General features: G+C 63.3%; 92 protein-coding genes, 3 tRNA genes and 1 pseudogene (1 of these 96 running past the window's edge). 63 read left to right on the top strand and 33 right to left on the bottom strand.

The genetic code is table 11. The features are described 5' to 3' along the window. From yacG to ACTIFE_RS09195, 5 genes are all read left to right on the top strand, one after another. On the top strand, positions 1 to 15 hold the 3' end of the coding sequence (yacG, locus tag ACTIFE_RS09215; RefSeq protein WP_439528858.1) for a DNA gyrase inhibitor YacG. The gene continues 207 nt to the left of window position 1, outside the view; the window shows 15 of its 222 coding nt (coding positions 208–222); its start codon lies beyond the left edge, outside the window; it ends in the stop codon at positions 13 to 15. 247 nt (positions 16 to 262) lie between these two features. After that, the gene (locus ACTIFE_RS09210; protein ID WP_439528857.1) at positions 263 to 1,876 is read left to right on the top strand and encodes a bifunctional metallophosphatase/5'-nucleotidase; all 1,614 of its coding nucleotides are present in this window, start codon (positions 263 to 265) and stop codon (positions 1,874 to 1,876) included. A gap of 245 nt (positions 1,877 to 2,121) precedes the next feature. Beyond that, entirely contained in the window at positions 2,122 to 3,534 is a 1,413-nt protein-coding gene (locus ACTIFE_RS09205) for a tetratricopeptide repeat protein (protein WP_439528856.1), read from the top strand. A 118-nt stretch (positions 3,535 to 3,652) separates the two neighbouring features. Next, positions 3,653 to 6,721, top strand: a complete 3,069-nt coding sequence (locus ACTIFE_RS09200) for a FecR domain-containing protein (RefSeq protein WP_439528855.1) — start codon at positions 3,653 to 3,655, stop codon at positions 6,719 to 6,721. A 227-nt stretch (positions 6,722 to 6,948) separates the two neighbouring features. After that, positions 6,949 to 7,024, top strand: a tRNA-Phe gene (locus tag ACTIFE_RS09195). A gap of 118 nt (positions 7,025 to 7,142) precedes the next feature. Here the strand turns inward: ACTIFE_RS09195 and ACTIFE_RS09190 are convergent. After that, complete coding sequence (locus ACTIFE_RS09190; RefSeq protein WP_439528854.1) at positions 7,143 to 7,781, bottom strand: YitT family protein; 639 nt, start codon at positions 7,779 to 7,781, stop codon at positions 7,143 to 7,145. Between the two features lie 198 nt (positions 7,782 to 7,979). Here ACTIFE_RS09190 and ACTIFE_RS09185 point away from each other — a divergent pair, with 198 nt between their 5' ends. From ACTIFE_RS09185 to ACTIFE_RS09170, 4 genes are all read left to right on the top strand, one after another. Next, a complete protein-coding gene (locus ACTIFE_RS09185; protein WP_439528853.1) occupies positions 7,980 to 10,715 on the top strand; it encodes a cation-transporting P-type ATPase in 2,736 nt (911 codons plus the stop codon). A gap of 162 nt (positions 10,716 to 10,877) precedes the next feature. Beyond that, positions 10,878 to 12,971 carry a 3-hydroxyacyl-CoA dehydrogenase NAD-binding domain-containing protein gene (locus ACTIFE_RS09180; protein WP_439528852.1) on the top strand — a complete coding sequence of 698 codons (2,094 nt, stop codon included), beginning with the start codon at positions 10,878 to 10,880 and terminating at the stop codon, positions 12,969 to 12,971. 451 nt (positions 12,972 to 13,422) lie between these two features. Then, complete coding sequence (gene fabI, locus ACTIFE_RS09175) at positions 13,423 to 14,187, top strand: enoyl-ACP reductase FabI (RefSeq protein ID WP_439528851.1); 765 nt, start codon at positions 13,423 to 13,425, stop codon at positions 14,185 to 14,187. Between the two features lie 11 nt (positions 14,188 to 14,198). Beyond that, entirely contained in the window at positions 14,199 to 16,631 is a 2,433-nt protein-coding gene (locus tag ACTIFE_RS09170; RefSeq protein ID WP_439528850.1) for a DUF3141 domain-containing protein, read from the top strand. A 364-nt stretch (positions 16,632 to 16,995) separates the two neighbouring features. On the opposite strand, the gene ACTIFE_RS09165 is transcribed toward ACTIFE_RS09170, so the two are convergent. The 6 genes from ACTIFE_RS09165 to ACTIFE_RS09140 all read right to left on the bottom strand — a co-directional run bounded on the left by ACTIFE_RS09165 (position 16,996) and on the right by ACTIFE_RS09140 (position 23,419). Next, the gene (locus ACTIFE_RS09165) at positions 16,996 to 17,763 is read right to left on the bottom strand and encodes an ABC transporter permease (protein WP_439528849.1); all 768 of its coding nucleotides are present in this window, start codon (positions 17,761 to 17,763) and stop codon (positions 16,996 to 16,998) included. Further along, positions 17,760 to 18,551, bottom strand: a complete 792-nt coding sequence (locus ACTIFE_RS09160; protein WP_439528848.1) for an ABC transporter ATP-binding protein — start codon at positions 18,549 to 18,551, stop codon at positions 17,760 to 17,762. The genes ACTIFE_RS09165 and ACTIFE_RS09160 overlap by 4 nt, the downstream gene beginning before the upstream one ends. An 86-nt stretch (positions 18,552 to 18,637) precedes the next feature. Then, a complete protein-coding gene (locus ACTIFE_RS09155; protein ID WP_439528847.1) occupies positions 18,638 to 19,648 on the bottom strand; it encodes an ABC transporter substrate-binding protein in 1,011 nt (336 codons plus the stop codon). Between the two features lie 255 nt (positions 19,649 to 19,903). Then, positions 19,904 to 21,436 (bottom strand): alkaline phosphatase family protein, encoded by a 1,533-nt coding sequence (locus tag ACTIFE_RS09150; protein ID WP_439528846.1) that lies wholly within the window; start codon positions 21,434 to 21,436, stop codon positions 19,904 to 19,906. Positions 21,437 to 21,500: 64 nt separating this feature from the next. Continuing rightward, positions 21,501 to 22,286, bottom strand: a complete 786-nt coding sequence (phnX, locus tag ACTIFE_RS09145) for a phosphonoacetaldehyde hydrolase (protein ID WP_439528845.1) — start codon at positions 22,284 to 22,286, stop codon at positions 21,501 to 21,503. Continuing rightward, on the bottom strand, positions 22,283 to 23,419 hold the full coding sequence (locus tag ACTIFE_RS09140) for a TIGR03364 family FAD-dependent oxidoreductase (RefSeq protein ID WP_439528844.1): 1,137 nt from the start codon (positions 23,417 to 23,419) through the stop codon (positions 22,283 to 22,285). The genes phnX and ACTIFE_RS09140 overlap by 4 nt, the downstream gene beginning before the upstream one ends. 492 nt (positions 23,420 to 23,911) lie before the next feature. On the opposite strand from ACTIFE_RS09140, the gene ACTIFE_RS09135 reads away from it, so the two are divergent. The 4 genes from ACTIFE_RS09135 (at position 23,912) to ACTIFE_RS09120 (ending at position 27,934) form a co-directional block, all read left to right on the top strand. Then, positions 23,912 to 25,015, top strand: coding sequence for an ABC transporter substrate-binding protein (locus ACTIFE_RS09135; protein ID WP_439528843.1), 1,104 nt, complete (start codon positions 23,912 to 23,914; stop codon positions 25,013 to 25,015). A gap of 206 nt (positions 25,016 to 25,221) precedes the next feature. Next, positions 25,222 to 26,094 carry an ABC transporter permease gene (locus ACTIFE_RS09130; protein WP_439528842.1) on the top strand — a complete coding sequence of 291 codons (873 nt, stop codon included), beginning with the start codon at positions 25,222 to 25,224 and terminating at the stop codon, positions 26,092 to 26,094. Next, a complete protein-coding gene (locus tag ACTIFE_RS09125) occupies positions 26,091 to 26,873 on the top strand; it encodes an ABC transporter permease (protein WP_439528841.1) in 783 nt (260 codons plus the stop codon). The genes ACTIFE_RS09130 and ACTIFE_RS09125 overlap by 4 nt, the downstream gene beginning before the upstream one ends. Further along, a complete protein-coding gene (locus ACTIFE_RS09120) occupies positions 26,873 to 27,934 on the top strand; it encodes an ABC transporter ATP-binding protein (RefSeq protein WP_439528840.1) in 1,062 nt (353 codons plus the stop codon). The genes ACTIFE_RS09125 and ACTIFE_RS09120 overlap by 1 nt, the downstream gene beginning before the upstream one ends. 269 nt (positions 27,935 to 28,203) lie before the next feature. On the opposite strand, the gene ACTIFE_RS09115 is transcribed toward ACTIFE_RS09120, so the two are convergent. Further along, positions 28,204 to 29,109: an alpha/beta hydrolase gene (locus ACTIFE_RS09115; RefSeq protein WP_439528839.1), complete on the bottom strand. Its 906-nt coding sequence runs from the start codon at positions 29,107 to 29,109 to the stop codon at positions 28,204 to 28,206. Between the two features lie 352 nt (positions 29,110 to 29,461). Between ACTIFE_RS09115 and ACTIFE_RS09110 the strand changes: the two genes are divergently transcribed. Beyond that, positions 29,462 to 30,166: an AAA family ATPase gene (locus tag ACTIFE_RS09110; RefSeq protein ID WP_439528838.1), complete on the top strand. Its 705-nt coding sequence runs from the start codon at positions 29,462 to 29,464 to the stop codon at positions 30,164 to 30,166. 149 nt (positions 30,167 to 30,315) lie between these two features. Here ACTIFE_RS09110 and ACTIFE_RS09105 read toward each other — a convergent pair whose 3' ends face one another. Next, on the bottom strand, positions 30,316 to 30,981 hold the full coding sequence (locus ACTIFE_RS09105; RefSeq protein WP_439528837.1) for a class I SAM-dependent methyltransferase: 666 nt from the start codon (positions 30,979 to 30,981) through the stop codon (positions 30,316 to 30,318). A 70-nt stretch (positions 30,982 to 31,051) separates the two neighbouring features. On the opposite strand from ACTIFE_RS09105, the gene ACTIFE_RS09100 reads away from it, so the two are divergent. Continuing rightward, complete coding sequence (locus ACTIFE_RS09100; RefSeq protein ID WP_439528836.1) at positions 31,052 to 31,945, top strand: LysR family transcriptional regulator; 894 nt, start codon at positions 31,052 to 31,054, stop codon at positions 31,943 to 31,945. Between the two features lie 5 nt (positions 31,946 to 31,950). Here ACTIFE_RS09100 and ACTIFE_RS09095 read toward each other — a convergent pair whose 3' ends face one another. After that, on the bottom strand, positions 31,951 to 32,508 hold the full coding sequence (locus ACTIFE_RS09095; protein WP_439528835.1) for a DUF2585 domain-containing protein: 558 nt from the start codon (positions 32,506 to 32,508) through the stop codon (positions 31,951 to 31,953). Positions 32,509 to 32,751: 243 nt separating this feature from the next. Here ACTIFE_RS09095 and ACTIFE_RS09090 point away from each other — a divergent pair, with 243 nt between their 5' ends. From ACTIFE_RS09090 to ACTIFE_RS09065, 6 genes are all read left to right on the top strand, one after another. Then, a complete protein-coding gene (locus ACTIFE_RS09090; RefSeq protein ID WP_439528834.1) occupies positions 32,752 to 34,350 on the top strand; it encodes a peptide chain release factor 3 in 1,599 nt (532 codons plus the stop codon). Positions 34,351 to 34,410: 60 nt separating this feature from the next. Continuing rightward, complete coding sequence (locus ACTIFE_RS09085; RefSeq protein WP_439528833.1) at positions 34,411 to 35,811, top strand: DUF2157 domain-containing protein; 1,401 nt, start codon at positions 34,411 to 34,413, stop codon at positions 35,809 to 35,811. Further along, positions 35,808 to 36,407 (top strand): GDYXXLXY domain-containing protein, encoded by a 600-nt coding sequence (locus ACTIFE_RS09080; protein WP_439528832.1) that lies wholly within the window; start codon positions 35,808 to 35,810, stop codon positions 36,405 to 36,407. The genes ACTIFE_RS09085 and ACTIFE_RS09080 overlap by 4 nt, the downstream gene beginning before the upstream one ends. Positions 36,408 to 36,468: 61 nt before the next feature. Then, on the top strand, positions 36,469 to 37,515 hold the full coding sequence (locus ACTIFE_RS09075; RefSeq protein ID WP_439528831.1) for a class I SAM-dependent methyltransferase: 1,047 nt from the start codon (positions 36,469 to 36,471) through the stop codon (positions 37,513 to 37,515). Next, positions 37,512 to 38,213 carry a pseudouridine synthase gene (locus ACTIFE_RS09070; protein ID WP_439528830.1) on the top strand — a complete coding sequence of 234 codons (702 nt, stop codon included), beginning with the start codon at positions 37,512 to 37,514 and terminating at the stop codon, positions 38,211 to 38,213. Before ACTIFE_RS09075 ends, ACTIFE_RS09070 begins: the two co-directional genes overlap by 4 nt. 98 nt (positions 38,214 to 38,311) lie before the next feature. Then, positions 38,312 to 38,611 (top strand): hypothetical protein, encoded by a 300-nt coding sequence (locus tag ACTIFE_RS09065; RefSeq protein ID WP_439528829.1) that lies wholly within the window; start codon positions 38,312 to 38,314, stop codon positions 38,609 to 38,611. Between the two features lie 37 nt (positions 38,612 to 38,648). Here the strand turns inward: ACTIFE_RS09065 and ACTIFE_RS09060 are convergent, their stop codons facing one another. Then, the gene (locus tag ACTIFE_RS09060; RefSeq protein WP_439528828.1) at positions 38,649 to 40,463 is read right to left on the bottom strand and encodes an ABC-F family ATP-binding cassette domain-containing protein; all 1,815 of its coding nucleotides are present in this window, start codon (positions 40,461 to 40,463) and stop codon (positions 38,649 to 38,651) included. A 395-nt stretch (positions 40,464 to 40,858) separates the two neighbouring features. Here ACTIFE_RS09060 and ACTIFE_RS09055 point away from each other — a divergent pair, with 395 nt between their 5' ends. The 4 genes from ACTIFE_RS09055 (at position 40,859) to ACTIFE_RS09040 (ending at position 46,295) form a co-directional block, all read left to right on the top strand. After that, entirely contained in the window at positions 40,859 to 42,445 is a 1,587-nt protein-coding gene (locus ACTIFE_RS09055) for a peptide ABC transporter substrate-binding protein (protein WP_439528827.1), read from the top strand. 164 nt (positions 42,446 to 42,609) lie between these two features. Next, positions 42,610 to 43,533, top strand: coding sequence for an oligopeptide ABC transporter permease OppB (gene oppB, locus ACTIFE_RS09050; protein WP_439528826.1), 924 nt, complete (start codon positions 42,610 to 42,612; stop codon positions 43,531 to 43,533). Positions 43,534 to 43,545: 12 nt separating this feature from the next. Beyond that, positions 43,546 to 44,673, top strand: a complete 1,128-nt coding sequence (locus tag ACTIFE_RS09045; RefSeq protein WP_439528825.1) for an ABC transporter permease subunit — start codon at positions 43,546 to 43,548, stop codon at positions 44,671 to 44,673. An 11-nt stretch (positions 44,674 to 44,684) separates the two neighbouring features. Beyond that, positions 44,685 to 46,295, top strand: a complete 1,611-nt coding sequence (locus tag ACTIFE_RS09040; RefSeq protein WP_439528824.1) for an ABC transporter ATP-binding protein — start codon at positions 44,685 to 44,687, stop codon at positions 46,293 to 46,295. A 106-nt stretch (positions 46,296 to 46,401) separates the two neighbouring features. Here the strand turns inward: ACTIFE_RS09040 and ACTIFE_RS09035 are convergent, their stop codons facing one another. Continuing rightward, positions 46,402 to 47,169 (bottom strand): GntR family transcriptional regulator, encoded by a 768-nt coding sequence (locus ACTIFE_RS09035; protein WP_439528823.1) that lies wholly within the window; start codon positions 47,167 to 47,169, stop codon positions 46,402 to 46,404. 226 nt (positions 47,170 to 47,395) lie between these two features. Next, the gene (locus tag ACTIFE_RS09030) at positions 47,396 to 48,466 is read right to left on the bottom strand and encodes a dipeptidase (RefSeq protein ID WP_439528822.1); all 1,071 of its coding nucleotides are present in this window, start codon (positions 48,464 to 48,466) and stop codon (positions 47,396 to 47,398) included. A gap of 269 nt (positions 48,467 to 48,735) precedes the next feature. Here ACTIFE_RS09030 and ACTIFE_RS09025 point away from each other — a divergent pair, with 269 nt between their 5' ends. Further along, on the top strand, positions 48,736 to 49,518 hold the full coding sequence (locus ACTIFE_RS09025; protein WP_439528821.1) for a L,D-transpeptidase: 783 nt from the start codon (positions 48,736 to 48,738) through the stop codon (positions 49,516 to 49,518). Positions 49,519 to 49,794: 276 nt separating this feature from the next. Here the strand turns inward: ACTIFE_RS09025 and trhA are convergent, their stop codons facing one another. Next, positions 49,795 to 50,445: a PAQR family membrane homeostasis protein TrhA gene (trhA, locus tag ACTIFE_RS09020; protein ID WP_439528820.1), complete on the bottom strand. Its 651-nt coding sequence runs from the start codon at positions 50,443 to 50,445 to the stop codon at positions 49,795 to 49,797. A 323-nt stretch (positions 50,446 to 50,768) separates the two neighbouring features. Between trhA and ACTIFE_RS09015 the strand changes: the two genes are divergently transcribed. Continuing rightward, positions 50,769 to 52,256, top strand: a complete 1,488-nt coding sequence (locus ACTIFE_RS09015) for a helicase HerA domain-containing protein (RefSeq protein WP_439528819.1) — start codon at positions 50,769 to 50,771, stop codon at positions 52,254 to 52,256. Between the two features lie 59 nt (positions 52,257 to 52,315). Here ACTIFE_RS09015 and ACTIFE_RS09010 read toward each other — a convergent pair whose 3' ends face one another. Together ACTIFE_RS09010 and ACTIFE_RS09005 are read right to left on the bottom strand one after the other, a co-directional pair. Next, positions 52,316 to 54,349 carry a methyl-accepting chemotaxis protein gene (locus ACTIFE_RS09010; RefSeq protein ID WP_439528818.1) on the bottom strand — a complete coding sequence of 678 codons (2,034 nt, stop codon included), beginning with the start codon at positions 54,347 to 54,349 and terminating at the stop codon, positions 52,316 to 52,318. 176 nt (positions 54,350 to 54,525) lie between these two features. Beyond that, complete coding sequence (locus tag ACTIFE_RS09005) at positions 54,526 to 54,780, bottom strand: hypothetical protein (protein ID WP_439528817.1); 255 nt, start codon at positions 54,778 to 54,780, stop codon at positions 54,526 to 54,528. Between the two features lie 183 nt (positions 54,781 to 54,963). Here ACTIFE_RS09005 and hmgA point away from each other — a divergent pair, with 183 nt between their 5' ends. From hmgA to ACTIFE_RS08960, 9 genes are all read left to right on the top strand, one after another. Beyond that, complete coding sequence (gene hmgA / locus ACTIFE_RS09000; RefSeq protein WP_439528816.1) at positions 54,964 to 56,280, top strand: homogentisate 1,2-dioxygenase; 1,317 nt, start codon at positions 54,964 to 54,966, stop codon at positions 56,278 to 56,280. 133 nt (positions 56,281 to 56,413) lie between these two features. Then, positions 56,414 to 57,424: a fumarylacetoacetate hydrolase family protein gene (locus tag ACTIFE_RS08995; protein ID WP_439528815.1), complete on the top strand. Its 1,011-nt coding sequence runs from the start codon at positions 56,414 to 56,416 to the stop codon at positions 57,422 to 57,424. Next, positions 57,417 to 57,932, top strand: a complete 516-nt coding sequence (locus ACTIFE_RS08990) for a hypothetical protein (protein WP_439528814.1) — start codon at positions 57,417 to 57,419, stop codon at positions 57,930 to 57,932. The genes ACTIFE_RS08995 and ACTIFE_RS08990 overlap by 8 nt, the downstream gene beginning before the upstream one ends. A gap of 160 nt (positions 57,933 to 58,092) precedes the next feature. Beyond that, positions 58,093 to 59,043, top strand: coding sequence for an MBL fold metallo-hydrolase (locus ACTIFE_RS08985; protein ID WP_106751863.1), 951 nt, complete (start codon positions 58,093 to 58,095; stop codon positions 59,041 to 59,043). A gap of 125 nt (positions 59,044 to 59,168) precedes the next feature. Next, positions 59,169 to 60,779, top strand: a complete 1,611-nt coding sequence (locus tag ACTIFE_RS08980) for an FAD-dependent oxidoreductase (protein ID WP_439528813.1) — start codon at positions 59,169 to 59,171, stop codon at positions 60,777 to 60,779. A gap of 16 nt (positions 60,780 to 60,795) precedes the next feature. Beyond that, positions 60,796 to 61,011, top strand: coding sequence for a DUF2783 domain-containing protein (locus ACTIFE_RS08975; protein WP_439528812.1), 216 nt, complete (start codon positions 60,796 to 60,798; stop codon positions 61,009 to 61,011). 29 nt (positions 61,012 to 61,040) lie between these two features. Continuing rightward, complete coding sequence (locus ACTIFE_RS08970) at positions 61,041 to 61,583, top strand: VOC family protein (protein ID WP_439528811.1); 543 nt, start codon at positions 61,041 to 61,043, stop codon at positions 61,581 to 61,583. Positions 61,584 to 61,838: 255 nt separating this feature from the next. Beyond that, a complete protein-coding gene (locus ACTIFE_RS08965) occupies positions 61,839 to 64,265 on the top strand; it encodes a methyl-accepting chemotaxis protein (RefSeq protein ID WP_439528810.1) in 2,427 nt (808 codons plus the stop codon). A gap of 146 nt (positions 64,266 to 64,411) precedes the next feature. Beyond that, entirely contained in the window at positions 64,412 to 66,427 is a 2,016-nt protein-coding gene (locus ACTIFE_RS08960; RefSeq protein WP_439528809.1) for a vWA domain-containing protein, read from the top strand. 102 nt (positions 66,428 to 66,529) lie between these two features. On the opposite strand, the gene ACTIFE_RS08955 is transcribed toward ACTIFE_RS08960, so the two are convergent. Together ACTIFE_RS08955 and ACTIFE_RS08950 are read right to left on the bottom strand one after the other, a co-directional pair. Continuing rightward, a complete protein-coding gene (locus ACTIFE_RS08955) occupies positions 66,530 to 68,197 on the bottom strand; it encodes a methyl-accepting chemotaxis protein (protein ID WP_439528808.1) in 1,668 nt (555 codons plus the stop codon). 309 nt (positions 68,198 to 68,506) lie between these two features. After that, a tRNA-Pro gene (locus ACTIFE_RS08950) sits at positions 68,507 to 68,583 on the bottom strand. 279 nt (positions 68,584 to 68,862) lie between these two features. Between ACTIFE_RS08950 and ACTIFE_RS08945 the strand changes: the two genes are divergently transcribed. Further along, positions 68,863 to 68,937: transfer RNA gene (locus tag ACTIFE_RS08945), tRNA-Gln, on the top strand. Positions 68,938 to 69,093: 156 nt separating this feature from the next. Here the strand turns inward: ACTIFE_RS08945 and ACTIFE_RS08940 are convergent. Both ACTIFE_RS08940 and vapB read right to left on the bottom strand, forming a co-directional pair. Further along, positions 69,094 to 69,516: a type II toxin-antitoxin system VapC family toxin gene (locus tag ACTIFE_RS08940; protein ID WP_439528807.1), complete on the bottom strand. Its 423-nt coding sequence runs from the start codon at positions 69,514 to 69,516 to the stop codon at positions 69,094 to 69,096. 50 nt (positions 69,517 to 69,566) lie between these two features. Then, a complete protein-coding gene (gene vapB / locus ACTIFE_RS08935; RefSeq protein ID WP_439528806.1) occupies positions 69,567 to 69,803 on the bottom strand; it encodes a type II toxin-antitoxin system VapB family antitoxin in 237 nt (78 codons plus the stop codon). 518 nt (positions 69,804 to 70,321) lie between these two features. Here vapB and ACTIFE_RS08930 point away from each other — a divergent pair. The 3 genes from ACTIFE_RS08930 (at position 70,322) to cysQ (ending at position 72,042) form a co-directional block, all read left to right on the top strand. After that, a complete protein-coding gene (locus ACTIFE_RS08930) occupies positions 70,322 to 70,513 on the top strand; it encodes a hypothetical protein (RefSeq protein WP_439528885.1) in 192 nt (63 codons plus the stop codon). Positions 70,514 to 70,598: 85 nt separating this feature from the next. After that, positions 70,599 to 70,895 carry a hypothetical protein gene (locus ACTIFE_RS08925; protein ID WP_439528805.1) on the top strand — a complete coding sequence of 99 codons (297 nt, stop codon included), beginning with the start codon at positions 70,599 to 70,601 and terminating at the stop codon, positions 70,893 to 70,895. 253 nt (positions 70,896 to 71,148) lie between these two features. Further along, positions 71,149 to 72,042 carry a 3'(2'),5'-bisphosphate nucleotidase CysQ gene (gene cysQ / locus ACTIFE_RS08920; RefSeq protein WP_439528804.1) on the top strand — a complete coding sequence of 298 codons (894 nt, stop codon included), beginning with the start codon at positions 71,149 to 71,151 and terminating at the stop codon, positions 72,040 to 72,042. Between the two features lie 3 nt (positions 72,043 to 72,045). Here the strand turns inward: cysQ and galE are convergent, their stop codons facing one another. Beyond that, positions 72,046 to 73,035 (bottom strand): UDP-glucose 4-epimerase GalE, encoded by a 990-nt coding sequence (galE, locus tag ACTIFE_RS08915; protein WP_439528803.1) that lies wholly within the window; start codon positions 73,033 to 73,035, stop codon positions 72,046 to 72,048. Between the two features lie 69 nt (positions 73,036 to 73,104). Next, the gene (locus ACTIFE_RS08910) at positions 73,105 to 73,578 is read right to left on the bottom strand and encodes a YbaK/EbsC family protein (protein WP_439528802.1); all 474 of its coding nucleotides are present in this window, start codon (positions 73,576 to 73,578) and stop codon (positions 73,105 to 73,107) included. Positions 73,579 to 73,732: 154 nt separating this feature from the next. Between ACTIFE_RS08910 and ACTIFE_RS08905 the strand changes: the two genes are divergently transcribed. Then, the gene (locus tag ACTIFE_RS08905; RefSeq protein ID WP_439528801.1) at positions 73,733 to 75,220 is read left to right on the top strand and encodes a hypothetical protein; all 1,488 of its coding nucleotides are present in this window, start codon (positions 73,733 to 73,735) and stop codon (positions 75,218 to 75,220) included. 21 nt (positions 75,221 to 75,241) lie between these two features. Here the strand turns inward: ACTIFE_RS08905 and ACTIFE_RS08900 are convergent, their stop codons facing one another. After that, positions 75,242 to 76,387, bottom strand: a complete 1,146-nt coding sequence (locus tag ACTIFE_RS08900; protein WP_439528800.1) for an NAD(P)/FAD-dependent oxidoreductase — start codon at positions 76,385 to 76,387, stop codon at positions 75,242 to 75,244. Between the two features lie 70 nt (positions 76,388 to 76,457). Here ACTIFE_RS08900 and mnmD point away from each other — a divergent pair, with 70 nt between their 5' ends. After that, the gene (gene mnmD, locus ACTIFE_RS08895) at positions 76,458 to 77,243 is read left to right on the top strand and encodes a tRNA (5-methylaminomethyl-2-thiouridine)(34)-methyltransferase MnmD (protein WP_439528799.1); all 786 of its coding nucleotides are present in this window, start codon (positions 76,458 to 76,460) and stop codon (positions 77,241 to 77,243) included. Here mnmD and ACTIFE_RS08890 read toward each other — a convergent pair. Further along, positions 77,227 to 77,984: pseudogene (locus tag ACTIFE_RS08890) on the bottom strand (SDR family oxidoreductase). The gene mnmD and the pseudogene ACTIFE_RS08890 sit on opposite strands and share 17 nt — an antisense overlap. A gap of 181 nt (positions 77,985 to 78,165) precedes the next feature. On the opposite strand from ACTIFE_RS08890, the gene ACTIFE_RS08885 reads away from it, so the two are divergent. The 11 genes from ACTIFE_RS08885 (at position 78,166) to ACTIFE_RS08835 (ending at position 90,003) form a co-directional block, all read left to right on the top strand. Then, entirely contained in the window at positions 78,166 to 79,479 is a 1,314-nt protein-coding gene (locus tag ACTIFE_RS08885; RefSeq protein ID WP_439528798.1) for an MHYT domain-containing protein, read from the top strand. Between the two features lie 235 nt (positions 79,480 to 79,714). Further along, entirely contained in the window at positions 79,715 to 80,581 is an 867-nt protein-coding gene (locus ACTIFE_RS08880) for an FAD binding domain-containing protein (RefSeq protein ID WP_439528797.1), read from the top strand. Positions 80,582 to 80,592: 11 nt separating this feature from the next. Then, on the top strand, positions 80,593 to 81,102 hold the full coding sequence (locus ACTIFE_RS08875) for a (2Fe-2S)-binding protein (RefSeq protein WP_439528796.1): 510 nt from the start codon (positions 80,593 to 80,595) through the stop codon (positions 81,100 to 81,102). Continuing rightward, entirely contained in the window at positions 81,099 to 83,519 is a 2,421-nt protein-coding gene (locus ACTIFE_RS08870; RefSeq protein ID WP_439528795.1) for an aerobic carbon-monoxide dehydrogenase large subunit, read from the top strand. The genes ACTIFE_RS08875 and ACTIFE_RS08870 overlap by 4 nt, the downstream gene beginning before the upstream one ends. 437 nt (positions 83,520 to 83,956) lie before the next feature. After that, entirely contained in the window at positions 83,957 to 84,835 is an 879-nt protein-coding gene (locus ACTIFE_RS08865; RefSeq protein WP_439528794.1) for an AAA family ATPase, read from the top strand. A 7-nt stretch (positions 84,836 to 84,842) separates the two neighbouring features. Beyond that, entirely contained in the window at positions 84,843 to 86,048 is a 1,206-nt protein-coding gene (locus ACTIFE_RS08860) for a vWA domain-containing protein (RefSeq protein WP_439528793.1), read from the top strand. A gap of 71 nt (positions 86,049 to 86,119) precedes the next feature. Continuing rightward, entirely contained in the window at positions 86,120 to 86,929 is an 810-nt protein-coding gene (locus tag ACTIFE_RS08855; protein WP_439528880.1) for an XdhC family protein, read from the top strand. Positions 86,930 to 86,955: 26 nt separating this feature from the next. Continuing rightward, positions 86,956 to 87,510, top strand: a complete 555-nt coding sequence (locus ACTIFE_RS08850; protein ID WP_439528792.1) for a CoxG family protein — start codon at positions 86,956 to 86,958, stop codon at positions 87,508 to 87,510. A gap of 33 nt (positions 87,511 to 87,543) precedes the next feature. Then, positions 87,544 to 87,753: a hypothetical protein gene (locus tag ACTIFE_RS08845; RefSeq protein WP_439528791.1), complete on the top strand. Its 210-nt coding sequence runs from the start codon at positions 87,544 to 87,546 to the stop codon at positions 87,751 to 87,753. 145 nt (positions 87,754 to 87,898) lie between these two features. Next, a complete protein-coding gene (locus ACTIFE_RS08840) occupies positions 87,899 to 88,162 on the top strand; it encodes a helix-turn-helix domain-containing protein (protein WP_439528790.1) in 264 nt (87 codons plus the stop codon). 80 nt (positions 88,163 to 88,242) lie between these two features. Continuing rightward, positions 88,243 to 90,003, top strand: a complete 1,761-nt coding sequence (locus ACTIFE_RS08835) for a SulP family inorganic anion transporter (protein ID WP_439528789.1) — start codon at positions 88,243 to 88,245, stop codon at positions 90,001 to 90,003. 66 nt (positions 90,004 to 90,069) lie between these two features. Here ACTIFE_RS08835 and ACTIFE_RS08830 read toward each other — a convergent pair whose 3' ends face one another. The 3 genes from ACTIFE_RS08830 to ACTIFE_RS08820 form a co-directional block, all read right to left on the bottom strand. Then, positions 90,070 to 90,201 carry a hypothetical protein gene (locus tag ACTIFE_RS08830; RefSeq protein WP_439528788.1) on the bottom strand — a complete coding sequence of 44 codons (132 nt, stop codon included), beginning with the start codon at positions 90,199 to 90,201 and terminating at the stop codon, positions 90,070 to 90,072. A gap of 260 nt (positions 90,202 to 90,461) precedes the next feature. Then, positions 90,462 to 91,757, bottom strand: a complete 1,296-nt coding sequence (locus ACTIFE_RS08825) for an adenylate/guanylate cyclase domain-containing protein (protein WP_439528787.1) — start codon at positions 91,755 to 91,757, stop codon at positions 90,462 to 90,464. 165 nt (positions 91,758 to 91,922) lie between these two features. Beyond that, positions 91,923 to 92,696 (bottom strand): SDR family oxidoreductase, encoded by a 774-nt coding sequence (locus ACTIFE_RS08820; RefSeq protein ID WP_439528786.1) that lies wholly within the window; start codon positions 92,694 to 92,696, stop codon positions 91,923 to 91,925. A gap of 114 nt (positions 92,697 to 92,810) precedes the next feature. Here ACTIFE_RS08820 and ACTIFE_RS08815 point away from each other — a divergent pair, with 114 nt between their 5' ends. Continuing rightward, positions 92,811 to 93,710: a LysR family transcriptional regulator gene (locus tag ACTIFE_RS08815; RefSeq protein WP_439528785.1), complete on the top strand. Its 900-nt coding sequence runs from the start codon at positions 92,811 to 92,813 to the stop codon at positions 93,708 to 93,710. Positions 93,711 to 93,821: 111 nt separating this feature from the next. Here ACTIFE_RS08815 and ACTIFE_RS08810 read toward each other — a convergent pair whose 3' ends face one another. Further along, positions 93,822 to 95,984, bottom strand: a complete 2,163-nt coding sequence (locus tag ACTIFE_RS08810; RefSeq protein WP_439528784.1) for a malate synthase G — start codon at positions 95,982 to 95,984, stop codon at positions 93,822 to 93,824. 273 nt (positions 95,985 to 96,257) lie between these two features. Between ACTIFE_RS08810 and ACTIFE_RS08805 the strand changes: the two genes are divergently transcribed. The 3 genes from ACTIFE_RS08805 to ACTIFE_RS08795 all read left to right on the top strand — a co-directional run bounded on the left by ACTIFE_RS08805 (position 96,258) and on the right by ACTIFE_RS08795 (position 100,366). After that, the gene (locus tag ACTIFE_RS08805; protein WP_439528783.1) at positions 96,258 to 97,181 is read left to right on the top strand and encodes a DMT family transporter; all 924 of its coding nucleotides are present in this window, start codon (positions 96,258 to 96,260) and stop codon (positions 97,179 to 97,181) included. A 93-nt stretch (positions 97,182 to 97,274) separates the two neighbouring features. Next, positions 97,275 to 99,830 (top strand): cation:proton antiporter, encoded by a 2,556-nt coding sequence (locus ACTIFE_RS08800; RefSeq protein ID WP_439528782.1) that lies wholly within the window; start codon positions 97,275 to 97,277, stop codon positions 99,828 to 99,830. A 137-nt stretch (positions 99,831 to 99,967) separates the two neighbouring features. Beyond that, positions 99,968 to 100,366 (top strand): (R)-mandelonitrile lyase, encoded by a 399-nt coding sequence (locus tag ACTIFE_RS08795; protein WP_439528781.1) that lies wholly within the window; start codon positions 99,968 to 99,970, stop codon positions 100,364 to 100,366. Here the strand turns inward: ACTIFE_RS08795 and ACTIFE_RS08790 are convergent. Continuing rightward, entirely contained in the window at positions 100,363 to 101,802 is a 1,440-nt protein-coding gene (locus ACTIFE_RS08790) for an ATP-binding protein (protein ID WP_439528780.1), read from the bottom strand. The genes ACTIFE_RS08795 and ACTIFE_RS08790 overlap by 4 nt on opposite strands. After that, positions 101,799 to 102,536: a response regulator gene (locus tag ACTIFE_RS08785; RefSeq protein WP_439528779.1), complete on the bottom strand. Its 738-nt coding sequence runs from the start codon at positions 102,534 to 102,536 to the stop codon at positions 101,799 to 101,801. The genes ACTIFE_RS08790 and ACTIFE_RS08785 overlap by 4 nt, the downstream gene beginning before the upstream one ends. Before the next feature lie 224 nt (positions 102,537 to 102,760). Here ACTIFE_RS08785 and ACTIFE_RS08780 point away from each other — a divergent pair, with 224 nt between their 5' ends. From ACTIFE_RS08780 to ACTIFE_RS08770, 3 genes are all read left to right on the top strand, one after another. After that, positions 102,761 to 103,756, top strand: a complete 996-nt coding sequence (locus ACTIFE_RS08780) for an EF-hand domain-containing protein (RefSeq protein ID WP_439528778.1) — start codon at positions 102,761 to 102,763, stop codon at positions 103,754 to 103,756. A gap of 603 nt (positions 103,757 to 104,359) precedes the next feature. Then, on the top strand, positions 104,360 to 105,490 hold the full coding sequence (locus tag ACTIFE_RS08775) for a type III PLP-dependent enzyme (RefSeq protein WP_439528777.1): 1,131 nt from the start codon (positions 104,360 to 104,362) through the stop codon (positions 105,488 to 105,490). Between the two features lie 11 nt (positions 105,491 to 105,501). Next, positions 105,502 to 106,059 (top strand): GNAT family N-acetyltransferase, encoded by a 558-nt coding sequence (locus ACTIFE_RS08770; protein ID WP_439528776.1) that lies wholly within the window; start codon positions 105,502 to 105,504, stop codon positions 106,057 to 106,059. Positions 106,060 to 106,134: 75 nt separating this feature from the next. Here the strand turns inward: ACTIFE_RS08770 and ACTIFE_RS08765 are convergent, their stop codons facing one another. The 3 genes from ACTIFE_RS08765 to ACTIFE_RS08755 form a co-directional block, all read right to left on the bottom strand. Beyond that, positions 106,135 to 107,946 (bottom strand): adenylate/guanylate cyclase domain-containing protein, encoded by a 1,812-nt coding sequence (locus tag ACTIFE_RS08765; protein ID WP_439528775.1) that lies wholly within the window; start codon positions 107,944 to 107,946, stop codon positions 106,135 to 106,137. Positions 107,947 to 108,259: 313 nt separating this feature from the next. Further along, entirely contained in the window at positions 108,260 to 108,637 is a 378-nt protein-coding gene (locus ACTIFE_RS08760) for a hypothetical protein (RefSeq protein WP_439528774.1), read from the bottom strand. A gap of 116 nt (positions 108,638 to 108,753) precedes the next feature. Beyond that, a complete protein-coding gene (locus ACTIFE_RS08755; RefSeq protein WP_439528773.1) occupies positions 108,754 to 112,359 on the bottom strand; it encodes a class I SAM-dependent DNA methyltransferase in 3,606 nt (1,201 codons plus the stop codon). On the opposite strand from ACTIFE_RS08755, the gene ACTIFE_RS08750 reads away from it, so the two are divergent. The 3 genes from ACTIFE_RS08750 to ACTIFE_RS08740 are packed head-to-tail and all read left to right on the top strand — an operon-like array spanning position 112,346 to position 115,191. Then, the gene (locus ACTIFE_RS08750) at positions 112,346 to 113,527 is read left to right on the top strand and encodes an aminotransferase (RefSeq protein ID WP_439528772.1); all 1,182 of its coding nucleotides are present in this window, start codon (positions 112,346 to 112,348) and stop codon (positions 113,525 to 113,527) included. The two genes, ACTIFE_RS08755 and ACTIFE_RS08750, sit on opposite strands and share 14 nt — an antisense overlap. Positions 113,528 to 113,560: 33 nt before the next feature. After that, complete coding sequence (locus tag ACTIFE_RS08745; protein ID WP_439528771.1) at positions 113,561 to 114,598, top strand: asparaginase; 1,038 nt, start codon at positions 113,561 to 113,563, stop codon at positions 114,596 to 114,598. Then, positions 114,598 to 115,191, top strand: coding sequence for a TIGR00730 family Rossman fold protein (locus ACTIFE_RS08740; protein WP_439528770.1), 594 nt, complete (start codon positions 114,598 to 114,600; stop codon positions 115,189 to 115,191). Before ACTIFE_RS08745 ends, ACTIFE_RS08740 begins: the two co-directional genes overlap by 1 nt. Positions 115,192 to 115,343: the final 152 nt, after the last annotated feature.

Raw genomic sequence — 115,343 nt, 5'->3', positions numbered from 1 at the left:
GACGACCAGAGCTGAGGCTGGCGTTGCGCAAGGGGCGGAAATTTATTAGCCGGCTTGCAAAATTTCACTTGTCCTGAAAATTTTTCCGCTTTTGAATAGGCCAACCGCAACTGGCTGAGGCTGGTCGGCGCGTGTGGCCACGAACTTGCACGCGCCGTGCGGGTGCCACCAAGATGACGCAGCAACAAAAGCGTCGCAGTGCTGTGCTACGCCCCATGAGTGTAACAGGACTTCAAGGTCCGTGTTTTTTGGCGAGGCGATCATGAAGAACATGCTTCTCGGTGCCACTGCCCTTTTCGCCGCGCTGGCGATGGGCGGGGCTGCGCTGGCAGATTATTCCGTAACGATCCTGCATACGAACGACCTGCATAGCCGCATCGAACAGATCAATAAATTCGATTCGGGCTGCAGCGCGGAAGAGGACCAGAAGGGCGAATGCTTTGGCGGCGTTGCCCGCGTAAAGGCCAAGATCGACGAGCGCCGGAAGGCTCTGGCGGCCGAGGGCAAGAACGTGATCGTGCTCGACGCTGGTGACCAGTTCCAGGGCTCGCTGTTCTACACCACCTACAAGGGCAAGGACTCGGCCGAGTTCATGAACCTCATCGGCTATGATGTGATGGCCGTCGGCAACCACGAGTTCGATGATGGTCCGAAGGGCCTCGCCGACTTCCTCGATCTGGTCAAGTTCCCGGTGATCTCGGGCAACATCGATGTTGCCGGCGAGCCGCTGCTGAAGGGCCGTGTTCCGGGTGCCGTGGTGCTCGACGTTGGTGGGGAGAAACTGGCGATCGTCTCGACCCTGGCTGAAGATACCGGCGAGACGTCTTCGCCGGGCAAGGGCGTTCGTTTCATCAAGTCTGAGGACTATCTCAAAGGCGTCGTCGACGCCTTCGAACTGGCCGGCATCAACAAGATCATCGCTCTGACACACGTCGGCCTGCCGCGCGACAAGGAAATCGCTGCAAGCGTCGCCGGTATCGATGCCATCGTCGGTGGTCACTCGCATACGCTGCTGTCCAACACCAATGACAAGGCCGCAGGTCCCTATCCGACCCTGGTCACCAACCCGGCCGGCAAGGACGTTCCGATCGTCCAGGCCTATGCCTACAGCAAGTATGTCGGCGAAGTCGAACTGACCTTTGACGATGCCGGCAACCTGATCTCCGCCAAGGGCGAGCCGATCCTGCTCGACAACAGCGTCGAACCGGATGCGGCCGTCGTGGCTCGCGTTGCCGAACTGGCCAAGCCGCTGGAAGAAGTCCGCGCCAAGGTGATCGGCACGTCCGCTGCAGCCATCGACGGCTCACGTGACACGTGCCGGGCTGGCGAGTGCCAGATGGGCAACCTCGTCGCCGATGCCATGCTGGAGCGGGTCAAGGGCCAGGGTATCCAGATCGCAATCCAGAACGGCGGCGGCTTGCGCACGTCGATTGACGCAGGCGAAGTCACCATGGGCGAAGTGCTGACGGTTCTGCCGTTCCAGAACAGCCTGGCGACCTTCCAGCTCAAGGGTTCCGATGTGATCGCTGCCCTTGAGAATGGCGTGTCGAAGGTCGAGGAAGGCGCTGGCCGGTTCCCGCAGGTCTCGGGCCTGCGCTACAAGTGGACCCGAGCAAAGCCGGCTGGCGAAGGCCGCATCATCACTGTTGAAGTGATGGAAGATGGCAACTGGAAGCCGCTGGATCCGGAAAAGATCTACGGCGTTGCCACCAACAACTACATGCGGGGCGGCGGTGACGGGTATGGCGTTTTCGCCAAGGCCGGGATCAACGCTTATGACTACGGTCCGGGCCTTGAAGAGGTTGTGGCCGAGTTCATCGCGGGCGCGAAGGACTACACGCCCTACACCGACGGCCGTGTGACCGAGGTGAAGTAAGGGGAATAGACCCCGAAAGTGTCGGATGGGTCTGGAATGGCGTGCCGGTTCTCCGGCGCGCCATTTTTTCGTTTTGTTCGAAGAGCTTGATACCTCTCGCCGTCGCGGGTAGACGGGATTTCGTCAGCAGAATTTCCGATGCGCTGCACACGATCCTTTGCCTCATAGAACGCTATCCTGTATTCCTGACCCGCAGGGCAAAATTTACGATCAGTTAAGTAATTTCCAGGTGGTGGGGTTTGGTGTTGGCATTCGGTGACGGAGTGGCCGGCAAGGCGCGCCGAGAGGGCTGGCGCGGCTGCGGTCGGGGCCGGTGGGTCGGCCTTTGGTGTCTTCTCAGTGCTGCGGCTGTGATCCTGCCGCAGGCTTCGCCTGTGCATGCGCAAGGGGCGGTCTTCGGCACGCCTGAATTGAAGGCACGCCAGGCAGCGCTGCTGACGGCCTCGCTTGCCGATCCTGCCAATCTCGACACGGCTTTTGAGTATGCCATGGTCTCGGCCCGTATTGGCGACCATGAGGCGGCGATCAGCACGCTGGAGCGGATGCTGGTGTTTGCGCCGGGCCTGCCGCGCGTGCAACTGGAACTGGGAGTTCTGTATCTCCGCCTTGGCGCGGAGGACGTGGCCGCGACCTATTTCGAGAGCGCCCTGACCGCGCCCAACGTGCCGCCGCAGGTGGCCGAACGGGTCGAGATGTATCTCGCCGCCATTGCGAGGAAGGAAGCGCCGGCGAAGCTGAGCGGCATGCTGGCGACCGGCGTGCGGGTCCAGTCAAACGCCAATGCCTCGCCCGAAGGGCGGCGCATCCAGTTGAACGGCAACACCTTCCTGCTCGACGACACGGCGACCGGGCGGTCGGACGTCAATGGCTTCGTCTCGGGCAATGTGCATTTTTCCTATGATCTCGGCCTGCAGGGCGACACGCTGGAAGCGGACCTCGTGTTCTACGGTGCGCGCTACGGCAAACTGGACCGGCTCAACACGGAAATGGCCGAGTTGACCTTTGGTCCGACCTTGAACCTCGCCCGGTTCGGGATCGATGATGCGCGGCTTGGGCTGTATGGCATCGCCAACGGCATCCGCCTGGATGGAGCCAACTACAGCGGCGCGGTCGGGGCTGGCGTGCGGCTCGGTATGCAGGTGTTGGGCAAGGACGAGATCAACACCCGGCTTGAGCTGCGCCGGCGCTGGTTCAATGACACGGTCCGCTATCCGACCGCCTCCGACCGGGCCGGCTATGCCATACGGGCGATTTCGACCTATCATCACCGTTTCACCGCCGCTTTTACGGGTCGGCTGTCGCTGTTGCTTGATTATGAGGACGCCCAGGTTGCCTGGAAACGCAGCCTGGAAGGCGGCGTCTCGGCCGGTCTGACCTATCGCTTTGCCTCGCCGTTTGGTGCGGAGGCCGGGCCCTGGTCGATTGACCTGGAAGCGGGCTACAGCCGCCGGGCCTTCTCCAAGCCGGATCCGCTGATCAATCGGAACCGCAGCCAGCGCGACAACGAGGCCTGGGCGCGTTCGGTGTTGACCGTGCCGATCGGCAGCAAGGGAACGGCCGTTGCCCTGACCGGCGAGGTCCGCAGGCAGCAGTCGAACTATGATCTGAACGACTACACCAATGCCCTCGGCATGGTGTCGCTGATGCAGCGGTTCTAGAGCATCCCGGATGCGTTCAGGTGAACGCGTCCAAGCTGCTCCAACATACAGAAGGTGATCAGCTCATGGATGTTCAACCGAAGACGGTTGAACATTCGCTGATCCGGGAGTGTCACCGATGAACACGCGCCTTGTTGCTACTCTTCTTGCCATCACGTCGCTGGGGAGCGCCGCGACCCCGGCGCTTGCCGCTCAGGATGTCGGTGTTGCGGCCGCTGTCAACCGCGAGGCGCAGGGAACACCGCCGGGCCGCCCGACACGCACGATCATCCTCGGCAACAACATCATCTTCAGGGAACGCATCGAGACCGGCGGATCCGGCCTTGTCCAGGTGCTGCTGGTCGATGGATCGACCTTTACCGTCGGGGCCAACTCGGATCTGGTCATTGATGAGTTCGTCTACGATCCGGCGGCCGGCACGGGGAAACTGGTGGCCTCCTTCGGAAAGGGCGTGGCGCGGTTCGTTGGCGGCAAACTGTCCAAGGGCCCGGACGGGGTGAATGTGAGGACGCCGGTCGGGACCATCGGCATTCGTGGTGGCATCGCCAACATGGATGTGCGCGGCGACGGAGCAACCTTTTCGCTGATCTACGGCAAGGAACTGACCTTCGCCGGCCGCAACGGCAGTCGCGAACGTGTCTATGAGGCCGGATACACGATTGCGGTCGGGGGCCAGGGCAGCGCGGTGCGGCGCACCACGCGCGCCGATCTGGGCGGCATCCAGAATGCCCTGGGGGGGCGGCCCGGGCAAAATGGTGGCATCCCGAAGCCGCCAACCGACAACCGGGTCGCCAATTCCGGCATCCAGTCCGTCAACTCCGGGCTTGGTGTGGTGCGGGCGGTGCCTGTGCCCAAGCCGCAGGTGGTGCGGGCGACTGAGCTTGAGCAGATCGAACCCCGACTGCTCCAGGTGGCCCAGCTCGACAAGTTGCCGGACGTGAAGCGGGATCCTGCGCCTGATCCAGCGCCGGACCCGGGACCAAGTCCGACTCCCAACCCCAACCCCGATCCCGACCCAACACCGGATCCGAACGAGCCGACCAAGCCGGAGCCGACCCCGGAGCCAACCCCGACGCCGACACCGGAGCCGACCCCAACGCCCTCGCCGATCACGCAGGATGTGCAAACCCGTGTCCTGTTCGGCAGTTCGAGCTTTTATGAGGTGCCGGGCGGATCGGTGATCGTCTCCAATCCGGGCGCACAAGGCATTCTCGGCAACAACAGCACCACGACACAGGATGCGACGCTCACCCTGCAGTCGAATGGCAATGCTGCGATGTCCGGCGACGCCACGACCGATGGCGCGATCCTGCGCGGCGCGGCCAATGGCGAGCAGATGTCCGTGCCGGTTCCAACGTCCAGCGGGATGCATTACTTCCTGTCGGCCATCACCAGCAGCGGCAAGCATTTCGGCGCCCTGGCAATCGACAGCGTGCCGATCCTGCCGACGATCGATGCGTCGACACAGGGCACGATCACCCACATCGGGCGCGGTGCCTATTACCGCGGGGCGCATAACTTCTTCGCGCTCGTCTATCAGGCGGCGGACACGCCGGAAACCACGCCGACGTTTGAAGGAGATCTTGGCGATATCCGCTTCCTGTTTGGCGGAACGCCGACGAGTTTCTCGTCAATGGTGGTGACCAGCGGCACGCCGAAGCTGCGGACGTATACGCTGGAAGGCGACATGCAGCAGGCGATCCGCTTTGGTGAGGACGAAAGCGGCGGCACGCGCCAGATCCTCGGTTCAAAGGCGCTGTTCATGAACCCGGTCGCCTCAGAAGCGCTCGGCTCCGACTTCATGGCCGGTGTGCGCAGCAGCGGACTGACCGTGCTGGATGGAACAGGCTCGTCTGCAACAACGCGGCCGCTCGGGCTTGCCTCGTCCTTCCTGATCGACGGGCAGGGCAATGCGCAGAAATCCGTGGTCAGCCTGTTCGCTGGCGAGGTTTTCGATGACACGCTGTCTCTGAAACTGCAGGGGAACCGGCGCGGCGGCTACCGTTCGTCCGGCGTCGACAGCTCAGCCAATTTCTCGGGCCGGATCAGGTCGGTGGCTGGTCCCGACGGGGCGCATGCCTTTGGCAACAACGCGCAGAATTTCATCCTGAGCGCAGATCTGGGCAATGAGCCCTATCACGACAGCTTTGCGGTGGTGCCCGCAGGCATCACGCCGCCGAAGCAGTTTGCAAGTTCGATGCACATCGCCAACCTGCAGTCGTCCGTCGACAGCACCGGCCTGACCCGCTCCGATCGAGGCCTTGCGGGCTATGCGGCCGGCGTGTTGCAGCAGCCCAATGGCGTCGGCGGGCTGAAGGCGACAGCGCTGACCTCGCTGCATCCTATGGAGATGTCGGTCGAGTTTGATGCGGCCCGCAAGTCGGTCAATGCTGAGATGCGGCTGACCGAGACCGGGTATCAGGATGATCCGGACAGCAGCACCGACCAGGCCATGTCCATGGACATCAGCTTCGGCGATGAATCCGCCGCCATTGAAGATCCACGCCGGTCGGTGTTCATCGACGATGATCGCTATGCAGCGTTGGAGAGCAACTCCAACTACAGCACGCCCACGATCGAGGGCAACGACGGCAACACCTCCTACGGGACCAAGGCGACCAGCTATTTCCTGCCCTCCACGATGGTGGCCAATGGCGATGCCGGCATCTTCGCTGCCGGCCAGAAGTGCACCTGCGCCTTCCTCGAGTGGGGCTACTGGGGCACGAGCGTCGCGACTCCGGGCACCAGCGCCGGAGATCCGGACGTCCTGAACCAGGTGCATCTTGGAACATGGGCAGCGGGGCGCATTCTCGGGCCTGGCGACATGCCGACGACTGGCACCGCCAGCTATTCCGGCCATGCGGTCGGATCTGTGGTCAATGGCGGGGCTCAGTATCTGGCGGCCGGCGATTTCAGCATGTCGGTGGATTTTGGTGCGCGGACGGGTCATGCAGAGATTTCCAATTTTGACGGGCGTGATTTCTCCTCGTCACTCGCTGCCGGAAGCATCTTGGATGACAAGAACCGGATGACCGGCTCGATCACAGATGGGGCGACAATGACCGGCAGTTTTGGTGCGTCATTGGTCGAGGGACCGAACAGCCCGGTTGAAGGCGTTGTCGGTGGCTTTTCGGCGTTTGACGGCGCCTGGAGTGCCACCGGCGTCGTTGTCGGCCAGCAGCCCTGAGGGCTGCTGGCAAGGGCCAAAACTGGCCTGGGACAGGACATGGGAGCCTGTTCCGGTTTTTAACCTAAGCTTTTGATGGGACGGAAGGATTGCCCCGGGCAACGGAGGTCGCCAAAGAGTTTTCCCCAGGCTGAAAAGTTTTGCCGGGGTGCTGGACAAGGAGAAATTTGTCTCCTATAAGACGCGGGCTTCCGGCGGTTTCGACCACGGACAGCGTCTTGAAAAGTGCCCAGATAGCTCAGTTGGTAGAGCAGCGGATTGAAAATCCGCGTGTCGCTGGTTCGATTCCGGCTCTGGGCACCATTTCGCTTTTCCCCACATATCCTTGTCAGTCTGCATCAGTCCTTACGGGTCTTGTAACCCTATGGGGATATTGACGTTTTTGGAGTTGTCTGGGCCGCTATCCGTCTTCAGGCTTCCGTCAGGTTGATCGCCGCACACCGGCGCCCGTGGTTGCCTGGTAGCGGCCGGGGCGGTGGTTGAAGGCGAGGACCAGATTGACGAGGACGCCGGTCAGCACGGACCAGGCGAGATTGGCCGGGGTCAGGACAAAGGCGGAGGCGAGAAGGACGCTGAGGTCCAGCGCCATCTGCACGTAGCCGGCGCGCAGGCCGAACCGGTTCTGCAGGTAAAGCACGAGGATGTTGAAGCCGCCGAGCGCCGTGCCATGGCGGAACAGCATCAGGAGCCCGGTTCCGGTAAGGCCGCCGCCCATGATGGCGGCAAACAGCGGATGGATGTCGCTGATCACGATCCAGGACGAGATCGCCCGGGCCAGCAGGGACACCATGGCGACGGCGAGCAGGCTGCGCAGGGTGAAGGGCCAGCCAAGCACCTTCGGCGCGAAGACGAAGAAGGGCAGGTTGACGAGGGCAAAGAAGATCCAGAACCCCGTGCCGGTCACATATTGCAGCAAGAGGGCAACGCCCGCGAGGCCGCCGGTCAGAAGCTCGGCCTTGGCACAGATGAGCATCCCGAAGGCGACGAACAGCGTTCCCATGACGAGAGCGAAGACGTCCTCATGCGAGCCGTGGCGGGCGGGTTCGTTTGGCGTACTCATGCAACTGCTGTCCGGACCGGAGGGCATCAGAAAATCTGATGCCGAACCTCGACTTCAACCGTGTCCAGGGTCAAAAGAAAAGCGCCAAGGCGCCGCATACGTGTTTGTGCTGTGCGCTGCAACATTTGCCTGACACAGTCCGGCTGATAGGGTTCGGCCGCGCGTTCGATGTCCGGGCTGAACTGTTGCGGAAGCCAAATGACCCTTGCTGCCCATTCCGAAACCCCGGTTATTGTGCTGGAAAACCTGTCCTCCGGTGAGGCGGGCCTCACGGCAGCGGACGTGAGCCGCCGGCTCGCAGAGCAGGGGCCGAACCGCTTGCCACAGGCGCCCCAGCGCTCGGCGCTGCGGCGGTTTCTTGCCCAGTTCCACAATATCCTGATTTACGTGCTGCTCGCCTCGGCAGTGACTACGGCGGCGCTCGGACATTTCATCGATTCGGCCGTGATCCTGGCCGTTGTCGTGGTCAATGCGGCCATCGGCTTCCTGCAGGAAGGAAAGGCGGAGCAGGCGATGGCGGCGATCCGCGATCTGCTCGCGCCAAAGGCCTCGGTGATGCGTGACGGCATCCGCCAGACCGTCGCCAGCGAGACCCTGGTGCCCGGCGACATCGTGCTGCTTGAAGCCGGTGACAAGGTGCCGGCGGACCTGCGGTTGCTGTGGGCCGGACGGTTGCAGATCGACGAGGCGTTGCTGACCGGCGAGTCCGTGCCGGTTGAAAAGAGCATTGCATCGGTGGCGGTGGATGCACCGCTCGGTGACCGCAATTGCATGGCCTACAGCGGCACGATGGTGACGCAGGGCACGGCCGGTGGCGTCGTGGTGGCGACGGGCAAGCAGTCCGAAATTGGTCGGATCAGCCGGATGCTGTCTTCGGTCGAGACGCTGACGACACCGCTGGTGGCGCAGATGGACCTGTTCGCGCGCTGGCTGACCCTGTTCATCCTGACAGTCGCCGCGCTTATCCTCGGCTTTGGGACTTATGTCCTGAGGTATGATTTTACCGAACTGTTCATGGCTGTTGTCGGCCTGTCGGTTGCGGCGATCCCGGAAGGTCTGCCGGCGGTGCTGACGATCACGCTGGCCGTTGGTGTGAAGGCCATGGCGCGGCGCAATGCGATTGTCCGCCGCCTGCCCGCCATCGAGACGCTGGGCGCTGTCTCGGTCATCTGCACGGACAAGACCGGTACGCTGACGCGCAACGAGATGATGGTGGCGAGCGTCGCCGTGGGCCGCGAGTTGTTCAGCCTTGACGGGGACGGCTTCGCGCCCGCAGGCGCTGTCCGGGCCTGGGGCACAGACACGGTCGTTCAGGAGCAGCCGTTGCTGCATGACCTGGCCGAAGCGGCGGCCCTTTGCAATGATGCGGCCATCCGTGAGGTCGATGGCGTCTGGCGTGTCGAGGGCGATCCGATGGAAGGCGCCCTGCTGGCGTTCGCCGGCAAGGCCGGACTGGAACCGGCGGCGCGGCAGGATGGCTGGACCCGGATGCGGGTGATCCCGTTTGATGCCCGCCATCGCTATATGGCTGCGCTGAACCGGTCGCCGGAGGGGACGTCGGTCATCCATCTGAAAGGGGCGCCTGAGGCTGTGCTGGCGCTCTGCGCCGGGGAACTGACCGCTGAGGGTCTGCCGATGCCGCTCGACACAGCTCATTGGCATCAGGTGGCGGAAGCCTTTGCCGCGCGTGGAGAGCGGGTGCTGGCCCTGGCCCAGCGGCGCAGTCTGGGCGGGGCCACGGTTCTCGACCATGCGGACCTGTTGGATGATGTCCATCTGATCGGGCTGGTCGGCATGATCGATCCGCCGCGGGCGGAGGCCGTGGCCGCCGTTGCGGAATGCCGGGCAGCCGGCATTGCCGTCAAGATGATCACCGGCGACCATGCGGTGACGGCGGCGGCGATTGGTCGGCAGGTCGGGCTGGCGCAGCCGGAACGGGTGCTGACCGGGGCCGATCTCGACCGCATGTCTGAGGCCGAAATTGCCGCAGCGGTTCTGGAGACGGACGTGTTTGCCCGCACAAGCCCGGGACACAAGCTGGCCCTCGTCAAGGCGCTGCAGGCGCATGGATTGACCGTGGCCATGACCGGTGACGGTGTCAATGATGCCCCGGCGCTGAAGCGCGCAGATGCCGGGATCGCCATGGGGCAGAAGGGCAGCGAGGCGACGCGCGAGGCGGCCGAACTGGTGCTTGCCGACGACAACTTCGCCTCGATCGTTGCGGCTGTGCGCGAGGGGCGCACCGTCTATGACAACATCAAGAAGGTGATTGCCTGGAACCTGCCGACCAGCACGGGCGAAGCGCTGACCATTGTTCTGGCGATCCTGGCTGGTCTGACCCTGCCGGTGACGCCGGTTCAGGTGCTGTGGGTTAACCTGGTCACCGCCGTGACGCTGGGGCTGGCTCTAGCCTTCGAGCCGACCGAAGCGGGGACCATGGCCCGGCCACCACGGCCACGCCACGAGCCGATCATCAATGGCCGCCTGGTCTGGCACATCGTGTTTGTCTCTGGCCTGATGCTGGCTGGGGTGTTCGGCATCTTCACCTATGCCATACAGCAAGGCTATTCGGTCGACCTCGCCCGCACGCTGGCGGTCAATGCGCTAGTGGCGATGGAAGTGTTCCACCTGTTCAATGTGCGAAACCTGCATGGCACCTCGCTGACCTGGACGGCGATCCGGGGAACCAGGGTTATCTGGGTGACGATTGGTCTCGTCACGCTGGCCCAGTTCGCGATTACCTATCTCCCACCGCTGCAGGCAATCTTCGGGACCACGGCGGTGCCGCTTGCCGATGGCCTGCTGGTGGTCGGCATCGGCGTTGCCCTGTTTACCCTGGTAGAACTGGAGAAGCAGATCCGTTTTGCGCTGCTCCCGCAACGCAGCCAGCTTGCGCGGGAAGGGGAGGAGCACCATTCCGGCGCATCCGTCTGACAGCTACTGGAATTGTCCGTCCGGTCGGTTTATGAATTTGTCCTGCAGTCTGGGTTGACAGCCGGTTGACAGGCCAACCGGCTCTCCCTAGCGTGCAGAAAATATTTTAAACTTAAACCTTCTGCGGTGAGGCTGAGGGTTCTGCCGGGAGAGATGACGCCGATGACCGAGCACCACAGCGCTGCCAGTGAAGTCGTGACCCTGACGCGCGACGGCGATCTCACCCTTGTGACGCTGAACAATCCGCCCGTGAACGCGCTGAGCACGGCGCTCAGGGCCGGAATTGTCGCAGCGCTTGCGGAGGCCGCAGCCGACCCGGCGGTTAAAGGCATCGTGATGACTGGCGCCGGACGTGGCTTCTGCGCCGGAGCTGACATCACCGAATTCGGCAAGCCGCCGCGCGAGCCGTTCCTGCCTGATGTTATTGCCACCATCGAGGCCTGCCCGAAGCCGGTTGTTGCCGCGATCCACGGACCGGCGCTGGGCGGCGGGCTGGAAGTGGCGCTTGGCGCCCACGCCCGCGTCGCCGCACCCTCCGCGAAGATGGGTCTGCCGGAGGTGAAGCTCGGGCTGATCCCCGGTGCCGGCGGCACCCAGCGCCTGCCACGCCTGATTGGCCCGGCGGCAGCGGTGAAGCTGATCGTCTCGGGCGAGCCGGTGGGCGGCGTGGAAGCCCTGAGGCTCGGCATCGTCACCGAGGTGGCCGAGGATGTGGTGGCTGCGGCCAAGACCCTGGCGCGGCAGATGATTGCCTCCGGCGTGGCGCCGGTGGGGCTCTCCAGGGACGCAGAGCGGCTGGAGGCGGCGCGGGCCGGGCGCGACGCGTTCGAGGCAGCAGCAGCCGAGGTGCTGAAGGGCGCGCGCGGGGCGGAAGCCCCGGCGGCTTGCGTCGCGGCCGTGCGCAACAGTCTGGATCTCGACTTCGAGGCGGGCATGAAGGCGGAGCGTGCCGCATTCCTGTCGCTGGTGACTGGTGACCAGTCGAAGGCGCTGCGCCATGCCTTCTTCGCCGAAAAAGCGGCGGCCAAGATCGACGGCCTGCCGGCCGATGCGGCAGCCCGTCCGGTGCGCTCGGTTGCGGTGATCGGCGCCGGCACCATGGGCGGCGGCATTGCCATGGCCTTTGCCAATGCGGGCTATCCGGTGACCCTGATCGAGACCAGCGCCGAGGCGCTGGCGCGCGGGCAGGGCAACATCGACAAGAACTATGCCTCTACCGTCGCGCGCGGCCGGATGAGCGAGGCCGAGAAGGCCGAGCGACTTGCGCGCATCACCGGCTCGCTTGATCTTGCCTCCGTTGCAGATGTCGATCTCATCGTCGAGGCAGTGTTCGAGGACATGGGCGTGAAGAAGACGCTGATGGCTGACCTCGACCGGCTGGCCGGACCGAACGCGATCCTGGCGACCAACACCTCCTATCTCGACGTGAACGAGATTGCTTCGGCAACATCGCGTCCCGAGGCGGTGGTCGGCATGCACTTCTTCTCGCCGGCCAACATCATGAAGCTGCTGGAGGTGGTGCGGGCGCAGCAGACGGCACCGGACGTGCTGCTGGCCGCCGTCGAGGTGGGCCGCAAACTCGGCAAGATCCCGGTGGTGGTCGGCGTCTGCAACGGCTTCGTCGGCAACCGCATCCTCAGGGCGCAGCGCAACGATCTGGAGGCGCTGCTGGTCGAGGGCGCGAGCCCGGCCGAGGTGGACGCGGCCTGGAGCGGCTTCGGCTTCCCGATGGGTCCGTTTGCCATGCTGGATCTCGCCGGCCTCGACATTTCCTGGCGCGCCCGCAAGGCGCTCGGCCAGACGGCAGAGATCGCCGATCACCTGTGCGAACAGGGCCGCTTCGGCCAGAAGACCGGGCGCGGCTTCTACCGCTACGAGCCGGGCGAGCGCAAGCCGCTGGCCGACAGCGAGGTCGAGGACCTCGCCAAGGCGATTGCCGCGCGCGAGGGCATCATCCGGCGCAGCATCCCTGCTGCGGAGATCGTCGAGCGGTTGCTCTATCCGATGATCAACGAGGGCGCGCGCATTCTGGAAGAGGGCATCGCCCAGCGGCCCGGCGACATCGATGTGATCTGGATCTTCGGCTACGGCTTCCCGGCCTGGCGCGGCGGCCCGATGCACACGGCCGGCAGCATCGGCCTTGCCAAGATCCGCGACGGCTTGCAGGCCCGCTTCGAGCAAAGCGGCCGGGCGGAGTTCAAGCCGGCGGCGCTGCTGGAGCGGCTGGCCGCAGAAGGCGGCAGCTTCGCGGGGTGAGGCACGCGGGGCAGTCGCATAGGGTGCCAGATGGAAATTGAGGCCTCTCAGCGCCCCTCCCCCTCGTGGGGGAGGGGTTTGGGGGTAGGGGCGGGACTCGAAACCAGGATACTTGCTTTCCTGACTAGGCTTTCATCAGACCCCTACGACCTAACGGCCTCCCGAGCCCCCCACCCCTTACCCCTCCCCACGAGGGGGAGGGGAGCAGAGAGGCGGAGTGCGCCCCGTACTTTGCTCCTGTGATCCCCGATCAGCGCTGCACAGGGCGCAGTGGCTCTCCGGTCTCAGGTCTCCGCTGCGCTTCGCCCGGGATGACGCCGAATTGTATGATGCTGCCAGCCGCGCCTCCGGTGAAATGCGCATAAGGGCAAATCGTCACAAACCGGTTGCTGCGGTGCAATAAGCTCTCCTCTGCTCGGATCGTCCGGTCCGACCCAGGGGAGTGCCTGAGATGTTTGATCTCACCGGTCAGAAGGCGCTGATTGTCGGCGTCGCCAACGACCAGTCCATCGCCTACGGAATTGCCGCGGCATTGCGCCGCCAGGGCGCGGATCTGGCCATTACCTACCTGAACGCCAAGGCCGAGCCGCATGTGCGGCCGCTGGCGGAAGCCCTTGGCGCCGAAATCATCGCGCCGCTGGATGTGCGCAGCAGCGACGACACCGATGCGTTGTTCGGCGAAATCGCCAGCCGCTGGGGCCGTCTTGACACACTGGTCCATTCGATCGCCTTCTGCCCGAAGGAAGACCTGCACGGCCGGGTGGTTGATTGCTCGGCCGCCGGCTTTGCCGAGGCAATGGACATCTCGGTCCATTCCTTCCTGCGCCTCATCCGCAAGTCCGAACCGTTGATGGCAGTTGGCGGCACCTGCATGACCGTATCCTTCTATGGCGCGGAAAAGGTGGTCGAACATTACAACATCATGGGACCGGTGAAGGCAGCGCTTGAAGCCGTGACCCGCTATGCGGCGGCGGAACTGGGCCCGAAGCGGATTTCGGTTCATGCCCTGTCGCCCGGACCGCTGAAGACCCGCGCAGCCTCGGGCATTGCGGAGTTTGACGAATTGCTCAACGCGGCGGCCGAACGTGCGCCGACGCATCTGCTGGCCACCATCGAGGACGTCGGCGCCTATGCCGCCTTCCTCGCCAGCCGTGAGGCCGCCAACGTCACGGGCGGCGTCCATGCCATCGACGGCGGCTACAGCATCATCGGCTGAAGGGAACTCCCATGAGCAACATTTTCGATGCCCTGAATACACCGAACGGCGATCTGCTGAAGTCCCTGCAGGATGCGACCGCCTGGTCGCCGAGCGAACGGATGAAGGTGTTCACCGCCCAGTTTGCCGAATTTTCCGCCATGAGCGAGATGATGCTGCGCGGCACGTCGCGCCATCTGGACGCGATGGCGCGCACGCACAATGCCCGCACCCGCAAGAGCCTCGACAACCTCACCAAGCTGGCGACAGACCTGACCGCCCGCCAGGCCGAGGGAACGCTGGCCGAAGACGTGAAGGCCTATGTCACGGATGCGGGCCAGCGCATGGTGCTGACGCTCGACACGCTGCGCCAGCGCGGTGACATCTTCCTGAAGCACGAGGCCGAAGGCTGTCCGCCGGTGCTGATCTATGACCATGAGGTCATCGTCGACGGCAAGGACCTGCCGCATCCCTGCAACTACATGCTGCTGCGCATCCTGCCCCCGGCTGGCGTGACCATCGATCCGGACAAGCGGCCCTACATCATCATCGACCCGCGCGCCGGCCACGGCGCTGGCATCGGCGGCTTCAAGACCGACAGCCAGGTCGGGGTGGCGCTGAAGGAAGGCTATCCGGTCTATTTCGTCGCCTTCCGCCGCGCGCCGGAAAAGGGCCAGACGCTGGCCGACGTGACACGGGCCGAAGCGGAGTTCGTGCGCGAGGTCACCCGCCGCCATCCCAACGCACTGCGTCCTGTCGTCATCGGCAATTGCCAGGGCGGCTGGGCAACCTTGCTGCTGGCGGCAACCAATTTAGACCTGACTGGTCCGATCGTGCTCAACGGCGCCCCGGTCGACACCTGGTCTGGCCTCGTTGGCGGGGACCCGATGCGCTACAACGCGGGCGTGCTTGGCGGCACGGTGATGCCGATGATCCTGGCTGATATCGGCCATGGCGTGTTCGACGGCGCGCATCTCGTTTCGAACTTCGAGTTGCTCAATCCGTCCCGGACCCTGTTCCGCAAATATGTCGACCTCTATGCCAACATCGACACGGAAGCGACGCGCTTCCTCGATTTCGAAACCTGGTGGGGTGGCTACTTCCTGCTCAACGAAGCCGAGATCCGCTGGATCGTCGAGCAATTGTTCGTCGGCAACCGGCTGGCGCGCAACGAGGCGCGGCTGGAGCCGGGCCGCAATGTGGACCTGAAGTCTATCCGCGCGCCGATCATCGTCTTCGCCAGCCATGGTGACAACATCACGCCGCCGCAGCAGGCGCTGAACTGGATCATCGACACCTATTCGGACGTCAGCGAGATCCAGATCCGCGGCCAGCGCATCCTCTACATGGTGCATGACCAGGTCGGGCATCTCGGCATCTTCGTCTCCTCGTCGATTGCCAAGAAAGAGCACAGCGAGATGGCTTCGACGATGAAGACCATCGAGGCGCTGGCGCCCGGTCTCTACGAGATGAAGATCGACAACTATACCGGCGATGTTCTGAACCGCACCTTCACCGTCTCGTTCCACGAGCGGACGCTGGACGATATCCTGGCTCTGGATGATGGCCGCGATGACGAGACGCCGTTTGCAGCCGTCGCCCGGTGGTCGGAGCAGCAGGCCGAGGTCTATGACACGGTGATCCGTCCCTTCGTGCAGGCAGGTGTGACCGAAGCGAGCGCAGAGGCTGGCCGCGTGATGCACCCGTTGCGGGTGCAGCGGGCCATGTTCTCGAGCAAGAACCCGCTCGTGCAGCCATTGTCCCATATGGCGGACAAGGTTAAGGCGGAACGCGCGCCGGCACCGGCCAGCAATCCCTTGATCGAGTTGGAACGGCTGAGCGCTGACCTGATCGAACAATCCATCGACATGGTCCGCGACCTGCGCGACACCTGGTACGAGATGGCGTTCTTTGGCATCTGGGGCACACCCTGGGCGCGCTGGTATGGTCGCGGGCATGTGCGTCCGCGCACACTGAAGCGTACGGACGAACTCAGGGCCCTGCCGGTCGTGCAGTCGGCCCTGCGCCGCGTGGAGGAGGGCGGCTTCGTGGAGGCCGTGATCCGGATGCTCGTGCTGCTGGCGGAATCGCGCGGCAATGTGCGCCGCGACCGGCTGGAGCGGTCAGCGCATATCCTGACCGAGGACGAGCCTTTTGCTTCGCTGAGTGCCGAAGAACGGGCGATCATCATCCACGAGCAGACGCTGATCGTGGAGTTTGACCGCCATGGGGCGCTTGCAGCCCTGCCGAAGCTCCTGAAAACCCGCGAGGAGCGCGATCTGGCCGCACGTGTCGTGCAGTATGTGCCCGGCGCTATTGATGAAATGGCCCCGCACACGCTGGAGATGCTGCAGAAGTTCCACGAAATCCTCGACCTGCCGCCCATTTCCGGCGACGTGACCGAGGACCCGCTGGGGAACAAGGCGGTCAGCGGTCCAGCCGAGGTGATGGTGGCGGCGAAGTAAGGTCGCGGGGTGGGGGCAGGTGTGTCGCGTCGCGGGGCTCTCGCTCTTGGTCGGGTTGGTTGGACGCTTTTCGAGGTCTCACCGCCCCCCTCCCCCTCGTGGGGAGGGGTAAGGGGTGGGGGGACGGGCAGCCGTTGGATCACAAAGTGTCTTAAGTCCATCTGGCCAGAAACGCAGAACAAGATTTTCCGTCCGCTCCCCCCACCCCCAAACCCCTCCGCACGTGGGGGAGGGGAGCTGAGAGGCTTCGACAAGGTTGCCGTCACCTGGCACAGGAGTTCACATCGAACGTGTGACAGACTTCATGTGCGGCTTCCCTGCCAAACCAAGGCGGCAGAGGCGCAGGTGGCAACTCCCTATGTTCTTACGCCCGGTTCATGCCGGAGCGATGGGCCCAGCCGGTCATCCGCATTTCCAGAAGCGCCATCAGCGCATACATGACGATGCCGAGGACAGCGAGGGCGACGAGGCCGGCCCAGACCAGCGGCACGTTGAACTGCGACTGCGCCGCCAGCATCATGTGGCCCAAGCCGGAGTTGGCGGCCACGTTCTCGGAGATCACCGAGCCGACGAAGGCAAGCGTGATGGCGATCTTCAGCGAGCCGAAGAAATAGGGCATCGAGCGGGGGATGCCGACCTTGAGCATGATGTCGAGCTTCCTGGCCCCCAGCGCCCGCAGCACGTCCTCCATTTCCGGCTCGATGGTGGCAAGGCCGGTGGCGACATTCACGACGATGGGGAAGAAGGCGATCAGGAACGCTGTGAGCACTGCAGGCACCGTGCCGATGCCGAACCAGATGACCAGGATCGGCACCACGGCCACCTTCGGCACCGAGTTGAAGCCAATCATCAGGGGGTAAAGCCCTGCATAGATCGCGCGGCTCCAGCCGACGGCCAGGCCCAGCAGGAGGCCGCCGACGACGGCAAGGCCAAAGCCAAGGACGGTGGTAAACAGCGTCTGCAGCGAGTTCTTCCAGATCGCCGGCCAGTACTGATAGATGGCAACGGCAATGTCGGTCGGTGCCGGCAGGATGTAAACCGGCAGCTTGAGAGCTGCGACAGCCAGTTGCCAGATGGCAAAAAGCCCGAACGTCCAGAGAAACGGAGCAGCCTTGATCCAGCGGTCGTTCATGCTGCCGCCCTCGCTTCTGCAATATAGCCGCGCAATTCATGCACGATGTCGTTGAAGCCGCCCTCATAGGTCAGATCGATGGGGCGCGGACGGGGGAAATCGATGCTGCGTTCCATGATCACTCGGCCGGGCCGGGCGCTCATGACGAAAACGCGGTCGGCAAGATAGACGGCTTCGCGCAGGTCATGGGTGACCAGAATGGTGGTGAAGCCCTTTTCCGCATGCAGGTCACGCATCACCTGCCACAGTTCCTCGCGGGTAAAGGCATCGAGCGCGCCAAAGGGCTCGTCCAGCATCAGGAGGGCCGGATCATGCACCAGGGCACGGCAGAGGTTGGCCCGCTGCTGCATGCCGCCGGAGAGTTGCCAGGGGAACTTTTGACCGAAACCCTTGAGGCCGACAAGGGCCAGCAGGTCCTCAGCCTTCTTCAGGTAGGCTGTGCGTTCGCGTTTCAGGCGGCTGCGATGTGGCTGGACGATTTCAAGCGGCAGCATGACGTTGTCCAGCGTCGTGCGCCAGGGCAGCATCGAGGGGTTCTGGAATGCCATGCCGGCGATGGAGACTGGGCCTGAAACTTCCTTGCCCGCCACCTCGACGGTGCCGGCCTGGGGGCGCATCAGCCCCGTCGCCAGCTTCATCAGGGTGGATTTGCCGCAGCCGGACGGGCCGACCACGGCTGCAAACTCTCCCTTTCGAACGGCCATGCTCAGGCCATCCAGCGCCAGCGTCCCATCGGCAGTGCCGCCATAGGTCAGCCGAATGTCCCGCAAGTCGACAAATCCGGTCACAGCCCCTCCAGTCGGGTCTACAAAAGTCAAAAAAAAGCCCCTCCCGGCGCCCTTGGGCAGACCGGGAGGGTAGGACCTGTGAGTTGTTACTTGACGGTGCGCTCTGCGACGGGCGGCAGATAGCTCGGGTCGAAGACCTTCTCGGCAGCCGGCGGTGTTGCGCTGACGCCCATCGAGGTCTGCAAGTATTCCATCGACTTGGTGAGCTTGGCCATGTCGACGCCGCCGAAACCGTTGGCCTTCACCGCCGGGGTGGCGATGGACTGGGCGACCGCCATTTTCAGGCGTTCGATTTCGACAGCCTCGTTCAACACCTCATTCCGCTTCATGACATGCGGGATTGCGGCCGCTGGATCGGCAATCGCGTCGAGATAGCCCTTGGTCAGCGCCTTGACGAAGCCCTTGACGGCGTCCGGATTGGCGGCGGCAAAGTCGGTGTTGACCATGACGACGTTGCCGTACAGGTCGAGACCCTTCTCGGCCATCATGATAAGCGCGATGTCGTCTTCCGCCACGCCCTGGGCCTTGAGGTTGATCACCGAGGAGAAGGAGAAGCCGAAGATCGCGTCGACCTGACCCTGGGCCAGCATTGGCTCGCGCACGGGGAAGCCGACATTCTCGATGGTGATTGTCGAGGTATCGAGGCCGGCGACCTTGGCGAAGGCCGGCCACTGGCCGAAGGCGGCATCCGGGGGAGGCGCGCCAAGCTTCTTGCCTTCCAGCGACTTCGGATCGTCAGTGATGCCAAGGCTCTTGCGGCCGATGACGGCAATCGGTGGCCGTTCATAGGCCATCAAAACAGCCTTGACCTTCAGGTCAGGCTGGGTGTCCATCAACTGGATCAGCGAGTTGATGTCGCCGAAGCCCATCTGGTAGGCGCCGGTGGCAACGCGCGGGATCGACTCGCGCGAGCCAGCGCCGGTGTCGATGGTGACATCCAGCCCTTCGGCGGCAAAATACCCCTTGTCGAGCGCAATGAAGAACGGAGCCGCCGGGCCCTCGAACTTCCAGTCGAGTGTGAATTTGATTTCAGTGGCAGCAAGAGCCGATGACGCGGAAAGCGCCAGGCCCAGTGCCAGTCCGATAAGACGCCGCATGCTGTTCCCCTCTGGTTTTTATGAGGTTTCACAGCAGAGTGACGTTGAAATGCACAGGCAGCAAGCAGGAAATATGCTGCACGCTAATTGTGCAGCGCAATGCGCATCAGGGATGCATCTCTAAAATATTGAAGCTATGGCAATGCCTTAGACGGAAAAATCAACCGCTCTTGCGGCAGGTCCCCTTCATTGCAGCGCGAGGTTCTGCTGCCTGAGCGCGGAAAAATGGTGCAGGGTGGTGTTTGGGGTCCTTGTCTAGCTGTCGTCGAAAGGACGCGAAACGGGCCCCTGCGCCGTCAGTTCGGTGTAGGCGAGCGTCTGGTCCAGATGCTGGGTGCGCCAGTCGAGCAGTCGTTCGGCATAGGCCAGGCGGGTGGACTGCGAGGCCGGGTCGGCGGCCAGATTGCGCAATTCGCCCGGATCATTCGCCATGTCGAACAGAAGCGGTGGCAGGCCGCCGGCAAAGTGGACGTATTTGAACCTGTCGTCCCGGATCACGGTCAGGGCGAGGGCGCGCGACGGCAAGCTGAAATGGGCCTCATGCTGTCGCTGGCCGATGTCGCGGAAGTCGAACTCCCACACCACCGCATCACGCCAGCGCTGAGGCTCCCGTCCTTCGAGGAAGGGCCGCAGAGATTGGCCGTCCGGCCCCGTCAGGGGTGCTGCGCCGAGATAATCAGCCAGCGTCGGGAAGATGTCGCAAGCGCTGGTGAAGGCAGTGACGGTCTTGCCTCGGGCCCTGTCGGCGCCGGGCAACTTGACCACGAGCGGGATGTGATAGCTCTGGTCGTAGAAGCCGCCCTTGCCGAAACCCCAGTGATCGCCCATCAGCTCGGCATGGTCGGAGGTGAAGATGATCAGCGTGTTGTTAAAAGTCCCCGCCGCCTTCAGCCCGTCGAACAGGCGACCGAGTTGCGCATCCACTTCGCTGATCATGCCGTGATAGATCGCGCGGATGAGGCCGTGATCCTCTGCCGACCACTGATCTGTGCCGCCGGTCGCACCGGCGAGGAAATGTCCGGCCCCGACGCGCGCGAGTTCAGCGGCGACATAAGGATGGACATCAGCCTGTTCCGCACGGGTGGCGGGCCGCAGGAAGCCCTCAGGGCTTGCGTCGTACATGGTGTTGTAGGGGGCGGGCACCACGAAGGGCGGATGCGGGCGCAGGAACGAGATATGGGCAAACCACGGCCGCTCGCCCTCGCGCTCCGACAGCCAGCGCAGGAACTCGCCCGTGAGGAAGGCGGTCTGGGTCTCGTCGGCGCTGTAGGCGGGCGCATCGCGGGTAATGGCGCCCGGCGCATGGCCGACGGGGACATGGATCCTCGACGGATCGTCAATCCGGTGGCCGCGCTGGCGCAGCCAGGACAGCCAGGCCTTCTCGTGCTCGGGCAGCAGCACGCGGGTCGTGAAGCCTGGCAGGACGCCCTCATAAGTGGTCAGGTCGGGATCATGGCTGTCCCGGGTGCGCGGATCGGGCGAAACGTCCGTGTAGCCGAACAGCGTCGGGTCGTAACCGGCCCGGCGGGCCAGCCGGGCGATGTTGTCGAGCCGGTTGTCCATCGGGGTGCCGTTGCGGGTTACCCGGTTGTTCATCTGGGCAAGGCCGGTGTAGAGGCACGCGCGCGCCGGGGAACAGGGGGCCGCGCCGGCGAAATGCTGCCGGAACAGCACGCCCTCGCGGGCGAGCGCATCCACGTTCGGCGTCTTGATTTCACCGTGACCGGCGCAGCCAAGGGCCGCACCGCGCCACTGGTCGGCGGTGATCAGGAGAACATTCGGCTTCATGTTCCGTCCCCCACTAGACAACGGCGTTGCGATGACGAGGCTCCAGCCGCTTTGAAGAGCTGTATCAGGCGCCAGCTTCGAGACGCTCGATCAGGGCCGGAAGATCAGCCACCGTGTCAATGAGATAATCGGCACCGGCAGCTTTGAGGCGTGCGCCGGCTTCAGCCCGGATGGCGTCGATCTCGTCCGGCGAAAGCGCTGCCAGCTCGTCCGGCGTGCGGCCGGCGATGTTGCCCGACAGGGTGACGCCGACGGTAAGGCAGCCCGCCGCGACGCCTTCGCCGATGCCCGGCTCGGTGTCGTCGACCTTGATGACGGCAGACGCCGGATGGACACCGAGATCGATGAAGCACTGGTACATGCCGAGCGGGCTCGGGCGGCCTTCCTTGACCTCGTCAGCGCAGATGAGGTTGTCGGGTGCATAGCCCTGCGCAGCCGCCACAGGCAGGACGCGGGTCATGATCGAGCGGGTATAGCCGGTGGTGGAGCCGATCTTCAGGCCGCGTGCCCTCAAGGTGTCGACCGCCTCCTTCGCGCCGGGGACCAGCGTGGCGAAATCGGCGACGACCTCCTCATTCATCGGCACGAAGACCTCGTAGACCCGGTCGACGTCAACGTCGGTCGGATAGGCCCCGTGCGCGGCCTTCCAGCGTTCGGCCAGAGCCGGGGCGGTCATCATCGTCTTGATATGATCCCACTTGGCCATGCCCATCGGCGCCCGGGCCTCGGCGATGCTCGCCGTGACGCCGAATTTCTCGAAGGCCTTCACGAAAACGCCCATCGGGGCGAAGGAGCCGAAATCGATCACGGTGCCGGCCCAGTCGAACACCACTGCCTTGAACTTGCTCATGCCTTGAAATCCTGTCCGTAGAGGGAAGCGATGGTTTCCTCGCCAATGGCAAAGGCAGTGGAGGCGCCGCAGCCGGCGGTGACCACAACGATGCGTGTCGCGTCATCGGGCGCATCGGTGAAGCGCCAGCGGCCGTCGGCGCTTGCATAGGTGCCAACCCAGTGCTCCTGGATAGTGCGGCCCGGCAGATCCAGCACCTGATCCATTTCGTCGAGGATCAGGTCGCGCACGTCAACGGGTGCGAAGGGATCGGGCGTTGGCGCGTAATGGTGACTGTCGCCGACCACCAGCGAGCCATCGGCCGACTGCACCACGATCAGGTGAATGCCGTTGTCCCGGTGTGCACCCTGCTCGCTATCAAGACGCGTCTTCAGCGCGGATGCTTCCGGCAGGTCCGCATAGCCCTTGTACCGTGCAAGCCCGAGATCGGACATGACCGGGGTCCTGAAGGCGACCGGACTTGCGGGAGCGACACGCAGCATCTGCAGCTTGCAACGCAACGGCCGGTAAGCGCCGATCCGCTCCTGATACAGGGAAACGAAATCATCCCCCGGGCAGACAATCACGCTCTCGGCCATCACCTGGCCACGTGAGGTTTCCAGGTGTGGGGCATTGATGCTGGTGACGGACGTCGACCAGCGAAACGTCACGCCATGAACGTCCGAAAGCCAGGTTGCCAAGCGCGGAAGGGCCTGGCGGCTTTCGACCCTGAGTTCATGCGGTGAATACAGGACGCCGGACAGCCGGTCCTGCCGCAGGGCCGGAACAAGGTCGGCAGCCTCGGGCAGGGTCAGGCGGCGGCACTGCGCGCCCATCTCCGTGGCCAGGAACGCATCGATCACGGCCTCGGCTTCCGGCCGGCGTGCCGTCATGACCATGCCACGTTGCAGGACGGGGATGCCTGCGGCAGCCGCCACTTCCGCCCATACATCGCGGGCGCGGCGCGCCATCTGCCAGCAATCGCCGGCCTCCTGACCGCTGACGGTCACAAAACCGAAATTGCGGATCGACGCCCCATTGGCCTGGGCGTCACGGTCGAGGACAACGACGGATTTACCGCGCCGGGCGGCGGCAAGAGCATGGGCAAGGCCGACGATACCGGCGCCCACGATCGCTACATCGAACTTGGTCAATGGATGTCCTTAGGGAAGGGGAGATTGTCACATTCGGCTGTCATAATAGCGGACCATAGTGTCTATGCTTGACGCAGGATGACGCTATTATGACGTTTATACGATGGAACTTTTGAGGATGGCGCCCCTTCATTAAACTGTCATAAAAAAGCAGTCGAAGTGTCATCTGTATCGGCTAATGGCGCAGGGCAGGGGCTCGGCAAGGACTTTCCATCGCGCTTTCTGCGGAGTGCGAGGGTCGGGACAAGGCCTTCTGCGTTTTCGAGGGCGATGAGGATCGCTTTCACAGTTTGTCGTGATCGGGGTTCGGGAGCGGGCAGCACAGGCTTGCTCGTGAGGCCGAAGCCGACCTGCGACCAGGGAACCGGTTCGCCCGGCCGTCCATATGCGTCGGCCGAAATTCCGGGAGGCCGCATCTTCTGTTGCGAGGGGATGCGTGGGAATTTTTGCAAGGAACCGATTCACGCGTATCGGGTAACCCAGGAGAAGTGCATGAACATCAAGACAATTCTGGCAGCGACGACGAGTCTCGCTGTCCTGTTCAGCGCCACCGCCGCTTCTGCGCAGTCGATGGAAGAGCTCATCGAAGGCGCCAAGAAGGAAGGCATGCTCACCACCATCGCCCTGCCGCATGACTGGTGCGGTTATGGCGGCATCATTGCCTCCTTCAAGGAAAAATACCCGTTCCTGACCGTCAACGAACTGAACCCGGACGCCGGCTCTGCCGACGAACTGGAAGCCGTTCGCGCCAACAAGGGCAACACCGGCCCGCAGGCTCCGGACGTTCTCGACGTTGGTCTGTCCTTCGGCCCGCAGGCCAAGGCAGAAGGCCTGATCCAGCCGTACAAGGTTTCGGTCTGGGACGAGATCCCGGATGCCGTCAAGGATGCTGACGGCTATTTCTACGGCGCCTACTATGGCGTCATGGCCTTCGTCTCCAACAAGGATCTCGTGCAGAACCCGCCGATGGAGTGGGAAGACCTCCTGAAGCCGGAATACGCCGGTCAGGTCGCACTCGCCGGTGATCCGCGCGCCTCGAACCAGGCCATCCTGGGTGTCCTGTCCGCTGGCATGGCTGCTGGCGCCAAGGCTGGCACCGAGTCCGGGGCCGCTGGCCTGCAGTTCTTCAAGGAACTGAACGAGAAGGGCAATTTCGTGCCCGTCATCGGCAAGGCTGGCACGCTCGCCCAGGGCACTACGCCGATCATGGTGATGTGGGACTACAACGCCCTGTCCGCCCGTGACAGCCTGAAGGGCAACCCGCCGGTGGAAGTGACCGTGCCGACCAAGGGCACCCTGGCCGGCGTCTACGTCCAGGCCATCAGCGCCTATGCACCGCATCCGAACGCTGCCAAGCTCTGGATGGAGCACATCTTCTCCGACGAAGGCCAGAATGGCTACGTCAAGGGCTACTGCCACACCGCGCGCTTCAACAAGATGGTCGCGGAAGGCAAGATCTCTGACGAACTGCTGAAGGCCCTTCCGCCGGCCGAGCCGTATGAGAAGGCTTACTTCCCGACCATCGAAGAGCAGAACGCCAACAAGGAAGCTGTTGTTTCCGGTTGGGACAAGGTCGTCGGCGCGAACGTCCAGTAAGCACGCCTGATACTGCGAAGAGCCGGGGCCTCCCCGGCTCTTCCGTCTTGACCGCCAGCGATGGACGAGTGGCCCTCACGGTCCTGTTTCGTCGCGGACGGCGGCACATCAGAAGCCGGCAAACGGCCAGACTGACAAAGACCGGGCGGGGCATCCAGGGGCGGATGCAACCGTGGCCGGCCACCGGACGAGAGGGGCTTCGCCCGATGCCAGAACCCAGACCGGGTCCACTCAGCCGTCTCAACCTCAACTGGTTGGGGCTGCTTCCCTTCGCGCTGTTCGCGCTTCTGTTCCTGATCCTGCCGACGATGAAGATCGTGGTCGGGGCATTCCAGACGCCGGATGGCAGCTTCACGCTCGACAACATCTATGGCCTCAACACCGAGTCCATCGTCTCCTCCTACTGGGTCTCGATCCAACTCAGCCTGATCACGGCTTTTCTGGGCTGCCTGATCGGCTTTGCAATGGCGGCGGCGGTGATCCTGGGCAAGTTGCCCGGCAAGGTCCGCAGCGGACTGATGACTTTTTCCGGGGTCGCGTCCAATTTCGCCGGTGTTCCTTTGGCCTTTGCCTTCCTGGCAACGCTCGGGCCGGTTGGCCTCGTGACCATCTGGCTGCGCAACGAGTTCGGCATCAACCTGCGCGCCATGGGCTTCAACCTGTTGTCCTTCTGGGGGCTGGTCGTCGTCTATCTGTTCTTCCAGATCCCGCTGATGATCCTGATGATCGCCCCGGCGCTCGACGGCCTGAAGCGCGAGTGGCGGGAGGCAGCCGAGATCCTCGGTGCCTCTGCCTCGCAGTACTGGCGCATGGTGGCGCTGCCGATCCTGTTTCCGGCCCTGCTGGGTACCTTTGCCCTCCTGTTCGCCAATTCCTTCGGCGCCATCGCCACGGCCTTCGCCCTGACCGGACCGCAGCTCAACATCGTGCCGATCAAGCTCTATGCGCAGATCCGTGGCGATGTGCTGGGCAACCCGCATCTGGGCTATGCGCTGGCCTTCGGCATGATCGTCATCACCGCCCTTGCCAACGGGCTCTACATCTGGCTGCGGGTGCGCAGTGAAAGGTGGCTGAAGTGACCCGTCTTCTCGCCTGGAGCGCCCTTGTCCTGGGGTGCGTCTTCTTCGCGCTGCCGCTTGTCGGCATGACCGAATTCTCGATGCGGATGCTGCGCGAGGGCTATTCCTTCGAGGCCTACCGTGTCGTGCTCGTGGACGAACGGTTCCAGCTGACCTTTTCGTATTCGGTGCTGATGGCGCTGGCGACAATTGTGGTGGGCATGGTCCTGGTGGTGCCGACAGCCTACTGGGTGCGGCTGCGCCTGCCGGCGGCCCGGCCGTGGATCGAGTTCATCACGTTGCTGCCGCTGGTGATCCCGGCGATTGTCATCGTCTTCGGCTATATCCGCCTCTACAACACATCGTCCTGGCTGCCGCTGACCGGGTCGACGACCGGCACCAACATTCTCCTGATGTTCGGCTATGTCACCCTGTCACTGCCCTACATGTACCGGGCCGTGGACACGGGCCTGCGGACCATCGACGTGGCAACCCTGACCGAGGCAGCGCTCAGCCTTGGGGCCGGCTGGGTGACGATCCTGAGCCGGGTGATCCTGCCCAACGTGCTTGTCGCGGTTCTGTCCGGCGCCTTCCTGACCTTTGCCATCGTCATTGGCGAGTTCACCATGGCGGCGCTGCTCGACCGGCCGGCCTTTGGTCCCTTCATGCAATTGCTTGGCGCAAACCGCGCCTATGAACCGGCGGCACTGGCCGTGATAGCCTTTGGTATCACCTGGGCCTGCATGGCCCTGATCCAGCTTGCAACCCGCTTCTCCAAACACATACAGGTGCAACGCTGATGGCTTATCTCGAGCTGAAGAACCTGAAGAAATCCTTTGGCCCGACCACGGTCGTCAAGGATTTTGACCTGTCTGTCGGGCAGGGCGAGTTCATCTCGCTGCTCGGCCCCTCGGGCTGCGGCAAGACCACGGTGCTGCGCATGGTCGCCGGCTTCGAAATACCGACGTCCGGGTCGATCGTCATCGACGGTCAGGATGTGACCCGGGTGAAGCCGAACGGGCGCAACATCGGCATGGTGTTCCAGGCCTATGCGCTGTTCCCGAACATGACCGTGGCACAGAACGTTGCCTTCGGCCTCAAGATCAAGGGGATGGGACGGGCCGACATCGATGCGCGGGTGCGCGAGATGCTCAAGCTCATCGGTTTGCCGGATCTGGGCAATCGCTTCCCGTTCCAGCTTTCTGGCGGCCAGCAGCAGCGCGTTGCGCTGGCGCGTGCCCTTGCGCCGAGCCCGCGCGTGCTGCTTCTTGATGAGCCCCTGTCGGCGCTCGATGCCAAGATCCGCGTCAGCCTGCGCACCGAAATCCGCGAGATCCAGCGCGAACTCGGCATCACGACCATTTTCGTGACGCATGACCAGGAAGAGGCGCTGTCGATGTCGGACCGCATCGTCGTCATGTACGGCGGCGTGGCCGAGCAGGTCGGCAATCCGCACGAGGTCTACAACCGGCCGCGAACCCGCTTCGTCGCCAACTTCGTCGGAACGCTGAACACGCTGGATGCAACCGTGCGCGATGCCGATGCCGGCACCCTGACCATGGCCGGTGTCGACCTGACACTGCCGGAGGGCGGATTGCAGGCCAAATCCGGTGAGCGGCTTACCGTCGCATTGCGCCCGGAAGCGGTGCAACTCGGGCGCGGAACCGACACCGACATCGTTTTGCCCGGCAGCATCGAGGATGTGCATTTCATGGGCTCGGTCATCCGCCTCAAGGTGGCAGTCGCCGGCTCATCCCTGTCACTCGATACCTTCAACCGCTCCGACATGCCGCCGCCGGCCGTTGGCGCCGCCATCGAAGTGTCCCTGTCGCCGAAAGACCTTATCGTCCTGCAGGGGTGAGTGTTTTCGCACTTGATTCAAAGACAACGCCGGCCAATTGGCCGGCGTTCAAACGTCGTACAGCACCTCTCCCGTCTTCCCGGGCGCAGCGAAGCGGAGACCCGGGACCGGAGAGTCACGGTCTGTTCGGTCTTTACTCTGTGATATGTCTAGACCTTGGCTCTCCGGTCCCGGCTCGAGCTGACGCTCGTCCGGGATGACGCCGGGGAGGCTGAAGTTTATTGTCAAAATGAACGCCGTCGTTTGATCGTGGTTGCCGTTCAACGAGCTTAGCCCCGTGACAGCATCCAGTTGAGGATCAGGCGCCAGTCGGTCATGCGGATCGGGGTGCCGTGGGTGCCGGTGTCGAACAAGGTGAAGCGGACGGGGTAGCCGGGTGCTGCCTTGCGGATCTGCTCGTAGAAAGCGACCTGCTTCTCCCAGTCATAGACATTGTCCCAGCTGCCGTGGCCCATGTAGAGCGGAACATTGTTCTCCGCCTTGCGCAGGGTTGCCGACTTCAGGAAGGCATCGTCCTTCGAGGCGCCAAACAGCAGCACGCCGGACAGTTTGCGCGCCTGAGCCGGATCCTTGAGGAGGTTCCAGCACAGGATGCTGCCCATGGATCCGCAGGCGACAAACGTCTTGGCGCGCGGCGAACTGGCCCTGTAGGCATCGATGATCGCGGCGACATCCTCGGTGCCCTTGGCCCCGAAGTCGGTGAAGCCGGCCGAGATGTAGACGCCGCCGTTGCGGGACATCAGGTTCTTGATGCGGTTGAAATTGCCGCCGAAGGTCAGGTCGTTCATGCCCTGGAAGCGGTTGCCGCCCTGGCCATGCACGTAAATCACGACGATCGAGGCGCCTCCTTCCGTCTTGCCGGTAGCCATGTATTTCACGGCACGGCCATTCGCCTTGAGTTCCAGGTCAGCCTGGCTGGATGTGGGATGGAAGGAGACGTAGTTGCCCCAGACCTCACGCTCCGGCTCCTTGTCGCGCTCATGCAGGTCGCGTGCCTTGATGTATTCCACCACCTCGTAGGTGCCATCGTCGTTGCTGGAGATCAGGCGTGGATAGGCAAAGAGGCTGTCCTTGTAGGGCGGCAGGCTCTGGGCGCTGGCGGGCCCGCACAGGAGCGTGAACCCGGTGAGGGCGGCAAGGCCGTAGCGCAAGCCGGCGGAAAGGAGAGCACGCATGACAAGGTTCCTTGTGTGCCGGTTCGCGGCAGTTTCCCCAGACATACCCAAGCGCGGCAAGCCGTGCAAACGCTCAGAAACGCAATGCCGACATTCAAGCATTTACCCGCCCGCAAAGGTGTTGTTTACACATTGCGGTACACCGGATTTGTCGCTTGTGGAAAACTTTGACTGGAACCTTGTCAGTTTTACGGCTGAGCCGCTCCAGGCTGTCTCCCGAAAGCTCGCAAATTATTACAGGTAAATGCATTTTGCGGCGAGTTATCGATTTGTTAACCATGAACTATTGAAACTCTGAGGACGAGAAGTCGCCAGCAGAAGGCCAACGGCTTCCGATCCAGGAGACCCACCGATGCCCGTAATTTCCTTCGCAAACGCCAAAGGTGGTGCAGGCAAGACCACCGCGGCGCTGCTCCTGGCGACAGAAGTCGCCGAACGGGGGAAAACTGTCACCATATTCGACGCCGATCCGCAGCGCTGGATTTCCAACTGGTCCGATCTGCCCGGTCGTCATCCCAATATTTCCGTCCAGAGCCAGTTGTCTCCTGCAACGATCACCGAGCAGGTGCTCGAGGCCACCCAGACAAGCGACTATGTGATCGTGGATCTGGAGGGTACGGAGAACCTCATGGTCGCAAATGCGATCTCCGTATCCGACCTTGTCGTGGTGCCGATCCAGGGCTCGTCGATGGACGCGCGGGGCGGGGCAAAGATCCTGCGTCTCATCAGCAAGCTGGAACAGATCGTCCGGCACGATATTCGCCATTGTGTCGTCCTGACCCGGACCAATGCCGCCGTCACCACCCGGGCGCTGAAAGCTGTGCAGGACCACCTCGCCGTCAGCGGTATCGATGTGATGATGACCCCGATCATCGAGCGTGCGGCTTACCGCGATATGTTCGAGTTCGGCGGTGGATTGGCCAATCTCGATCCGCGCACGGTGACCAACCTGGAAAAGGCGCGCGAAAACGCGGCCCTGTTCGCAGCCGAAGTGCTGGAGCGGGTGCAGGTGCGGCAGACGCGGCGCTGGTACGACTGGTTCAAGAAGGCTTCGTGAGCGCCGTAAGGGGGCGAGGCATTCTCGCCTTCACGGCCGGTTCAAGGACCTAGCGAATATAAAACGAGGCCCGGCCGCAAACGGCCGGGCCTCGCTGTCTTTCGCAGCCGACCTACGGGGCGAACTCTCTTCGACTGAGGGTAGGGACATCACTCGAGGAGACGGGCGGCAACGAAATGCGATGGCGGCTTCCTGGGGAAGTTGCCGGTTTCGAGAATGCGGAAGCCATGCGCCGCGATCTGGCGGTCCAGGGCCTCCTGGCGGAGAAAACTGACGTGCGGTGCCTTGCCGAACAGCTTCATCGCGCTAACCAGCGGGCGGAAGATAAAGGACGCATCGCCAAGGCAGACGGTCTTTGAGATGAACATGCCGCCGGGACGCAGCTTGCTGGCAACCTGCGCCAGCACCGCATCAAGGTCACGGACGAGGTGCAGCATGTTGAAGGCGAGCACCGCATCAAAACGGGCCGCCGGCAAATTTGTTCCGTCAGGGCCTGACGGCTGAAAGATCACGTTCTGCGCGGCATCTGCCTGCTTCAGCTTCTGCCGTGCGATGTCGATCATGGCCGGAGAGAAATCCGTAGCCGTGATGTGGCCGACCGACGGCGCCAGCAACAACGCCGTCGAGCCCGTGCCGCATCCTAGTTCGAGAACCCTGTCGCTGGGCAGCAGACAGCTGCGGGTTCGCTCAAGCGTATATTCATAGGACGCCATGTCCTTGATCGGATCGCGGGCATATTTCTGTGCGATCCGATCCCAGAAGATCATGTCCCGGTTCGGCGTCGTGCGGTTGATTTCAGAACTTGCCTTGGTCATGAGCCTTGTTTACCGACATGCAAAAAAATATGAAATTGCGGATTTTCGTACAGTTGGTATGCGTAGCTGCATGAATTGGACAAAGCTCACCTTTGACTGGAACCAGGCCCGTGCCCTCGTCGCGGTTGCCGATCTCGGCTCGCTCTCGGCGGCGGCGAAAGCGCTCGGGCTGACCCAGCCGACGATCGGTCGCCAGATCTCGGCGCTTGAGGCGGAACTGGGGGTGGTTCTGGTCGAGCGCAGTGGCCGGTCCCAGACGCTGACGGCCTCGGGCCGTGAGGTATTGGAAGCCGCACGGGCGATGGCGGAAGCGGGCCTGCGGCTCAGCCTGGTTGCCTCGGGTCATGCCCAGGCCGTCGCCGGGCCGGTGAGCATCTCGGCCAGCGACATGTTTGCGCATTACGCTTTGCCCCCGGTGCTGCGACACCTGCAGGCCATCGCACCAGCATTGGAAATTGACGTAATTGCCTCGAATGAAATCAGTGACCTGAAACGGCGCGATGCAGACATCGCGATCCGCCATGTCCGTCCCACGGGAAATGAACTGTATGCACGGCTCGTGCGGGAGGCGACTGCGCATCTTTATGCCGCGCGGAGCTATCTCGACCAGACGGGCCGTCCGGGTTCAGTGGCGGATCTGACCGGGAAGACATTTGTCGGCTTTGGCAACAGGGCCGAGATGGTGCACTACTTGGCAATGTATGGCATCAGCGCTGCGGAGAGCGATATCCGGTTCAATTCCGCAAACGGGACAGTTGCCTGGGAAGCTGTACGCAAGGGGCTTGGCTACGGCTTCATGGCAGTCGACTTTGCGCGCGGGCTGACCGAAGTGGAGCCGGTGCTTGCGGACGAGATTGTGGTGAAGTTCCCGATCTGGCTCGTCACCCACCGGGAACTGCACACCAGCCCGCGCATCCGTCTTGTCTTTGACGTTCTGGCAAAGGCGCTGGAAGCACGCCCCTGACGGGATCAGCCGCCGGACTGCCAGACCCTGATCGCCTCGATCGGGCTGATCAGCATGATCACATTGAGGGTCAGGTTGTCGCGGATCACCCACAGGGCGGCAAGCTCGAAGACAAGGGCCAGAAGCACCGTTACCCAGACGGGCACCCGCGCGGCAAAGGCGAAGCCGGCGAGCATCCAGAGGATATCGAACACCGAATTGAGGACGCTGTCGCCGGTGTAGCCGACAGCAATCGTCGCCTCGCGGTAACGATCGATGATCCAGGGGCTGTTTTCCGTGATCTCCCAGGCGGCCTCGATGAGGATCGCGATGAGCGCGCGTTCCCCGACCGGGCGGGCGCGCAACATCAGCCACAGGACCCAGTAGAAGATCATGCCGTGAATGATATGCGAGGGCGTGTACCAGTCGGCGATGTGCTGGGAACTGCCCGCGACATCGGACGCCGGGGTCCAGAGCTTGATCTCGCCGCAGGCGCAGATCGGAAGACGGCCCATGGCGAGCAAGATGATGGCGGTGAGAGCGATCAGGCCAAGGCCGGTGAGCCAGATGAGACGTTGGGACAAGAAACAAACCGATGCTGGAGACGACAACACCCTCGTGGCGCTCCGGGCTGCCGCAGGGCTGGCCGTGGCGGGGCTACCCGGCTATGCATCTCTAACGCGGCAAATCTGTGCTGGCAAATCCGCGCTTTCCTGACTATTTCCTTGGCACCAGACCCGAACCAGACGAAGCGGTCTCCGGCATGGGTCATCCCATGGGCGGAAGAGGCCGTGCTTTTGGGCGTTCCCGCCCCAAGGAGTTTCCGCATGACCACGGCTGCTGCGCCCTATCTCGCGCGCCGAACCTTTGCGATCATTTCGCATCCGGATGCCGGCAAGACGACGCTGACCGAAAAGCTGCTGCTGTCGGGTGGCGCCATTCGCGCGGCGGGCCAGGTGCGCGCACGCGGCGAGCGCCGGCGGGCCCGTTCCGACTGGATGAAGATCGAACAGGAACGCGGGATTTCGGTGTCGTCCTCGGTGATGACCTTCGAGCGCCGTGGCATCATCTACAACCTGCTCGACACGCCGGGCCACGAGGACTTTTCCGAAGACACCTACCGCACGCTGACCGCCGTGGACGCCGCGATCATGGTCATCGATGCGGCGAAGGGCATCGAAACCCAGACGCGCAAGCTGTTCGAAGTCTGCCGCCTGCGGGATATCCCGATCATCACCTTCGTCAACAAGATCGACCGCGAAGGACGGCACGCGCTGGAAATCCTCGACGAGATCCAGGAGGCGCTGGCGCTGGATGTGTCGCCGATGACCTGGCCGGTGGGCATGGGATCCGACTTCTTCGGCGTCTACGACGGCAAGAAGCACCTGTTCTGCACGTCGGACGGTGAACGTGGCGGCCCCTACACCCAGGCCAAGCCGGTCAGTGGTCTTGAGGATCCGATCCTTGTCGATACGGTCTTTGACCGGGTTCTGGCCGAGCTGTCGGAAAACGTCGAACTCGGCGAGGCGGGCTATGCTGCGTTCGACCCGGAAAGCTTCCTCGAAGGGCATCTAACGCCGGTGTTCTTCGGCTCGGCGCTGCGCGACTACGGTGTCGAGGACCTGCTCGACTTCATTGCTGAACATGCGCCGGCCCCGCATTCACAGCCGGCGACAGGTGGCCGTGTCATTGCGCCGGACGAGCCGGATGTGACCGGCTTCGTGTTCAAGGTTCAGGCCAACATGGACCCCAAGCACCGCGACCGCATCGCTTTCGTGCGCCTGTGCTCGGGCACCTTCAAGCGCGGCATGCGGCTGAAGCATGTGCGCGCCGGCAAGTCCATCGCCGTCTCCGCGCCGATCTTCTTCTTTGCCGAGGAACGCGAGATTGCCGAAGAAGCCTTTCCCGGTGATGTGATCGGCGTGCCGAACCATGGCCAGTTGCGCGTGGGCGACACGCTGACCGAAGGCGAGGAAATCCACGTCACCGGCCTGCCGGCCTTTGCCCCGGAAGTCCTGCGCCGCGTGCGCCTGTCCGACACCATGCGGGTCAAGCAGATGCGCCAGGGACTGCAGGACCTGGCCGAAGAGGGCCTGGTGCAGATCTTCAAGCCGGATCTCGGCTCGAACTGGATTGTCGGCGTCGTCGGCATGCTGCAGTTGGACGTGGTGATCGACCGGCTGAAGAACGAGTACTCGACCGAGATCGGCTTCGAGACCGTTCCTTATACAACGGCACGCTGGATCGAGTGCGCGGACCCGCTGAAGCTGCAGAAATTCATCGAGACCAACCGCATGAGCGTCGCCCTCGACCGCGATGACAAGCCGGTGTTCCTGTTCAAGAGCAACTGGGAAGTGAACTATATCGGCGAGAAGAACCCGGACATCGGCTTCCGCGAAACGCGCGAGATCGTGCACACGCATTAAGCCCAGATGCCTCGACAGCGCCGCCGCACAGGTTTTGCTGCGGGACAGGATCGAACTCCCTTGCGCCTGACATTTGCCGAAAAGCGGCTTAATGTCGGGCTCGACAAGGGGGGCGGAATGTTCGACCAGATCTACCAGCGCCGGCTGAAAGCCGACATCGAGACCTGGATCGCGCGCGGCTGGGTCAGCCGGGACGCGGCCGGTCACATCCTGGCCGAGGCTGGAAAAGGCGATGGCCGCAGCCGGTTGCCGATGGCGCTGGCAGGCGTCGGTGTCATTTGCGTTGCCCTGGCAATCACCGCCTTCATTGCCGCCAACTGGGATGGCATTCCCCGGGCTGTCCGGCTGTTTGGTATTGCCGCGATGGTGATCGGAGCAAATCTTGCTGCCGCCCGCGCCGCAGCCCTGGGCCGCCACGGGATTGCAGACCTTGCCACGGCCTTTGCCGCGCTGGTCTTCACGGGCGGCCTGTCCCTGGTGGGGCAGATCTACCACCTGCCGCAGGACTGGACCGCCGGCGCGCTGCTGATCACCTTCGGCAGTCTTGCAGCAGCCTGGCTCGGGCAGTCCCGTATGACACTGGCATTTGCTGCCGTGGCTGCAATCATGTGGCAGGTTCTGGCGGCCGACGCGCATCCTGCGCTCGGGCTTGGCGAGGGAATCTTGAGCCTTTGCCTGATCGTCGCCATCGGGGCGCATGCCATCCGCTTTCCGGCCCGGCTGTCCCGCTGGGGCGTGATCCTGCTCGCCTATGTTGTCTACGGTCGCTGGCTTCTCATGGCGGCCGAGCAGGGCGCACGCGAGGAGGGGGTCCTGTCGATTGGTCTGTCCGCCTTGCCGGCGGGGATCATCCTGCTGGCTGTGGCCCTCGAACGCGGCAGCGGCTCGGGTTCCCGCTTCGCCAGGTGGGGCGGCGGGGTGAGGCTGCTTGCCCGTTCGGCGAGCGAGGCGTCTCTTTTGGTCCTTCTGGCGCTTCTTATCATCACGCTGGTTGTCGCCCTTGACGGTGCAAATCCGTTGCCGGCCTCGGTCTATCTTGCCGTCCCGGTTGGTCTGGCGCTGGTGCTGATGCTGGTGGGGATCGGGGTGCTGATCCCCGTGGCCCGGCAGGACCTCGCAGCGCTGTTGGTTCTTCTGGCTGTGCCCGGTGCTGTTGTTTGCGTACTGATGGTGGTCTCGGCCCCGCATCAGGTTGTCCTGACTGCAGCACTCGGACTGGCTGTTTCCGTTGGCATAGCCATGGTCGGTGTCGTGTCGCACCAGTCGTTCTGGACGCTGGCGGGCCACGGCGCCTTCACGGTGCTGGCGCTGTGGTTGCTGTCTGAAACGATTGGCAGCCTGCTCGGACAGGCCGTCTTCTTCCTTGTGGCCGGTCTTGTGTTGATCGGCATGGCCTTGATTACCGCCCGCAGCCTCAAGGCAGCCGCGCGTCGGGACGCTCTGAAGGCAGGTGCAGCATGACGATGGCATCGCAGACCGGGACGGCCGGTCCGGTTGGCGCAATCCGGTCAATGCTGGCTGCGCCTTACCTGCGCTGGGGCCTGATCATCCTGCTGCAACTCTTGCTCATCGGCCTGCCCTTGGCCGAGCGGGCGAGCGTGCATATGTTCGGCCAGGAGGTGCGGCTTGAAGTCCGTCCGGTTGATCCTCGGGACCTGCTGCGGGGCGACTATGTGATCATCAACCTCGCGATCACGCAGCTGGATTCAGCCCTGCCGGGCCTCGAGCAGGAGATCCGGACTGGCGAGACGGTCTATGTCGAGCTGGCCGCTGATGAGGGAGGCCTGTTCCAGCCTGTTGCGGTTCATCGTGATGCCGGCATGGCCAAGGGACCAGTGATCGCCGGAACCGCCGAGTACACCCGCCGGCCCGGGACCGCGCTCAACGTCAACTATGGCATCGATGCATTCTTCGTTCCCGAGGGGGAAGGGCTCGCCATCGAGACCACGGCTCCGGAGCGTATCAACCTTGTGGTTTCGCTGGATAGAGCCGGGCGCTCGGCTCCTTTGCGGCTGCTTGTCGATGGCCGGGAGATCCTCAGCGACGCCGGCTTTTGACCCGGACCGCTGACACCTGTATGAGGGGCCCCCGAACCTCCAATCCAAGAGACCTGCCGCAATGACCGATCCGGTGCTTGAGACCCTGCTGCTGCCGCTGGAAAATGGCACCTTCGACCTGCCGGACGCGCCGCAGCGGATCCTGTTCCTGCGCGCCCGCATGGGCAAGGATCTCGGGCTGCTCGACAAGTCCCGTCTCGACCTGGTGCAGAGTTTCGCCCCCGACCGCGAGGCGCTGGCCGCCGGCGGCTATGAAGCGCAGCCCGAGTGTGGTGGCGAAGGCTACAGCCTGGTGCTGCTGCTGCCGCCGCGCCAGAAGCAGGAGGCGCGGGCGCTCATTGCCGAGGCGTTCCGCCGTGTGGCGCCGGGCGGCCGCGTTGTCCTGTGTGCCGCCAATACCGAAGGCGCCAAGGCGTTCGAAAGTGATGTCGAGGCGCTGGCCGGAGCGCTTGAAGGCAAGCAGTCCAAGGCCAAGTGCCGTGTGGTCTGGGCGATCCGCGATGATGCGCGGCTGAATGCCTCGCTGCAGGCAGAGTGGGCCGAGGGCGATGCGCCGCGTCCGATCCTGGATGGCCGCTTCGTCAGTCGCCCGGGCCTGTTTGCCTGGGACCATGTCGATGCGGCGACAGAGCTTCTCGTCCGAACGCTGCCTGTTGGCCTGTCCGGCATCGGTGCGGATCTGGGCGCCGGCTTCGGCGTGTTGACGGCCGGGGTGCTGGCCCGGTGTCCGAAGGTGGCTGCGCTGGACCTCTATGAGGCCGAGAAGCGCGCGCTGGATCTGGCGCGTCAGAACCTGGCTGCCGAGGCCGCACCGCGTCACTTGCAGTTCTTCTGGGCCGACGTCACCAAGGGGCTCGGCCGGCCGCATGATTTCATTGTCATGAACCCGCCGTTTCATCAGGCGACCAAGGCCGACCGGACCGATGTCGGCCATGCCTTTATCCGCGCCGCCGCCAAGGGACTGAAGCCTGGTGGCAACCTGTGGATGGTCGCAAACCGCCACCTGCCTTACGAGGGCGTCATCAACGAGGTCTTCGCCGAGATGACCATTGTCGCCGATGAAGGGGGCTTCAAGGTCATCCATGCGCGCAAGGCCCGCGGCAAATGAGGCTGGTGAAGCTTCTGGCCAATCTCGGCTACGGCACGCGCAAGGAGATCCAGACGGTCATTCGCAACGGCTGGGTCACAGACCGCGCGGGCAATGCGCTGAAACCGGACGCCCGCAACGATCACGACGACATCCTGTTCGACGACGAGCCACTGGATCCGGCGCAAGGCATGGTGCTTCTGCTGAACAAGCCTGTCGGCTACACCTGTTCCACCAAGGATCAAGGCAAGCTGGTTTATGATCTCCTGCCTGACCGGTTTCGCTATCGCAAGCCGGTGTTGTCGACAGTTGGCCGGCTGGACCGCGAGACCTCCGGCGCACTGCTGTTCACCGATGACGGGACACTGCTGCATCGGATCATCAGTCCGAAGGCCGAGGTGCCCAAGGTATACGAAGCCATGCTGGACCGGCCCCTGAAGGGCGACGAGGGCGTGCTGTTTGCCTCGGGCGGCATGATGCTGGAGAGCGATGACAAGCCGTTGAAGCCGGCCGAACTGGAAGTTCTGGGCGAGAAACACGCCCGCCTCACGTTGCACGAGGGCCGCTATCATCAGGTCCGCCGCATGTTCGCCGCCACCGGCAACCACGTGAACGCTCTTGCCCGCATCAGGATCGGCAACCTCACGCTGGAGGGCCTGGAGGAAGGCAAGTGGCGGCTGCTGGATGCCGGCGATCTGGCGAAGGTGTTCGGGGAGTAGGCGGAAGGGCTGCCGAGGGCGAATTTTAAGCGGTTGAGGTCGATTGGCATTTGCCAATCGACGCGCGGTTCTGCATCCTTCAGTGCAGGAGGCAGGCAATGGCCCAAAGCACGATCGACCTTGAGTTTGTACTGCGCCAGCAACAGCAGGTGCTCGACGAACTGCGCCTCTTGCGCAAGGACGTGTCCGACATACGCTCGCTTGCGGTGCAGACCGTTGAATACAGCCGCCGGATTGAACGGCGAGTGAGCGAGACTCGCGATGACATCGAGGTCATGCTCAAGGCGGAGCTCAGCGGTCGGCTCGCACACCTCGAGACAACCATCGGAGGCCAGTTGATGACCTTCTCATCCCGAATCGACGAAGCGGTTGCCGGACTTGCTTCGCCGAACTCCTAAGCCAGTAATCGTGCCAAGCCCGGCAAATGCCGGGCATTCACCCCTCCGCTTCTTCCTTCAGCATCTCCAGTTCCAGCCACTGTTCCTCGGCCGCATCCTTTTCGCCGGTCAGCTTGGTGATTTCGGCTGAGAGCTTGGCGAAGCGGTCGGGGTTTTTGGTGTAGAGCGCGGGGTCGGCCATCTCGGTCTGGAGTTTTTCCAGCTTCTTCGTCAGGGTCTCGATGGTGCCCGGCAGGGTTTTCAGCAGGTGGAGCTGGCTGAAGGACAGTCTTGTCTTCGCGGGAGCCTTGGCTGCGGGAGCCGGATCGGCGGCACGGGCCGCCTTGGCCTGCTGCTTCTCGGCAACCTTGCGGGCGGTGACGCCCTCGCCGCGCTGGGCCACCATGTCGGAATAGCCGCCGGCGTATTCCTGCCACTTGCCTTCCCCCTCTGACACGATGACCGAGGTCGCCACCCGGTCCAGGAAGTCACGGTCGTGGCTGACGAGCAGGACCGTGCCGTCATAGTCGCCAAGCAGTTCCTGAAGCAGGTCCAGTGTTTCCAGGTCAAGGTCGTTGGTCGGTTCGTCCAGCACCATGATGTTGGACGGGCTGGCCAGCGCGCGGGCCAGCATCGCACGGGCCCGCTCGCCACCAGAGAGCACGCCGACGGGTGTTCTTGCCTGTTCGGGGGCGAACAGGAAGTCCTTCATATAGGCGATCACGTGCTTGGTCTCGGTGCCGAGCACCACGGTGTCGCCGCGCCCGCCGGTGAGGACATTCGACAGCGTTTCGTCCGGATTGAGCTTCTCGCGCTTCTGGTCGAGCGTCACCATCTGCAGGTTGGTGCCGAGCCGGATGCTGCCCGTATCAGGAGCGAGTTCGCCGGTCAGCATCTTCAGCAGTGTCGTCTTGCCGGCACCATTGGCGCCGATGAAACCGACACGGTCGCCGCGCTGGATCCGGGTGGAGAAATTGGCGACGATGGTCCGCTCGCCATAGGTCTTGGAGGCGGACTTGGCCTCGACAACCAGCTTGCCCGAGGTCTCTCCCTCGGTGACGGTCAGCTTGGCAGAGCCTTGCGGTCCCCGGTGATTACGGGCCTTGTCGCGCAGATCGGACAGTTCGCGCACCCGGCGCATGTTGCGCTTGCGCCGGGCGGTGACGCCATAACGCATCCAGTGTTCCTCGCGCTTGATCTGCTGCGCGAGTTTCTGCTGGTCGCGTTCCTCCTGCTCGAACACCTCGTCCCGCCAGGCCTCGAAATGCTCGAAGCCCCGGTCCATGCGCCGGGTGGTGCCCCGGTCGACCCAGATGGTGGCACGGGAGAGATTTTCCAGGAACCGCCGGTCATGCGAGATCAGCACGATGGCTGACTTCAGCCCCTTCAATTCGCTTTCCAGCCATTCGATGGCCGGCAGGTCGAGATGGTTGGTTGGTTCGTCCAGCAGAAGGATGTCCGGTTCAGGGGCAAGCGCGCGGGCCAGCGCCGCGCGGCGTGCCTCGCCACCGGACAGGCTTCTGGGATCCTCCTTGCCGGTGAGACCCAGGACTTCCAGCAGATAAGGCGCGCGATAGGGATCATCGCCGGGCGCAAGCCCGTCGTTCACATAATCCAGGATGGTGGCATAGGCGGACAGGTCGGGCTCCTGCGGCAGATAGCGCAAGGTGCGGCCGGGCTGCAGGAAGAACTCGCCCTGATCGGCCTCGATGAGGCCGGCAGCAATCTTCAGCAGGGTCGACTTGCCGGACCCGTTGCGGCCGACGAGACAGAGCCGGTCCCCTTCCGAAACACTGAGGTCAGCTCCTGTCAGAAGCGGGGTCGAGCCGAAGGTGAGGTGAATGTCACGCAGGATCAGAAGCGGAGGAGCCATGGAATTCCGGTGCTAGAAGGCGGAGACGGGCAAGGCCGTGCTGTTGCCGCGAGAGGAACGCCATCTTGAGCCCCGTTGCAAGAGGCACGCGATTGCGCTGGAATGTTTTTGTCTTTTTTAGGCGATGCCGTCACGGCCTGGGCCCTGTGGACAACGGTTGAGTCCTTGGTGCCGGTGCGGGAAGCCTGCAAATCCAGATTGAAAGATGGTTGTCCAGGTGAAGTCGGGGGTGAATATAATTTCCTGAATGAACTGTTAACCGGATGAAATTCGCTTATTCATCGCAGAACGCGGAAAGCGCCGTTGCGGTACGGTTGATCTCGAAACGGTCACGTGGAATCGTCGGCACCCTACCGGTACAGGTAGCCTTCAATTGCGAAGAGGGGAGATAAAACATGTTCAAATCAGCCCGGATGTCCATTCTGGCGACGGCCCTCATGGCCGCTACATCGATGAGCGCCATGGCCGAGGTGGTCTACCACCGCGGTAATTCTGGTGATCCCGAGACCCTGGATCAGCACAAGACCTCGACGGTTGTCGAAGCCCATATCCTGCGCGACCTTTACGAAGGTCTCGTGGCCTATTCCGCCGGTGGCGAGATCATCCCCGGCGTTGCCGAGAGCTGGTCGACCTCTGCCGACGGCAAGACCCTGACCTTCAAGCTGCGCCAGAACGCCAAGTGGTCGAACGGTGATCCGGTCGTTGCCGGCGACTTCGTGTTCTCGCTGCAGCGGATCATGAACCCGGAGACTGGCGCGAAATACGCCAACATCCTCTACCCGATCCTGAACGCTGAGGAAGTCAACAAAGGCACCGCCAAGCCGGAAGAGCTGGGCGTGAAGGCTGTCGACGACCTCACCCTTGAGATCACCCTGAAGGCTCCCACGCCCTACTTCGTCGATCTTCTGGCCCACCAGACCGGCCTGCCGGTCCATCCGGCGACCGTGCAGAAGCACGGCACCGACTTCGTCAAGCCGGAGTTCTTCGTCAGCAATGGCCCGTTCGTGCTGAAGGAGTTCGTCCCGAACTCCCACATCAAGGCGGTCAAGAACCCGAACTTCCATGACGCTGCCAACGTCAAGATCGACACGGTGATGTTCCACCCGACCGAAGACCGTGGCGCTGCGCTGCGCCGCTTCCAGGCCGGTGAACTGCACTCCAACGATGACATCCCGACCGAGCAGGTTGACTTCATCCGCAAGGAACTGGGCGACCAGTTCAAGGTTGCCCCGTATCTCGGCACCTACTATTTCGCCGTCAACATGAAGAACGAGTCGCTGGCCAAGAAGGAGGTCCGTCAGGCTCTCTCCATGGCTGTTGATCGCGACTTCCTCGCCGAGGAAATCTGGGGTGGCACCATGGTGTCGGCCTACTCCCTGGTTCCTCCGGGCATCAACAACTACGGTGAGCCGGCGTTCGCGTCCTACAAGGACATGTCGCAGATCGACCGCGAGGAAAAGGCTGCCGAGCTGCTGAAGGCTGCAGGCTACGGCCCGGACAAGCCGCTGAAGATCGAGATCCGCTACAACACCTCGGAAAACCACAAGAACACGTCGGTCGCCCTGGCTGACATGTGGAAGCCGCTTGGTGTTGAAGTGACACTGCTCAACACGGACCTGAAGACCCACTATGCGCATCTGCGTGACAAGGGGGCCTTCGATCTCGCCCGTGCCGGCTGGATCGGCGACTACTCCGACCCGCAGAACTTCCTGTTCCTCGTTGAATCCGACAATGACGGCTTCAACTACGCGAACTATGCCAACCCGGACTATGACAAGCTGATGGATGAGGCGGCCGCAACGACCGACCTTGAAAAGCGCGCCGAAATCCTGAAGCAGGCCGAGACCATGTTCATGGACGACCTGCCGTTCATCCCGATGCTCTACTACGCATCGAAGAACCTGGTGTCCCCGAAGCTCAAGGGCTTTGAGACCAACCTGCAGGACGTGCATCCGACCCGCTTCATGAGCATTTCGGAATAAGGCACTCGTCAGGAGCCGGTCGCGATGGTAAATGCGCGGCCGGCTTTTCTGCGGACATGAAATGCGCAGGCCATGGATGCCGCGCGCACCGGTCTTGCCGTCGCTGACGGGATCGGACCGCAGCCGAGCTTTGAGCTGAACAAGAAAACTTTAAGGGCAGGGCCATGTTGCGCTACGTGCTGGAAAGGCTGCTCGGGGCAATCCCGACGCTGTTCCTGATCGTTACCATTTCCTTCTTCCTGATCCGCATTGCGCCGGGTGGCCCGTTCGATCTTGAGCGGCCGTTGGAAGCCAAGGTGATGGAAAACCTCAACCGGATCTATCATCTCGATGAGCCGCTCTGGCAGCAGTATCTCATCTACCTGAAGAGCGTGGCGCAGCTCGACTTCGGCCCGAGCTTCTATTTCCGCGATTTCTCCATCAACGAATTGTTCGCAGCCAGCCTGCCGATCTCCATCCAGCTCGGCCTGACGGCCCTCGCGCTTGCGCTGGTCGTTGGCGGAATTCTGGGCGTCGTCGCGGCCCTGCGCCAGAACCATGGCACTGACTATGCGGTGATGGCAGCAGCAACACTCGGCGTCACGGTGCCGAACTTCGTGGTTGCCCCGGTGCTGACCCTGATCCTCGGCGTCTGGCTCGGCTGGTTGCCGGTTGGTGGCTGGAATGGCGGGGCCATCGTCAACACGATCCTTCCCGTCGTCACTCTGGCTCTGCCGCAGATTGCCGTCGTGGCGCGGCTGACGCGTGGCTCGATGATCGAAGCGCTGCGCTCCAATCATGTGCGCACGGCCCGTGCCTATGGTCTGTCGTCTTATACGGTGATTGTTGTCCACGCATTGCGCGGGGCGATCTTGCCGGTTGTCTCCTACCTCGGGCCTGCTGCGGCGGCGCTGCTGACCGGGTCGGTGGTGGTTGAAACCATCTTCGGCATTCCGGGGATCGGGCGGTACTTCGTACAGGGCGCCCTTAACCGCGACTACACGCTGGTGATGGGCACCGTCGTGGTCGTTGCCTGTTTCGTGATCCTGTTCAACCTGATCGTGGACCTGCTCTATGCGGTCCTTGATCCGCGTGTTCGCTTTGATTGAGGAGAAAGCGTGATGAGTGTCTCCTCCGCTGAATTGATTGCAGAGCCGGTAAAGGGGCGGTCCCTGTGGGATGATGCCCGCGACCGTCTGCTCAAAAACCGCGCCGCAGTCGCCAGCATGATCGTGCTGACGCTGATTACCCTGATCTCGATTGTCGGGCCCTGGCTGTCGCCGCATGGCTATGACCAGGTCTATCGGGACTACGTCAAGGTTCCCGCGAGCCTGACGGCCTATCCGTTGCCGGAGCAAGTCGAGCCGGCCTTCCTGTCCGCGCTCAAACGGGCCCGCCTGACCACGGAAGGCTTTGAGCAGGAGGGCGACACCGTCTCGGTCCGCGTCTCGTCCAACCGCGAGATCGATCCGCGTTCGGTGCAGTATGTCGACCGCAGCGACCTGTTCAAGAACGCAAGGCTTGAGGATTTTGCCGAGGACAAGAAGTCGGCAGTCATCAAGGCGGATATCCGGCATCTCCACTTCTATTTCGGCACGGACGCCAATGGCCGTGATCTGATGACCCGCACGTTCATCGCGGGCCGCGTATCGCTGACCATCGGCTTGCTTGCCACCTTCGTCGCGATTTCCATCGGTGTGATCTATGGCGCAGCCTCTGGCTATCTCGGCGGGCGGATCGACCAGGTGATGATGCGCGTCGTCGACGTGCTTTATTCGCTGCCCTTCATCTTCTTCGTCATCATGCTGGTGGTGTTCTTTGGCCGCAACTTCGTGCTGATGTTCATCGCGGTCGGTGCGGTGGAATGGCTCGACATGGCGCGCATCGTGCGCGGCCAGACGCTGACCATCAAGCGGCAGGAATATGTCCAGGCGGCGGAAGCCATGGGCGTTTCGAACGGCGGCATCCTGCGCCGGCACGTCATCCCGAACACGCTGGGCCCTGTCGTTGTCTACATGACACTCCTGGTACCGAAGGTGATCCTGCTGGAGAGCTTCCTGTCGTTCCTGGGCCTTGGCGTGCAGGAGCCGATGACCAGTTGGGGCGTGCTGATTTCCGAAGGCGCGCGCAACCTGCAAGGCTCGGTCTGGATGCTCGTGTTCCCGTCGATCTTCCTGACCTCGACACTGTTCGCCTTGAACTTCATCGGCGACGGGCTGCGCGACGCTCTTGATCCGAAGGACCGCTGAGGGACATGGACATGACCACAACACGCGAAACGGTCCTGAAGATCGAGGACCTGAAGGTCGACTTCACCACCAACTCCGGCGCCGTCAATGCGGTGCGCGGTGTCAACATCCACGTGGAAGCCGGCGAGACCGTTGCCATCGTTGGGGAAAGTGGCTCTGGCAAGAGCCAGACCATGATGGCCGCAATGGGCCTGCTGGCCTCCAATGGCAAGACGGCCGGCAAAGTGATCTATGGCGGCGAGAACATTCTCGGCCTGCCGATTTCGCGGCTCAACACGATCCGCGGCAAGAAGATCACCATGATCTTCCAGGAGCCGATGACGTCGCTCGATCCGCTCTACACCATTGGAAGGCAGCTCGCCGAGCCCATGGTCGAACATGGCGGGCTGAGCTGGGCGGCGGCGAAGGAGCGGGCGCTGGACCTCTTGAAGCTCGTCAATATTCCGGAGCCTGAACGCAAGCTGAAGTCCTATCCGTATGAACTCTCGGGCGGCCAGCGCCAGCGTGTCATGATCGCCATGGCGCTGTCGAACAATCCTGATGTTCTGATCGCGGATGAGCCGACCACGGCGCTGGATGTGACAACGCAGGCGCAGATCCTCGAACTGCTTGCCGATCTGCAGAAGCGTCTCGGCATGTCGGTCGTGTTCATCACGCATGATCTTGGTATCGTTCGCCGCATCGCGGACCGCGTCTATGTCATGCGTCAGGGCGAGGTGGTGGAAGAGGGCGAAACAGCGAAGATCTTCGCTGCGCCGTCGCACCCCTATACCAAGATGCTGCTGGACGCCGAGCCCGAGGGGCACAAGCCCGCCGTGGCAGACAGCCAGCCGGCGGTGATCGAGGGGCAGAAGGTCCGCGTCGAGTTTGCGCTCGGCGGCGGGCTTCTGGCTAAGCCCTTCATCCTCACCGCCGTCAACGACGTCTCGCTCGTGTTGCGCGAAGGCCAGACGCTCGGCATCGTCGGTGAAAGCGGCTCCGGCAAGTCGACGCTCGGCCGCGCGCTGCTGGGGCTTCTGCCAGCTGAAGGCCGCGTGATGTTCAAGGGGCAGCAGATCAGCGGCAAGAGCCGGTCTGAACTGCGGGGCCTGCGCAAGCACATGCAACTGGTGTTCCAGGATCCGTTCGGCTCGCTGAGCCCGCGCATGACCGTCGGCCAGATCATCACCGAGGGGCTTCTGGTGCACGAACCTTCGCTGGGCTGGGCCGAGCGGGACCGCCGGGCCTGTCTGGCGCTGGAGGAAGTGTCGCTGGATCCTGGCATGCGCAACCGCTATCCGCACGAGTTCTCGGGCGGCCAGCGCCAGCGCATTGCCATCGCCCGCGCCATGGTTCTCAAGCCTGAGCTGATGGTGCTGGATGAACCGACTTCGGCTCTGGATCGCACGATCCAGAAGCAGATCGTCACGCTGCTGCGCGACCTGCAGGCCGCCCATGGCCTGACCTATCTGTTCATCAGCCATGACCTTGCCGTCGTGCGTGCAATGGCTGACACGGTCATGGTGATGCAGCATGGCAAGGTGGTGGAAGCCGGCCCGACGGAGGCGATTTTCGAGGCGCCGCGTGAGGACTACACGCGCAAGCTGATCGCCGCGGCCATGCTGGAAACGCTGGCGGCCTGATCCGTTTGCCCAAGCGCTGGTGCAAGACATTGACGGGGCGATCCGATGGATCGCCCCGCTTTCCATTCCGTGTCTGCCGAGCTGTGTTCAGGCTGCCTGTCTTGCGTCAGGATGGGGCAGCAGTGGACCGAGGAGGCATCGGTGCAAAAGCCTCGGCCTGCTCCCCGCCAAACACTTTGTGATAGATCGCCGGAGCGAAGGCCTGGATGTTGCTCATGATGTGCTCCCGCATCCGCTGACGGCACAAGGCCGGATCGCCGGCCTCAAGCGCCTCGATGACGAGCCGGTGCGGATCCGGCCGCAACTCGCGCCAGATTTCCGGCCCCAGGCGCCCGGAAATCGTGTAGCGATGCAGTTGCAGAAGAATGCGGCTCAGCAAGGGCATCAGGTTCGGCATGTCCGCCTGCTCGAACAGTCGCAGGTGAAAGGCCCTGTCCAGCAGCACGAGATTATAAAGATCACCTGTTGCCTGGACAGCCTTGTATTCCGCAGCCGACTGGGTGAGGAACTGGCGCACATCGGGATCTAGGCGAAGGGCGGCCCGTTCGATCGCGGCGCATTCCAGTTCCAGCCGCAGCCGGACAAATGCCTCGGCTTCGGCCTCCGACAGCTGGGTGACGTAGGTTCCGTGATAGCCCTTGCGGTCGACGAGACCATCTTGTTCGAGGCGCAGCAAGGCTTCGCGCACGGTGCCTTGCGCGCAGGAGTAATCCTGCGCAATCGCCTGCTCGGTCAGGATGCTTGCGCCGGTCAACTCGCCAAGCACCATCTTGCGCTTCAGGTCGCAGTAGACGTGATTGCTCTTGCGGCCCCCTTCAGCCGCATGCAGTGCATGTAGCGTGGTCAGGATGATTGGAGATGCCGCTTCGCTCATGCAGCCCCCCTGTCAGCCACATCTGGCAAGACTATTAAGCGGCATTGCACGTGAGGGCGCGCTGATATCTGGACCAATTTGTCCGATCCCCCTTCAGGCAGTATGTTTGCGAACCACAAATCAAACAGCAAAAATAAATAAGAGCACCACTATAGACAGGTCCAGCATCCTGCTACCGCATTTGACCGGAGCAAGGCGGTAACATCTTCGCGAGTTGAGCCCTGATCTACAGGCCGGAGCGTTCAATCACGCCGAGCCAGTTGCGCCAGGCGATGCGGGCAATCAGGTCGTCGCCATATCCGGCCTGCCGGAAGGCATCCAGCAGGGCGGGCAGACCACCAACATCGCCAATCGCGCGCGGAACGACACAGCCATCAAAGTCAGATCCGAGCCCGACATGATCTTCGCCAAGCCGGCTGATCAGATGGTCAGCGTGGCGAACGATGGTCTCTAGCGGCGTATCTGCATTGTGCCGTCCGTCCTCGCGAAGGAAGGCGACATGGAAATTGATCCCGACAAGCCCCTTGCTTTCTGCGATGGCGTCGAGCTGACGGTCTGTCAGGTTGCGGGCGCTCGGGCAGATGGCGTGGGCGTTGGAATGCGAGGCGATTAGCGGTCGGTCGCTGAGCCTTGCCACGTCCCAGAAGCCCTTTTCGGTGATATGCGACAGGTCGATCAGCAGGCCCATGCGATTGCAGCGGCGCACCAGGTCCCGGCCAAGATCGGTCAGGCCGTCGCCGGTGTCAGGTGACGAGGGAAACGCCATCGGGACCCCGTCACTGAAGATATTGCGCCGGCTCCAGACCGGTCCGATTGACCTCAGTCCGGCCGCATGCAGCACGTCCAGTGCAGCGAAGTCCGGGTCAATCGCCTCCGCTCCCTCGATGTGCAGCACCATCGCCAGCTGCCCTGCGGTCATTGCGTCCTTGATGTCCCTTGAACTGCGGCAAATCCGGACGGCCCCCGGGGCCTGCTGCTCGAGCCGGAATGCGCGGGACATCATGCGCAGAGTGTAGTCAAGGGCTTCGGGCTGGGACAGGCGGCCGAAGTGGCGCGGATCCGAGTTGGGGAGTGCCCGGATTTCAGATTGCGAGCGTACCGAGGGCACGAACATTGCAAACAGTCCGCCGGCAAATCCGCCTTTGCGGGCCCGGGGCAGGTCAATGTGGTCTTCTTTGCTCTCTTCGATAAAAGAACGGGCGCGGCCGTCCTGCTCGCGCATTTCCAGCTTCAGCAAGGTGTCATTGTGACCATCGAACACGGGAACAAGCGGCTGGGAAATCGGCGAATCACTCACGAAGCAGTCTTTCGGCTGGGCAGGGGCAGGGCGGGGTCGGAAACTGAGGGTTGCCGTCGCCCTATAAGACACTGGCGGTTCAGGGCTGGCAAGCCGTAGCCGGGGCGGCGAGCGAGCGCTTTCGGAGAGAAGTGCAGCACAAATGTGACGGATCCGCTTCTCTCGCGCGGTTTTGATCGGGCAAAGCCGATGGCCCATTGCCTTTTGCTCGTGTCGCGGCGCAAAAGGGGCATTATTGCTTGCCTGCTGATTTTCCGAAGGTGATGTGAATGGCAGTTGATCATGCTGATGACGAGACCCCGATTGCAGACCTGGGCCTGAGCCGACGGGGATTTCTGGGTGGTGCATCCCTGTTGCTGGCCAGCGCGCTCGCCGGCTGCCAGTCTGTCAGTCTTCCAACTACGGTCGGCTTGCCTGGCCAGCCGCCGTTGCCGGATGAAAAATTCGACTACGCCCTGGCCTATGCCGGCCGCAAGGATGGCGAGTTCGAGATCCCGGCCATCAAGTACCAGAACTTCGACCGCAAGTTCTGGCGACAGGTCGTGCATTATCCAAATGACCTTGATCCCGGCTCGATCATCGTCGATCCGCACAATCACTTCCTCTACTGGACGCTTGGCCGCGACAAGGCGCTGCGCTACGGCATTGGCGTCGGCAAGGCCGGTTTCGCCTGGGCCGGCGTTGCCGTGATCCGGATGAAGCAGGAATGGCCGCGCTGGTTCCCGCCGAAGGAAATGATCGCGCGCCGTCCTGAGCTGAAGAAATACGACAAGGAACCGATGGAGGGCGGGCCGAAGAACCCGCTAGGCGCCCGCGCGCTCTACCTCTGGCAGGGCAATGTCGACACGCTGTACCGCATCCATGGCACATACGAGCCGGACAGCATCGGCCGCAGCGTTTCCAGTGGCTGCATTCGCATGTGGCAGCAGGACGTCATGGATCTGTACCAGCGCGTGCCGATGAAGACACATGTCTTCGTCATCGGACCGGACGGCAGCATTCCCAAAGCCCCGCCGAGGCCGCAGGATCCGGTGCTGACGATCCCGAATTGATCGGCGTTATCGTTGAGGAAAAGGCCCTGCGTTGCAGGGCCTCAGACTGCTGACAAACCCTCTATCGTCATCCCGGGCGCAGCGGAGCGGAGACCCGGGACCGGAGAGCCAAGGTCTCTCTTAGGGTAACTCATTGAAAGATAGAGGCCCCGGCTCTCCGGTCCCGGCTCGGCGCTTCGCTTGGCCGGGATGACTTCGGTGAGCTCGAGGTTTGTCATCAAGCTCAGGCCCTGCATTGCAGGGCCTTTTTGATTTCAGGAGAACAACACGGCCGGTTCAGGCGCCGATCACTGGGGTGAGCGCAACATCGGTCAGGATTGCGGCGAAGTGGCAGATGGCGGCGGCGAGGACAAAGGTGTGCCAGATGGCGTTCTGGAACGGCAGAGACTTCCAGGCGTAGAACGCAGTGCCGGCGGAATAGAGCGCGCCGCCGGCCACAAGCAGCCAGAACCCGGCCGGTGAGGCGTTCTCGATCAGCGGCTGGTAGGCAAAGACGATCACCCAGCCAAGCGCGAGGCAGATCGGCACGGTGAACTTGTCGAAGCGCTTCAACTGGATCAACTTGAGGGTCGCCCCCGCGAGTGCCCCGGCCCAGACCACGCCGAGCACGATGGCCCCCGCCCATCCGCCGATGACCATGGCCGCAAAGGGCGTGTAGGTGCCAGCAATCATCAGGAAGATCGCCGCGTGGTCCAGCCGCCGGAACAGGCTGGCGTGGTCGTTCTTGGCCAGCATGTTGTAAAGCGCCGAGCAGATGAGCATGGCCATCAGGCAGGCCGTGTAGATGGAAATGCTGGCGATACGGCCGGCGCCGGCATCGGGTATGACCAGCGACAGCAGGATGATGGTGGCCGCCAATCCAAGCGTGATGCCGATGATGTGAACTGTGGTGTCTGCGATGTATTCGGCTCTTGTCTGCGCGCGCATGCGGGCTCCCCTGAATTTAGCCGCAGATTACCGTTGACGTAATCGGAAAGGCAACCGTGCTTGGCATGACATTTCGGAGGATCGTAAAGGCGCAGGGTAGATGTCCTTGTCTCCGGTCGGTATGGCAACGGGCATGCAGTGGAAAAGCCGCCTTTCCTGTGGTGAATCACTCAGGGACCAGGCCCATGGTTGCCATGGGGTTTTGACCTTGTCCCCGAATCGCGGGACTGTCCCGCCGTGGTATTCCGGCGCGCGACACCCGTTGCCCCGGGCCGTTTCCGGCACTACAGGAGACGGGCAGGGCACCGGCTACGGGATATGGAATGACGGTCAGCATCGATATTGGCGAAATGACGGGCGGTGCCCGGGCCCTGATGGATCTTGAGGAGCTTCTGGCAACCCGGTTGCTGGTTCAGGGCAACTCCGGCTCTGGCAAGTCGCATCTGCTGCGTCGCCTGCTGGAACAGTCCGCCGGCTGGGTGCAGCAGGCGATCATTGATCCGGAGGGTGATTTTGTCAGTCTGGCCGACAAGTTCGGTCATGTGGTGGTGGATGCCGTCGGCACCGAGCGCGATCTGCAGATGATCGCGGCCCGGGTGCGACAGCACCGCGTGTCGGTCATTCTCAATCTCGAAGGGCTCGACGCCGACCGGCAGATGAAGGCTGCCGCCACTTTTCTGGACGGGCTGTTCGATGCCGATCGGGATCAGTGGTATCCGATGCTGGTCGTGGTGGACGAGGCGCAACTGTTTGCGCCAGCCGCTGCCGGCGAAGTCTCTGAAGAAGCCCGGCGCCGCTCGTTGACGGCCATGACCAACCTGATGTGCCGTGGACGCAAGCGGGGACTTGCTGGCATCATTGCGACCCAGCGCCTGGCCAAGCTGGCCAAGAATGTGGCGGCGGAAGCCTCCAACTTCCTGATGGGGCGTACGTTTCTCGACATTGACATGGCCCGCGCCGCGGATCTTCTCGGCATGGAGCGGCGTCAGGCGGAGGCGTTCCGCAATCTGGACCGCGGGCATTTCGTAGCGCTTGGGCCAGCCATGTCCCGCCGTCCGATCCCTGTGAAGATCGGTCCGGTGGAAACAATGGGGCGCGGCGGCGGGCCGAAGCTGACCCCTTTGCCGGAACAGCCGGCCGAGGACGCCAAGGATCTCATTTTTACCCCGACGGCAGACGAAGCAATCCGCATCCGGACCCGTGCGCCGGAGCCTGTATCGACGGCGGAAATCCTCAGCCAGTTGTCGGCCGCCGGGCGCAGCGAGGCCGCCCGCAACAGCGCGCCAGCCCAGCCGGACGAGCCGCCGGTCGATTTTTCTGCGCGGGAAGCGGCCGTCGAGGAGATCATGACCGCGATCCTGGCCGAGCCTGACGCGGCGTTCCTGCCGGTTGCGACATTGTACCAGGATTTCCAGGTGCGTTGCCGCATTGCCAAGGTGCCGGGCGGGGTTCCGGACCTCGCCTATTTCCGAGAAAAGCTCTCGGTTGCCCGCGCCGGTGTCGATGCAGGGGAGGTGGACACTGGCGACTGGGAACGCGCCGGCCTGATCGCGGCGGAATTGCCGGAAGACATGCGCGGTGTCTATCTGCTGCTGGCCAAGGCCGCGCTTGCCAAGGCGCCGTGCCCGCCCAATGCCGAGATCGCCAAGGCCTATGGCACCCGCTCACCCGGCCGCGCCCGCTGGCTTCTGGCCCATATGGAAGAGCGCGGCTTCCTCGTCTGCGCAACCGACATGCGCGGCAACCGGATCGTCACCTTGAGCGATCTTGGCTGGCAGACGGCACCGGGTGACGCGGAGGCCGCTGCCTGACCGGGGATGCGAAAAGGGCGCCACAAGGGCGCCCTTCTGCATTCGATTGAGGGCGGATGTCAGGCCGCGCGGACTTGCGACAGGAAGGTCGCGATGGTGGACTGCAAACTATGCGCCTGACGCGACACGTCCTGCGAAACCGAGAGGACATCGCCGGCCGACTGGCTGGTTTCCTGTGCCGACTGCATGACGTTGCCGACGTTTTCGCTCATGTCGGTGGTACAGCTGGCAGCCTTCTGGACGTTGTAGGTGATCTCCCGAGTCGCTTCGCCCTGCTGTGAGATCGCATCGGCAATGGTCGCGGTGAACTGGTTGACCTCGTTCATGGTGGAGGCGATTTCCTGGATCGACGTCACGGCCTCGCGAGTTGAGGTCTGGATGCCGCCGATCTGGTTGGAAATTTCCTCCGTCGCCTTGGCCGTCTGGTTGGCCAGTTCCTTCACTTCAGCCGCAACCACCGCAAATCCGCGACCGGCTTCACCGGCGCGGGCGGCTTCGATTGTCGCGTTGAGGGCCAGAAGATTGGTCTGCTCGGCAATGGCCTGAATGAGGCTCACCACTTCGCCGATCTTCTGCGCGGCCGTGTCGAGGCTGCCAACGCGCTCGTTCGAGGTTGCAGCTGCCCGGGTGGCGACGCTGACGACGCCCTTGGTCTGGTCGACCTGGCGGCTGATTTCGGCGATGGACGCCGACAGTTCCTCGGCGGCTGATGCAACGGTTTGCACGCTGATCTGCGTCGTCTCGGAGGACGAGGCGACCGAGGACACCTTGCCGGAAGTTGCCTGGGCGATGGCATTGAGCGATCCGGCGGTGCGTTCCATGCGCTCGGTGTTGCCGGCAACCTGGCTCAGCGCCTGCTGCACATCGGCCTCGAAGGTTGAGATCATCGTTTCGATGGTCTTCTGCCGCTCCAGACGGGCCAACTGCGCCTGCTCGCTCTCGCCCTGCAGTTTCTGGCGTTCGATTGCGTTTTCGACAAACACGCCGAGGGCGCCGGCCATCTGGCCGATCTCATCCTTGCGTTCGGTATGGGTCACGGCGCTGGTGACATCGCCGGCGGCAAGCTGGCGCATCCGGCCGGTCAACTGCAGGATCGGTCCGGCAATGGTGTTGCCGAGGAACCACATCAGGCCGGTACCAAGGGCGACAATGGCGGCCGCGATCAACATGGCAATGTTGCGGGTGCGGTCGGCAACGGCGGTCAGCTCGCCTTCGTCAACGGTCAAGACGACGAACCACTTCTGGTCCGTGTTGACGAGTTGCACAGGGCGCATGGCTTCAACCACGCCATTGTTGGTCGAGAGGCTGAGGTCGCCCGTGACTGCCTTCAGCTGGTTCACGAGCGAAGCATCTGCGGTCTTGCCCAAGAGGCTTGAGTCCGGGTGCGAAACCCAGATGCCATTGCCGCTGAGCAGGCCGAGGTAGCCGGTCTCGTAAGGATCCGTGGCTGCAATCTGTTTCTGCAGCAGGCTGAGCGACACATCGACTGTTGTTCCGCCGACGGCCTTGCCGCTGGCATCAAGGATTGGGGAGGCGGCGGTGGCCATCAGCACGTCAACGCCATCCACCGGATAAAGATAGGGCTCGGTGACCGTATCGCGCTTCAGCTGTTTCGGCTTGTCGTACCATTCCTCGGAACCGCTATCGCCGCCAAACATCAGCGGATCAAAGGCGACGCTGCTGCCCTTTTGATAGAAATAGGGAATGAAGCGGCCATTCGGGTCATTGAACCCGGTGCCCTTGTTGTCCGCATCAAGGCCGCCGACATCCGGTTCGAGAACCGCGCCGGCACCGACGAACTGCTTGTTCTGCGAAGCCACCTGTTGCATCACCGCGCCATAGGCATTGCGGTCCGTAATGCCGGACTGGACCAGTCCCTCCAGCGCATCGGCAGCACTCCGGGCGGTGAGTTGGGCTTCCGCAACGGTCTTGCTGACTTCAGTGGCAATCGCGAGCGTGACATCCGCAACCTGCTTGCGGCCTGCATCCTCTGCAGCATTGCGCATCATCATGGATACGACGGTAAGGAGAATGATGAATCCAATCAGGAAGATTGCACTCGCTGACAGGAAGATTCGATTGCGCAAAGACATGAATTCACTCCGGGGAGAGAGCGGGGCATTTTCCTCATAGTTAGAGTGTTCTTGTAAAGTAAACCTTACCATAGCTCCGGTTTGATCTATGCAAACGGGAGAAAAGCCATCGCTACTTTAGCCAGTTCTGGATCTGGTCGCTTCGGAATGCGTGTAATCGAGCGCTCTGGTAACTTTCAGTTGGCGCGTCGCATCCGCGTAACCCGTTGATCCGACTTGGCTGTGGACGGAAATTCCGGGTCTGCCAGCAGAAAACGAAGCTGAGCCAGCTCAAGTTCCAGCCCCTCGATGGTTCGGCTGAGAACGCTGTCCAGATAGCTTCCGGCGGGCGCATTGGAGCGGATGCGGTTGGCCTGGTTGAGTGTCGCGCGCAAATAGCGTGCAATGTCCTCGACCTCGAAACGGGTGACGCTGATCTCGTTCGGCTGCATGGCTTCTGCCTCATGAAGTTCTTGCTTTGTTCTATATCCGAGAGTCGCCTTCCAGGCAAGGGGGGGCAGATGTGCGATGGGGTGGTGCACGTGTCACAGACGCCGGCTGCATAAGCACTTGCGCGTAGGAAGGCTATTGGTTACATACGTAACCAATCAATCGGCCGTGGAGGGGTCACGATCATGGGCGTGAATGAACTTCAATACATGCCGGGTTTCGGCAATGATTTCGAGACTGAGGCCCTGCCGGGCGCGCTGCCGCAGGGCATGAACAGCCCGCAGAAGTGCAATTATGGCCTTTATGGCGAGCAGCTGTCGGGCACGGCCTTTACCGCGCCGAGCCACCAGAATGAACGCACCTGGTGCTACCGCATCCGTCCCTCGGTAAAACACACCGGCCGGTTCCGCAAGATCGACATGCCTTACTGGAAGTCAGCGCCCAATGTTGACCCGGATGTGGTTTCGCTCGGCCAGTACCGCTGGGATCCGGTGCCGCACACCGGCGAGGACCTGACCTGGATCACCGGCATGCGCACCATGACGACCGCCGGCGATGTAAACACCCAGGTGGGCATGGCGAGCCACGTCTATCTCGTCACCAAGTCGATGCAGGATGCCTATTTCTTCTCTGCCGACAGCGAGTTGCTGGTGGTGCCGCAGGAAGGCAAGCTGCGCTTCTGCACCGAACTGGGCGTGATCGATCTGGAGCCAAAGGAAATCGCCGTCATTCCGCGCGGTCTCATCTACCGGGTCGAGGTGCTGGAAGGTCCGGCGCGCGGTTTCGTCTGCGAGAATTACGGCCAGAAGTTCGAGCTACCGGGGCGTGGTCCGATCGGCGCCAACTGCATGGCCAACCGCCGCGACTTCAAGACGCCTGTTGCCTGGTACGAGGACCGCGAAGCGCCCTCGACCGTCACCGTCAAATGGTGCGGCCAGTTCCACACCTGCGACATCGGCCATTCGCCGCTCGACGTGGTTGCCTGGCATGGCAATTACGCGCCGGTGAAGTATGACCTCAGGACCTATTGCCCGGTCGGGGCGATCCTGTTCGATCATCCCGATCCGTCGATCTTCACCGTTTTGACGGCGCCGTCGGGCGTGCCGGGTACGGCCAATATCGATTTCGTGCTGTTCCGCGAGCGCTGGATGGTCGCCGAGAACACCTTCCGTCCGCCGTGGTACCACCGGAATATCATGTCCGAGCTGATGGGCAACATCTACGGCCAGTATGATGCCAAGCCGCAGGGCTTTGTCCCCGGTGGCATGAGCCTGCACAACATGATGCTGCCGCATGGCCCGGACCGCGATGCCTTTGAGCATGCCTCCAATATGGAGCTGAAGCCGCAGAAACTGGATGAGACCATGTCCTTCATGTTCGAGACCCGTTTCCCGCAGCATCTGACCCAGTTTGCGGCCAAGGAAGCGCCCTTGCAGGACGACTATGTCGACTGCTGGGATGGTCTTGAAAAGAAATTTGACGGCACCCCCGGCGTGAAGTGAGCGCCAGTGCCTGCCTAGGTAAAGATTGACGGTGACGGCCGGACACGGGAAGCGCTAGCCTTCAACCTGTGTCCGGTGACCCAGCTGGCGCCCGCTTGCGGCGTCTGACAAAGACAAGACCGAGGGAGAATCCATGAAACTCGCCACGCTCAAGGACGGCAGCCGCGACGGCAGGCTGGTGGTTGTGAACAAGAGCCTGACCCGCTGCACGGAGGCGTCCCATATCGCCCCGACGCTGCAGGCGGCGCTGGATAACTGGGCAGCGGTCGCGCCGAAGCTGGCAGTTCTGGCCGAAAGCCTGGAGCACGATGCCGTGCCCTCCATGCGGTTTCACGAGCACAATGCCCATTCGCCGCTGCCGCGCGCCTTCCAGTGGGCGGATGGTTCGGCCTATGTCAATCACGTGGAACTGGTGCGCAAGGCACGCGGCGCTGAACTGCCCGAGAGCTTCTGGACCGATCCTCTGATGTACCAGGGCGGCTCGGACAGTTTCCTCAGCCCGCGCGATCCGGTCGTGATGGCCGACGAGGCCTATGGCATCGACATGGAAGGCGAGGTTGCCGTGATCGTCGATGACGTGCCGATGGGCGCGACCGTCGATCAGGCCCGCGCCGCCATCCGGCTTGTCATGCTGGTCAATGACGTGTCGCTGCGCGGTCTGATTCCGGCGGAACTCGCCAAGGGGTTCGGCTTCTTCCAGTCCAAGCCCTCCTCGGCCTTCTCGCCGGTTGCCGTCACGCCGGAAGAACTGGGCGAGGCCTGGGATGGTGGCAAGGTGCATCTGCCGCTGCGCGTCGATGTCAATGGCAAGCCATTTGGCCGGGCAAATGCGGGTGTCGACATGACCTTCGATTTCCCGACGCTGGTGGCACACGCCGCCAAGACGCGGCCTTTGACAGCCGGCTCGATCATCGGTTCGGGCACGGTTTCCAACAAGCTGGACGGCGGCGCCGGCAAGCCTGTCGCCGAGGGCGGCGTCGGATATTCTTGCATTGCGGAAATCCGCATGATTGAGACTATCCGTGATGGCGCCCCCAAGACCCCCTTCCTTCAGTTCGGTGACACTGTGCGCATCGAGATGCTGGATCGTGACGGCCACTCCGTGTTCGGTGCCATCGAACAACGGATCGAGAGACATGCTTAAGGCTGGTTTGATTGCCCTTGGATTGCTCCTGCCCACGGCGGCGCTTGCTGCCGATGCCCTGGCTCCGGTGCGCGAAGTGATGAGCGCAACGGAAGCCAACTGGCGGGAGGGAGCCAGCGAGTTCCAGGATGTTTTTGCGGAGGAACGGCTCGTCCGTCTCTTCAGCAAGGATTTCGTCGAGCGCTACCGCAAGGCGGCGAACACGGAATATGCCAAGGAGTCCGGTTCGCCCTTCAGCTATGACGTCATCGTCAATGGCCAGGATGGCTGTGCCTTGCGCAACATCACCATCACCCCGGGCCCTGCCAAGGGCGGGGCCACCGAGGTGCAGGCGAAGTTCCAGAACCTGACCTGCTTTGGCGACGACCAGGAATACCAAGCCTACACTGAAACCCGCTTCAAGGTGATCAGCGAGGGCGGCAAGCCCGTCATCGATGACATCATCACGATGATGGATGGCAGTGCCCTGTCGATCAAGTCCGAGTTGGACGCTCTCGCGGCCCAGTAGGGCTCGCAAGAGGACAGTGTCGCCGCTCTGCTGGCGGGCCTGAACGCGCCGGTCGCCGGTGCGATCGCTACCTTGCTGCCTGGCCCTGCGGTCCGGCAGTCAGCTTACTTATCCGGCCCGCAGTTTGCTGTGGGCATGCAGGGACTGAGGGAGGACCGTGATGTCCAAGCAATTCGCATCCGCCGGCGACATGGCCGAAAAGAAGATTTCTTTCACGGAGATCGGCCGCGACCTGTGGGCCTTTACGGCCGAAGGTGATCCCAACTCCGGCGTCATCATCGGGGATGACAGCGTCATGATCATCGAGGCGCAGGCCACGCCGCGGCTCGCCAACAAGGTGATCGAGAAAGTCCGTGAAGTCACCGACAAGCCGATCTCGCATCTGGTTCTGACGCACTACCACGCCGTGCGCGTCCTCGGTGCATCCGCCTACAATGCGCCCACCATCATCATGGGCGATGCCGCCCGTGGCATGGTCGAGGAGCGTGGCCAGGAAGACTGGGACAGCGAGTTCGGCCGCTTCCCGCGCCTGTTCCAGGGCCATGAGTCCATCCCGGGCCTGACCTATCCGACCACGACCTTCTCCGAGCGCATGACCGTCTATCTTGGCAAGCGCCGCGTCGACCTGATGCATCTGGGCCGGGCCCATACGGCCGGTGACATCGTCGCCTGGGTGCCGGACGAGGAGGTCATGTTCACCGGTGACATCGTCGAATATCACTCGGCCTGCTACTGCGGCGACGGTCACTTCAATGACTGGGGCGACACGCTCGACATGATCCGCTCCTTCGATCCGCGCGCCATCGCGCCGGGTCGCGGCGATGCCCTGATCGGCCATGACATGGTTGAGGCTGCGATTGCCAGCACCCGCGACTTCGTCGAAAGCACCTATCGTCCGGTCGCCCGCGTCGTGGCACGCGGTGGCAGCCTGAAGGAAGCCTGGGACGCGGTGCGTGCCGAATGCGACCCGAAGTTCAAGGACTTCGCCATCTACGAGCACTGCCTGCCGTTCAACGTTGCCCGCGCCTATGACGAAGCGCGCGGCATCGACACGCCGCGCATCTGGACCGCCGAGCGTGATCGCGAGATGTGGGCCAAGCTGCAGGGCTGATCGATCAGGGCCGCCGGGTAAGTCTCGTGCGGCCCTTTCTTTGAAGTCAGCCGACTACGGGATCATCCGTACTTGCGCCTATTTGGTTGCAAATGTAACTAATTCATCGTTCATCAGGAGGAGAGATGACGAAAATCTTCGAAACGCCGCTGTATCCATATGTGCGCAGCAGCGACCAGGATGCGGCCCAGCCGGTGCGGCACACGGTGGTGATCATTGGCGCAGGTCCTGTGGGCCTGGCGGCGGCGATTGATCTGGCCCAGCAGGACGTGCCCGTCCTGGTGGTGGACGACAATGACAAGGTGAGTTTCGGCTCCCGCGCCATCTGCTTTGCCAAGCGTCCGCTGGAAATCCTCGACCGCCTAGGCTGTGGCCAGCCGATGGTCGACAAGGGCGTCCTGTGGAACCTCGGCAAGGTGTTCTTTGACGAACGCCAGGTCTATGGCTTCAACCTCTTGCCGGAGGATGGCCATAAGCGCCCGGCTTTCATCAACCTGCAGCAGTATTATTTCGAGCTCTATCTGGTCGAGCGTGTCCGCGCGCTGCAGGCCGAAGGCAAGGCGATCGAGATCCGTGGCGGCAACAAGGTCGTGTCGGTCGATCCGCGCGCGGACCATGTCGGCCTCACCATTGACACCGCAGATGGTCCCTACCGGATCGAGGCGGACTGGCTGATCGCCTGCGACGGGGCCAATTCGCCCGTGCGCCGTATGATGGGCCTCGATTTCGTCGGCCGCGTGTTCGAGGACAACTTCCTCATCGCCGACGTCAAGATGACGGCGGACTTCCCGACCGAACGCTGGTTCTGGTTCGACCCGCCGTTCAACCGCAACCAGTCGGCGCTCTTGCACAAGCAGCCGGATGATGTCTGGCGCATTGATCTCCAACTCGGCTGGAACATCGACAAGGAAGCCGAAAAGCAGCCGGAGCGGGTCATTCCGCGTCTCAAGGCGATGCTCGGCGAGGACGTCGAGTTCGAGCTGGAGTGGGTGTCGATCTACACCTTCCAGTGCCGCCGGATGGAAAAGTTCCGCCATGGCCGCGTCCTGTTTGCGGGCGACAGCGCGCACCAGGTCTCGCCCTTCGGCGCACGCGGAGCAAACTCGGGCTTGCAGGATGCCGACAACCTGGTCTGGAAGCTGAAGCTGGTCATCGACGGCAAGGCGGGAGACGCGCTGCTCGACAGCTATGACGACGAGCGTATCTATGGCGCCGACGAGAACATTCTGAACTCCTCGCGCTCGACCGACTTCATCACGCCGAAGTCGGACATCAGCCGCATCTTCCGCGATGCGGTTCTCGATCTCTCCGAGAAATTTGAGTTTGCCCGGCCCTTCGTCAACTCCGGTCGCCTGTCCGTGCCCTGCACCTATGACGGCTCGCCGCTTAATGGTCCGGATGCCTCCGGCCTGCCGGCGCGCACAAGGCCTGGCTCGCCGGCCGCCGATGCCCCGCTCGGAGACGGGTGGCTGATGGACAAGCTCGGCAACCGCTTCCAGCTTGTCGGGATCAACAGTCCCGTTCCGGCGCAACTGGATGTCGACGGCATCCTGGTCGAGAGCGTGTCTCTGGAAACAGCTGCCGACCCGAGCGGTGCCCTGTCCGCCCGTTACCTCGGTTCAGCCGATGGCGCCGTCTATCTGATGCGCCCGGACCAGCATGTTGCTGCCCGCTGGACATCCTTTGATGAAGCGGCTGTGCGCAAGGCGCTGGCAACCGCGCTGGCGCGCCACTGAAGCGAAGGGCAGGACCATGACCAAGCTGACCACGACCACCAACATCACCGGCGCGGATGATTTCTACGCCGAACTTCTTGCCGCCCATGAGGGGCTCACCAAGGCGGACAGCGATGCCCTCAATGCCCGCCTGATCCTGATCCTTGCCAACCACATCGGCGATCGCGCGGTTCTGACCGAAGCGCTTGCTGCGGCGGCGGGTGCCGGCGTGGATCGCAAACAGTCGGCATGAAGCCGGACACCTCTGGAGGAGGACCTGACATGAAAATCGAACAGATCCATCACGTTGCCTATCGGTGCAAGGACGCCAAGGAAACCGTGGAATGGTATGTGAAGAACCTGAACATGGATTTTGTTCTGGCCATCGCCGAGGACCATGTTCCCTCCACCCATGAGCCGGATCCCTACATGCATGTGTTCCTGGATGCAGGAAACGGCAACGTGCTCGCGTTCTTCGAACTGCCGACCAAGCCGGAGATGAGCCGGGACCTCAACACGCCGGTCTGGGTGCAGCACATCGCCTTCAAGGTGAAAGACCGGGAAACGCTGGTCGCTTTCAAGGACCAGTTGGAAAAGAACGGCATCCCGGTGCTCGGTGTCACCGACCACTCCATCTTCCATTCGATCTACTTCTTTGATCCGAATGGCCACCGCGTCGAGTTGGCCTGTCCGGATCCGGAAGAGGATGCGCTGCTGAAGAAGCTCGACAGCGTCAAGTGGGACATGCTGGAGGAATGGTCGAAGACCAAGCGCGCTCCGAAGCATGCGGCCTGGCTGCATCAGAAGGAACTGTCCGGCGTTTGATACCGCCAGGTGGCGCCTTTCTGAAGGCCGATTTCAGTCTGCATTCCGGGCCCTGCGGGGCCCGGATTTATTTCGCCTCCGCAAAACTGCCGAGCCTGCAAGGAAATCTGCTGCCGGAGGAGGAAGCAAAGCCCTTGCCGGGATTTGGTTTTTCTAATGAGCCAGAGTCTTCCCGCAGCCTGCCATTTATTTCGGAGTCTGGTTTTACGCTTTGTTTATTCCGTTCTCCCGTAATTGCTTCAAGGTTTGGGGGGAATGATGGCTTCTTTCATCAAATGGCTTTCGGGTGTCCGGATTTCCGCAAAGGTTGGCGGTGGCTTCGCTGCGATGGTGACGCTGACAACTCTGGTTGGCGGGATCGGCGCCTTTTCGGTCCTCGGTCTGAGTGAGCAAACGCATACAAGCGCAGCGGCAACAGCGGCTCTCGCTGGCTTGCAGGAGGTCACGGCTGCCAAGGAAGTCTATCTCGACACCCGCGAGCCGGCTGCAGCCGACCTGGTGGTCAGCCACCTCGACGCGCTGAAGGGGCAACTTCGCGACCTGAAGGCTGCCGGTGCGGATGCCTCGGCTGTCGACGCCGCCAACATCGCTGTCGACGGACTGGCCGCGAACTTCTCTGCCGTCACAAGCGCAATCGATGAGCAGCAACAGCAGATCGGGCGCCTGCTGGCCAGTTCCAGCAAGATTGAAAACCTCTCCACCGAAATTGGCGACGTGATGCTGACACAGCAGCGCGGGGCTGCGGAGGAGGTCAAGTCCGCCAGCCGCACCCGTGACCGGGCCGACAAGGCCGCGCGCCTCCTTGCTGAGGTGCAGGAACAGGCCCTTGAGGTGCAGAACCTGTTGCTGATTGCCGGACGGGCTGGCGACGCTGACGTGCTGCAGCAAGCGCAGGACAAGGCGCGGGCAATGGTTGAAGCATCGGCGGCGGCGGCCGCGGTGAAAGGAAGCGGCCTGGACGAGACCGCCGGCGCTGGGCTGACCGTGAGCGCCACGGCGCTGGCCGAAACGCTGTCGCCCATTTCAGCTATGCCCGATGCCTGGGGCCGCCGGGCCGCCGCAACCGCGATTGCCAATGACAGCCTGGAAACGCGCCGGAAGGCGGCCGATCTCCTGTCGGGGCTCTACGCAACCCTCGACGCGGCACGCAAGACGGCCGCTGGTGCCCAAAGTCGTCTGAGCATCGTCGAACTGGTCAAGGTCAATGCCGACAAGTTCGCACGAGCATCGCTGGAACTGCGGGCCGCGACCATGGAATCGCTGGCCCGTCCGTCCGGCTTCGAGCTGAAGCCTGTCGCAATGCGCGTCGACATGCTGCGCAGCCTGTCTTCGGTCCTTGCCGCCGATGTGGCGGCCTTCCCGCAGATTACGGATACGGTTGCCCGGATCACCGGTGAGGTTGACGCCTACGCTCAGGAACTCGCAGCCCTTGATGCGGTATCCGCCCGGCTTGCCGACAGCCGGAAGGCACTGGAAACCCTGTCGACGCAGGTGATGGGCGAGATCGCGACCATGACCGAGCGCCAAAGTGCGGCGACGGAACAGGCGGCCAGTGCGGCTCTGACCGTGATTGCAGCCGCCGTGCTTGCCGCCATTGTTCTGGCAACGGTGCTGGGCGTTGCCTTGTCGCTGCTCATTTCGCGTCCGACCCGCGCGTTGACCGCCGTGATGGACCGTCTGGCCCGTGGTGATACGAGCGTTACCGTCACCACCGCCGACCGTGGCGATGAGATCGGTGACATGAGCCGCACGGTTGAGGTGTTCCGCGACAATGCCATCGAGCGCCTGCGCCTGGAGGCCGAGAACCGCGCTGAACAGGAGCGCGCCGAGGCCCGGCAGAGGCGGATCGAGCATCTGATTGAGGACTTCCGGGAGACGGCCAGCCGGTTGACGTCGCAACTCGGCCAGACGGCCGGCGGTATGGAGACGACCGCGCGCAACCTGTCTGCCATTGCCGAGGAAAGCGCCCGCAAGGCCGGCGACACGCTGACGGTCAGCGATAGCGCGACCCATAGCGTGGAAAATGTTGCGAGCGCTGCCGAGGAATTGGCAGCCTCCATCGGCGAGATTGGCGGGCAGGTCCGCCGCACCAGTGCCATCGTCAATACGGCCAGCCAGTCGGTTGAGGACACCAACCGCAAGGTCGAAAGCCTGGCAGAGGCCGCTCACCGCATCGGCGAGGTCGTGACCCTCATCCAGGCGATTGCCGAACAGACCAATCTCCTCGCCCTCAACGCAACGATTGAAGCAGCGCGGGCAGGGGAGGCAGGCAAGGGCTTTGCGGTCGTAGCCGCCGAGGTCAAGGGCCTCGCCAACCAGACTTCCAAGGCAACCGAGGAAATCAGCGCTCAGATTGCTGCAATCCAGTCCTCGACGGCTGAGGCAGTCTCGGCCATTTCCGGGATCGTCCACACCATGGGCGAGGTCGACAGCTACACCGCAGCCATTGCGGCAGCGGTCGAGCAGCAGGGGGCTGCGACGTCGGAAATCTCCGGCAACGTCCAGCGCGCGGCCCAGGGCACCCTGGCCGTAAAGGCCAACATGGATGGCCTCGCCGGCACCGTGGAAGAGACCCAGTCGTCTTCGCAGTCGGTTCTTGCCGCAAGTGGCGAACTTGGAACCAAGACAACCGCGCTACGCACAGAAATCGACCGGTTCCTGGCCGAGGTGGCAGCGGCCTGACTTCCCCGTGGGGCTGATTTCTATCAGCGCCCTGGTCTTCGCAAGGCCTGTGACTTTGATCACAGGCCTTGCCACTTTCTTCCGCCACAGTCGCGCCCGTGCCGGTAAAACACGGCACCTGGGCCTGACACGAAGGGGGAGATCGGATGGCATTCTGTCCAAACGGACGAAGAGGAGCATGGGTCGGGGCGTTGCTTGGACTTGTCGGCTTGCTTCCCGGCGTGGCCTACGCACAATCGGGCACGACGCCCGACACGATGATTGTGCTTGATGTATCCAACTCCATGTGGGGGCAGATCGATGGCGTTGCCAAGATCGAGATCGCCCGTGAAGCGCTGGGCAATTTGCTGGACGAGTTGCCGGACGGCGGTCGAACCGGTTTGATGGTCTATGGTCATCGCCGGGAGGGCGACTGCTCCGATGTTGAGCTGGTGGCGCCGCTGACGCCCCTGGACCGGGCCGCGCTCAAGGCAGCCGCAGCAAGGGTCAAGCCGAAAGGCAAAACGCCCATCACCGAGGCTCTGCGCCAGGCGGCAACAAACCTCGGGGTCGCCGATCGGCCTACCCGCCTGATCCTCGTTTCCGATGGCATTGAAACCTGTTCCGGCGATCCTTGCGCCCTGGCGGCGGAACTTGCCCGCGCCGGCGTTGATTTCAAGGCGCATGTCATCGGCTTTGACATTGCCTCGCGTGCCGACCAGGCGAAAATCGCCTGTATCGCCAGCCTGACGGGTGGCAGCTACACCAATGCCCGCGATGCTGCAGAACTCTCTGAAGCCCTGAAGAAATCGGCAGCCAACGTCTCGCAGGAGGCGCCTGCGGCAAAGTTGCCCGAGCTGATCTTGACCGCGATTGACGGCGCAACCGGCAAGCCGATCGAGGGACCGGTCAGTTGGACGGTAAGCGGTCGCGACAGCGAAGCCGTCGTGGCGGCCGGGCTCACCGGCGGGACAGTCAGCCTGCCGCTTCCACCCGAAGCCTATACGGTTTCAGCGACGCTTCTGGAAAAGTCCGGCGGCGTTGAGGCCAGTGTCACCGACGCCGGGGGCACGGCGACTGTGGTCCTGGACGGTGTGGTCCCCAAGGCCAGCATCAGTCTTACCGCAGCCTCCGCTCCCGCCTCGTCGGTTCTCGCCGTCAGCTTCGAGGGGCCGAGGGAACCGGGTGATTTCCTGCGTATCGTGACGGCGGATGGCGAGCGGCTTGAAACCGATCTGTGGGTGCGGGTCGATGATGGCAGCCCTGTCGACATGCGCTTGCCCTCTGAGCCCGGCACCTATGAAATCGTCTATGTCTGGAGTGCGGGTGATGACCGCATCATCGCGCGCGCGCCCTTGACCGTTGTACCGGCCGAGCTGTCGCTCGAATTGCCGGCAACTGTCCCTGTCGGCGCGCAGGTTTCCGTCGACTGGAAAGGTCCGGGCGGGACAGGCGACTGGATTGGTTTCGTCCCGCAGGGGGGCGGTGCCGGGGACTATGCCGGCCGCTATGTCTTCGTCGAGACGGGCCCTGCCATGCTGATGGCCCCTTCGGAGACGGGCGCATATGAAGCGATCTATGTCACCGGGCATGACGGCGCGGTGGTGCAGCGCAAGGCGTTCGAGGTTACCGAGGGCAGCAGTGCCCTGGTTGCTCCAGCCTCGGCCGAAGCGGGCGCCGAGATCGACGTGACCTGGCAAGGGCCAGGCGGCAGCAGCGACTGGATCGGCGTTTCGGAGCCGGCTTCAGCCGCAGGCAGCTATCTGACCTGGACTCCGCCATCGGATCCCGTCGTGCGCCTGCGCTTGCCGCTGACGCCTGGAGCCTATGAACTGCGCTATGTGCTGTCGGCTGCTGACGGGGCCAAGGTGATGGCGGCGCAGGCCTTGACCTTGACAGAGCCGGACATCCAACTCGGTATTCCCACGGAAGTTGCCGCTGCAACCGACGTCACTTTCGCAGCCAAAGGCCCAAGGAACGGCTCGAACTGGATCGGCTTCACCTTGCCGGGTGCCGAGCCCGGCAGCTACAGCTCGGGGCTGTGGACTGGCGCTGAAGACATTGCGGATGGTCAGTTGACGATGCGAACCCCGCAAGAGCCAGGCGTCTATGAACTGCGCTTCGTCCTGTCCGGGACTGGCGAGCCGCGCATCGCGAAAACGGTGACGGTTACGGTGAAATAACCAAGCAAAGACAAAGACAAAAGCAAAAGCAAAAGCAAGAGCCGGGCAGGGGAACCTTCCCGGCTCTTGTCACTTGATTGGGAAGCGGATGTTCCCGTCTTGTCAGGCGGCCCGGATGTTGGAGAAGAAGGCATCCAGTTTGGTCTTCAGGATGTGCGACTGGCGGGCCAGTTCCTGCGAGGACGACAGCACCTGGACAGAGCCGGCGCCCGTCTGCGTTGCCGAGCCTGTGACATTGGTGATGCTCGATGACACCTGCTGCGTCCCATAGGCAGCCTGATTGACGTTGCGCGCGATTTCCTGCGTGGCCGCGCCCTGTTCCTCCACGGCTGCCGAGATCGCGGTGGAGGCTGAATTGATCCTGCGGATGATTTCGCCAATGCCCTGGATGGCGAGTGCGACCTGATTGGTGGCGTTCTGCATTTCATCGATATGCGCCCCGATCTCGCCGGTCGCGCGGGCCGTCTGGGCAGCGAGCGTCTTCACTTCGGTCGCAACCACGGCAAAGCCCCGGCCAGCCTCTCCGGCACGCGCCGCCTCGATGGTCGCGTTCAGCGCCAGGAGATTTGTTTGTCCGGCGATGTTGTTGATCAGTTCCAGCACGCCGCCGATACGGGACGCCGAGGCGACAAGGCCGTTGACGGTCGCCTCGGTCTCCGTCGCAGCTCTCAATGCTTGGTCGGAGATATTCGCCGACATTTGCACCTGGTTCGAGATTTCACCGATCGACGCGGCCAGTTCATCCGAAGCGGCTGCAACGGTCTGAACATTTGCCGCCGCTTGCTCGGAGGCTGCTGCCACAGTTGTTGCCGTCTGGGCGCTGGTTTCTGCGATCTGTGACAGGGATTCAGCTGTTGCTTCAAGCTCCGACGAGGCCGAGGCCACCGTGCGCAGGATCACGCCGACATCCTCGTCAAGGGTGGAGACCAGTTCCTCGATCAGCAGGGCACGCCTCTCCCGGGCCGCACGCTCTGCCGCCTGCTCTGCTTCGAGACGCTGGCGCTCAAGCCCATTTTCCTTGAAGACGGCAACGGCCGAGGCCATTCCGCCGATTTCATCCTTCCGGCCAATGCCTGGAACTTCGACGGCGAAGTCCTGGTCGGCCAACCGCTTCATGGCGTCTTGCATGGACTGGATCGGCCACAGGACGCTGCGGATCACGAATATGGCGACAAAGCCGGCAATCGCTGCCGAGAGCACCGCCAGCACCGCCATGATCGTCAGCGACAACTGGTCCGTTGCCTTGGCAGACTCATACTCTTGCCCCGCAACATCGATCTGCAAGTCGACGAGTTTGGAGATCGGGTCGCCAATAGGGTCGATGGTCGAATAGAGCGAGGCATTGATATAGGTCTCGAGCGCAGCCTGGTCCCGCGACTGCAGGATGTACTCAAGCCGTGTAACGGAGGGTTTGGCCGCCGACATGGCTGCATAGACCTCTTCAGCCAGAGCCTTCTCGTCTGGAACCATGTAGGTGGAACTATAAGCGGACCACTCCTTGTTGATGATCGAGAGAGCATCAGAAACCGAAGATTGTCCTTGCTCCCAAGTCAATGCACCACTGCGGACCTTGTGTGCGGTGTCGACAATGCTGACAGCATAAGAATCTGCAACCCGTTTCAGTTGTTTCATCGGAACAACTCTGTCATCGACAATTGTACGGATGGATTCATAAGAGGCTGACAAGGCGAAATAGCCACACAGGCCCATGACGGCGAGCATCAAAGTCATGATGACAAGACTGGCCAGAATCCGAAACTTTATGGTCATCGGGTTCCCCTAAGGAAAATTACCCGGCCAGTTTGCTCAAAAATGATGCAGAGGCGTAAGGGGGGAGCCGTAGCGAAGGGGTTATCAACAGGTTAATTGCACGCAGCGCGAGTATTATTCTATTGTAAAGTAACTTTTGCGACGCATCTCAACTGCAGAGTGGTCTGGTTGTATATTTTGGTTGCTGAAATGATGGATTGTGCAGGCGCTCAAGGGAAGGGCGCTGACAACGGTTTCGCGCGATGATTCGAAATCGCATGGACGCGAATTTCGACTCGTTGCAACGACAATTCATGAAGGAAAACTGGATGGTCGGAGTGGAGTGATTCGAACACTCGACCCCCTCGTCCCGAACGAGGTGCGCTACCAGGCTGCGCTACACTCCGATCCAGTGATGTCGGTCTTGCGACCGCCGGGAACGGCAGAGCTAGGTGCGCCGCCGATGTGGGGGGTAATTAGCACCGTGATTTGAGGTCCGCAAGAGCGCAATGCGAAGAAGACGAAAAAAGTTCGTGGCTAGAGCCCAAGGCGTGGATAAGTCACGGGAATTCCGCTGGAAAATGGCTGTAAACAGGTATTTCGGATGTTTCGGAGAGGTGCTTGCACCGTCTGGCGGCAGGAGGTATACAGCGCCTCACCCGACCGGACCGAGCCGTCCGGCCTGCTGGGGCGTCGCCAAGTGGTAAGGCATCGGTTTTTGGTACCGACATTCCCAGGTTCGAATCCTGGCGCCCCAGCCAAATTCTCCTGGATATGAATTAGAGCTGTTGTTGAAGAATGGCCCTGTAAGCGGTCTTCTGAGATTAGCTAAATGTGCCGTTGATTGAGCAAGTCGCCGCATTCCCTGAGCGCGTCGACAGCCAAGTTCTGCGGATTCCATTGGATCATTGTCATGGCTATGAACCCGTGGCCCAATCCTCGAAACGCAACCCATCAACGCGCGCGAACTCCCGCGTGTTGTTCGTCACCAGCACGCAGTCCGCTGCCAGCGCATGACCCGCAATCATGACGTCGTTGTTGCCAATTGGGGTCCCCTTCGCGGCCAGTTGCTGCTTGATGCCCGCGGCGCATTCAGCGGAAGCCGCGTCCCACGGCAGGATGATCGAGAGGCGGGAGATGAAAGCGTTGACCAGTTGCGCATGCCGGGGTGAGGCGTTGCGGCCGACGGTTCCCAGCAGCATCTCGTAATAGGTGATGACCGAAATAGCGATCTGGTGCTGCTCGTTTACAGTCTGTTGCAGCCGTTCAAGCACGGAGGCCGGCCGCTCGCGCATGATGAACGAGCAGATATTCGTGTCGAGCATGTAGACGACCGGCATTCGTTCCTTCCCCGTCGCGCCTTGAGCGTTCCTTGCCGTATGGGCTTGCTTTATTCATCGAAGGAGAATCGCCCATCTTCAATGAGATCGGGCCGTTCGTGCAGGAAATCGGCGTCGGCGCGGGGCTCGTCCAAGTAAGACAGCCAGTCCGGTCGCACCGGGCGCAAAAGGATCGTGTCGCCCTGTCGTTCGATGGTCAGCTCCGTTACGCCTTGAAACTCCAGGTCCTTGGGCAGGCGGATAGCCTGGTTGCGGTTGTTGCGAAAGATGGACACGGTGCGCGGCATGACGAGCCTCCATGGTGGAGATGAACATCTGCCATATGTCTAGCATATGCCAACGCTCAACTCCACGCTGAAATCAACTCAATCGCTTCGGCATCCACCGTGAGCAGGGTCATTTCTGCCGAAGGCGCATAGCATGGCGTTCTGTATGCGTCCAAAAACCCCAGCCAAATTCTCCCATCTTCCCAGATGCTTTCAGGTCGCTGGCGTTTTCTCGCGCTGCGGTGGTCTGTCGTGCTTTTACGTCGTTCTGGGATGTCTGCCAGGCGCCACCTTTTTGACAAGGGCGTTGATGGGGCTGAACGCTCAAGCCTCACGCAAGTCCGCCGCGTCACACCTGCCCCGCGCTTGGGTCCTTGTCGGCGAGGGAAAATTCGCTGTGCCTGTCTGGAGTGATGCGGACGGGTTGCGGCGGTCCTGCCCTGTTCTGGCACACCTGTGACCCGATCGACCGCCTGCCGACTTTAACACTTGTTAAGCAGTGCAGCTTATTTTCCAGACTGGGGTTGATGGGCAAGGACATGACCAAGCCGATGTTTCGCGCAGCTAGCCTCACCCGAACCGAACGCCGGACCGCAAGCCGGCGCTTGTGGAGCGGTGTTGGCAAACGTGCCTCGGCGTTTGTGTTCCTGCTGGCAAAGAACCTGCTGTTCTGGGGTTCCATGGTCATCAGTGGCTTTGCCCTCTATAGTTTGGTGGCCTGGCTCATCTAGGCCTTCAGGCGCGTGAACTGAAACAAAGTCCGGGAGGGAAGCCTCGTCGGGGTTAACCTTAACAGGTGGACTGGAGCCAGAATTCATGACCGGCGCAATGATCCTGATGTTTCTCGGCGCGTTGCTCTACGGTGTCGTGGCCTTGATGTTCCTCGCGTTTTCCTGCGCTGAGTTGATCGACACCAACCGGTCGAGCCGGCTCCGTCTGATGCTTGCAATTGGTGCTGCGATTGCCTGGCCTGTTGCCTTGGTGCTGGCGAGTGGTGCGGCCGTCTTGATGGCGCGTCCGCGGAGCGTCGCCCGGGGGCAGTCCAAGCCCTCAGCCCATCACACGTCGTCCGAGCCGGCTGAAGTCCTCCCTGGCAAGCGCCTTGCTGCCTGATCTGTCAGACTGAGCCGACGCCTGCACGAGCCTGTCTGAAAAGAAAGATATTTCCGGGCCGGGGATAAACACGCGCGTTGATGCCTCCGTTGGCTTGCCGATCAGTGCTACATCCATACCGGATCCAACGTCGCTGGCCTTGCGTTCCCCAATCAAATCCGGGCGATGACGGCACTTGAAGGTCGCGGCTGCCCCGCACTGTTGGCGTCCCGGCTGGCGTTGGCGCATTGGCCTGTGCAGGAAAGTAGCGGATATGAACCACCCGAGCCCGCAAGCCCATCCCCGTCATTCGCAGTCCGGCGTGCCGTTCGATCCGGCCGAAAGAGCGCTGCTGGCGATGGCGCTGGAGGCTGGCGAAGCCATACTTGCGATCTATGCCGCCGAGACCGACTTCAGCAGCAAGGGCGACGGATCGCCGGTGACCGCAGCGGACCATGCCGCGGAGGCAATCATCCTGCGCCGGCTTTCCGAGCATTTCCCGGACCTGCCAGTCGTGGCGGAGGAGGCCATTGCCGCTGGTCACATTCCAGCCAGCGGACCTGACTTCATCCTCGTCGATCCCCTGGATGGTACCCGCGAGTTCATCAGCCGCAATGGCGAGTTCACCGTCAACATCGCCATCATCCGTGGCGGCGTCCCGGTGCAGGGTGTCGTCTATGCCCCGGCGTCGGGCGACATCTACTGGAACGCAGACGGGGCTGCCTTTCATGCCAGCGTAAGGGACGGAGCGATTGCCGAAGTCGCCCCTATTGCGGTCCGGCCGGCCCCGGCAGGCGGCATTTCCATCCTGGCCAGCCGCTCGCATCTCTGCGCCCAGACGCAATCCATGATCGAGGCCCTGAACGCAACGGACGTTGTCTCGGTCGGCTCGTCACTCAAGCTGTGCTGGCTGGCCAGTGGCAGGGCGGACGTTTACCCGCGCCTGTCGCCGACCATGCAATGGGATATTGCAGCTGGTCACGCGGTTTTGCGGGCCGCCGGTGGCACTGTGCGCAACATCGCGCAAGGCGAGTGGCCGGAACTCGCGTACAGGCTCGTGCCGGATACGGATGTGGTTACCATGCTGCGCAATCCTGCCTTTGTCGCTCTTGGCGACCCGAGGCTGGTTGACGATGTGCGCAAGTGCCTTGCCGGAACGTCCGGATAGATGTCAGATCCGGTTGCGCCGGGCGAGCGCGGCTTCCCAGTCGAGCGCATGGCGCACGATCACGTTCAGGTCCTCGTGCTTGGGCTGCCAGTTCAGCTCCCGCAGGATGACATCGTTGGCGGCCAGGACCTCCGGCATGTCGCCCGGGCGGCGCTCACCAAGGCGAACTTCGAACGTTGCGCCCGAGGCAGCCTGAACGGCGTCGATGACCTGACGCACGCTGGAGCCCTTGCCATAACCGCAGTTCATGACCACGCTGCCGCCGCCGGCCCGCAGGCGCAGCAAGGCCAGACGATGCGCCTCGACCAGATCCCAGACATGGATGTAGTCGCGAACCCCGGTGCCATCGATGGTGGGATAGTCGGTGCCGAAGATCGTCATGTGATCGCGTTTTCCGAGCGCGGTTTCGCAGGCGATCTTGATCAGGTTGGTGGCATTCAGCGTTGCCTGTCCGGTCCGGCCTTGCGGATCGGCACCGGCGACATTGAAGTAGCGCAGCGCCGTGTAGCGGAACGGATGGGCGGCTGCCACATCCTTCAGCATCAGTTCCGTCATCAGCTTTGACAGGCCATAGGGCGACTGCGGTCGCAGCGGCGCATCCTCGCGCACCGGCACCTCGTCAGGATCGCCGTAGACGGCCGCCGTCGAGGAGAAGATGAACTTGTCGACGCCGGCATTGACGCAAGCCTCGATGACATTGCGCGAGACAGCCGTGTTGTTGCGGTAATATTTCAGCGGGTTGGAGACGGACTCCGGCAGCACGACGGACCCTGCGAAATGGATCACGGCCTCGACGGCGTGTTGCTTCAGGATCTGCTCCATTCGCAAGACGTCGCCGACATCTGCCTGGATGAAGGGCACGCCCTCCGGCACCAGCCAGTCAAAGCCGGTGACGAGATTGTCGACGACAAGGGGTGTTTCCCCCGCGTCGAGCAGGCATCGCACCATGTGGCTGCCGATATAGCCGGCGCCGCCAGTGATCAGGACAGTCATGCGGTCTCCTCATCCAGTCATGGAGGCAAGACATACCCTGAAAAGATTGACGAGGCTTTGAGGCGGCGCTCAGTCGCCCTCCGGATCCTTGCAGACATCAACCCAGTCAGCCCCTGTCAGCGCCGCCATCCGCTCGGGCGAGAGGCAGACAGCGGCGTTGACCGCGCCGGCGGCGGGATAGACTTGGGTAAACGCCTTGAGCGAGACATCGCAGCAGACGCGCAGCGGCCGGGCAAGGCCGAAGGGGCAAACGCCGCCGACCGGATGACCGGTTATCTCCTCGACCACGTCAAGGCCCAGCATCTTCACTTTCGAGCCGAAGGTCGCCTTGGCCTTCTTGTTGTCGAGACGGGCATCGCCGCGCGTCACGATCAGCACAACATCGTCGCCGGCCTGGATCGACAGGGTCTTGGCAATCTCCGCCGGCGTGACGCCCAGGGCAGCGGCTGCTTCCGCCACTGTTGCGGTGCTCTCCTCCTTCACCGTGACTGCGATGTCAGGCGCGTGTTCGGCAAAGAAAGCGCGGACACTGTCGAGGCTCATCTGTTTCTCCGGGAACAAGCAAATCGTGCGTACCGAACCGTTCGGTTCTGGTGCGACCAAAGCAGTTCGTTGCGGCCCTGTCCAGCCGCAGCGTCACAGGATCGGTTCGCCCGCGTCCCTTCCATCTGAGTGCAGCCAGTTCCAGGGAGCTACCATGGCGAAGGATCCGATCATCATTTATGGCCGTGCCGTTCAGGATGCGCGCAACCGGCTGCGGTCAGCCCAGATTTCGACCATGACCGACGTGCTGGTGGCCGAATTGTTCAAGCCGGGCACTGGGGATGGGACCGCTTTTGCCACTGTCTTTGCAGGCTGGGTCAAGAGCCTGCCAAAGCTTCCTGGAAAAGACTCCGGCACTGGCAGCCCGCTGGACCAGCGCGCTGCGGATGCAGCGAACCGCGCTCGGAAAGCCGCTCGCGTAAGGGCGGATGACTTTGTAACGCGCGATGGTGCGATCCAGGACATCTATGCCATCGGCGACATGCTGCGCTACGTTGGCGAGTATTTTGAATTTGGCGGTGGCGGACAGGACGCAACCGTCAATGCCGTGAACCAGTTTCGCGACGGGCTGCGCAACCAGCTCGCCTTCAACAAGGCCAACCGGGCCCGGCGGCCGGTGACGGACTTTGACCTCACCGAATGGCCAGATCTCGGCATCTTCAAGAACGAACTGCTCGACCGGTCCGTGGTCAAATACATGGAGCGCTTCTACGGTCCCTATATTGGTGCAGACATTTCCGGCACCACGACGGATGCACTGGATGTGCTGGCGTTTTTCATTGCCGGGGCGAATGGAACCGATCTTCTGGACATCTACGCGGGCACAGCCATCGGCCTTGGCGAGGAAATGGTGCCGATTGCCACGATGGTCCTGCAATATCATCACAGCCTGATGGAATGCGGGCTGGCGCTGAGCCTGTCGAGCAAGTCGATGGAAAACATCGCTTCGACGAATGGAGCCGCCCTGAAGCGTTTCAATTTCTACGACTATGCGACCTTCATCAACAGCTCGGCCCAGGATCCCATCGCCAGTGTCATGACACGCGGCAACCAGACGTTGACCCGGGATCTCGCCGGGCGCGGCCTGGTCATCATCCGCGATGCCATCGACATCAACGACAATCCTTACGCCGACACCGAAATTGCGCTGCTGCTGGACGATCCGGCGAACAATCGCCTCTTTGACCTGAACAGCCAGTACACCCCTTTCGCCGAAAAGCGGCGGGAGGTGATGATGAACGAAGACGGCTACTACCAGAACTGCAATCCCAGCCTGACGGCCTACGCGTCGCGTCAGTTCGGCAACCTGGCCGTGGCGAGCAAGAGCTACGATGATATCATCCGCATGAACTCCATTGACCTTGCTGCACTTCAGGCAACGGCACCGGCGCTGGTCTTTGACAACCTTGATGCTGCGCTAAAAGCCGATCGCCCCGGCGCGGCGCTCAACGCCCAGCAGGTGGCAGCGGCCCTGAAGCTGGCACCTCAGCCGCAATCCTCGGCCCAGCCAGCTTCCCAGCCTCAACCCGCGCCGCAGTTGGCGCCGGGGGATGAGCCGGATGCCGATGAAAGCTCCTTGCGCGGCATTGATCCGAACCGCCTGCGCAAGGCGCTGGCGATTGCCAGCCTGTTCGACAACTGAGGGAGGCGAATGATGCGTCGCTCAGGCGAAATGCGCCTCGGGGCGGAAGGAGGCGGGCAGGGGATGCTGCGGCGCCTCGTCCGCCAGCTCCGCCACAAGGGCGTCGGCGATGCGGTGCGCGAGACTGAAGCCGGTCTTGAAACCGCCCGTGGCGACGAAAGCGCGGCGCAGCCCCGGAACCGCGCCAACCAGCGGATCGCGCGCCTTCGGCTTCGGGCGAATGCCGGCCCAGGCCTCGATGACGGGGCGTCCGGCGAGTTGCGGGCAGAAGCGGATGGCACGGGCAACGAGGTCAGCCGTCGCCGCCGCTTCCGGCTCGGTATCGGTTACCCCAGCCAGCGCCGTGCTGCCGATGGCAACGCTGCCGTCGCTGTGCGGGACGACGTAGAGCCCGTCGCAATAGACGGCGGGCATGTCGGAAAGACCCGTGCCATCGATCCGAAGCGCCTGCCCCTTCTGGCCCTCGCCAAGCGTCTGGCCGGTGAGCGCGGCCAGCGCATCAAACGCGGCATAGCCCTGCGCCAGGACGATGCGGCCGGCACTGATCCGGGTGCCGGAGGAGAGCGTGACCGTCCCCGTTTTGTCGTCCAGCTCACCAAATCCCTCGCCGAGACGAAGTTCCGTCCGGTTCCCGTTCGCGCTGCGGCCGGTGGCGGTGAACGCGGCAGCGAGCGCTCCGAGATAGGCGCGGGGCGCCACGCGGGCCGCCAGCGTTTCCCGGACAACGCCGAAGGGCGCCGCCTCGGGGGCAATCCAGCCGCCAAGCGTGCCGGCATCCTCGACCGCATACGAAAAACCGGTGACCGGGGTCGTCCAGTGGGTCAACGCCTCGGCCGCGCGCGCCTCGTGATGCGCCCGAAGGTCCGCCGTGGTGATCGGCAGAACCCGGCCACAGCGGCGGTAGCCGCAGTCAAGGCCCGTCTCAGTCTCAAGGGCGGCAATAAAGCCGGACAGGGAGGCAAGCGCCTCGAACTGAAACGCCTTTTTCGCGTTCCAGCGGGCCGGCATGTGCGGCATCAACGCGCCAAGAACGCCCCCGCTCGCCCCTGAGCCAATGGCTTTCTGCTCCACAAGCGTTACCCGCAAGCCCTTGCGGGCGGCGCTGAGCGCGACCGACAGGCCAAAGACGCCAGCACCAAAGACGAGCACATCCGGGGACTTGGACACGAGGCGCGGGCTCCGCTAGGAAGGAAAGGCATCGGGACACAGGCTGTGCCGCCTCAGCGGGTTCTATCGCATGGCTCAGGACGAACAAAGGAAATTGCCGCAACCGGTTGCCGCGCCAGAGCTTGAATGGCTGGACGATGGCGTGCCCCGGGCGCCGCAATTTGGCGACACCTACTTTTCGCGCGCCGGTGGCCTTGCCGAAACGGCCCATGTCTTTCACGCCGGCAACGGCCTGCCGGCGCGCTGGCAGGGCAGGGACCAGTTCGTCATCGGGGAACTCGGCTTCGGTACCGGACTGAATCTGCTTGCCACCCTGGCATTGCTGCGCGATCAGCCCGCCGCGCCGCACCTGACCTTCATCACGGTCGAGGCCTTCCCGCTGTCGATCGCCCAGCTCGAGAAGGCCCATGCCGCCTTTCCGGAGCTGGGCATGCTTGCCGATAGTCTGCGGCAGCTACTGGCAAAAGCTCGCATCGGCGAGGGCGCCGCAGCGGGCTGGCACCTGATGGAAATGCCGGGCGTAACACTCTGGCTTGGTCTTGGAGATGTCAACAGGCTTGTCCCCGAGCTGGTGAACGAGAAGGCCCCTGTTGCCTTAAGTTCCTGTCTTCCCGTGGATGCCTGGTTCCTCGACGGCTTTGCCCCATCACGTAACCCGGAGCTCTGGCAGCCGGGTCTGATGCAGGCGGTCTATGCAGCAACAGCCCCGGGCGGGAGCTTCGCAACCTACACATCCGCCGGCTGGGTTCGCCGCGCCCTGGCCCAGGCCGGCTTCACCGTCGAGAAGCGCAAGGGCTTCGCGGGAAAGCGTCAGATGTCGGTGGGGTGGCGAGGCGAGGTTACCCCCGGCCGATAAAGGGCATCGTGGTGGCCATTACCGTCATGAACTGCACGTTTGCCTCCAGCGGCAGGCCAGCCATGTGCAGGACAGAGCTGGCCACGTGCTGCACGTCCATGACGGGCTCGGCAGCGACCGTTCCGTTGGCCTGCGGCACGCCCTTGCTCATTGCGTCGGTCATGTCCGAGGCGGCGTTGCCGATGTCGATCTGGCCGCAGGCGATGTTGAAGCGGCGGCCGTCGAGCGACAGGCTGCGCGTGAGGCCGGTGATGGCGTGTTTCGACGTGGTGTAGGCGACCGAGCCCGGACGCGGCACATGCGCGGAAATCGAGCCGTTGTTGATGATGCGCCCGCCCTGCTGCACCTGTCGCCGCATCAGCGCGAAGGCGGCACGGGCGATCAAAAAGGCACCGTTCACGTTCACGTCGATCACGTTCCGGAATTCCTGCGGACTGATCTCGTCGATTGTGCGCGAGAGCAGGCTGATGCCTGCATTGTTGAAGACCACGTCAAGCCGGCCAAACCTTGCCTCCAGAGCGGCGAACAACTCATCGACGAAGGCCTCGTCGCTGACATCGCCGGCAACACATAGCGCTTGTTCGGTTGGCGCGCCGGAGAGGGCCAGCGTCTCGTTGAGGGCGTCCAGCCGGCGTCCCGTCAGAACACCTGTGCCCCGGCCTCAAGGAAGGCAATCGCGGTGGCCCGGCCAATGCCGGCGCTGGCACCCGTGACGAGAATGGTCTTTTCCGACAAGGACATGTTCGCTGGGCCCGGTGTTGTGGTGGAGTTGGAACGGCGAAGAGAGGGCAGGTTAGAGGCCTCGCCCCGCCCATGCAATGGCTGGCGGGCTGTGGACATTTCACAGACTTTCCTTATCCTTACGGCAGTGCCGGGGAGGAGGCTGCGTTCATCGCGGTGCCGGCAGGAGGGAGACGCGAGGATGGGACTCACCCATGAGCCCTGGCTCGTTGCCTTGTCCGTTCTGGTTGCCTTCCAGGGCAGCTTTGTCGGATTGAGCATGGCCATCCGCGTGCGTGACGCGCGCGATGCACGCCGGCGCATGCTGCTGGCGGGCTCCGCATTGACCCTCGCCCTTGGCATCTGGTCCATGCATTTCGTCGGCATGCTGGCGGCGCAGCTGCCCGTGGCAGTTGATTTCCTCGTGCTGCCGACGTTGCTGTCGTTTCTGATCTGCGTCCTGGTCGTCGGGCTGGCGGTGTTCACGGCCGCACGGCGAAGGGGCGGGCTCACGCGGTTGCGATTGCTCATCGCCGCCTTTGTCATGGGCGCGGGCATTGCCACCATGCATTACCTCGGCATGCTGGCGCTGCATGCCTCGTCGCACATGACCCATGATCCGCGATTTGTCGGCGCCAGTTTTCTGGTGGCCTTCTGCGTGTCCGGCCTGGCGCTCTGGCTTGCCTTCGGCACGGTTCGCCGTCCGCCCGTTCTGGTGTCGGCGCTGGCGCTTGCACTTGCCATCGCGGCGATGCACTACATCGCCATGGCCGGCATGACGCTGATGCCGATGGAGGGCGGCGGTACGGGCGCGCCGGCTGTGTCGCCCGGTAGTCTTGCAATCATCGTCTCGGTGGTGGCCTTTCTCGTTTCCGGCCTCTTCCTGCTGACCCTTGTGCCGGAAACCGAGGAGGCGGAGCCGCCGCTGGCGCTGTCCGCACCAACGCCGGCCGCACAGCTAGGTCCCGCCTTTGCCGCCAGTGAGACAGCGCATCCGGGCGAAGACGACGAGGCAGCGCAAACGACCAGCGTTGCCTCTCTGGCGGCACTCTCGTCCGTGCCGGCAACCACGCGCGACGGTCTTGCAGAACCGTTGCGCCGCGCGGCGCTTGGCCTGCAGAGCGCGCCTGACGAGGCACGCCTGCGGTCTCAGCTCGCCGTGGGCGGCCTGTCCCTGCCCATTGAGCGCGATGGCGGCAAGGCGCGTCTGGCCGTTGGCGAGATTGTCGCCGTGCAGGCGGATGCCCATTACACCCGGGTGTTCGATCTGCATCGCGCCTATTTCTGTCCCCTGTCGATCACCGAAGTCGAACGCCTGCTCGACGGGCGCCATTTCACACGCGTGCATCGCTCGCACATCGTCAATCTCGGCCGGGTCCGCGCGTTGCGGCGGGCCGGGGACAGCGGAATGGTGCTGCTGGAAGGCAGTCATGGCCACAGCGCGCCGGTCAGCCGGTCCAAATGGCCAAGGCTAAAGTCCAGCGTTGCCAGCGGCACGGTCAACGCGGCCGAGTAGGCCGACGCGCAAAGTTCAATTCAACCGGAGTTTGCTCGTCTCCGCCCGTTGCGGGAGGAAATCATCCGTTTTTCGCCCGAGATGCGGCAACCCTGCTGACGCATTTCGTGCAGAGGCAGCGCGAATGGTGCAGCTCCCGTTGTGCGTGCACCGCACACATCGCCAGCCTCAGGATCAGGAGCAAGCGGTTTGGCCCGGTACCCCTGAGTTGACCGCACCGGTGAGGGAGGAAGCCGTGATCCCAGGACAGTTCACCTATCACAGACCATCGACCGTACAGGAGGCGGTGGCCCTTCTTGCCAGCCACGGCGAGGAAGCCCGGCCGCTGGCCGGCGGCCACAGCCTGATCCCGATGATGAAGCTGCGCATGGCGGCGCCCGAGCATCTTGTCGACCTCGGCGGCGTCGCCGAGCTGAAAGGCATTCGCGAGGACGGGGGCCACATCGTCATCGGCGCGACGACCACCCAGCACGAAGTGATCGGATCCGAACTTCTCGCCAGCAAGCTGCCGATCCTGCGCGAGACCTCGCTGGTCATCGCCGATCCTCAGATCCGCTATCTGGGCACCATCGGCGGCAATGTCGCCAACGGCGATCCGGGCAACGACATGCCGGCGCTGATGCAGTGTCTCGATGCGAGCTACGTGCTCGTCGGCCCGTCGGGCGAACGCCATGTGGCTGCGCGCGAGTTCTACGAAGCGGCTTATTTCACCGCACTGAGCCCCGACGAGATCGTGGCCGCGATCCGCATTCCGGTGCCGGCTGCCGGGCACGGCTATGCCTACGAAAAGCTGAAGCGCAAGGTCGGCGACTACGCCACGGCGGCGGCTGCCGTGATGCTGACCCGCAGCGGACATCAGATCACCTCCTGCGCCATCGGCCTCACCAATGTCGCCGACACGCCGCTGTTTGCCGAGGAGGCGGGCCGTATCCTGACCGGATCGTCCATGGAAGCCGATGTCGTCACCCGTGCCGTGGCTGCAGCCGAAGCAATCACCAATCCCGCCTCCGACGGCCGTGGGCCGGCGGAATACCGCACGCGCATGGCCGGCGTGATGCTGCGCCGGGCACTGGCCCGCGCCTATGACCGCGCAGCGGCCTGAGGGAGACAAAAATGAGCGAAATCGAAAAGCATCCCCTGACCCTCACGGTCAATGGCAAGAAGGTGCAGCGCTTCGTCGAGCCGCGCACGCTTCTGATCCACTTCCTGCGCGAGGAACTGTCCCTTACAGGCCCGCATATCGGCTGCGAGACATCCCACTGCGGCGCCTGCACCATCGAGATGAACGGCATGTCGGTGAAGTCCTGCACCATGTTCGCCGTCCAGGCGAACGGGGCGGAGATCACCACCATCGAAGGCATGGCCGCTGCCGATGGCACCCTGTCGGCTTTGCAGGAAGGCTTCCGCCAGATGCATGGCCTGCAGTGCGGCTATTGCACGCCCGGCATGATCCTGCGCGCGCATGTGCTCTTGAAGGAAAACCCGGACCCGACCGAAGCGGAAATCCGCGCCGGCATTGCCGGTAACCTGTGCCGCTGCACCGGCTACCAGAACATCGTCAAGGCGATCCAGTACGCCGCCGCCAAGCTGGCCGGGCGTGACTTCCAGGAGGCAGCAGAATGAACGACATGACGCTGACCAAGGAACAGCGCGAGGCCCGGCTGGAAGGCATGGGCTGCAAGCGCAAGCGCGTCGAGGACATCCGCTTCACGCAGGGCAAGGGCCAGTATGTCGACGACATCAAGATGCCCGGCATGCTGTTCGGCGACTTCGTCCGCTCCCCTTATCCGCATGCACGGGTAAAGAAGATCGATGCCTCGCGGGCCCTGGCCCTGCCGGGCGTGATTGCGGTTCTGACGGCGGAAGACCTCAAGGGCGTCAACCTCGCCTGGATGCCGACGCTCGCCGGCGACGTGCAGATGGTGCTGGCTGACGGCAAGGTGCTGTACCAGAACCAGGAAGTCGCCTTCGTGCTCGCTGAGGACCGCTATCTCGCCGATGATGCGATCCAGCTTGTCGATGTGGAATATGAGGAACTGCCGGTTCTGGTCGACCCGTTCAAGTCGATGGACCCGGATGCGCCGGTGCTGCGCGAGGATCTGGTCGGCAAGACGAGCGGTGCGCACGGCCCGCGCAAGCACCACAACCACATCTTCACCTGGGATGTCGGCGACAAGGACCTGACCGACAAGGCCTTCCGCGAGGCCGATGTCACGATCAAGGAGCTGATTTCCTATCACCGCACCCATCCCTCGCCGCTGGAAACCTGCCAGTGCGTCGCGGCGATGGACAAGGTGAAGGGCGAACTGACGCTTTACGGCACCTTCCAGGCCCCGCATGTCATCCGCACCGTGGCCTCGCTGCTCTCGACGATCCCGGAGCACAAGATCCACGTCATCGCGCCGGACATTGGCGGCGGCTTCGGCAACAAGGTCGGTGCCTATCCCGGCTACATCTGCGCCATCGTCGCCTCCATCGTCACGGGCCGTCCGGTGAAATGGGTCGAGGACCGGATGGAGAACCTCTCCACCACGTCCTTTGCCCGCGACTATCACATGACCACCGAGATCGCCGCCCGCAAGGATGGCACGGTGACGGGCCTGCGCGTGCATGTGCTGGCCGACCACGGCGGCTTCGATGCCTGCGCCGATCCGTCGAAGTGGCCGGCCGGCTTCTTCAACATCGTCACCGGCTCCTATGACTTCCCCGTCGCCCATCTCTCGGTCGACGGCGTCTACACCAACAAGGCGCCCGGCGGCGTTGCCTACCGCTGCTCGTTCCGCGTGACGGAAGCTGCCTACTGCATCGAGCGGGGCATGGACATCCTGGCGCAGAAGCTCGGGATGGATCCGGCGGACCTCAGGATGAAGAACTTCATCCGCCGCGACCAGTTCCCCTACCAGTCGGCGCTTGGCTGGGAATATGACAGCGGCGACTATCACCTCGCCATGCAGAAGGCGATGGACACGCTGAACTATCGCGCGCTGCGCGAGGAGCAGAAGCAGAAGCAGGAAGCGTTCCGGCGCGGCGAGACCCGCGAGATCATGGGGATCGGCATCTCGTTCTTCACCGAGATCGTCGGCGCCGGCCCGTCCAAGAACTGCGACATCCTGGGCGTTGCCATGTTCGACAGCGCCGAGATCCGCGTCCATCCGACCGGATCGGTGATCTCGCGCATGGGCACCAAGAGCCAGGGCCAGGGACATGAGACCACCTGGGCCCAGATCATCGCCACCGAGATCGGCATCCCGGCCGAGAACATCATGGTGGAAGAAGGCAACACCGACACGGCCCCCTACGGCCTTGGCACCTATGGCTCGCGCTCCACGCCGGTCGCCGGTGCGGCCATCGCGCTGGCGGCCCGCAAGATCCGCGCCAAGGCGCAGATGATCGCGGCCCACATGCTCGAGGTCTCCGAGTACGATCTGGAGTGGGATGTCGATGGGTTCCAGGTGAAGGGCAACCCTGAGGCGCGCAAGTCCATGACCGAGATCGCCTGGGCCGCCTATCATCTGCCGCCCCCGGGCATGGAACCGGGGCTGGAAGCGGTCAGCTATTATGATCCGCCCAACATGACCTATCCGTTCGGAGCCTATTTCTGCGTGATGGACATCGACGTCGATACGGGCGTTGCCAAGACCCGGCGCTTCTACGCGCTCGATGACTGCGGCACCCGCATCAACCCGATGATCATCGAAGGCCAGGTGCATGGCGGCCTGACCGAAGCCTTCGCCATCGCGATGGGGCAGGAGATCCGCTACGACGAGGCCGGCAACGTCATGGGGGCGTCCTTCATGGACTTCTTCCTGCCGACCGCCGTCGAGACGCCACACTGGGAAACGGACTTTACCGTGACCCCCAGCCCGCATCACCCGATCGGGGCCAAGGGCGTGGGCGAAAGCCCGAATGTCGGCGGCGTGCCGGCCTTCTCCAACGCGGTCAACGATGCCTTCGCTTTCTTGGGCTCCACCCACATCCAGATGCCGCATGACAGCTGGCGCCTCTGGAAAGTGGCCAAGGAACTCGGCGCGACGGCCTGACAACGCCAGAGGCCGGGCGGGGCGCTTGCGCTCCGTCCGGGGCGCGGGGGTGGCGCAGTTTCGTGCAGGCTGGATGTCACCTTGTGTCTTCCGGTAGGCCTCTCAGCCCCCTCCCCCTCGTGGGGAGGGGTGAGGGGGGGGCAGGGGAGGTCGTCGGATCACAAGGCGTCTGAAGATGACTTGGCCAAGAACGCAAGCTGCTTGGATCCAAGTCCGTTCCCCCCACCCCCACCCCCCCCCCCCCGCGGGGGAGGGGAGCGGAGAGGCTCCGGCGGGTTAAATTTTATGGGCACAGTCCTTCACTTCGAACACGTGCCAGATTTCACGTGCGACGGCGCTGACACAACGGGGGAGAGGGACTGCGGCCTTGCCAGATGCGCATGGGGAACGTTGAGCCTCCGCATTCGCTTCACCCCACATCAGGACCGGACTTATCCATGACTCGAACCAAGGACAGCATCGCCAAGGCCTTTGCCAGCGCCGGCTACATCGCCGACGAGGGACTGCTGACGGCCGTGCTGCTGATGGAGGTGCTGGCGCGGCCTCTGCTCCTGGAAGGTGAGGCCGGGGTCGGCAAGACGGAGGTCGCCAAGGCTTTGGCGGCCAGCGAGGGCACAGACCTGATCCGGCTGCAGTGCTTCGAGGGTCTCGACCGCTCTGATGCGCTTTACGAATGGAACTACCAGCGCCAGCTTCTCGCCATCAAGGCGCATGAGGGGCAGGGCGATCCGGACGCGATCGAGAACGCCATCTTCTCGGAAAAATACCTGCTGCAGCGGCCGCTGCTCGCTGCCATCCGCAGTGAGCGCCCGGTGGTGCTCCTGATCGACGAGGTCGACCGGGCCGATGAGGAGTTCGAGGCCTTCCTGCTGGAAGTCCTGTCGGACTATCAGGTCTCGATCCCGGAGCTTGGCACCATTCCGGCCGCCAGCATTCCCCGCGTCGTGCTCACCTCCAACGGCACGCGCGAACTCTCCGACGCCCTGCGCCGCCGCTGCCTCTATCATTATGTCGACTACCCGGACGTCGGGCGTGAGGCCGAGATCCTGCGCGCCCGGGTTCCCGGCATCGACACGGCCTTTGCCCTGCAGATCGCCGAGCTGATGAGCCGGCTGCGCAAGGAGGATCTCGCCAAGGTGCCGGGCGTCGCCGAGACCATCGACTGGGCGGCCGCGCTGACGGGGCTGGGCGGCACCCATCTCGCCCGGGACCGGGAGCTGGTCTTCGACACGCTCGCCTGCGTCCTGAAAACCCGCGAGGACCGGTCCCGCATCACCCGCGAGGTGACGGACCGGCTCATCGGCAAGGTTGCGTGAGGAGGACATGAGCCAAGCCGTCGCCACCCAGACCACCGAGTTTGAACCGGGTCCCGCCCTGCGCCTGACGCTGGCGGCCTTCGTCGCGCTGCTGCGCGACAAGGGGTTCCGCATCGGCCCGAGCGAGGCGGCGGATGCGGGCCGGCTGGTGACGGGTGCCGCCGGCCAGCGCGCGGCAACGTTGCGCCCGGCCTTGAAGGCCCTGTTCTGCGGTCGGCGCTCGGACTGGCTCGCCTTCGATGCGCTGTTTGATGCGCACTTCCTGCACAAGGGCATGAAGAAGGCGGTGGCGCTCGCCGGCTCTGCAGGGGAGAGCGGTGGTGCCCGCACGCTGAAGCAGATGCAGGACGAACAGGCCGCGCGCCGCTCGTCGCCCGCGCTGGATGTCAGCCGCGAGGCAGAAGCCCCGGAGGCCGGCGAGGAGGACCCGGCTGGCACCCGCGAGGGCGCAAGCCGGGCGGAGAACCTTGCCGAGACCGACTTCCGCAAGATCCGCGATCCCGAGCTGGAGGCCGAGGCGCACCGGCTGGCCGAACGGCTTGCGCTGGTGATGCGCCGCCGTCTCACCCGCCGCGACCGCATCCGCAGCGGCGGACCGCGCCTCGACCTGCGCCGCACCTTGCGCAAGTCGGTGGCCCGCGGCGGCCTGCCGCTGGATCTGGTGCGCAAGGGGCCGAAGCTCCGCCAGTTGCGCCTCGTTGTACTGCTGGATGCCTCGGGCTCGATGAACAATTACACCGGCGTGTTCGTGCGCTTCGTGCATGGTCTGCTGGATGCCTTCCGGCAGGCCGATGCCTTTCTGTTTCACACCCGGCTGGTGCATGTGTCCTCCGCGCTGAAGGAGCGGGATGCGGCGCGGGCGCTGGACCGGCTGGGGCTGATGGCGCAGGGCGTCGGCGGCGGCACGCGCATCGGCGCGGCGCTGGCCGACTTCAACCGCTGGCACGCGGCCCGGGTGCTGACCTCGCGCAGCTGCGTCATCATCCTCTCCGACGGCTATGACACCGGCCCGGCCGAGGAGATCGGCGCGGAAATGGCCCGGCTGGCCCGCCGCTGCCGCAGCATCGTCTGGCTCAATCCGCTCCTCGGCAGCGACGGCTATGCGCCGGTTGCCGCCGGCATGGCAGCCGCGCTGCCCCATGTCGACCTGTTCGCGCCCGCCCACAATCTGAAAAGCCTGGCAGCGCTCGAACCCTATCTGGCCAAGGTGTGAGGATCAGCCCCATGACCCCATCGACCACGCAACAACCACCCCACTGGGACGCCAGCGACGTCAACTCCGTGATGGACCGCCTGCGCCGGGAGGGCGCGCCCTATGCTCTTGCCACAGTGGTGCGCACTGTCTCCGTTACAGCGGCCAAGGCCGGGGCCAAGGCGGTGATCGCGCCTGATGGCACGATGCTCGCCGGCTGGATCGGCGGCGGCTGCGCCCGCGGCGCGGTGCTGAAGGCCGCGCGCGAGGCGCTGGCCGACGGACAGCCGCGGCTCATCTCGGTACAGCCGGAAGATCTCCTCGCCGAACAAGGCGTCGCAGCGGGGGATGAGCGTCAGGGCGTGCGCTACGCCAGAAGCATGTGTCCGAGCAAGGGCACGATGGATGTCTTTGTCGAGCCGGTGCTGCCGCGCCCGCGTCTGGTCGTGCTGGGCGCGAGCCCGGTTGCCGTTGCCCTGGCGGACCTTGGGCCGCGTCTCGGGTTTGACCTGACCGTCTGCGCCCTGCCGGAGGACCAGCCGGTGTTCGCGTCGGCGGACGAGCGGATCGAGGGATATGCCCTGCCGGTTGAAAGTCCGGCTGCCCGCTATGTCGTGGTCGCCACGCAAGGGCGCGGCGATCTGGTGGCTCTGAAGGCGGCACTTGCCGTCGAGGCCGAACACGTCGCTTTTGTCGGCAGCCGAAAGAAGGCGGAGGCCCTGTCACAAAAGCTGCAGGGGGATGGTATCGGTTTGAACCAGATTGGCCGGATGAAAGCCCCGGCCGGGCTTGACCTTGGCGCCATCACTCCCGAAGAAATCGCCCTGTCCGTGCTGGCCGAGATCATCGTGTTGCGACGCAAGGGACAGCGTGACACCCCAGAACTGGCAAAAATTCCGTAGTCCGATCAAGCCGAGGAAACAGCCCCATGCAGATGGCCGACAGTCAACGAATTGAAGCCCCGCGTCAGAAGGTGTGGGAGGCTCTGAACGATCCGGACGTGCTCAAGGCCGCTATCCCCGGCTGCGAGGAGTTGATCAAGCATTCCGACACCGAGCTGGAAGCCAAGGTGACGCTGAAGGTCGGGCCGGTGAAGGCGACTTTCGGCGGCAAGGTAACCTTGAGCGAGCTGGATCCGCCGAAGGGCTACCGCATCGATGGCGAAGGTTTCGGCGGCGTGGCCGGATTTGCCCGTGGCGGCGCCAAGGTCTGGCTCGAGGAAGACGGACCGGACGCCACCATTCTGAACTACGAGGTCGACGCCAATGTCGGCGGCAAGCTCGCCCAGCTCGGCGCGCGCCTGATCGATTCCACCGCCAAGCGCCTGGCCGGGGAGTTCTTCAAGAGCTTCGGCGACATCGTCGCGCCGCCGGCACCGGATGCCGAGGCAGCTGCCGAGCCGGCCGAGGGCGAGAAGAAGGGCTGGTTCGGTGGCCTGTTCGGCAAGAAGAAAGATGACGCTGCAGCGGACGCTGAGGCCTGAGCGAGGCCTATCAGAGGTGAGGAGAAGAACAAGATGACAGGCATGACCATCAGCCTTGATACGGGCCAGGGCCGGGAGCGCGATGAAACACTGGCGGAGATCCTTGCCGATCCATCGATCCGCCTTGCCCTTGGAACGGGAGCGGCTCTGGTGTCGGCGTTGGCCGCCGTCCATGCCTGTTGTCTTTTGCCTTCGATGGAAAGCTGGCACGGGCTTGCCGCACTCTGCAGTTCCGCAGTTTAGCTGGCCAGTGCCTGAAAGGGCACGCAATGCCTAGCGTTTTCAGGATGCAGGTTCGAACCATCGCCTCTTGATGCTGAGAGGCTTATTGTCATATGATTTTGCCCAATAGTGATATCTGAAACATCAGTATCGACAAGGCAGAACCATGTTGACCTCGGCACAGCTCAAGGCCGCCCGGGCCTTGCTCGGCATCGACCAGAGAACCCTGGCCGAGATGGCTGGTGTGTCCGTGCCGACAATCCAGCGCATGGAGGCCAGCAACGGCACGGTGCGCGGTGTTGTCGAGACGCTGACCCGTGTTGTTGAAGCTCTCGAACGCGCTGGTATCGAACTGATCGGTGAGAACGCCGCGAGCCTGTCCGGTGGTCGCGGCGTTCGTCTGCGTGACCGGTCCTCTGCCGGTAGCTAGCGTTGGGCTCGTGGACTGGCCGTTGCAGCCCCGGCGTGCGGTCAGGTCCCCAAAGCCAGCGCCGGGGCCGTGAGGATGCCATGTCCAGTGGTTCGGGTCCGTCAGCGCTGCAAGGCGGCAATCCAACAATTGCCGAACTGTTCACACCGAAACTCGTTACCGCCCTGCGCGAGGGCTACGGCCCGGCACGCCTGAGGGCAGATGCCATTGCCGGCCTGACGGTTGCGATTGTCGCCCTGCCATTGTCGATGGCGATTGCCATTGCCTCCGGAGCCTCGCCTGGCGCAGGGCTGACAACAGCCATTGTCGGCGGGTTTCTGGTCTCCGCCCTCGGCGGAAGCCGCTATCAGGTTGGCGGGCCAGCGGGGGCCTTCATCGTGCTCGTCGCCGCCTGCATCGCCCGCCATGGCATGGAGGGGTTGATCCTTGCCACCCTGATGTCCGGCGTGTTCCTTGCCCTGATCGGAGCTTTCCGGCTTGGCACCTACATCAAGTATATCCCGCATCCGGTGACGGTCGGCTTCACGGCGGGCATCGGCGTCATCATTCTTGCCAGCCAGCTCAAGGATCTGTTCGGTCTGAGCCTGAACGGGCCGGAGCCCGGACCGCTGGCGGAAAAGCTGCCAGCCCTGGTTGGCGCCCTGCCGACGGTCAGCGGAGCCACGGTCGCCGTTGCAGCGGGAACGATTGCCGTCATTCTGCTGTTGCGGCGCTACCGGCCGCACTGGCCCGGCTTGTTGATCGCCGTTGTCCTCGCCTCTGTCGCTGCCGCTACCCTCGGTTTGCCGGTGGACACAATCGCCTCGCGGTTTGGTGGCATCCCGGCTGGCCTGCCGGTGCCCGCGCTGCCTGACTTTTCGCCCGGCAAGATGCTGGCTGTGCTGCCGGAGGCGATCAGTTTCGCCCTGCTGGGGGCCATCGAGTCGCTGCTCTCTGCAGTGGTCGCCGACGGGATGACCGGACGCCGTCACCGGTCGAACTGCGAGCTGGTGGCTCAGGGCATCGCCAACATCGGCTCGGCGCTGTTCGGCGGCATCTGCGTTACAGGCACCATTGCGCGCACGGCCACCAACGTCCGCGCCGGTGCGACGTCACCGGTTGCTGGCATGCTGCACTCGGTCTTCCTGCTGCTGTTCTTGCTCGTGGCCGCCCCGCTTGCCGGCTACATCCCGCTGGCGGCGCTGGCCGGTGTCCTCGCCGTCGTGGCCTGGAACATGCTCGAGCGGCATGCGATCATCACCATCATCCGAAGTTCGCGTGCGGACACGCTGGTCTTTGCCGCCACCTTCTTCCTGACCCTGTTCCGTGACCTGACGGAGGCCATTTTGGTGGGGGTCGCGCTCGGTGCGGCGATCTTCATCGACCGGATGGCGAAGCTCGTGCAGGTGGAACAGCACAAGCCGTTTGTCAGCGAGGATGCGGCTGACCGCATGCAGGGCGACGACAGCGCTCTTGCCTACCTGCGCGGCGAAAGTCCGTTCGAGGCTGGTCTTGCCAGCGATCCTGATCTCGTTGTGTATCGCTTGTCCGGAGCCTTCTTCTTCGGCTCGGCTGCAACGGTCGGCACTGTGCTGGAACGGATCGCGGATCAGCACAAGGCGCTGGTGCTGGATTTCTCAGGGGTTGCGCTCATCGATTCCACCGCTGCCCTGACGATGATCGGTGTGGTGCGCAAGGCATCGGGGCGCAGTGTCGCCCTTTACCTTGTCGGTGCGAGCCCGGCGATTCGCGGCGCGCTTGTCACCCATGGCCTGAAGGACGGCGAAGTGCACTTCCAGCCGGATCTGGAGACGGCAGTCCGTGCAGCCCGACTTGCGCTGGACGCGGCTTGCACGAGTTAAGGCCAAGCGAGACAAAGCAAAAGCCCCGGAATGACCGGGGCTTTCATGGCGTCCGCATGGGATGCGTCAGGCTTTGCGATTGGTCTTCACCGCTTCGGCGAAGAGGCGATAGAGGCTCGAAGGCAGCCAGGGCAGCCGGTCGCGGTTGTAGTCCTGCCGGTGATCGATGATCAGGGCACGGGCAGTGTAGACGTTCATGGTCTTGTTCTCCTGCGTCTGGTGGTATGGGGCGCTTACGCGTTCTTCTTTCCGCTAAGGTATGTGCATTGAGTGCACATTTCAAGGCGTACCATGTGCGTTTTGCTCCGAATGTATAGATAACTAGACCAATATGTCGGTTTCACGACGCTCGACCGTCGGTTGCAGAATAAATGTGCAGCGTGCGTTGCCGGCTCAGGTTCATGCGAAAACGGCCGGCCCCTTCGGCCCAGCCCCCCAGGATTGTTCTGGCGTGTCGTTCAGGAGTTGTGTGGCCGGGCCGGCTCGAACAGCTCAATCGGCTCGGGAAGCCCGCGCAGGCTGTGCCGGCCAAGGCTTTCGACGGGGATGGTGATCGCGTCAGCCACCGGTGCGGTCAGGATGATCGGGCTTGCCAAGGGCTTCGTGAGGCCTTCGACCCGGCTTGCCGTGTTGACGGCCGAACCAATTACGGTGAAATCCAGCCGGTTCGGTGCACCGACATTGCCGAAGAAGACATCGCCGACATGCAGGCCGATCCCGGAGCGGAGGGGAGCCCATCCCTTAATATCGGCGAGTTCATCGGGCGGGGTAGTGCCAAGGCTGGCAACTGCCGCTTCTGCCTCCAGCGCTGCGGCCAGGGCGGCGCCGGCGGCGCTGGTTCCGGGGTAGGTTCGGTCCAGCGGGAAAACTGCCAGCAGGCCGTCGCCGACAAATTTGAGGACGTCGCCGCCCGCTCGCGTTACCGCGCCGACCATCTGCGAGAAATAGGCGTTCAGGATCAGCAGCATGTCGTCTGGTGCCAGCCGGTCGGAAAGATCTGTGAAACCGCGAAGGTCCGAGACCCAGATGACCGCTTCGATGCGGCTGCCTTTGCCGCGCTTGATCACGCCGTCGAGCACCGCCTTGCCAGCGTCGACCCCCAGATAGGTTTCGACCACATTTTGCGAGATCCTGACGGCGATGTGCCGTTCGACATGAAGGGCGAGCAGGCGCAGCAGCGAGCGCAGGATTTCGTGCTGCTCGGGTGAGTACCCATCCGGATGACGCGTCGCGACGGTTGCGACATTGTGATAATCGCCGGCCCCCAGGGGAAGGGCAACATACTGGGTAAAGCCGGCCTGGCGCAGGTCGGCCATCAGGCCATATTGCGCCACAGTCGCTTCATCGCGCGGATCGAGAACGAGTTCCTGGCCTGTCCGGAAGACAACGGACAGCGGGCTGCGCAGGAACGCTGGATGCTGCAACGCCTCCTCGCTGACCTGGACCTCGTCACAGAACCCGTCGGCTTCGCTCCAGTTCCAGGCAAAGCCCAGCAACTGCGGATGCAGGGTGCCGACATGCAGGCTTGCCCGGTGCAAGGGAATTCCGGCGACCACCAGACGCCAGCAGAACGCTTCGAACAAGGCGTGCAATGTTGGGACCCGCCCGCCCTCGTCCAGCAGCCAACGCTCGATCTCGTGGCGACACTGTCCGATTGGCACGCTGTCCGGGCTGCCGGATGACCGGGCAAGCAGCCGGACCATCGGCGGATAGACGCGCTCGGGAACCTTTGACGTCTCGGACGACTGGACCATGGATCTTCCTGTCAAGAAGTTGCAGAGGGCCTTGATCACAGCCCACGGTGCGAGTGTCGGCAACGGTTCAAGTGGGCTGCCCGTCGCCATGGCATCGAGTGCATCACGGCGGCGGACCATTTGTCTAGGAGTACTCCACCCGTCGTCAGGGGAAGAACAGGAGCGTCACTTCGTTGTGTAGCCGCCGTTGACCAGAATGGTCTGGCCGGTCATCCACCAGCCGTCCGACACCAGAAGACGGATCCAAGGAATGATATCTTCGATGTCGGTCAATCCGGTTCTGGAAAAGGCGGACAATGCGGCCGCGCTCTTGTGATACGCCTGTGCCTCCGGGGATTCTTGTCCGTAGAAGAAGGGCGTGTCCATTGGGCCGGGGCCGATAGCGTTGACCGAAATGCCCCTTGCGCCAAACTCCTTTGACGCAGCGCGCGTGAAGTGCTCGACCGGCGCTTTCATGCCCTCGTAGATGGAGTAGAAAGGGGTGTAGGCACCCAGCAAGGACGTCACAAGAGTAACGATCTTGCCATTGTCGTTGACTGCCAGACCGGCCTCCTTGAGGAAGAAGAACGCTGACTTCGAGTTGATCGCCGCCATGGCGTCATACTCGTTTTCAGAGATCTCGGTGATCGGCTTCTTCAGAACCATGCCGACGGTGTTGATCGCGATATCCGGCCGGCCGAGTGCAGCAGTGGCATCGGCAAACAGTTTGGCATTGGCATTCGCCGTGGTCAGGTCTGCCTGAAAGATGGCAGCCTTTGCGCCAGACTGACGAACCGCGGCGGCCGTTTCCTCGGCAGCCGCCCGTGTGCTCTCGCTGTTGTAGTGAACGGCAATTGCCTTTGCGCCCTGTGCGGCCAGATCGCGCGCGATCAGGCCGCCGAGATTCTTGGCGCCACCGGCGATCAGAACGGTCTTTCCTTGGATGCTGTGATTGCTCATCAGGGTCTCCTTCGTTGCCCAGATCAGCTATATCCGTTGGCGCTGGCGGCATAATGTGTGGCCTTTTGGATTGACCTGTCGACGTTGACGAACAATCATTCGGCGATGGAACGTTTGGCTGAATACAGGGCCCTGGTTGCCATCATTGAGACGGGCGGCTTTACAGCGGCCGCCGAACGGCTGGGCATTCCGCGTTCAACACTATCGACCGTGATATCTGGGCTCGAAAGCCGTGTTGGCGCGCGCCTTCTCCAACGAACCACCCGCGTGGTGATGCCGACCGAAGAGGGATTGCGGCTGGCCGAAAGGGTCGTGACGTTGCTCGAGGAGGCTGACAGCATCGAGACCATGTTCCGCCGGGATGATGCGGTTTCAGGCTCGGTTCGGGTCAGTATGCCGGGGCGGATTGCCCATCGGATCGTTGTGCCGGCTTTGCCGGCCTTCCTTGAGTCCCATCCACGGCTGCTGGTCGACCTGCGGGTTTCCGATGATCGCCTCGACCTTGTCGCCGAAGGGCTTGACCTTGTCTTGCGCGTGGGACTGCTCGACAACAGCGAACTTGTGTGTCGGCGGCTGCATCCGCTGGTTCATGTCAATTGCGCCGCTCCAGCATACCTCGCCCGAATGGGGCAGCCCCGGACAAGCCAGGATCTGGGTGGACATGTGGCCGTTGCTTACCGGCGAACCGAAACGGGCGGCAAGGTGGCGCTGGAGACGGGGGCAGACACGACATACCTCCCGGCAAGCGTGATCGTGGACTCGACCGAGGCCTATGTTGCCGCCGGCGTGGCTGGACTGGGGATCATTGCCGTGCCGCGCTTTGATGTGTCATCGCTTCTAGCAACCGGTGCCTTGGTCGAGATCCTGCCAACCTTGCCGCCATCAGCAAGCGACATGGCGCTACTGTATCCCAGCCGACGCCAGCTCCCGGCTCGAATCGCTGTCACCCGGGACTGGCTCGCCCGGAGAATGGACGAGGCAATCACCGGGCGGACCGAGGCGGACCTGCCCTGATGCCTGAGGGTTTGTGTCCCGTCCGTATTTCCAGCGCGCAATCGGCCTGCCTTTGCGTCGGGGCACCGGCTGTTGCGGGGGCCCCGAACGTCGTTGCTGCGCCGATCCGGCCTAGCTGGCCTTCCGCGCCTTGGCTTCGCGGCGGCGGGCGTGGAGAACCGGTTCGGTGTAGCCGTTCGGCTGGCGGGTGCCTTCAAACACCAGGTCGCACGCGGCCCTGAAGGCGATGGAGCCGTCGAAATTGGCGGCCATCGGCTGGTACAGCGGATCGCCGGCGTTCTGCGCGTCCACCACGGCGGCCATGCGCTTCATCGTTTCCATCACCTGGGCCTCTCTGCAGACGCCGTGGCGCAGCCAGTTGGCGATGTGCTGCGAGGAGATGCGCAGCGTCGCCCGGTCCTCCATCAGGCCGACATTGTGAATGTCCGGCACCTTGGAGCAGCCGACGCCCTGATCCACCCAGCGCACCACATAGCCGAGAATGCCTTGCGCGTTGTTGTCCAGTTCCGCCTGGATGTCCTCCGCCGACCAGTTCGGACGGGTGGCCACCGGGATCGACAGGATGTCTTCCAGCTTTGCCTTCGCCCGGCTGGCAAGCTCGCCCTGGCGGGCCTTCACGCTGACCTTGTGATAGTGCAGCGTGTGCAGCGTCGCGGCCGTCGGGGAGGGGACCCAAGCGGTGTTGGCGCCGGCCATCGGATGGGCGATCTTCTGCTCGATCATCGCCTTCATCAGGTCCGGCATGGCCCACATGCCCTTGCCGATCTGCGCATGGCCAGGCAGGCCACAGGCGAGACCCACATCCACGTTGTTGGCTTCATAGGACGCGATCCAGGTGGCAGCCTTCATGTCACCCTTTCGGATCATCGGCCCGGCTTCCATCGAGGTGTGCATTTCGTCGCCGGTGCGGTCGAGGAAGCCGGTGTTGATGAAGAACACCCGGTCCTTGGCCGCCCGGATACATTCGGCAAGGTTCACCGTCGTCCGGCGCTCCTCGTCCATGATGCCCATCTTCAGCGTGTTGCGGGCCATGCCCAAGACGTCCTCGATGCGGGCGAACAGGCGGTCGGCGAAAGCCACTTCCTCCGGCCCGTGCATCTTCGGCTTGACGATGTAGACCGAGCCCGCGCGGGAATTTGCCCGGCGGCCATTGGCACCGATGTCATGCAGCGCGATGGCGGCCGTCACCATGCCGTCGAGAATGCCCTCCGGCACCTCGCCGCCCTCGGCGTCGAGCACGGCGTCGATGGTCATCAGGTGGCCGACGTTGCGCACCAGCATGAGCGAGCGGCCATGCAGGGTGAGCGTGTTGCCGTCAGCTCCGGTGTAGCTGCGGTCACCGTTGAGACGGCGGGTGACGCTCTTGCCGCCCTTCTCGAATGTGTCGGTGAGGTCACCCTTCATCAGGCCGAGCCAGTTGCCATAGACGACGACCTTGTCCTCGGCATCGACGGCAGCAACGGAGTCTTCGCAGTCCATGATCGTGGACAGGGCCGATTCCAGTACCACATCGGCAATGCCGGCCGGATCGCTCGCGCCGATCGGATGGGCGCGGTTGATCTGGATGTCGAGATGCAGCCCGTTGCGCACCAGCAGGATCGAGGCAGGTGCGTCCGGCGCACCGGTGTAGCCCTTGAGCTGCGCGGGATCAGCAAGCCCGGTTTCGCCCGCGTCGGTCGTCACGCTCAGCATGCCTGCGGAAAGCCACAGGCCCGTCACGGTGCGCCAGGATCCGGCCGCCAGGGGGGCCGCCTCATCGAGCACCTTGCGGGCATGGGCGATGACCTCGGCGCCGCGCGCTGCATCATAGCCGCCACCTGCAGGCAGGGAGCCCATCGCGTCGGTGCCATAGAGCGCATCATAGAGCGAGCCCCAGCGGGCGTTGGCGGCGTTGAGGGCGTAGCGGGCATTCATCACCGGCACCACGAGCTGCGGCCCGGCGACGGAGGCGATTTCCGGGTCCACGTTCGCGGTGGTCACGGAAAACTTCGGTCCTTCAGGAACCAGATACCCGATTTCCGTCAGGAAGGCCTTGTAGGCGGCCATGTCGGGAGCGCCCGGATTGGCCTGGTGCCAGGCGTCGATCTGCGCCTGCAACGCATCGCGCTTGGCCAGCAGCGCCCGGTTTTCCGGCGCAAGGTCAGCGAGGATTGCGGCAAACCCGCTCCAGAACGTGTCGGCCGACACGCCCGTTCCGGGCAGCACCCGGTCGTTGACGAAGTCATGCAGTTCGCGTGCGATCTTGAGGCCATGCGCCTCGACCCGTTCCGTCATGCCAGTCTCCATTGCGGTGTCCGCGATCCTGCCGTGCAGGGGACGATGCATCTGATTGGCAACCACTTTTGTCACCTCTGGCCTTTTCGTCAATCGCATGGCGACCCACATGACCTTTTCCGCCAGGGAAACAATCGCTGCCGATCCATCGCCAAACGCGAGACGATGCCAGACGTGGCTTGCCAGCGCCCCGTTTTCCGGTCACAGGTGGCAACCATCGACCTGCGCCCGGACAAGTCTGCGGCGCGCTCCCCGCCACAAAGGAACTCCCTGATGATCGAAGCTGCGCGCAGCCTCGGTGCTCGCCTCAACTCCAGTCCGGTCCTGCTGCTGACCTTGGCCATGCTGTTCTGGGGCGGCAACACCATTGCCGGACGGCTGGCCATCGGGGAGGTGTCGCCGATGGTGATCGTGTTCCTGCGCTGGATTATCGTGGCGGCGTTGATGGGCGCCCTGATGCGGGGTCGGCTGGCAGACGAATGGCCTCTGGCCCGGCCGCATTTGCCGGCCATGATCGCCATGTCCCTGTTCGGCTTCGTCGGCTTCAACATCCTGTTCTACATTGCCGCCTACTACACCTCAGCGATCAACCTCGGCATCATCCAGGGATCCATGCCGGCGCTGGTGCTGGCCGGCACGGTGCTGGTGTTCCGGGCCAGGGTCAAGCTGCTGCAACTGGCGGGGATCCTCGTCACCATCGCGGGCGTGGCGCTGGTGGCTGCCCAGGGCAACTTCGCCAATCTGGCCACATTGAAGATCAATCCGGGGGACGGCATCATGCTGATCGCCAGCCTGTTCTATGCGGGCTATACGCTGGCGCTGCGCAACCGGCCGAAGCTGTCGGGCCTCGTGTTCTTCACGCTGCTGTCGATCATTTCTGCCGTCGCTTCCGTTCCTGCAGTCATCTACGAAGTGGCAGCGGGCGCTGCGGTCTGGCCAGGCCTGACCGGATGGGCCATCGTTCTGTTCATCGCCCTGTTTCCCTCGCTGCTCGCGCAAATCTATTTCATGCGCGGCGTCGAACTGATCGGACCGGGACGCGCCGGTGTCTTCATCAATCTCGTGCCGATCTTCTCGGCCATCCTTGCCGTGGTCCTGCTCGGAGAACCGTTCCGATGGCATCACGCCGTGGCGCTGGTTCTGGTGCTGGGAGGCATCTGGCTGTCGGAACGAAAGAACGCCGGTCCCTTGCAGTAACGTCTTGTCCAGACCCGGCGTGTGCAGCTAAAATTGAAACAAGCTCTGAAAAACTCACCATAATTTGCCTCGTGGCACTGGAAGGTCGGCGCCATGCACACTCCGGTCGTCATCGCCGCCTTCGCGGTCCTGCTGATCGTCATTTCGCTGCTGCAGCCACTGGCGCGGCGGCTGGACCTTGCACCCAGCGTGCTGCTGGCCGCAGTTGGTGCCCTGATCGGCGCCCTGGCGGCCTATCTGCTCTATACTCCGCGAACCGACGCGCTGAACGATCTGGCGCAGGTTTTCGTCGAGCCGCCGATTGATTCCGAGACGATCCTCTACGTTTTCCTGCCGCTGCTGTTGTTCCAGACGACGCTCACCCTGGAAATCCGCCGCATCTTTGAGGACATCGGGCCAATTCTCGTGCTGGCCGTGGTGGCGGTTCTGGTGGCCACGGCCTGTATCGGGCTGGCGATCTATCCGCTCTCGGGCGTGTCGCTGGTCGCCTGCCTTCTGCTCGGGGCAATCGTGGCGACGACCGATCCGGTTGCCGTCGTCTCGATCTTCCGCGACATCGGTGCGCCTGCCCGTCTTGGTCGACTGGTTGAAGGCGAAAGCCTGCTCAATGACGCGGCCGCCATCGTGCTGTTTGTCATCCTGTTCGGCATGTTGACCGGGGCACAGGCGCCGGAACTGTCCACTGCGGTGATGACCTTCTTCCGATCCTTCGTCGGCGGCCTCGCCTTCGGACTGGTGATTGGCCGGGTGGCTGTCGCCATCCTGCCCGTGATGCGGGAGCACAAGCTGGCGCAGGTGACCTTCTCAGTGGCGCTGCCCTATCTCGTTTATGTGCTCAGCGAACAGGTGGTCGGAGTCTCGGCGGTGGTGGCCGTGGTCTCCAGCGGCATCATGTTCAACCTCTACGGCCCGGCCCGCGTCACGCCGGATGCCTGGTCCTACCTGCATGATGTGTGGGAGCAGATCGCCTTCTGGGCGGCGTCTCTCATCTTCGTCATTGCGTCCATCCTGATCCCGGAAATGCTCGACGGCTTCCGGCTGCTGGACGCACTCATTCTCGTGGTCCTCATCCTTGCGGCCTTTGTCGGGCGGGCGGTGGTCATCTTCGGCCTGTTGCCCTTGCTGGGCGTCATGCGGCTCGGGGAGGGGGTCAGCAACAAGTACAAGACCGTGATCTTGTGGGGCGGCATGCGCGGCGCTGTGACGTTGACGCTGGCCCTGTCGGTGACCGAGCACCGCAATATTCCCGATGACATCCAGCATTTCATCGCTGTCCAGGCCACCGGTTTCGTGCTGTTCACGCTGCTGGTCTATGGCACGACGTTGAAGCCGCTGATCAAGGTGCTGAAGCTCAACAAGCTGTCCCCGCTGGATGAGGCCCTGCGCAACCAGTTCCAGGCCCTGGTCCTGTCCGATGTGCACGACGGCGTCGACCAGATGGCGTCTGCCTATGCGATCTCGCCGAATGTTGCGCGCAAGGTGAGCGACGGCTACGCCGCGCGCTCGGCTGCCGCTGCCGAGGCCAATGCCTTCTCCGAAGACATCATGGACAAGGAACGGGTCCAACTCGGGCTGATCGCCCTGGCCGACCGCGAGCGCGTGCTTGTGCTGCATCACTTCCGCGAAAACACGGTGTCGAACCGGACGATTTCAGCGCATCTGGCCATTGTCGGAGCGATTGCCGATCTGGCGCGCACCAAGGGCCGCGCTGGCTACAACCGGGCCGCCCGGCGTCTGGTCGCCTTCGATGTCAGCTTTCGGGCCGCGCAATGGGTATTCCGCTGGCTGAAGACCGATGCTTTCCTCGGCCGCGTGGTCGCGGACCGGTTCGAACGGCTGCTTCTCACACGCATTGTGCTGAACGAACTGATCCTGTTCAACGTCAAGCGCATTCGTCCGATGGTGGGCGACCGGGTGTCGACGATCCTGCATGAGGTGCTGGATGGCCGGAAGGATGAGGTTCTGCGCGCTCTGGAGGCCCTGCGACTGCAGTACCCGGACTACGCGGATGCGCTCGAGCTTGAATTCCTGCGCCGCACTGGCGAGCGCATGGAAGAGACGGCTTATGCCGAAGCCTATGCCCAGCGGTTGATCGCCTCGGAACTCTATAATGACCTGCAGCGCGAACTTGCGGTGCAGATGGGCGAGACACGCCAGCGCCCGCATATCGATCTGGGTCTCAAGACGCGCGATCTCATTGCCTCCAATCCGCTGTTCGCAAGCCTGCCCGACCAGCAGCGGGAGACGATTTCGCGCCTGCTGCGGCCATTGTTCGTATTGCCGGGGGAACACATCATCCGCAAGGGCGAGAAGGGCGACGCGGCTTTCTTCATTTCGTCCGGTGCGGCCGAAGTGCGGACAGCTTTTGGCGTGCACCGCATGGGACGTGGCGATGTGGTCGGCGAAATGGCACTGCTGACCGGCCAGCCGCGCAGCGCCGATGTGGTTGCTCTTGGCTACTGCACCCTGCTTGTGCTGTCGGCGGCAGACTTCCGCAATCTGATCCGGACCTCGCCGGAGCTGAAGGCCCACGTCGAGCATCTGGCGCAGACGCGGCTCGGCATGAATGCCGCAGAGGCGGCGGCTCTGGCTGAGAAGGCGGCGCAGGATGTCCTTGAGCCGACAGGTGAAGCCGCCGCCCCAGCCTGACAGGGGATGAAAGGTCGTCGTTCCGCCTGCGCAAGGGTTTTCGTCACGGGTTTGTGCGGCGCATCGGCCTCATCCGGCGCTTGAACCTGCCTGCCCGCAGCGGGTTCATGCTGGATAAACAGGGAGAATTTCGATCAATGAACATTCACAAGGCCGGCAGCCGCCCGACACGGCGGGCGAACCCCGATTATTTCACAGGCACGGTCTGGCAGGATGTCGTGGCTGAACCGGAAGGCTCGGCCCGCGCGGCAGCTCTGTTCGTGCATTTCGAACCCGGCGCACGCACCAACTGGCACACCCACCCGCATGGCCAGACGATCCATGTCCTGTCCGGCATCTGCCGGGCGCAGCTGCGGGGTGAGCCGGTGGTCGAGCTGTACCCCGGCGACACCGTTTTCTTTCCGCCGGAGACAGAACATTGGCACGGCGCCGCGCCGCACTCTGCCATGACCCATCTGGCGATCCAGGAAGCCGAGGGCGGTGTGACGGCACATTGGCTGGAGCCGGTCAGCGAAAAGGACTACGCGGCCAACTAGATCGGCAGCAGCACGCTCGCCCTGAGGCCGCCTTCGGCGCGGTTTTCCAGTGTGATCGTGCCGCCATGGGCGTGGATGATCGAGCGGGCAATGGCAAGGCCAAGGCCAATGCCGCCGGTCTCGCCGGAGCGGGATGTTTCCAGCCGCACAAAGGGTTCGAACACATCCGACAGCCGGTCTTCCGGAATGCCTGGTCCCTCATCGTCGATGGTCAGGCGAACCTGCCCGTCTTCGACGCTCTGGGTGACCCGCGCGACCGTGCCGTAGCGCACGGCATTCTCGATCAAGTTGCGCAGGGCGCGTTTGAGGGCCAGCGGGCGACAGGCCAGGATCACCGGTGTGGTTGCCATCAATCGCACATTGTGCCCCATGTCGGTCTGGTCGCCTGCCAAAGCCTCCAGAAGGGCAGGAATATCGATGGCCTGCCGGTCTTCCCCGACTGCATCGTCACGGGCGAAGGCCAGGGTTGCCTCGGTCATCGCCGCCATTTCGTCCAGCGTTGCGATGAACTTTTCCCGGTCCTCTTCATCCTCGATGAACTCCGCCCGGATGCGCAGGGAGGTGATGGGGGTGCGCAGGTCATGGCTGATGGCGGCCAGCATCCGCGTCCGGTCACGGACAAAGCGGCTCAGCCGTTCCTGCATGGCATTGAAAGCCTGGATTGTCTGGCGCACCTCGCGGGGGCCAGCAACAGGCAGCGGCGATACATCCTCGCCACGGCCAAGCCGATCCGAAGCACCGGCCAGGGCGCGCAGCGGCTGGCTGACCTGGCGAATGGTCACCGCCACGATGAGAATGATTGCTGCAGCCATCAGCGCGATCTGCAGCAGCAAAGTCTGGAACGCGCCGCTTGGTGGCGGCCGGTGGTTGGTGGTGACATTCAGCCAGGTGCCGTCGGCCAGGGGCACCGAGAAATTGATCGCCAGCAGGGTCCGGCGGATCCGCTCCGCCTGTTTGTCCGCGCGTTCCCGCTGCTTCTCGATCCGCTTGTCTCTCGCCGTGTCATTGTCGCTTCTGGGGCGGTGTTCGGGTGAGGGCGGGTTCCGGCTGCGTCCAATCAGTTGCACGCGAATGTCCTTGTCGTTTCCCAGTTCTTCGGCCAGTGCATCTTCAAGCCGGCGCTCCGGCGATGATCGGCCCGGGGCGCCGACGACCGGCTCGGCCCCGATCCAGAACCGTGTCACCGGCGTGCTGGCGGCTTTGAGGATCTGATCGCGCATCGGGCTGTCAGCGCTGTCAAGCAGGGGCACCAGCGTTGCCGCGCGCAGGATCACGCCGTCGCCGATGGCTTCATAGATCGCGACCCGGCGTTCCCCGGCAAACAACCAGATGGCAAATCCCTGACTGGCAATCAGCGCAATCAGCAGCAACGCAATCAATTGTCCGCCAAAGCTCCGAGGGTAAAGCCGCAGGCGCGGCAGGTTGAGGCCCGTCATGGCGTCTCCTCCCCCAGTGCCTTGACCTCGGGCGTGAACATGTAGCCGCCGCCCCAGACCGTCTTGATAAAGACCGGCTCCCTTGGGTCCGGTTCGATCTTGCGCCTGAGCCGGCTGATCTGGTTGTCGATGGCGCGGTCGAACAGTCCAGGCGCACGGCCCGTCGTCAGGTCCATCAGCTGGTCACGGGACAGGACAAGGCGGGGGCGCTTCAGGAAAGCACAAAGCAGCTGGAACTCGCCGCTCGACAAGGGAACCAGGGCGCCGGAGGCTTCTCGCAGTTCCCGCCGGACCACATCAACCGCGAAGCCCTCGAAGGTGAGGCGTTCCTGCTCCAGCGCATCCCGCGTCTTTGGAACGCTGGCGGTGCGGCGCAACACGGCCTTGATCCGGGCCAGCAGCTCGCGCGGATTGAATGGCTTGGTGACATAGTCATCAGCCCCGATCTCCAGTCCGATGATCCGGTCGGTATCTTCGGCCATGGCAGTGAGCAGGATGATAGGCGGCGCGTCACCCTCCACAAGTGACCGGCACAGGCTGAGACCGTCTTCACCCGGCATCATCACGTCCAGCACGATCAGATCGATCACCGCCGCCTTCAGGGCCTTGCGCGCCTGCGCGGCACTCTCGGCGCTGGTGGCGCGGAAGCCGTTCTTGATCAGATAGCGCGCCAGCGTTTCGCGGATGTCCTTGTGGTCATCAACGACCAGGATATGGGGGCTAGGTTCACTCATGCTTTCGGACCTTGGAGCGCACGGCTTGCGCCTCGTTCCTAGGTAGCGCCAATCGAAACGGCAGGGGAGGGCAAAATGTAACAGTCTGTCGCACTCACGGCACATCGGCACAGCTGGCGACACTTCCGCCCGGATCCGGTCCTATTTCGGCTGCGACTGCTGGCTATCTTGAGGACATCGCAAGCACGAAAGCTTGTCGTGGACACCATTGAAGGAGACGTTCCATGAAGACGCTCAAGACCCTCGCCCTGACCTCGGTCGCCGCAACGCTCACGCTCGTGGCAGTCGGAACTGCTTTTGCAGACGGGGGGCGCATGGGATGGGGCGGCAAGGACCGTCACGGCCCGGGCATGATCCTGACCCAGTTCGACCTGAACAAGGACGGTGTCCTGACCCAGGACGAAGTGACCGAAGCCGTTGCCGCCCGCTTTGCTGCCGCCGATACCGACAGGGACGGCAAGGTCAGCCTCGAGGAATTCCGCGCCTATCGCCTGGCCGAAGCAGAGCCGATGCGTGTACGTGCTTTCCAGCGCCTCGACAGCAACGGCGACGGCAAGGTTACCCGGGAAGAATTCGACAGGATTTCGGCTCGCATGTTCTCCCGTCTCGACCGTGACAACGATGGCACGCTTGCCAAGATGCCGATGGGTCCGCGCGGCGAAGGCCAGGACCAGGGCCAGGGTATGGGCAAAGGACAGGCCCATGGTCGCGGCCAGTCTGACGGCGGTCGCGGCGAACACGGCTTCGGCCCCGGCCACGGCGGCATGATGATGATGGGCCTGTTCGAGCGCTTTGACGCAGACAACGATGGCAAGATCACCCGCGAGGAATTCGACAAGGTGCGCGGCGATCTCTTCGCAAAGGCGGATCCGAGCGGCGCTGGCAGTTTCGATCTCACCGGCTTTGGTGCGATTTTCGCCGACATGGGCGAACCGCGTCTTGTCCGGATGTTCCAGCAACTCGATGCCAACGGTGACCTTGCCATCACCGCCGAGGAAAACGCGGCGCGGACGGCCGACATGATCCAGCGCCTCGATCGCAACAACGACGGTGTCGTCACCAGGGCCGATTTCAAAAAAATGAAAAAGGACGGCCGTCATGGCAAGGACGGGCGTCACGATGGCAAGCGCCATGCGGATGCCGGTGGCAAGGGCGAAGGCCGTCATGGCAAGGGCCCGCAGCATATGCAGTCCGGCGCTACGGCCCCGACGGCCAACTAAGGCCGCAGAGCCTGGCGAGAAAGTCTGGCTTCTGTTCTGGCCAGCCCCCCAGGCCGGGGGCGGAAGCCGGCCCCGGGGGACCGCGTTCGCGCGGTCCCCTTTTGCATTCAGAAACCCGTGGAAAGCTGCGGGATTAATGATGAATCCGAAGGCAGTGCGGCTCTGCGCATTTTTTATGCGCAGAGCACAAAAAACCGCTTGATCATGACGGCGAATGGATCCATTTACGTCTTGCCCAAATTCGCACGTGCCTATCGTCGTCCAAGAATTTCAGTGGCAGCTGATCGCACACCCCACCACGCTCTTCGGGGGATCAGCAAAACCGGACGGCTTAAAGCAACGACGTAAGAGGGCTTTTTTGGTCTCTGTCGGGTTTCCACATCCCGACGTTACTGAAGAGGCACTTGTTACTTCATTGCCGGCCGTGCGGAGCGTTTTCCCGTTCCAAGCCAAGGCAGCTCACCCGGAACAGTTCGCAGTTTGTCTGCGCGCTCGACCGCACGCCTGCGTTCGTCGCCTCGCCTCCCTGTCCATATGGGAGATGCCGGGGTGTCGGCGTCGGCGATCCCTGCGCCATGACCTGTTGAACGGGAGAAGCCCCCGATGACTGACCGTATCCGCGAATTTCTCCGCCGACGCACCGAAGATGGTCCCTGTGTTGTGGTTGACCTGGACATCGTGCGCGACAATTACGAAGCCTTTGCCCGCGCCCTGCCGGACACCTCCGTCTATTACGCCGTGAAGGCCAACCCGGCCCCCGAGATTCTCAGCGCTCTCGCTGAACTCGGCTCCTCCTTCGATTGCGCCTCCGTTGGCGAAATCGAGATGGTGCTGGCTGCTGGCGCCTCTGCTGACCGCATCTCCTATGGCAACACCATCAAGAAGGAGCGCGACATTGCCCGTGCCTTCGAGTTGGGCGTGCGCCTCTATGCCGTTGACTGCGAAGCAGAAGTCGAGAAGATCGCCCGCGCCGCCCCCGGCGTGAAGGTATTCTGCCGCATCCTGTGCGATGGCGCCGGCGCTGAATGGCCGCTGTCGCGCAAGTTCGGCTGTGCTCCGGACATGGCACCGGACGTGCTGGAAGCCGCGCATCGCGCCGGTCTTGAAGCCTTTGGCGTGTCGTTCCACGTCGGGTCGCAGCAGGCTAATCTCGGCGCATGGGACAGCGCGCTGGCCACCGTTGCCGTCGTGTTCCGGGAATGCGCTACCCGTGGCATTTCCCTGCGCATGGTCAACATGGGCGGCGGCTTCCCGGCTCGTTACCTCAAGGATGTCCCCGGCGTTCCGGCCTATGGCCAGGCCATCTTCCAGGCGCTGACCGATCACTTCGGCAACAACCTGCCGCAGACGATCATCGAGCCGGGCCGTGGCATGGTTGGCGACGCTGGCCTTATCGAGGCAGAAGTCGTTCTGATCTCGAAGAAGTCCGCTGACGACAGCGTGCGCTGGGTCTACCTCGACATCGGCAAGTTCCACGGTCTCGCCGAAACCATGGACGAGGCGATCCGCTACCCGATCCGCACTCCGCGGGACGGCGATGCGACCGCCCCTTGTGTCCTGGCTGGTCCGACCTGCGACAGCGTCGACGTCCTCTACGAGAAGACGCCGTACGAATTGCCGGTCTCCCTGTCCATCGGCGATAAGGTCCTGATCGAAAGCTGCGGCGCCTACACGACGACCTATTCCACGGTCGGCTTCAACGGCTTCGCGGCTCTTGCTTCCTACGTGATCTGAAAGACAACGCCATGATCGAGATCGTGGACGAGGCGCCGGCGCATACCGGCGCCCGAGAGCTGCTGCTTGACCGGGCGTTCGGCCCGGACCGTCACCTGAAGACCTGCGAGCGCCTGCGTGAAGCACGTCTTCCGGCGCTTGCCTTCGCGGCGATGGACGACGACGGCGCGCTGGTCGGCACGCTGCGCCTGTGGCATGTCGCCATCGAAGGCGCGCAATCCGTGCTGTTGCTGGGTCCGCTGGCTGTCGACGCAGCCTGCCGCAGCGAGGGCCTCGGAGCCCGGTTGATGCGCCAGGCGCTGAACCGGGCTGCGGTGGCCGGATTCTCGGCCATCATTCTGGTCGGGGATGCGCCCTATTACAATCGCTTCGGGTTCTCGGGTGACCTGACGCATGACCTCGACATGCCCGGTCCGGTGGATCGTGCCCGTTTCCTCGGGCTCGAACTGCAGCCTCTTGCCCTTGGTACGGCCCGGGGTCTCGTTCTGCCGGCTGGCTTTCTTGATCCGGTCTGCACCGAGATGCCGCAGTTTCCTGCCTTGCAGGGCTACGCCAAGCGCGCGGCCTGACCCTGGATGATGCCCCGCTGCCGGTCTGCTTGCTGGTCCGGTGCGGGGTATTGCCGGGTATTTTGTCAGCTGTCGTTACACCGGCCCCATGCGCGTCGGCAGCAGCCGGACCACGTCGACCGGCAGGTCCTTGCCCTTGATCCGGTGGCTGCCGAGCGGGGCAAGCGTACAGGAGGGCGGCAGTTCGTCGGCGACCTGCGCCGAGGCCAGGATGATGGTCTCGGCATCCGGATCAATGTCGCGGCCGAGCGTTTCCAGCCGCGCGGCGATATTCACAGTGTCACCGATGACGGTGTAGTTCACCCGTTGCGGCGCGCCGATGTCGCCGACGACCAGCGGACCGACATGCAGCCCGATGCGCAGGCGCACCGGCGGCAAGCCTTCTCCGGCACGACGCCGGTTGTCCATCTTGATGGCCCGGGCGATGTCCAGCGCGGCGCGCGCAGCGGCGGCTGCAGGCTGCTCCAGTTCCTCCGGCGCGCCCCAAAACGCCATCACGCTGTCGCCGATATACTTGTCGATGGTGCCGCCGTTGCGCTCGATGGCCTCGCCGACCAGCGTCAGATGGGCGTTCAGGAAGTCGGCCGTTTCCACCGCGTCCAGGCCTTCGCTGATCGATGTGTAGCCGACGATATCGGTAAACAGCACGGCGACCCGGGTCTTCACTGGTGGTTGATCAATCGAGCCGGTCTCGATCAGCCGGCGGACCAGCGTCTGCGGCAGATATCTGAGGAAGGCGCGAAGCCCTGTCAGCATGCTGTTGAAGCCTTGCGCAAGATCGCGGATCTCGACGATGCGGCTGTCCGGCAGGGGTTCAAGGTCGCCCAGGTCCATCCGGGCGATCAGGCGGGCGCTGCGGGCGGCCCGGCGGATCGGCCGGCCGATGTAGAAGGCCAGCAAGCCGCTGCCGAGGACGGCCAGGCCGAGAATCCCGACGCCGATCAGGCCGGCCACCGCAAGGCGTTGCAGCGGTGCCTCCAGCACGCTGACCGGAAAATATGCCCCCACCTGCACCGGCAATCCGGCAGCATCCGTCCCGCTGCGTTCAAGGACGACGAAATAGGCAGCCCCATTGGCCGCTTCAACCCGGAACATCGCATGCGCTTCGACGAGGTTGTAGCTCGCCGCATCCACGGGAACCATGGTCTTGAGCTGTGGCAGGACAGGGCCCGGAGCATCGATCAGGTCCACCAGATCATTGTCTTCCGAGGCGTTTTGCGTCGCAGGGTCGAGTTGCGGATGCGCCAGAAGTTCCATGTTGCCATAGAACAGGAACATGGTCATGTCCGTGCTCGACAGGCCCCTCGCCATGACGGACAGGCCGTTGAGGGACACCCTGACCCTGGCAAGTCCGAGAAACCGGTCGCCGGAACGCGAGGGCACCACATAGCTGATTTCCGTTCGCCGGTTCGCCTCGTTGTATTCCGGCTGGCTCCAGAACGGCCCCGGCGCCGCTTCCGCCTGCTGGGCAAGGTCCAGCAAGGTGGGGCGCGGAAGTCTCCGGATCGGCCGCAGGCCAAAGTTGGCCCCGCTGTCGCCGCGCTCGACCTCGATGCCGCTGCCATCGGGCCGTACGACATCAATCGCAATCACCTGCGGTGTGGCCGCCAATACGCCATGGACAAATCCGGTCAGCGCCGCGTCATCGTCCGGGTCGATGGAGCCGCCGCGCAGGGCGCTGGCGACATAGGCCCCCTGTTCCCGGATCTGCGTCACATGCGTCTGGAACTTCAGGTCAAACGCATCCATGCCGAGGTCAACCAGCTGGCTGCCGAGCTGCGCCGTGACGGATCGGGACGTGTAGGCCGACAGGGCCAGGATCGTAAGGGCCGTCAGCAACACGCAGGTCGCGATCAGGCTGGCAAGTGTCGGGGTCAGGCGTAGCAACAAGGTGCATCCGTCTTCATGTTCGTGACAATGACGACAGACTAACCACTTTTCGCGAGTAAACTGTAAAAACTGCCGGTATCGTTGCAAAATAAAGAAGCGACCATGTCAGCCTCTTCTTCTGACATTTCCGGAGAAGTTCAGTCTGGTTTGCGCCCTGCTTGATAGTCCTGCAGGAGCGGCTTGGGCATGCCGTTGGGTACTCGACCTGAAGGGGAAAACTAGTCCTGCTGCGGCGCCGTTCGGCGCAGGCCGGGCCTGGCAGCCCAAATGGCCCGCGAGGACGCGGGCCAAGTGCACGTTCAGGACGGGATCAGTTGCACATCTGCTGATGCCCGACGACCACATATTGGCCGATATAGGGGTCCCAGCGCTGGATCGGCGACATGTAGCAGCGCGGCACCGGCGGCGGGGCGTAATAGACCGGGCCGCCATAATGCGGATAGGGCGGGGGCGGGTAATAGGCCGGGGGAGGGGCAATATACTCCGGTCCGCTGTTGGCCGCGGCCGCGCCCAAGAGCGCGCCGGCGGCAAGACCGACGGCAGCACCGGCCGCCAGTGCCGTGTTGCGCCCGTCACGCGCCTCTGCCTGCGGCACCGACACCGCCAGAACCCCCAGCGCCATCACGCCGGCGAGGGCCATCGCACCAACCCGGCGCAAACAGGACCCCTTCGCAAAACTCTTCACCATCTCTTCGTCTCCGAAGCGCCGGATGATTCAACCGGCGATACATCACCATACCACACCCCGATCAGGGCAATGTGATGGCAGACACACTTGGCAGGGCCGATGCTGGCGACGTGTGGTCACGCCGCCCGGCGGAAGCTGTAGTGGCGGGCATCCTGGCTGGTGACGAGGCCCAGGCGGAACAGCGCCGACAGCACCGCCTCGACCGCTGGCAGGCACTTGCGGCCCTGCTTGAAGCGGGCGGCGATGGCAGCGGCCTCCAGCGGGCTGTCGGCCGCCAGCAGCACATCGACCACGGCGGGCGTCTGGTCGCGCTCGTCGGCGGGAAAGGCCGGCTTCGGTCCGGCTTTTTCCGGGGCCGCCGCACCGCCAAGATCCGCCTCCAGCTGTCTGGCCTTTTCCGTGTCCGAGCCAAAACGCGGGATCTGGTAGTCGGGCCGCAGCCAGCGCACCAGCCCGCGCTGTTCTTCTTTTGCCCGCTCCTTGTTGAGCGCGACAAGACGGGCCAGAACCTCCTCGTCGGGCAGATCCACCGGCCAGCCATAGGCTTGCGACACGGCGGCGTCGAGCTGGTCATGCAGTTCCTTCAGGATAAGCACCAGACCATCGTCGAAGATGCGCCGTTCCTTCGCGTCGAGATCGTCGGGTTTGGCACCGGCCCTCAGCCGTTCCAGCACGTTGTAAAGCCCGGTCAGCGTCAGATGCGCGTGCTCGACCAGCACCCGCTTGCGATGCGCGTCCAGCTCCTCGGCGATGGTACCGATGGCGGCTTTCTGGGCGTCGGTGGCGTCGGGGAACGGGAAGGGGTCGAAGCATTCTGTATGGTTGTAGGTGTGGTCGTTCCCCACTCCTAGCCATCCACCAGTTTGATATGCCCATACACGATGCGCAAATGAGCTCAATATTCCCAGCGTACAGGGTTCGTCGTCAGCAATAGCAACGATTTTGGTATCCGGAAGAACATCGATATCGAGGAACTGAAAAATCTTATGCTTTGCTGTCCGAGTAGTAGCGATGAAACGCGACTGCCCCTGAAACGCGGCCCTCATTTTAGATCTAGGCTCGGCATAAATCCAAAAATTGATACGTGTCCTATCTCGGTTAACTAGATCTCGCTGCGGCTTAACCTCGCGCAAAACGTGTTGAAACAGCTTCGGATAGGTGCGCCTTGCCTCGGACTCTGTCAATCCATAAAAATCGATAATGTATTTTCTATCTTCTCGCTGTACCAAATCTCGACCATTGACGTATTTCTTGACAACGGGCGGCAAACTTAACGGCGCTATCCCATAAATTTCCAATTCAGACTCCGTCAGTCTGAAGCCTTCCCCTACCGGTATGATACCCTGATGTGCTATTCCTTTGTTTGCAACTAGCTGGTTAGCAGAGGTTACATCCACCCCAACAGTCAGATCCGCATTGATCCGCCCGATCTTCTCCTCGAACAGGATGACCGGACTGTCCGTCTCCACCGCTGTTTCCGAGGTGACCTCCATTAGCCGCCCGTCATGTTTGCCCGCTTGCGCCACCGTCATGGCGATGCGCACGGCAGCGCTGTCGCGGGTGACCTTGGTCCAGGGGTGGTCCGGGATGCTCATCACCAGCGACAGGGGCTTCTTTGCGTTGAGATAGGGTTCCATCACCCGGCGCTGGAACACCTGGCTGATGGAGTTGGTGGTGACAAAACCGAAGCGCTTGAGCTGGCTCTTTGGCTTCAGCAGGATTTCCGCCGACCGGTCCCACCAGTACATGACGAAATCGGCGCTCTCGTTCATGTGCCCATGCGCCTTCCACAGCGCTTCGGCATAAGCTCCGCCCATGCGGGCGCGGATGTCCTTGCCGCCGACAAACGGCGGATTGCCGACGATGTAATCGGCCTTCGGCCAGTCCGGCCGGCGCGGGTTGGGATAGGTCTCCTTGCCGTCGACAATCTTCGGCAGCGGATAGCCATCCCATTTCAGCACGGCATCCATGTTCTGGATGTTGTGGAACGCCTTCAGGATCGGCTCCGTCGGGGCGGTGGTCTTGGTGCGGAAATGCCATTGCAGATGGCCGATCCACAGAACCAGCTCGGCAATCGCTGCCGCGCGCTTGTTGATCTCGATCCCGAGGAACTGGTGCGGATCGACGGAGTGGCTCTCCATCGCCAGTCCTTCCTGTCCGCCGAGGTTGATCAGCGCCTCCAGCACCTCGCCCTCAAGCCGCTTCATCAGCTCCAGCGAAACATAAAGGAAGTTGCCGGTGCCGCAGGCCGGGTCCAGCACCCGGATCTCGCACAGCCGGTCGTGGAAGGCGGCGACTGTGCGCACTGCCGCATCGGCCTTGCCTTCCGACTTCTGCCGTTCGGCGGTGGAGCGGGCATTGTCCCATTCGGCGCGCAACGGATCGATGACAGTTGCAATCACCAGCCGCTCGACATAGGCGCGCGGCGTGTAATGGGCGCCGAGCTTGCGCCGGTCGGACGGGTCCAGCGCCTGTTCAAGGAAAGTGCCGAAAATCGCCGGTTCCACATCGCGCCAGTTGTGCCGGGCTGCTTCCAGCAATTCGCCGATTTCCTCGCGGGCAAGCTTGAGTGCGCGCCGATTCTTGAAGAACTCGCCGTTGAACTTCTTCACCTTTTCCTTGAGAGCGACGGAGAACGTGCCCTCGTCCATGGCGCGCCACAGCTCTTCCATCATGCCGGGGAAAATCTCGGGCTTCTCGACGCAATCCTTCAGCAAGGCTTCGAAGCTCTTTTCCGGAAGCAGCTCGACATCCTCGGCGAACATCGTGAACAGCACGCGCATCAGGAACATGGCCACCTCTTCGGTGGCATGGCCTTCCTTCTCCAGCGCCTGACTGACCTTGGCGATGCGGGTGGCGATGTCCCGCGTGACCTTCGCCGCCTTGCGCGAGGGGTCAAGCGACAGCGGATCGGACCAGATCGCGACCAGGCGTTCGCGAATGGCCTCGTCGCGCAGGTCTTCCAGATAGATGCGGAAGGAGCGGCGATCTGGAAACTGGTCGTAGGCCTTTCCATCCTTGCGGAAGTTTGCATAGACCTCGATGCAGTGGCCGACGTCACAGACGAGGACAAAGGGCGGCGGCTCGTGCGACGCTGGAAGCAGCCGGACGTAGTTTTCAGCCTGCGCGCGGGCGTTCATCATCAGAACGTCCCAGGCTCGATCCGCATCGGCACGGCGGCCGCGCGGCTTGACGGTTGCCGTATCGGCCGAAAGCCCCGGCAGCGGAAGGGTCGGCGCGTCCGCCAGCTTCTTGTCACCGGCGAACCGGCTCTGCTTGGCTTCCAGGACGAAGCAGTCGCGTTTGTACAGGTCGATCCGCTTGGCCGAGCTTGAGCCATCCCGGGTTGTTTCCTTCACCACCCGTTCGAAGACGTAATCATTGGTCTCGTGCGCAGCCGACGCCGGTTCGGCATGCGGCAGGCCCAGCAGATCGCAGAGTTCAGTGAGAAACAGGGCATAGTTGGCCCGCTCCTGCCCGCCTTCCTGTCCCTGCCAGCGCCGGATGAATGCTTCGACCTTGGATTGCACGATGCTTCGCCTCCCAACCGCTTCTGTTTTAACGGTCATTGCGGGCGGTGCAAGGCCCGCATCGCCCGCCTTCCGTCCCCATCCCCCTCGACGTTGCTGCCTGTCCCGTCTAAAAACGCTGCGAGGAAAATGGCCGGCAGGGGGTGAGTCTCCGGCAAGGCCAGACGGAGGGTGTTGCATGAAGCCGACCAATCCGGTGTTCACCGGGCTTGAGACCACCATTTTCGAGGCGATGTCGCGTCTGGCGCGCGAGCATGGCGCGATCAATCTGGGTCAGGGCTTCCCCGATGTCGATGGTCCGGAAGACGTGCGCCGCGTCGCGGCTGAAGCCCTGATCGACGGCCCGAACCAGTATCCGCCGATGATGGGCATTCCGGAGCTGCGCCAGGCGGTGGCCGAGGCGAACAAGCGCTTCTACGGGCTCGATATCGACTGGGCCAACGAGGTGATGGTGACCTCCGGCGCGACCGAGGCGCTGACCGACTGTATTCTCGCGTTGGTGGAGCCCGGCGACGAGGTCATTCTCATCGAGCCGCTTTACGACTGCTATCTGCCGATCGTCCGGCGCACCGGCGGCATCCCGGTCCGCGTGCGCGTCACTCCGCCGACCTGGAGCCTCGACCTCGACGCGCTGGAAAAGGCGTTCACCGAAAACACCAAGGCGATCCTCCTCAACAATCCGATGAACCCGGCCGGCAAGGTGTTCTCGGAAGCGGAACTTGCCCGCATCGCCGAGCTTTGCGTCGAGCATGACGTCTATGCCATCTGCGACGAGGTCTATGAGCATCTTCTGTTCGACGGCTCCGTGCACCGTCCCTTGATGAGCTTCCCCGGCATGCGCGAACGCACCGTGCGTGTCGGCTCTGCCGGCAAGACCTTCTCGCTCACCGGCTGGAAGATCGGCTATGTCACTGGCGCTCCGAAGCTGCTCGACCCGATCGCCAAGGCGCATCAATATGTCACCTTCACCACGCCGCCGAACCTGCAGAAGGCGGTTGCGCATGGCCTGCGCAAGGACGACAGCTATTTCGACGGCCTGTCTGCCGAGCTTCAGGCCAAGCGGGATCTGCTGGCCGAGGGACTGGCCGGGCTCGGCTTCGGCGTGCTGCCTTGCGAGGGCACGTATTTTCTCACCTGCGACATCACTCCGCTCGGGCTCGAGGGACGCGATGTCGACATCTGCAAGCGCATGGTGACCGAGGCCGGCGTTGTCGCCATTCCGGTCTCCGCTTTCTACATGGCTGACGCGCCGACCAACTACATCCGCTTCTGTTTCTGCAAGCGCGATGAAGTGCTGGCCGAGGCGCTGGCCCGGCTTAGCACCTGGCTGAAGCCGGCGCTTGCCGTCAGCAACGCCTGAACCAGTTTTTCTTCACATCCCAAGCGAGGTTTCATGAGCAATCCGGTTCTTGTCGAAGTGACCCGCGGCGATGTGGTGGAAAGCCGCCATCGCGGTGCCATCGCCATCTTTGATGCCAATGGCGCACCGGTGCTGCGCATCGGCGACACGGGCCGCCGTGTGTTCCCCCGCTCTGCCATCAAGGCATTGCAGGCGCTGCCGCTGGTGGAATCGGGCGCAGCCGACGCACTGGATTACGATCCGGCCGAACTGGCGCTGGCCTGTTCCTCGCACAATGGCGAAGCGCGGCACGCCAACGCCGCCCGGGTCATGCTGATCAAGGCCGGCCTTGAGGAGGATGCCCTTGAGTGCGGGCCGCAGTGGCCCTCGCGCGTCGAGGACGTGGCCGATCTGGTGCGCGCGGGCGAAACGCCTTGCGCCCTGCACAACAACTGTTCCGGCAAGCACGCCGGCTTCCTTGGCCTTGCCAAGGTGATGGGTGCGCCGACCCGTGGCTATGTGCTGCCAGACCATCCGGTGCAGCAGGAAATCAAGGCGGTGCTGGAGGCCATGACCGGCGACACGCTGACGCCGGACATCTGCGGCATCGACGGCTGCGCCATCCCGACCTTCGCTACCCCGTTGGACGGCTTTGCCCGCGCCTTTGCCGCCTTTGGCACCGGCGAGAACCTGGAACCCTTGCGCGCCGAGGCCGCGCGCCGGCTTTACGAGGCTTGCGTCGACAACGCCTATATGGTCGCTGGCACGGATCGCTTCTGCACCCGCACCATGGCCGGCTTCCGACGCCGCGTCTTCGTCAAAACTGGCGCCGAGGGCGTGTTCTGCGCCACCATTCCTGAACTTGGCCTCGGCATTGCGCTCAAATGCGATGACGGTGCTGCCCGTGCCTCCGAAGTGATGATGGCATCGATCCTGGAAGCCTTCCTCGACCTCAATGATGACGAAAAGGCCCTGCTGGAGGATCTAACCCAGCCGGCGATCAAGACCCGTCTCGACGTCAAGGCCGGCGTCGTCCGCCCGACCAGCGACCTCCTTACCGACCTCAAACGCGCTGCCAGAGTGAGTGCCTGATGACCCAAGCAATCAAATCCGTCTGTGTCTTCTGCGGATCGAGTTCCGGCACCGATCCGGTGTTTGACGTGGCAGCGCGCGATACGGGACGCGTGATTGCCGAGGCGGGGCTGACGCTTGTCTATGGCGGCGCCAGCGTCGGCCTGATGGGCGCTGTGGCCGATGGGGCGCTCGCGGCAGGTGGCCGGGTCATCGGCGTTCTGCCGGAGGCGTTGAAGGCCAAGGAACTGGAGCACAAGGGCCTCAGCGAGCTGCATGTCGTGGGCTCGATGCACGAGCGCAAGGCGATGTTCGCCGATCTGTCCGATGCGTTCTTCACGCTGCCCGGCGGCACCGGCACGATGGAAGAGATCTTCGAGGTCTGGACCTGGGGCCAACTCGGCTATCACGCCAAGGCCTTTGGCCTCCTGAACACCGGCGGCTTTTATGATGGCCTGATCAGTTTCCTCGACACGCAGGTCGACAAGGGCTTCGTCAAGCCGGCGATGCGCGCGATGCTGCAGGTGGCTGATACGCCGGAGGCCTTGCTGTCCGCCTGCGCGGCCTATGTTCCACCGGCCACGGGCAAGTGGATCGGCCGCGGCCAGACCTGAGGTCGGCGGCCTGTCCCCCGTTAGGCAGGGCTATCGCATATGAAGTCAGACAGTCTTCGACGCCTCTCAGCCCCCCTCCCCCTCGTGGGGCCTGTTGCATAATTCCCCGTGAAGCGAGAGGATTGTTTTGTTTGGTGCTTCGGGGGTTTTGA

This window comes from Pannonibacter sp. (assembly GCF_051860505.1).
GTDB lineage: Bacteria > Pseudomonadota > Alphaproteobacteria > Rhizobiales > Stappiaceae > Pannonibacter.
Note: the sequence above shows the minus strand (reverse complement) of the source record. Positions and strands in the feature narration are given on the sequence as shown.

What these genes read in the sequence shown, in the direction of transcription:
- ACTIFE_RS08990 (WP_439528814.1), top strand. Translation starts at nt 57,417, where the DNA reads ATGCTTAAGGCTGGTTTGATTGCCCTTGGATTGCTCCTGCCCACGGCG.
- ACTIFE_RS09060 (WP_439528828.1), bottom strand. Translation starts at nt 40,463, where the DNA reads ATGGCTCCTCCGCTTCTGATCCTGCGTGACATTCACCTCACCTTCGGC.
- ACTIFE_RS08790 (WP_439528780.1), bottom strand. Translation starts at nt 101,802, where the DNA reads ATGACGGGCCTCAACCTGCCGCGCCTGCGGCTTTACCCTCGGAGCTTT.
- oppB (WP_439528826.1), top strand. Translation starts at nt 42,610, where the DNA reads ATGTTGCGCTACGTGCTGGAAAGGCTGCTCGGGGCAATCCCGACGCTG.
- ACTIFE_RS08820 (WP_439528786.1), bottom strand. Translation starts at nt 92,696, where the DNA reads ATGAGCAATCACAGCATCCAAGGAAAGACCGTTCTGATCGCCGGTGGC.
- ACTIFE_RS09040 (WP_439528824.1), top strand. Translation starts at nt 44,685, where the DNA reads ATGACCACAACACGCGAAACGGTCCTGAAGATCGAGGACCTGAAGGTC.
- ACTIFE_RS08840 (WP_439528790.1), top strand. Translation starts at nt 87,899, where the DNA reads ATGTTGACCTCGGCACAGCTCAAGGCCGCCCGGGCCTTGCTCGGCATC.
- ACTIFE_RS09110 (WP_439528838.1), top strand. Translation starts at nt 29,462, where the DNA reads ATGCCCGTAATTTCCTTCGCAAACGCCAAAGGTGGTGCAGGCAAGACC.
- ACTIFE_RS09120 (WP_439528840.1), top strand. Translation starts at nt 26,873, where the DNA reads ATGGCTTATCTCGAGCTGAAGAACCTGAAGAAATCCTTTGGCCCGACC.
- galE (WP_439528803.1), bottom strand. Translation starts at nt 73,035, where the DNA reads ATGACTGTCCTGATCACTGGCGGCGCCGGCTATATCGGCAGCCACATG.
- ACTIFE_RS09075 (WP_439528831.1), top strand. Translation starts at nt 36,469, where the DNA reads ATGACCGATCCGGTGCTTGAGACCCTGCTGCTGCCGCTGGAAAATGGC.
- ACTIFE_RS09130 (WP_439528842.1), top strand. Translation starts at nt 25,222, where the DNA reads ATGCCAGAACCCAGACCGGGTCCACTCAGCCGTCTCAACCTCAACTGG.
- ACTIFE_RS08825 (WP_439528787.1), bottom strand. Translation starts at nt 91,757, where the DNA reads ATGGTCCAGTCGTCCGAGACGTCAAAGGTTCCCGAGCGCGTCTATCCG.
- cysQ (WP_439528804.1), top strand. Translation starts at nt 71,149, where the DNA reads ATGAACCACCCGAGCCCGCAAGCCCATCCCCGTCATTCGCAGTCCGGC.
- ACTIFE_RS09045 (WP_439528825.1), top strand. Translation starts at nt 43,546, where the DNA reads ATGAGTGTCTCCTCCGCTGAATTGATTGCAGAGCCGGTAAAGGGGCGG.
- ACTIFE_RS08940 (WP_439528807.1), bottom strand. Translation starts at nt 69,516, where the DNA reads ATGCCGGTCGTCTACATGCTCGACACGAATATCTGCTCGTTCATCATG.
- fabI (WP_439528851.1), top strand. Translation starts at nt 13,423, where the DNA reads ATGTTTGATCTCACCGGTCAGAAGGCGCTGATTGTCGGCGTCGCCAAC.
- ACTIFE_RS08970 (WP_439528811.1), top strand. Translation starts at nt 61,041, where the DNA reads ATGAAAATCGAACAGATCCATCACGTTGCCTATCGGTGCAAGGACGCC.
- ACTIFE_RS08845 (WP_439528791.1), top strand. Translation starts at nt 87,544, where the DNA reads ATGACAGGCATGACCATCAGCCTTGATACGGGCCAGGGCCGGGAGCGC.
- ACTIFE_RS08995 (WP_439528815.1), top strand. Translation starts at nt 56,414, where the DNA reads ATGAAACTCGCCACGCTCAAGGACGGCAGCCGCGACGGCAGGCTGGTG.
- ACTIFE_RS08795 (WP_439528781.1), top strand. Translation starts at nt 99,968, where the DNA reads ATGAACATTCACAAGGCCGGCAGCCGCCCGACACGGCGGGCGAACCCC.
- ACTIFE_RS09165 (WP_439528849.1), bottom strand. Translation starts at nt 17,763, where the DNA reads ATGAACGACCGCTGGATCAAGGCTGCTCCGTTTCTCTGGACGTTCGGG.
- ACTIFE_RS09080 (WP_439528832.1), top strand. Translation starts at nt 35,808, where the DNA reads ATGACGATGGCATCGCAGACCGGGACGGCCGGTCCGGTTGGCGCAATC.
- ACTIFE_RS08835 (WP_439528789.1), top strand. Translation starts at nt 88,243, where the DNA reads ATGTCCAGTGGTTCGGGTCCGTCAGCGCTGCAAGGCGGCAATCCAACA.
- ACTIFE_RS09090 (WP_439528834.1), top strand. Translation starts at nt 32,752, where the DNA reads ATGACCACGGCTGCTGCGCCCTATCTCGCGCGCCGAACCTTTGCGATC.
- ACTIFE_RS09105 (WP_439528837.1), bottom strand. Translation starts at nt 30,981, where the DNA reads ATGACCAAGGCAAGTTCTGAAATCAACCGCACGACGCCGAACCGGGAC.
- ACTIFE_RS08870 (WP_439528795.1), top strand. Translation starts at nt 81,099, where the DNA reads ATGAACGACATGACGCTGACCAAGGAACAGCGCGAGGCCCGGCTGGAA.
- ACTIFE_RS08855 (WP_439528880.1), top strand. Translation starts at nt 86,120, where the DNA reads ATGGACCGCCTGCGCCGGGAGGGCGCGCCCTATGCTCTTGCCACAGTG.
- ACTIFE_RS08905 (WP_439528801.1), top strand. Translation starts at nt 73,733, where the DNA reads ATGGCGAAGGATCCGATCATCATTTATGGCCGTGCCGTTCAGGATGCG.
- ACTIFE_RS09055 (WP_439528827.1), top strand. Translation starts at nt 40,859, where the DNA reads ATGTTCAAATCAGCCCGGATGTCCATTCTGGCGACGGCCCTCATGGCC.
- ACTIFE_RS08785 (WP_439528779.1), bottom strand. Translation starts at nt 102,536, where the DNA reads ATGAGTGAACCTAGCCCCCATATCCTGGTCGTTGATGACCACAAGGAC.
- ACTIFE_RS09180 (WP_439528852.1), top strand. Translation starts at nt 10,878, where the DNA reads ATGACCGAGCACCACAGCGCTGCCAGTGAAGTCGTGACCCTGACGCGC.
- vapB (WP_439528806.1), bottom strand. Translation starts at nt 69,803, where the DNA reads ATGCCGCGCACCGTGTCCATCTTTCGCAACAACCGCAACCAGGCTATC.
- ACTIFE_RS08980 (WP_439528813.1), top strand. Translation starts at nt 59,169, where the DNA reads ATGACGAAAATCTTCGAAACGCCGCTGTATCCATATGTGCGCAGCAGC.
- ACTIFE_RS08750 (WP_439528772.1), top strand. Translation starts at nt 112,346, where the DNA reads ATGAAGCCGACCAATCCGGTGTTCACCGGGCTTGAGACCACCATTTTC.
- ACTIFE_RS08740 (WP_439528770.1), top strand. Translation starts at nt 114,598, where the DNA reads ATGACCCAAGCAATCAAATCCGTCTGTGTCTTCTGCGGATCGAGTTCC.
- ACTIFE_RS09100 (WP_439528836.1), top strand. Translation starts at nt 31,052, where the DNA reads ATGAATTGGACAAAGCTCACCTTTGACTGGAACCAGGCCCGTGCCCTC.
- ACTIFE_RS09190 (WP_439528854.1), bottom strand. Translation starts at nt 7,781, where the DNA reads ATGAGTACGCCAAACGAACCCGCCCGCCACGGCTCGCATGAGGACGTC.
- ACTIFE_RS08925 (WP_439528805.1), top strand. Translation starts at nt 70,599, where the DNA reads ATGACCGGCGCAATGATCCTGATGTTTCTCGGCGCGTTGCTCTACGGT.
- ACTIFE_RS08985 (WP_106751863.1), top strand. Translation starts at nt 58,093, where the DNA reads ATGTCCAAGCAATTCGCATCCGCCGGCGACATGGCCGAAAAGAAGATT.
- ACTIFE_RS09015 (WP_439528819.1), top strand. Translation starts at nt 50,769, where the DNA reads ATGACGGTCAGCATCGATATTGGCGAAATGACGGGCGGTGCCCGGGCC.
- ACTIFE_RS08930 (WP_439528885.1), top strand. Translation starts at nt 70,322, where the DNA reads ATGACCAAGCCGATGTTTCGCGCAGCTAGCCTCACCCGAACCGAACGC.
- ACTIFE_RS09200 (WP_439528855.1), top strand. Translation starts at nt 3,653, where the DNA reads ATGAACACGCGCCTTGTTGCTACTCTTCTTGCCATCACGTCGCTGGGG.
- ACTIFE_RS08910 (WP_439528802.1), bottom strand. Translation starts at nt 73,578, where the DNA reads ATGAGCCTCGACAGTGTCCGCGCTTTCTTTGCCGAACACGCGCCTGAC.
- ACTIFE_RS08965 (WP_439528810.1), top strand. Translation starts at nt 61,839, where the DNA reads ATGATGGCTTCTTTCATCAAATGGCTTTCGGGTGTCCGGATTTCCGCA.
- ACTIFE_RS09135 (WP_439528843.1), top strand. Translation starts at nt 23,912, where the DNA reads ATGAACATCAAGACAATTCTGGCAGCGACGACGAGTCTCGCTGTCCTG.
- trhA (WP_439528820.1), bottom strand. Translation starts at nt 50,445, where the DNA reads ATGCGCGCGCAGACAAGAGCCGAATACATCGCAGACACCACAGTTCAC.
- ACTIFE_RS09010 (WP_439528818.1), bottom strand. Translation starts at nt 54,349, where the DNA reads ATGTCTTTGCGCAATCGAATCTTCCTGTCAGCGAGTGCAATCTTCCTG.
- ACTIFE_RS09155 (WP_439528847.1), bottom strand. Translation starts at nt 19,648, where the DNA reads ATGCGGCGTCTTATCGGACTGGCACTGGGCCTGGCGCTTTCCGCGTCA.
- ACTIFE_RS09070 (WP_439528830.1), top strand. Translation starts at nt 37,512, where the DNA reads ATGAGGCTGGTGAAGCTTCTGGCCAATCTCGGCTACGGCACGCGCAAG.
- ACTIFE_RS08975 (WP_439528812.1), top strand. Translation starts at nt 60,796, where the DNA reads ATGACCAAGCTGACCACGACCACCAACATCACCGGCGCGGATGATTTC.
- ACTIFE_RS09115 (WP_439528839.1), bottom strand. Translation starts at nt 29,109, where the DNA reads ATGCGTGCTCTCCTTTCCGCCGGCTTGCGCTACGGCCTTGCCGCCCTC.
- ACTIFE_RS08760 (WP_439528774.1), bottom strand. Translation starts at nt 108,637, where the DNA reads ATGGTGAAGAGTTTTGCGAAGGGGTCCTGTTTGCGCCGGGTTGGTGCG.
- ACTIFE_RS09035 (WP_439528823.1), bottom strand. Translation starts at nt 47,169, where the DNA reads ATGAGCGAAGCGGCATCTCCAATCATCCTGACCACGCTACATGCACTG.
- ACTIFE_RS08860 (WP_439528793.1), top strand. Translation starts at nt 84,843, where the DNA reads ATGAGCCAAGCCGTCGCCACCCAGACCACCGAGTTTGAACCGGGTCCC.
- ACTIFE_RS08850 (WP_439528792.1), top strand. Translation starts at nt 86,956, where the DNA reads ATGCAGATGGCCGACAGTCAACGAATTGAAGCCCCGCGTCAGAAGGTG.
- ACTIFE_RS09025 (WP_439528821.1), top strand. Translation starts at nt 48,736, where the DNA reads ATGGCAGTTGATCATGCTGATGACGAGACCCCGATTGCAGACCTGGGC.
- ACTIFE_RS08885 (WP_439528798.1), top strand. Translation starts at nt 78,166, where the DNA reads ATGGGACTCACCCATGAGCCCTGGCTCGTTGCCTTGTCCGTTCTGGTT.
- ACTIFE_RS09170 (WP_439528850.1), top strand. Translation starts at nt 14,199, where the DNA reads ATGAGCAACATTTTCGATGCCCTGAATACACCGAACGGCGATCTGCTG.
- ACTIFE_RS08810 (WP_439528784.1), bottom strand. Translation starts at nt 95,984, where the DNA reads ATGACGGAACGGGTCGAGGCGCATGGCCTCAAGATCGCACGCGAACTG.
- ACTIFE_RS08745 (WP_439528771.1), top strand. Translation starts at nt 113,561, where the DNA reads ATGAGCAATCCGGTTCTTGTCGAAGTGACCCGCGGCGATGTGGTGGAA.
- ACTIFE_RS08830 (WP_439528788.1), bottom strand. Translation starts at nt 90,201, where the DNA reads ATGAACGTCTACACTGCCCGTGCCCTGATCATCGATCACCGGCAGGAC.
- ACTIFE_RS08875 (WP_439528796.1), top strand. Translation starts at nt 80,593, where the DNA reads ATGAGCGAAATCGAAAAGCATCCCCTGACCCTCACGGTCAATGGCAAG.
- ACTIFE_RS09210 (WP_439528857.1), top strand. Translation starts at nt 263, where the DNA reads ATGAAGAACATGCTTCTCGGTGCCACTGCCCTTTTCGCCGCGCTGGCG.
- ACTIFE_RS08865 (WP_439528794.1), top strand. Translation starts at nt 83,957, where the DNA reads ATGACTCGAACCAAGGACAGCATCGCCAAGGCCTTTGCCAGCGCCGGC.
- ACTIFE_RS08805 (WP_439528783.1), top strand. Translation starts at nt 96,258, where the DNA reads ATGATCGAAGCTGCGCGCAGCCTCGGTGCTCGCCTCAACTCCAGTCCG.
- ACTIFE_RS08770 (WP_439528776.1), top strand. Translation starts at nt 105,502, where the DNA reads ATGATCGAGATCGTGGACGAGGCGCCGGCGCATACCGGCGCCCGAGAG.
- ACTIFE_RS09185 (WP_439528853.1), top strand. Translation starts at nt 7,980, where the DNA reads ATGACCCTTGCTGCCCATTCCGAAACCCCGGTTATTGTGCTGGAAAAC.
- ACTIFE_RS08955 (WP_439528808.1), bottom strand. Translation starts at nt 68,197, where the DNA reads ATGACCATAAAGTTTCGGATTCTGGCCAGTCTTGTCATCATGACTTTG.
- ACTIFE_RS09005 (WP_439528817.1), bottom strand. Translation starts at nt 54,780, where the DNA reads ATGCAGCCGAACGAGATCAGCGTCACCCGTTTCGAGGTCGAGGACATT.
- ACTIFE_RS08960 (WP_439528809.1), top strand. Translation starts at nt 64,412, where the DNA reads ATGGCATTCTGTCCAAACGGACGAAGAGGAGCATGGGTCGGGGCGTTG.
- hmgA (WP_439528816.1), top strand. Translation starts at nt 54,964, where the DNA reads ATGGGCGTGAATGAACTTCAATACATGCCGGGTTTCGGCAATGATTTC.
- ACTIFE_RS08775 (WP_439528777.1), top strand. Translation starts at nt 104,360, where the DNA reads ATGACTGACCGTATCCGCGAATTTCTCCGCCGACGCACCGAAGATGGT.
- mnmD (WP_439528799.1), top strand. Translation starts at nt 76,458, where the DNA reads ATGGCTCAGGACGAACAAAGGAAATTGCCGCAACCGGTTGCCGCGCCA.
- ACTIFE_RS09150 (WP_439528846.1), bottom strand. Translation starts at nt 21,436, where the DNA reads ATGAAGCCGAATGTTCTCCTGATCACCGCCGACCAGTGGCGCGGTGCG.
- ACTIFE_RS09065 (WP_439528829.1), top strand. Translation starts at nt 38,312, where the DNA reads ATGGCCCAAAGCACGATCGACCTTGAGTTTGTACTGCGCCAGCAACAG.
- phnX (WP_439528845.1), bottom strand. Translation starts at nt 22,286, where the DNA reads ATGAGCAAGTTCAAGGCAGTGGTGTTCGACTGGGCCGGCACCGTGATC.
- ACTIFE_RS08800 (WP_439528782.1), top strand. Translation starts at nt 97,275, where the DNA reads ATGCACACTCCGGTCGTCATCGCCGCCTTCGCGGTCCTGCTGATCGTC.
- ACTIFE_RS08780 (WP_439528778.1), top strand. Translation starts at nt 102,761, where the DNA reads ATGAAGACGCTCAAGACCCTCGCCCTGACCTCGGTCGCCGCAACGCTC.